This window comes from Pseudomonas sivasensis, from assembly GCF_013778505.1.
GTDB lineage: Bacteria > Pseudomonadota > Gammaproteobacteria > Pseudomonadales > Pseudomonadaceae > Aquipseudomonas > Aquipseudomonas sivasensis.
Map to the genome: position 1 here is coordinate 57,672 of NZ_JAAOWU010000003.1, position 113,839 is coordinate 171,510.

At 60.1% G+C, this 113,839-nt stretch carries 99 protein-coding genes, 2 tRNA genes and 1 pseudogene (2 of these 102 only partly in view); 48 read left to right on the forward strand and 54 right to left on the reverse strand.

The window, feature by feature from the left end:
• From G9Q84_RS06625 to G9Q84_RS06660, 8 genes are all read right to left on the reverse strand, one after another.
• Nucleotides 1-3,029, reverse strand: partial view of a membrane-targeted effector domain-containing toxin gene (locus G9Q84_RS06625; protein WP_181643055.1) — the 5' portion only. 2,650 nt of this gene lie to the left of the window's left edge; only the first 3,029 of its 5,679 coding nucleotides appear in the window; the start codon lies at nt 3,027-3,029; its stop codon lies beyond the left edge, outside the window.
• Nucleotides 3,030-3,106: 77 nt separating this feature from the next.
• Nucleotides 3,107-4,813, reverse strand: coding sequence for an N-acetylglucosamine-specific PTS transporter subunit IIBC (gene nagE / locus G9Q84_RS06630; RefSeq protein ID WP_122756101.1), 1,707 nt, complete (start codon nt 4,811-4,813; stop codon nt 3,107-3,109).
• A gap of 26 nt (nt 4,814-4,839) precedes the next feature.
• Nucleotides 4,840-7,350, reverse strand: a complete 2,511-nt coding sequence (gene ptsP, locus G9Q84_RS06635; RefSeq protein ID WP_122756102.1) for a phosphoenolpyruvate--protein phosphotransferase — start codon at nt 7,348-7,350, stop codon at nt 4,840-4,842.
• Nucleotides 7,351-7,386: 36 nt separating this feature from the next.
• On the reverse strand, nt 7,387-8,397 hold the full coding sequence (locus tag G9Q84_RS06640; RefSeq protein ID WP_420875412.1) for an SIS domain-containing protein: 1,011 nt from the start codon (nt 8,395-8,397) through the stop codon (nt 7,387-7,389).
• Nucleotides 8,390-9,496, reverse strand: a complete 1,107-nt coding sequence (gene nagA, locus G9Q84_RS06645; protein WP_099602731.1) for an N-acetylglucosamine-6-phosphate deacetylase — start codon at nt 9,494-9,496, stop codon at nt 8,390-8,392. The genes G9Q84_RS06640 and nagA overlap by 8 nt, the downstream gene beginning before the upstream one ends.
• A gap of 19 nt (nt 9,497-9,515) precedes the next feature.
• Nucleotides 9,516-10,265, reverse strand: a complete 750-nt coding sequence (locus tag G9Q84_RS06650) for a GntR family transcriptional regulator (RefSeq protein ID WP_032890767.1) — start codon at nt 10,263-10,265, stop codon at nt 9,516-9,518.
• 261 nt (nt 10,266-10,526) lie between these two features.
• A complete protein-coding gene (locus G9Q84_RS06655; protein WP_122756104.1) occupies nt 10,527-11,030 on the reverse strand; it encodes a L,D-transpeptidase family protein in 504 nt (167 codons plus the stop codon).
• Between the two features lie 28 nt (nt 11,031-11,058).
• Nucleotides 11,059-11,607 carry an NUDIX hydrolase gene (locus G9Q84_RS06660; protein ID WP_032890771.1) on the reverse strand — a complete coding sequence of 183 codons (549 nt, stop codon included), beginning with the start codon at nt 11,605-11,607 and terminating at the stop codon, nt 11,059-11,061.
• Between the two features lie 146 nt (nt 11,608-11,753).
• Here G9Q84_RS06660 and G9Q84_RS06665 point away from each other — a divergent pair, with 146 nt between their 5' ends.
• The 5 genes from G9Q84_RS06665 to purT all read left to right on the forward strand — a co-directional run bounded on the left by G9Q84_RS06665 (nt 11,754) and on the right by purT (nt 15,012).
• The gene (locus G9Q84_RS06665; RefSeq protein WP_032890773.1) at nt 11,754-12,356 is read left to right on the forward strand and encodes a CoA pyrophosphatase; all 603 of its coding nucleotides are present in this window, start codon (nt 11,754-11,756) and stop codon (nt 12,354-12,356) included.
• A gap of 35 nt (nt 12,357-12,391) precedes the next feature.
• Nucleotides 12,392-12,916, forward strand: a complete 525-nt coding sequence (locus G9Q84_RS06670) for a gamma carbonic anhydrase family protein (protein WP_032890775.1) — start codon at nt 12,392-12,394, stop codon at nt 12,914-12,916.
• On the forward strand, nt 12,913-13,128 hold the full coding sequence (locus G9Q84_RS06675; RefSeq protein ID WP_032890777.1) for a DUF1289 domain-containing protein: 216 nt from the start codon (nt 12,913-12,915) through the stop codon (nt 13,126-13,128). The genes G9Q84_RS06670 and G9Q84_RS06675 overlap by 4 nt, the downstream gene beginning before the upstream one ends.
• 165 nt (nt 13,129-13,293) lie before the next feature.
• Nucleotides 13,294-13,761: a VUT family protein gene (locus tag G9Q84_RS06680; RefSeq protein ID WP_032890779.1), complete on the forward strand. Its 468-nt coding sequence runs from the start codon at nt 13,294-13,296 to the stop codon at nt 13,759-13,761.
• A 69-nt stretch (nt 13,762-13,830) separates the two neighbouring features.
• Entirely contained in the window at nt 13,831-15,012 is a 1,182-nt protein-coding gene (gene purT, locus G9Q84_RS06685; protein WP_003193969.1) for a formate-dependent phosphoribosylglycinamide formyltransferase, read from the forward strand.
• 127 nt (nt 15,013-15,139) lie between these two features.
• Here purT and G9Q84_RS06690 read toward each other — a convergent pair whose 3' ends face one another.
• The 3 genes from G9Q84_RS06690 to G9Q84_RS06700 form a co-directional block, all read right to left on the reverse strand.
• On the reverse strand, nt 15,140-16,450 hold the full coding sequence (locus G9Q84_RS06690) for an MFS transporter (protein WP_032890781.1): 1,311 nt from the start codon (nt 16,448-16,450) through the stop codon (nt 15,140-15,142).
• A gap of 222 nt (nt 16,451-16,672) precedes the next feature.
• Nucleotides 16,673-17,911, reverse strand: a complete 1,239-nt coding sequence (locus G9Q84_RS06695; RefSeq protein ID WP_122756105.1) for a transporter associated domain-containing protein — start codon at nt 17,909-17,911, stop codon at nt 16,673-16,675.
• Nucleotides 17,912-17,923: 12 nt separating this feature from the next.
• Nucleotides 17,924-18,736, reverse strand: a complete 813-nt coding sequence (locus G9Q84_RS06700; protein ID WP_122756106.1) for a cytochrome C assembly family protein — start codon at nt 18,734-18,736, stop codon at nt 17,924-17,926.
• 233 nt (nt 18,737-18,969) lie between these two features.
• Between G9Q84_RS06700 and ffh the strand changes: the two genes are divergently transcribed.
• The 11 genes from ffh (at nt 18,970) to G9Q84_RS06755 (ending at nt 28,397) form a co-directional block, all read left to right on the forward strand.
• Nucleotides 18,970-20,346, forward strand: coding sequence for a signal recognition particle protein (ffh, locus tag G9Q84_RS06705; protein ID WP_095185801.1), 1,377 nt, complete (start codon nt 18,970-18,972; stop codon nt 20,344-20,346).
• A 250-nt stretch (nt 20,347-20,596) separates the two neighbouring features.
• A complete protein-coding gene (gene rpsP / locus G9Q84_RS06710) occupies nt 20,597-20,848 on the forward strand; it encodes a 30S ribosomal protein S16 (protein ID WP_003175899.1) in 252 nt (83 codons plus the stop codon).
• A gap of 5 nt (nt 20,849-20,853) precedes the next feature.
• On the forward strand, nt 20,854-21,390 hold the full coding sequence (rimM, locus tag G9Q84_RS06715) for a ribosome maturation factor RimM (protein WP_027605457.1): 537 nt from the start codon (nt 20,854-20,856) through the stop codon (nt 21,388-21,390).
• On the forward strand, nt 21,372-22,145 hold the full coding sequence (gene trmD, locus G9Q84_RS06720) for a tRNA (guanosine(37)-N1)-methyltransferase TrmD (protein WP_024077235.1): 774 nt from the start codon (nt 21,372-21,374) through the stop codon (nt 22,143-22,145). The genes rimM and trmD overlap by 19 nt, the downstream gene beginning before the upstream one ends.
• 45 nt (nt 22,146-22,190) lie before the next feature.
• Entirely contained in the window at nt 22,191-22,541 is a 351-nt protein-coding gene (gene rplS, locus G9Q84_RS06725; RefSeq protein ID WP_003175895.1) for a 50S ribosomal protein L19, read from the forward strand.
• Between the two features lie 82 nt (nt 22,542-22,623).
• Nucleotides 22,624-23,037: an acyl-CoA thioesterase gene (locus G9Q84_RS06730; protein WP_032890787.1), complete on the forward strand. Its 414-nt coding sequence runs from the start codon at nt 22,624-22,626 to the stop codon at nt 23,035-23,037.
• 78 nt (nt 23,038-23,115) lie between these two features.
• Complete coding sequence (gene xerD, locus G9Q84_RS06735) at nt 23,116-24,012, forward strand: site-specific tyrosine recombinase XerD (RefSeq protein ID WP_032890789.1); 897 nt, start codon at nt 23,116-23,118, stop codon at nt 24,010-24,012.
• A gap of 144 nt (nt 24,013-24,156) precedes the next feature.
• The gene (locus tag G9Q84_RS06740) at nt 24,157-24,888 is read left to right on the forward strand and encodes a thioredoxin fold domain-containing protein (protein ID WP_003175893.1); all 732 of its coding nucleotides are present in this window, start codon (nt 24,157-24,159) and stop codon (nt 24,886-24,888) included.
• Nucleotides 24,889-25,017: 129 nt separating this feature from the next.
• On the forward strand, nt 25,018-26,322 hold the full coding sequence (locus G9Q84_RS06745; protein ID WP_032890791.1) for a homoserine dehydrogenase: 1,305 nt from the start codon (nt 25,018-25,020) through the stop codon (nt 26,320-26,322).
• Between the two features lie 66 nt (nt 26,323-26,388).
• A complete protein-coding gene (gene thrC / locus G9Q84_RS06750; RefSeq protein WP_032890793.1) occupies nt 26,389-27,798 on the forward strand; it encodes a threonine synthase in 1,410 nt (469 codons plus the stop codon).
• Between the two features lie 314 nt (nt 27,799-28,112).
• On the forward strand, nt 28,113-28,397 hold the full coding sequence (locus tag G9Q84_RS06755) for a DUF3509 domain-containing protein (protein WP_032890795.1): 285 nt from the start codon (nt 28,113-28,115) through the stop codon (nt 28,395-28,397).
• A gap of 170 nt (nt 28,398-28,567) precedes the next feature.
• On the opposite strand, the gene G9Q84_RS06760 is transcribed toward G9Q84_RS06755, so the two are convergent.
• Nucleotides 28,568-29,437 carry a TIGR02285 family protein gene (locus G9Q84_RS06760; protein WP_122756107.1) on the reverse strand — a complete coding sequence of 290 codons (870 nt, stop codon included), beginning with the start codon at nt 29,435-29,437 and terminating at the stop codon, nt 28,568-28,570.
• Nucleotides 29,438-29,453: 16 nt separating this feature from the next.
• The gene (locus G9Q84_RS06765; protein WP_095185799.1) at nt 29,454-30,653 is read right to left on the reverse strand and encodes a CaiB/BaiF CoA transferase family protein; all 1,200 of its coding nucleotides are present in this window, start codon (nt 30,651-30,653) and stop codon (nt 29,454-29,456) included.
• A 147-nt stretch (nt 30,654-30,800) separates the two neighbouring features.
• Here G9Q84_RS06765 and G9Q84_RS06770 point away from each other — a divergent pair, with 147 nt between their 5' ends.
• Entirely contained in the window at nt 30,801-31,343 is a 543-nt protein-coding gene (locus tag G9Q84_RS06770; protein WP_032890801.1) for a YaeQ family protein, read from the forward strand.
• A gap of 96 nt (nt 31,344-31,439) precedes the next feature.
• Nucleotides 31,440-33,149 carry a single-stranded-DNA-specific exonuclease RecJ gene (gene recJ / locus G9Q84_RS06775; RefSeq protein ID WP_095185798.1) on the forward strand — a complete coding sequence of 570 codons (1,710 nt, stop codon included), beginning with the start codon at nt 31,440-31,442 and terminating at the stop codon, nt 33,147-33,149.
• Between the two features lie 137 nt (nt 33,150-33,286).
• On the opposite strand, the gene G9Q84_RS06780 is transcribed toward recJ, so the two are convergent.
• The 4 genes from G9Q84_RS06780 to G9Q84_RS06795 form a co-directional block, all read right to left on the reverse strand.
• Nucleotides 33,287-34,567 (reverse strand): virulence factor family protein, encoded by a 1,281-nt coding sequence (locus tag G9Q84_RS06780; protein WP_181643057.1) that lies wholly within the window; start codon nt 34,565-34,567, stop codon nt 33,287-33,289.
• Nucleotides 34,567-37,209, reverse strand: coding sequence for a bifunctional lysylphosphatidylglycerol flippase/synthetase MprF (gene mprF, locus G9Q84_RS06785; RefSeq protein WP_122756109.1), 2,643 nt, complete (start codon nt 37,207-37,209; stop codon nt 34,567-34,569). The genes G9Q84_RS06780 and mprF overlap by 1 nt, the downstream gene beginning before the upstream one ends.
• 266 nt (nt 37,210-37,475) lie before the next feature.
• Nucleotides 37,476-37,552: transfer RNA gene (locus G9Q84_RS06790), tRNA-Met, on the reverse strand.
• A 240-nt stretch (nt 37,553-37,792) separates the two neighbouring features.
• A tRNA-Met gene (locus G9Q84_RS06795) sits at nt 37,793-37,869 on the reverse strand.
• 279 nt (nt 37,870-38,148) lie between these two features.
• On the opposite strand from G9Q84_RS06795, the gene dinB reads away from it, so the two are divergent.
• Complete coding sequence (gene dinB, locus G9Q84_RS06800) at nt 38,149-39,207, forward strand: DNA polymerase IV (RefSeq protein ID WP_122756110.1); 1,059 nt, start codon at nt 38,149-38,151, stop codon at nt 39,205-39,207.
• A gap of 130 nt (nt 39,208-39,337) precedes the next feature.
• On the opposite strand, the gene G9Q84_RS06805 is transcribed toward dinB, so the two are convergent.
• The 4 genes from G9Q84_RS06805 to G9Q84_RS06820 all read right to left on the reverse strand — a co-directional run bounded on the left by G9Q84_RS06805 (nt 39,338) and on the right by G9Q84_RS06820 (nt 44,155).
• Nucleotides 39,338-40,291 (reverse strand): hypothetical protein, encoded by a 954-nt coding sequence (locus tag G9Q84_RS06805; RefSeq protein WP_032890811.1) that lies wholly within the window; start codon nt 40,289-40,291, stop codon nt 39,338-39,340.
• A gap of 20 nt (nt 40,292-40,311) precedes the next feature.
• On the reverse strand, nt 40,312-42,027 hold the full coding sequence (locus tag G9Q84_RS06810) for a proline--tRNA ligase (protein ID WP_122756111.1): 1,716 nt from the start codon (nt 42,025-42,027) through the stop codon (nt 40,312-40,314).
• Nucleotides 42,028-42,195: 168 nt separating this feature from the next.
• On the reverse strand, nt 42,196-43,728 hold the full coding sequence (locus G9Q84_RS06815) for an AmpG family muropeptide MFS transporter (protein WP_032890815.1): 1,533 nt from the start codon (nt 43,726-43,728) through the stop codon (nt 42,196-42,198).
• Between the two features lie 43 nt (nt 43,729-43,771).
• Complete coding sequence (locus G9Q84_RS06820; RefSeq protein ID WP_050442874.1) at nt 43,772-44,155, reverse strand: MGMT family protein; 384 nt, start codon at nt 44,153-44,155, stop codon at nt 43,772-43,774.
• A gap of 133 nt (nt 44,156-44,288) precedes the next feature.
• Between G9Q84_RS06820 and G9Q84_RS06825 the strand changes: the two genes are divergently transcribed.
• From G9Q84_RS06825 to groL, 5 genes are all read left to right on the forward strand, one after another.
• Complete coding sequence (locus G9Q84_RS06825; protein WP_032890819.1) at nt 44,289-45,296, forward strand: DUF481 domain-containing protein; 1,008 nt, start codon at nt 44,289-44,291, stop codon at nt 45,294-45,296.
• 106 nt (nt 45,297-45,402) lie between these two features.
• Entirely contained in the window at nt 45,403-46,134 is a 732-nt protein-coding gene (locus G9Q84_RS06830; protein WP_122756112.1) for a HugZ family pyridoxamine 5'-phosphate oxidase, read from the forward strand.
• A 66-nt stretch (nt 46,135-46,200) separates the two neighbouring features.
• Nucleotides 46,201-46,677, forward strand: a complete 477-nt coding sequence (locus G9Q84_RS06835; protein WP_032890823.1) for an FxsA family protein — start codon at nt 46,201-46,203, stop codon at nt 46,675-46,677.
• Between the two features lie 247 nt (nt 46,678-46,924).
• Nucleotides 46,925-47,221 (forward strand): co-chaperone GroES, encoded by a 297-nt coding sequence (locus G9Q84_RS06840; protein ID WP_003175874.1) that lies wholly within the window; start codon nt 46,925-46,927, stop codon nt 47,219-47,221.
• Nucleotides 47,222-47,271: 50 nt separating this feature from the next.
• Nucleotides 47,272-48,918: a chaperonin GroEL gene (groL, locus tag G9Q84_RS06845; RefSeq protein WP_032890825.1), complete on the forward strand. Its 1,647-nt coding sequence runs from the start codon at nt 47,272-47,274 to the stop codon at nt 48,916-48,918.
• A 78-nt stretch (nt 48,919-48,996) separates the two neighbouring features.
• Here groL and G9Q84_RS06850 read toward each other — a convergent pair whose 3' ends face one another.
• Together G9Q84_RS06850 and G9Q84_RS06855 are read right to left on the reverse strand one after the other, a co-directional pair.
• Complete coding sequence (locus G9Q84_RS06850) at nt 48,997-49,716, reverse strand: phosphatase PAP2 family protein (RefSeq protein ID WP_122756113.1); 720 nt, start codon at nt 49,714-49,716, stop codon at nt 48,997-48,999.
• Between the two features lie 50 nt (nt 49,717-49,766).
• Complete coding sequence (locus G9Q84_RS06855) at nt 49,767-51,716, reverse strand: LTA synthase family protein (RefSeq protein ID WP_181643058.1); 1,950 nt, start codon at nt 51,714-51,716, stop codon at nt 49,767-49,769.
• Between the two features lie 201 nt (nt 51,717-51,917).
• On the opposite strand from G9Q84_RS06855, the gene colR reads away from it, so the two are divergent.
• The 5 genes from colR to G9Q84_RS06880 all read left to right on the forward strand — a co-directional run bounded on the left by colR (nt 51,918) and on the right by G9Q84_RS06880 (nt 55,688).
• Nucleotides 51,918-52,601 carry a two-component system response regulator ColR gene (colR, locus tag G9Q84_RS06860; protein ID WP_027605482.1) on the forward strand — a complete coding sequence of 228 codons (684 nt, stop codon included), beginning with the start codon at nt 51,918-51,920 and terminating at the stop codon, nt 52,599-52,601.
• Nucleotides 52,591-53,871 (forward strand): sensor histidine kinase, encoded by a 1,281-nt coding sequence (locus G9Q84_RS06865; RefSeq protein WP_095185791.1) that lies wholly within the window; start codon nt 52,591-52,593, stop codon nt 53,869-53,871. The genes colR and G9Q84_RS06865 overlap by 11 nt, the downstream gene beginning before the upstream one ends.
• A 188-nt stretch (nt 53,872-54,059) precedes the next feature.
• Nucleotides 54,060-54,740 carry a class I SAM-dependent methyltransferase gene (locus G9Q84_RS06870; protein ID WP_032890833.1) on the forward strand — a complete coding sequence of 227 codons (681 nt, stop codon included), beginning with the start codon at nt 54,060-54,062 and terminating at the stop codon, nt 54,738-54,740.
• Between the two features lie 4 nt (nt 54,741-54,744).
• Nucleotides 54,745-55,464 (forward strand): lipopolysaccharide kinase InaA family protein, encoded by a 720-nt coding sequence (locus tag G9Q84_RS06875; RefSeq protein WP_032890835.1) that lies wholly within the window; start codon nt 54,745-54,747, stop codon nt 55,462-55,464.
• Nucleotides 55,461-55,688 carry a hypothetical protein gene (locus tag G9Q84_RS06880; RefSeq protein WP_032890836.1) on the forward strand — a complete coding sequence of 76 codons (228 nt, stop codon included), beginning with the start codon at nt 55,461-55,463 and terminating at the stop codon, nt 55,686-55,688. Before G9Q84_RS06875 ends, G9Q84_RS06880 begins: the two co-directional genes overlap by 4 nt.
• A gap of 54 nt (nt 55,689-55,742) precedes the next feature.
• Here G9Q84_RS06880 and G9Q84_RS06885 read toward each other — a convergent pair whose 3' ends face one another.
• The 5 genes from G9Q84_RS06885 to G9Q84_RS06905 all read right to left on the reverse strand — a co-directional run bounded on the left by G9Q84_RS06885 (nt 55,743) and on the right by G9Q84_RS06905 (nt 63,704).
• Complete coding sequence (locus G9Q84_RS06885) at nt 55,743-58,769, reverse strand: multidrug efflux RND transporter permease subunit (protein ID WP_095185788.1); 3,027 nt, start codon at nt 58,767-58,769, stop codon at nt 55,743-55,745.
• A 3-nt stretch (nt 58,770-58,772) separates the two neighbouring features.
• Nucleotides 58,773-59,903 (reverse strand): efflux RND transporter periplasmic adaptor subunit, encoded by a 1,131-nt coding sequence (locus G9Q84_RS06890; protein WP_122756115.1) that lies wholly within the window; start codon nt 59,901-59,903, stop codon nt 58,773-58,775.
• 201 nt (nt 59,904-60,104) lie between these two features.
• The gene (locus tag G9Q84_RS06895; protein WP_122756116.1) at nt 60,105-61,202 is read right to left on the reverse strand and encodes a DUF1513 domain-containing protein; all 1,098 of its coding nucleotides are present in this window, start codon (nt 61,200-61,202) and stop codon (nt 60,105-60,107) included.
• Nucleotides 61,203-61,204: 2 nt separating this feature from the next.
• The gene (locus tag G9Q84_RS06900) at nt 61,205-62,269 is read right to left on the reverse strand and encodes an imelysin family protein (RefSeq protein ID WP_032890843.1); all 1,065 of its coding nucleotides are present in this window, start codon (nt 62,267-62,269) and stop codon (nt 61,205-61,207) included.
• Nucleotides 62,270-62,300: 31 nt separating this feature from the next.
• Complete coding sequence (locus tag G9Q84_RS06905) at nt 62,301-63,704, reverse strand: di-heme oxidoreductase family protein (protein WP_420875413.1); 1,404 nt, start codon at nt 63,702-63,704, stop codon at nt 62,301-62,303.
• A 174-nt stretch (nt 63,705-63,878) separates the two neighbouring features.
• Here G9Q84_RS06905 and G9Q84_RS06910 point away from each other — a divergent pair, with 174 nt between their 5' ends.
• Nucleotides 63,879-64,442 (forward strand): NAD(P)H nitroreductase, encoded by a 564-nt coding sequence (locus G9Q84_RS06910; RefSeq protein ID WP_032890847.1) that lies wholly within the window; start codon nt 63,879-63,881, stop codon nt 64,440-64,442.
• A 125-nt stretch (nt 64,443-64,567) separates the two neighbouring features.
• On the opposite strand, the gene G9Q84_RS06915 is transcribed toward G9Q84_RS06910, so the two are convergent.
• The 7 genes from G9Q84_RS06915 to gap all read right to left on the reverse strand — a co-directional run bounded on the left by G9Q84_RS06915 (nt 64,568) and on the right by gap (nt 73,595).
• Entirely contained in the window at nt 64,568-66,706 is a 2,139-nt protein-coding gene (locus G9Q84_RS06915) for a methyl-accepting chemotaxis protein (protein ID WP_095185784.1), read from the reverse strand.
• A 136-nt stretch (nt 66,707-66,842) separates the two neighbouring features.
• A complete protein-coding gene (locus tag G9Q84_RS06920) occupies nt 66,843-67,244 on the reverse strand; it encodes a YbaN family protein (RefSeq protein WP_122756118.1) in 402 nt (133 codons plus the stop codon).
• 171 nt (nt 67,245-67,415) lie between these two features.
• Nucleotides 67,416-68,024: a biliverdin-producing heme oxygenase gene (locus tag G9Q84_RS06925; protein ID WP_095185783.1), complete on the reverse strand. Its 609-nt coding sequence runs from the start codon at nt 68,022-68,024 to the stop codon at nt 67,416-67,418.
• A 134-nt stretch (nt 68,025-68,158) separates the two neighbouring features.
• A complete protein-coding gene (locus G9Q84_RS06930) occupies nt 68,159-70,723 on the reverse strand; it encodes a TonB-dependent receptor (protein ID WP_099602749.1) in 2,565 nt (854 codons plus the stop codon).
• A gap of 115 nt (nt 70,724-70,838) precedes the next feature.
• Nucleotides 70,839-71,807, reverse strand: coding sequence for a FecR family protein (locus tag G9Q84_RS06935; protein ID WP_122680786.1), 969 nt, complete (start codon nt 71,805-71,807; stop codon nt 70,839-70,841).
• A gap of 74 nt (nt 71,808-71,881) precedes the next feature.
• Nucleotides 71,882-72,400, reverse strand: coding sequence for a sigma-70 family RNA polymerase sigma factor (locus G9Q84_RS06940; RefSeq protein ID WP_122756119.1), 519 nt, complete (start codon nt 72,398-72,400; stop codon nt 71,882-71,884).
• 193 nt (nt 72,401-72,593) lie between these two features.
• Entirely contained in the window at nt 72,594-73,595 is a 1,002-nt protein-coding gene (gap, locus tag G9Q84_RS06945) for a type I glyceraldehyde-3-phosphate dehydrogenase (RefSeq protein ID WP_032890857.1), read from the reverse strand.
• Nucleotides 73,596-73,816: 221 nt separating this feature from the next.
• Here gap and edd point away from each other — a divergent pair, with 221 nt between their 5' ends.
• From edd to G9Q84_RS06965, 4 genes are read left to right on the forward strand one after another with little or no spacing between them, the layout of a single operon-like run.
• A complete protein-coding gene (gene edd, locus G9Q84_RS06950; RefSeq protein ID WP_032890858.1) occupies nt 73,817-75,643 on the forward strand; it encodes a phosphogluconate dehydratase in 1,827 nt (608 codons plus the stop codon).
• Nucleotides 75,640-76,596 carry a glucokinase gene (locus G9Q84_RS06955; protein WP_032890859.1) on the forward strand — a complete coding sequence of 319 codons (957 nt, stop codon included), beginning with the start codon at nt 75,640-75,642 and terminating at the stop codon, nt 76,594-76,596. The genes edd and G9Q84_RS06955 overlap by 4 nt, the downstream gene beginning before the upstream one ends.
• A 17-nt stretch (nt 76,597-76,613) precedes the next feature.
• Nucleotides 76,614-77,390 (forward strand): response regulator, encoded by a 777-nt coding sequence (locus G9Q84_RS06960; protein ID WP_185160019.1) that lies wholly within the window; start codon nt 76,614-76,616, stop codon nt 77,388-77,390.
• A complete protein-coding gene (locus G9Q84_RS06965; protein ID WP_032890861.1) occupies nt 77,380-78,849 on the forward strand; it encodes an ATP-binding protein in 1,470 nt (489 codons plus the stop codon). Before G9Q84_RS06960 ends, G9Q84_RS06965 begins: the two co-directional genes overlap by 11 nt.
• 120 nt (nt 78,850-78,969) lie before the next feature.
• Here the strand turns inward: G9Q84_RS06965 and G9Q84_RS06970 are convergent, their stop codons facing one another.
• Entirely contained in the window at nt 78,970-79,899 is a 930-nt protein-coding gene (locus G9Q84_RS06970; RefSeq protein ID WP_032890862.1) for an AraC family transcriptional regulator, read from the reverse strand.
• Between the two features lie 328 nt (nt 79,900-80,227).
• On the opposite strand from G9Q84_RS06970, the gene G9Q84_RS06975 reads away from it, so the two are divergent.
• On the forward strand, nt 80,228-80,569 hold the full coding sequence (locus G9Q84_RS06975) for an antibiotic biosynthesis monooxygenase family protein (RefSeq protein WP_032890863.1): 342 nt from the start codon (nt 80,228-80,230) through the stop codon (nt 80,567-80,569).
• Between the two features lie 44 nt (nt 80,570-80,613).
• Entirely contained in the window at nt 80,614-80,859 is a 246-nt protein-coding gene (locus tag G9Q84_RS06980) for a hypothetical protein (RefSeq protein WP_032890864.1), read from the forward strand.
• Nucleotides 80,860-80,983: 124 nt separating this feature from the next.
• On the opposite strand, the gene G9Q84_RS06985 is transcribed toward G9Q84_RS06980, so the two are convergent.
• The gene (locus G9Q84_RS06985; RefSeq protein WP_122756121.1) at nt 80,984-81,616 is read right to left on the reverse strand and encodes a flavin reductase family protein; all 633 of its coding nucleotides are present in this window, start codon (nt 81,614-81,616) and stop codon (nt 80,984-80,986) included.
• A 191-nt stretch (nt 81,617-81,807) separates the two neighbouring features.
• Between G9Q84_RS06985 and G9Q84_RS06990 the strand changes: the two genes are divergently transcribed.
• Nucleotides 81,808-82,563 (forward strand): COG4705 family protein, encoded by a 756-nt coding sequence (locus tag G9Q84_RS06990; RefSeq protein WP_032890866.1) that lies wholly within the window; start codon nt 81,808-81,810, stop codon nt 82,561-82,563.
• Between the two features lie 55 nt (nt 82,564-82,618).
• Here G9Q84_RS06990 and G9Q84_RS06995 read toward each other — a convergent pair whose 3' ends face one another.
• From G9Q84_RS06995 to G9Q84_RS07010, 4 genes are all read right to left on the reverse strand, one after another.
• Nucleotides 82,619-83,938 carry an MFS transporter gene (locus G9Q84_RS06995; protein WP_181643059.1) on the reverse strand — a complete coding sequence of 440 codons (1,320 nt, stop codon included), beginning with the start codon at nt 83,936-83,938 and terminating at the stop codon, nt 82,619-82,621.
• Between the two features lie 165 nt (nt 83,939-84,103).
• A complete protein-coding gene (locus tag G9Q84_RS07000) occupies nt 84,104-85,438 on the reverse strand; it encodes a sigma-54-dependent transcriptional regulator (protein WP_095185777.1) in 1,335 nt (444 codons plus the stop codon).
• A complete protein-coding gene (locus G9Q84_RS07005; protein WP_122756122.1) occupies nt 85,432-87,198 on the reverse strand; it encodes a sensor histidine kinase in 1,767 nt (588 codons plus the stop codon). The genes G9Q84_RS07000 and G9Q84_RS07005 overlap by 7 nt, the downstream gene beginning before the upstream one ends.
• A 105-nt stretch (nt 87,199-87,303) precedes the next feature.
• Nucleotides 87,304-88,827: a fumarate hydratase gene (locus G9Q84_RS07010; protein ID WP_122756123.1), complete on the reverse strand. Its 1,524-nt coding sequence runs from the start codon at nt 88,825-88,827 to the stop codon at nt 87,304-87,306.
• A gap of 218 nt (nt 88,828-89,045) precedes the next feature.
• Here G9Q84_RS07010 and G9Q84_RS07015 point away from each other — a divergent pair, with 218 nt between their 5' ends.
• Nucleotides 89,046-89,978, forward strand: coding sequence for an iron-sulfur-binding ferredoxin reductase (locus tag G9Q84_RS07015; protein ID WP_122756124.1), 933 nt, complete (start codon nt 89,046-89,048; stop codon nt 89,976-89,978).
• A 30-nt stretch (nt 89,979-90,008) separates the two neighbouring features.
• A complete protein-coding gene (locus G9Q84_RS07020) occupies nt 90,009-90,758 on the forward strand; it encodes an enoyl-CoA hydratase-related protein (protein WP_122756125.1) in 750 nt (249 codons plus the stop codon).
• A gap of 63 nt (nt 90,759-90,821) precedes the next feature.
• Here G9Q84_RS07020 and pyk read toward each other — a convergent pair whose 3' ends face one another.
• A complete protein-coding gene (gene pyk, locus G9Q84_RS07025) occupies nt 90,822-92,273 on the reverse strand; it encodes a pyruvate kinase (RefSeq protein WP_122756126.1) in 1,452 nt (483 codons plus the stop codon).
• Nucleotides 92,274-92,448: 175 nt separating this feature from the next.
• Here pyk and G9Q84_RS07030 point away from each other — a divergent pair, with 175 nt between their 5' ends.
• Both G9Q84_RS07030 and G9Q84_RS07035 read left to right on the forward strand, forming a co-directional pair.
• A complete protein-coding gene (locus tag G9Q84_RS07030; protein ID WP_032890874.1) occupies nt 92,449-92,823 on the forward strand; it encodes a tol-pal system YbgF family protein in 375 nt (124 codons plus the stop codon).
• A gap of 225 nt (nt 92,824-93,048) precedes the next feature.
• Nucleotides 93,049-93,408: a PilZ domain-containing protein gene (locus tag G9Q84_RS07035; RefSeq protein WP_095185774.1), complete on the forward strand. Its 360-nt coding sequence runs from the start codon at nt 93,049-93,051 to the stop codon at nt 93,406-93,408.
• Between the two features lie 61 nt (nt 93,409-93,469).
• Here the strand turns inward: G9Q84_RS07035 and G9Q84_RS07040 are convergent, their stop codons facing one another.
• The 6 genes from G9Q84_RS07040 to G9Q84_RS07065 are packed head-to-tail and all read right to left on the reverse strand — an operon-like array spanning nt 93,470 to nt 100,131.
• The gene (locus G9Q84_RS07040) at nt 93,470-94,801 is read right to left on the reverse strand and encodes a DUF58 domain-containing protein (protein WP_181643060.1); all 1,332 of its coding nucleotides are present in this window, start codon (nt 94,799-94,801) and stop codon (nt 93,470-93,472) included.
• A gap of 7 nt (nt 94,802-94,808) precedes the next feature.
• The gene (locus tag G9Q84_RS07045; protein WP_122756128.1) at nt 94,809-95,804 is read right to left on the reverse strand and encodes an AAA family ATPase; all 996 of its coding nucleotides are present in this window, start codon (nt 95,802-95,804) and stop codon (nt 94,809-94,811) included.
• Nucleotides 95,801-96,958: a DUF4350 domain-containing protein gene (locus G9Q84_RS07050; protein WP_099602758.1), complete on the reverse strand. Its 1,158-nt coding sequence runs from the start codon at nt 96,956-96,958 to the stop codon at nt 95,801-95,803. The genes G9Q84_RS07045 and G9Q84_RS07050 overlap by 4 nt, the downstream gene beginning before the upstream one ends.
• Entirely contained in the window at nt 96,955-98,475 is a 1,521-nt protein-coding gene (locus G9Q84_RS07055; RefSeq protein ID WP_122680779.1) for a DUF4129 domain-containing protein, read from the reverse strand. The genes G9Q84_RS07050 and G9Q84_RS07055 overlap by 4 nt, the downstream gene beginning before the upstream one ends.
• Nucleotides 98,462-99,442, reverse strand: a complete 981-nt coding sequence (locus tag G9Q84_RS07060; RefSeq protein ID WP_122753177.1) for a stage II sporulation protein M — start codon at nt 99,440-99,442, stop codon at nt 98,462-98,464. The genes G9Q84_RS07055 and G9Q84_RS07060 overlap by 14 nt, the downstream gene beginning before the upstream one ends.
• A complete protein-coding gene (locus tag G9Q84_RS07065; RefSeq protein WP_099602761.1) occupies nt 99,439-100,131 on the reverse strand; it encodes an RDD family protein in 693 nt (230 codons plus the stop codon). The genes G9Q84_RS07060 and G9Q84_RS07065 overlap by 4 nt, the downstream gene beginning before the upstream one ends.
• 167 nt (nt 100,132-100,298) lie before the next feature.
• On the opposite strand from G9Q84_RS07065, the gene sbcB reads away from it, so the two are divergent.
• Nucleotides 100,299-101,726, forward strand: a complete 1,428-nt coding sequence (gene sbcB, locus G9Q84_RS07070) for an exodeoxyribonuclease I (RefSeq protein WP_095185768.1) — start codon at nt 100,299-100,301, stop codon at nt 101,724-101,726.
• An 89-nt stretch (nt 101,727-101,815) separates the two neighbouring features.
• On the opposite strand, the gene mvaT is transcribed toward sbcB, so the two are convergent.
• Nucleotides 101,816-102,190, reverse strand: coding sequence for a histone-like nucleoid-structuring protein MvaT (gene mvaT / locus G9Q84_RS07075; protein WP_003175830.1), 375 nt, complete (start codon nt 102,188-102,190; stop codon nt 101,816-101,818).
• A 350-nt stretch (nt 102,191-102,540) separates the two neighbouring features.
• Between mvaT and purU the strand changes: the two genes are divergently transcribed.
• Both purU and G9Q84_RS07085 read left to right on the forward strand, forming a co-directional pair.
• Nucleotides 102,541-103,389 (forward strand): formyltetrahydrofolate deformylase, encoded by an 849-nt coding sequence (gene purU / locus G9Q84_RS07080; RefSeq protein WP_015885632.1) that lies wholly within the window; start codon nt 102,541-102,543, stop codon nt 103,387-103,389.
• Between the two features lie 86 nt (nt 103,390-103,475).
• Nucleotides 103,476-103,646: a hypothetical protein gene (locus tag G9Q84_RS07085; protein ID WP_163033193.1), complete on the forward strand. Its 171-nt coding sequence runs from the start codon at nt 103,476-103,478 to the stop codon at nt 103,644-103,646.
• 6 nt (nt 103,647-103,652) lie between these two features.
• On the opposite strand, the gene G9Q84_RS29715 is transcribed toward G9Q84_RS07085, so the two are convergent.
• Nucleotides 103,653-104,417: a methyl-accepting chemotaxis protein gene (locus G9Q84_RS29715; protein WP_371260758.1), complete on the reverse strand. Its 765-nt coding sequence runs from the start codon at nt 104,415-104,417 to the stop codon at nt 103,653-103,655.
• Nucleotides 104,418-104,510: 93 nt separating this feature from the next.
• Nucleotides 104,511-105,542: pseudogene (locus tag G9Q84_RS29720) on the reverse strand (HAMP domain-containing protein); the annotation flags it as partial.
• A gap of 190 nt (nt 105,543-105,732) precedes the next feature.
• Between G9Q84_RS29720 and G9Q84_RS07095 the strand changes: the two are divergent.
• Nucleotides 105,733-107,211, forward strand: a complete 1,479-nt coding sequence (locus tag G9Q84_RS07095) for a helicase HerA-like domain-containing protein (RefSeq protein ID WP_032891084.1) — start codon at nt 105,733-105,735, stop codon at nt 107,209-107,211.
• 4 nt (nt 107,212-107,215) lie between these two features.
• Here the strand turns inward: G9Q84_RS07095 and G9Q84_RS07100 are convergent, their stop codons facing one another.
• Entirely contained in the window at nt 107,216-107,671 is a 456-nt protein-coding gene (locus G9Q84_RS07100) for a DUF721 domain-containing protein (protein ID WP_032890886.1), read from the reverse strand.
• 294 nt (nt 107,672-107,965) lie between these two features.
• On the opposite strand from G9Q84_RS07100, the gene secA reads away from it, so the two are divergent.
• The 3 genes from secA (at nt 107,966) to G9Q84_RS07115 (ending at nt 113,006) form a co-directional block, all read left to right on the forward strand.
• Nucleotides 107,966-110,701: a preprotein translocase subunit SecA gene (gene secA / locus G9Q84_RS07105; RefSeq protein WP_032890888.1), complete on the forward strand. Its 2,736-nt coding sequence runs from the start codon at nt 107,966-107,968 to the stop codon at nt 110,699-110,701.
• A gap of 124 nt (nt 110,702-110,825) precedes the next feature.
• The gene (argJ, locus tag G9Q84_RS07110) at nt 110,826-112,043 is read left to right on the forward strand and encodes a bifunctional glutamate N-acetyltransferase/amino-acid acetyltransferase ArgJ (protein ID WP_032890890.1); all 1,218 of its coding nucleotides are present in this window, start codon (nt 110,826-110,828) and stop codon (nt 112,041-112,043) included.
• An 18-nt stretch (nt 112,044-112,061) separates the two neighbouring features.
• Nucleotides 112,062-113,006, forward strand: coding sequence for a Nudix family hydrolase (locus G9Q84_RS07115; protein ID WP_181643061.1), 945 nt, complete (start codon nt 112,062-112,064; stop codon nt 113,004-113,006).
• 77 nt (nt 113,007-113,083) lie between these two features.
• On the opposite strand, the gene G9Q84_RS07120 is transcribed toward G9Q84_RS07115, so the two are convergent.
• Both G9Q84_RS07120 and G9Q84_RS07125 read right to left on the reverse strand, forming a co-directional pair.
• Entirely contained in the window at nt 113,084-113,662 is a 579-nt protein-coding gene (locus tag G9Q84_RS07120) for a cob(I)yrinic acid a,c-diamide adenosyltransferase (protein ID WP_095185765.1), read from the reverse strand.
• A gap of 2 nt (nt 113,663-113,664) precedes the next feature.
• Nucleotides 113,665-113,839 carry the 3' portion of a sensor histidine kinase gene (locus G9Q84_RS07125; protein ID WP_032890895.1) on the reverse strand. It continues 1,862 nt past the right edge of the window, so only the last 175 of its 2,037 coding nucleotides appear in the window; its start codon lies off the right edge, out of view; it ends in the stop codon at nt 113,665-113,667.

Genomic DNA, 113,839 nt, shown 5'->3' on the forward strand with positions numbered 1-113,839 from the left:
ATGCCGCTGATCATCTGAGTGCGGTTGACGGTAGTCGCGTAAACATCATCAATGGTGCGTTGCAGCTTGAGGTCATACACCTCGCGCCGCAGGTCCTTGATCTGGGTTTGCGCGCGTATCGGGTCATAGCGCGGCGGGCTGATGCTGGTTTTATCCAGCCCTTCAGGCAACTGGTGCCGGGCGTCCTCCAGGAATGTGCGCACTCGTCCCTGGGACTGCACCGCGACGCGTTGCACCAGGTAACCGAGCATGCCGGGCAGTTTTTTCAGCAAGTAGTTGAACTGCCTGGCTTCGCGCACGCTGATGCCATCCGGAGCATTGGGGGTGTAGAGCAGCGTTGGGTCATCGGCATGGGTGAACAGATAGCAGCCGATCACCCAGTCGCCGTCGATGACCAGGCGGTGGATCCCATGGTCGCGGCGGATGGCCGGTGCCGTCTCGCCCATCTTCGCAATACTGCGCTCCAGCCATTCCCGGTCGATGGACGCGATATCCCCCTGCAAGTGAGATTCCAGAGCGGCACTGCGCAATTGCCATTGAGTAATGGCCAGTGTGGTATCGCGGCGCAGCTTGTAGTCCGGGCTGCCGACGTTCAGTAGGCGTGTCTTGATCTCATCGATGTAGCGCTGGCCGATCCAGACGCCGGTGACCGAGCGTGCGACTTTTTCGGCGGTCAATGGGCTCAGGTCGATGCCTTCGGGGCCTTTGAAGCGTGCCGAGCGCGAGAACTTTTCGTCGAGAAAACCGATGCCATCGGCATAGCCGTCGCGATACAGCTGGGTGTAGTTGATGGGCGCAGCCTTTGCCGACCCCGGTGAGTAGGCCCAAACAGTGTCGGGGTCGACATCGTTGCGTGGGCGTCCCAGCAGCTCATTCAGACGGGCGCTCGCCTGCTCATGCAGGTAAGCGCTGAAGCTCGGCACTTGCGCCTCGGACAACGAATAATCGTTGTAGGCGCGCAGAGCGCCTCTGGTGTCGTCCGCCAGTTTCACTAGGGTTCGCCGCGTGGTCAGCGGCGCAGCACGGAACCAGGCGGGCGTGCTGAACTCATCGTCATCCAGGCGCGTGGCCAACACATGGGTGGCCATGGCCTTGAGGCAATCGGCATGGCTGCCGGCGTGTCCGAAGCTGATTTCGCGGTGTTCCTGGGCGTGAAACTTGTAGCTCAGGCCGCTGAGCACCTGTTTCATCTTGGCCCGAAAGCGCAGGGCGACGCGGCTGATCAGGTAATCGGTGAGGGTACCTGGCGGCGATTTGAGGCCATTGTCCAAAGTCCAGCCGAGGATGTGGTTCTGGCAGGCAATTTCACTGTCGAACGCCTGGAACTGTTGCTCGCGCGGAGCCTGCGGCGTACACAGCAACACGCGGTCGACGGCGCCGCTGGCGTCGCGCCGGAGCAGCACCCACAGGTCTTGCAGTTGGGCCTCGTGCAGCGCCAGGGTCGTGGCGCTCAGCAATGGATCGCTGCCTTGGCGCACGCGTTGGATCAGTTCGAAATCGTCAGCAGTGAGATGCCCCTGCAGCATTGCGGTGCAGGCCAGCGCGTTAATTCTGTGGTCGAGCATGGCTTCGATGGCCTGGCACAGCTCGGTCTTGGCATGCAGCTGCTTTTGCAGGTCCCTGAAGTCGATACGCGGTTGCAGCGTGCCCATTTGTTGCGCGAGCCAGGCCGGCGTCAGCGCGGCGTAGGTGTCGGGCAGTGGCGCGCCGTCGTAGCTGAGGCTGGTCTTTTCGAGGAAATCGGAACCGGCGTTTTCATCGTCGGGATGCAGGCCGCGCAAGGCCAATTCGACCAGGTCGCGTTTGTGGCTGTATTCACCGATCGGTGTGATGGCGCGGCGGGTGGTCACCAGCAAGCGTTGTGGTTCCAGGTCGTGGATATCCAGGTCATCGCTCAGGCGCTCCAGCCATTGGTGGCGTGCCAGGGTGTACGGCGTGGCCAGGGCGCCGAACAGTTGTTCCAGGCGCTGCCGGGACTGGTCGTAATGCTGCAAGTGTTCGGCGAGTCGTGCGCGTTGGGTATCTGAGGCGCTGCGGTACCAGTCTGGCGCGCTGTGCCGTAACCATCGGTCGAGCAGCAATTGGGCGCGCCATTGCAGTCGCGCGCCGAGGTCGGGCACGGCGTCGACGATGGCCTGCTCCAGCGCATTGATCAGTGCCTGCGCGTCAGTGTGCGGGTTGTCCACCAGGCTCAGGGCGCGGTCGATGTCGGCGCTGCGCTTGGCGATCAGTTGGTTGTCGAGGTGCTCGAACAGTGGCCGGTCGCTGATCGGGGTCAATGCCAGCGGCCAGATGGCTTGCGGCGTCAGTGCGCGGTAGTCGCTTGCCAGCAGGCCCATGAAGTGAGCGCGCTCGGCGGCGGCGTCCAGGCGTTGGAACAGATCGCTGTTGAGGTCGGCCAGGGAGGCGAAAAATTCAATCCCGCGCGAGGGAGTGAACAGTGCCACGCGGCCAACCGGCGTGCTCGATTGAAGCTCGCTTACCACCGGGCTTGAATGTTCGGTCAGCACAAACGCACCGGCCAGTTCGATGGTTTGCCCCTGGTATTCAAAGGTCAGTGCATACAGGCCGGGGCGTTGCGTGACGCCCAGTGGTACGCGGTCCAGGATCGCCTGCTCTTGAGGGTGGAACAGGCGATCGGCGACCGCGAGTGCGGTTTCGTGGGTCAGTGCGGTGTAGCCGGCTTCAAAGGTCATGAAGGATTTGCGCGCTTTGCCGTCGATCTGCTCGCGGCTATCCATATCCAGCAATTGCGTGTTGAGCGTGGCCTTGAGCGTGGTCAGCAGGGCCTGACCTTCAGTACTGCGCAGATCGCTGTTGGCCAGGTTCTGGTACAGCACGCGGCTGTTTGTCAGGAACTGCTGGCGGTAGTTTTCCAGATGGGTATTCAGGCGCTCCAGGTACGCGAGTGGAGGCGACGCCGGCTGCGTCGGCAGCAGCGGTGCATCGAGGTCGAGCAGGTGATGGCCGATCAAGTTGAGTGAGCCTTTGATCTCGTCAAAGGTCAGGGGTGGGGTGGAAGTGCTCACGGGCACAGGCTCCATGCTGAGGATTGGAGCCCTCAGCATGGGCACGACCGCCCTGAACAGGGCGGTAGATAGGTAGGTCAGGCGCCGGTGCGGACTGGCTGGCGAGAGGTCAAGGCCTTGAGTGCGGCGCTTAAGCCTTGGGCCTGCTCGCCGACCAGCAGGTGCCACACACCGGCGTCGATCCGGCTGACACCCTGGCAACCGAGTGCCGTGAGCTGCGCCTGCGACAGCGCGTTTTCGTCGGCCAGGTGCAGGCGCAGGCGGGTCATGGCCACGCATTCCAACTGCACGACATTGGCCTGACCGCCCAGCGCATCCAGCCATTGCTGCGCCACGGTCGAGGCAACGTTGCTGGCTTGAGTCGGCGCAGTGGCGATGGCAGGTGATGTGCTGACGGAGGTCGGCATCGCCAGACGAATCTCATCGGCAATGCTGTCTGCCAGCGGTCCGACCACTACCTGCAAACTGCCGCCGTTGCCCGGCCGCACGATAGCCATCGCCCCCAGGGCTTTGAGTTCGGCATCCACTGCCTTGTTGCGGTCAACCATGTCCAGGCGCAGGCGAGTGGTGCAGGCGCCGACGCTCAGCAGATTGTCCGCGCCGCCCAAGGCACTGATGTACGCCGTGGCGCGCTGGTTGTCGCTCATTGCTTCGGCCGGTGCCACTTGGCCGTCTTCACGGCCTGGGGTTTTCAGGTTGAAGCGGCGAATGCAGTAGCTGAACACCGTGTAGTAGATCGCCGCGTACGCCAGCCCCACTGGCACCACCAGCCAGCCATTGGTGGACTTGCCCCAGCCCAGCACCATGTCGATAAACCCGCCGGAGAAGGTAAAGCCCAGGTGGATATTCAGCATATTGGTCACGGCCATCGACAGACCGGTGAGCAGCGCATGGATCAGGTACAGGAACGGCGCGAGAAACATGAATGCGAATTCAATCGGCTCGGTCACGCCGGTGAGAAACGAGGTCAGCGCCATCGATAGGAAGATCCCGCCCATCACCTTGCGCCGTTCCGGCAGGGCGTTGCGGTACATCGCCAGGCACGCGGCGGGCAGGCCGAACAGCATCACCGGGAACATGCCGGTCATGAATTGGCCACCTTTGGGGTCACCGGCAAAATAGCGGGTCAAGTCGCCGGTCACTACGGCGCCGGTGGCCGGGTCGGTGAAGCTGCCGAACACAAACCAGGCCATGTTGTTGAGGATGTGGTGCAAGCCGGTGACGATCAGCAGGCGGTTGAACACGCCGAACACGAACGCGCCGATGCTGCCGCTTTCCATCAGCAGCACGCCGAAACTGTTGATGCCGTGCTGGATCGGCGGCCAGATCAGGCCAAAGATCACCCCCAGCCCAACCGCTGAGAACCCGGTGACAATCGGCACGAACCGTCGCCCGCCGAAGAAGGCCAGGTACTCAGGCAGCTTGATGTCCTTGAAACGGTTATACAGCGCACCGGCCATCAAGCCGCTGGCGATCCCGGCGAGCATGCCCATGTTGATGCTGGTGTCCATCACCTTGAGGGTAGAGATCATCACCAGGTAGCCAATCGCACCGGCCAGCCCGGCTGTGCCGTTATTGTCGCGGGCAAAGCCCACGGCGATACCGATGGCGAAGATCAGCGCCAGGTTGGCGAAGATCGCCTGGCCGGCATCGTGCATCACTGCGATGTTGAGCAGGTCGGTATCGCCCAGGCGCAACAGCAGGCCGGCAATCGGCAGGATGGCGATAGGCAGCATCAGCGCGCGGCCCAGGCGTTGCAGGCCTTCGATGAACAGTTGGTACATGGCGGGTCTCCTTTTTCTTGTTGTTGTCAGCTCAGCGGCCAGTGGTGTTGACAGGCTTGGCGTACGGCTTTGGCGCTGCTCAGGTCGAGCAGGCTAAGGCTCAGTTGCCGGCATTGCGCCGCATCCAGGTGGCGGACGCGGTCCTTGATTTCTGCGATTTGCGGCGGGCTCACCGACAGCTCGCTGACCCCCAGGCCGATCAGTGCGGGGGTGGCCAGCGGGTCGGACGCCAGCGCGCCGCAGACGCCAACCCAGCGCCCATGCTTGGCTGCGCCGTCGCAGGTTTGGGCGATCAGCCGCAGCAGCGCCGGGTGCAGCGCGTCGACCCGCGCGGCGAGGCCGGCGTGGTCGCGGTCCATGGCCAGGGTGTACTGGGACAGGTCATTGGTGCCGATGGACAGGAAGTCCGCATGTTCGGCCAGTTGTTCGGCCATCAGCGCGGCGGCGGGAACTTCGATCATCACCCCCAGTTCAGGGCGCTGGGTCAGCTTCAGCTGCGCACACAGTTCATCCAGGCGCTGGCGGATCTCCAGCAGTTCGTCGACTTCGCTGACCATCGGCAACAGGATGCGGCAGCGCGCCAACGGTGTGAGTTGCAGCAGCGCGCGCAGTTGCTGGTCGAGCAGTTCGGGACGCACCTGGGCCATGCGAATACCGCGCAGGCCCAAGACCGGGTTGGCTTCGACGGGCAGGGGCAGGTAGTCGAGTTGTTTGTCGCCGCCCACATCGATGGTGCGGATGATTACCGACTTGTCGCCCATGGCATCCAGCACGGCTTGATAGGCCTGGCGTTGCTCCTGTTCATCCGGCGCGGTGCGGCGGTCGACAAAGAGGAATTCGGTACGCAGTAGGCCGACACCATCGGCGCCGTTTTCAAACGCTGTCTGGGCTTCGGCGCTGGAGGCAACATTGGCGGCCACTTCAATGCCTACGCCGTCACTGGTGCGTGCCGGTTGGTGAGCCTGGGCCTGTTGCTGTTGGCGGCGCAGTTTTTGCGCGTCGCGAATCTGGTGCACTTGAGCGTGACGGGCTTCGCTGGGCGCCAGTTCCAGGCGGCCGTTGGCGGCGTCCAGCACCACCCGCTGGCCTTGCGGTACGTCGAGGACTTCGCTGCCCAGCGCGACCACGCAGGGCAGGCCTTTGCCGCGCGCCAGAATCGCCACATGGGAGGTCGCGCCACCTTCGGCCATGCACAGGCCGACGGCCTGCTGCGCGCTCAGTTGCAGCAAATCCGAGGGCGTCAGTTCATGGGCGCTGACGATGGCGCCAGCGGGTAACTCGAAGTGCCAGGCTTCACCCAGCAATGTGCGCAGCACGCGTTGTTGCAGGTCGCGCAGGTCGTTGGCGCGCTCGGCGAACAATGGCTTGCCCAATGCCAGCAGCACTGCGCACTGGGCCTGGATCGCATCGCGCCAGGCATGGGTGGCGGCGCTGCCTTGCTCGATGGCACCCGTGGCGGCTTCCAGCAGGGTCGGGTCTTCCAGCAGGGCCAGGTGGGCGGCGAAGATGTCTTCTTCCTCGACGTTTTTACGCTGGCGGGCGTGCTCCAGGGTGTTGCGGATTTCACCGCGCACCTGCTCCAGCGCCGTGTCCAGACGTTGCAGTTGTTCGTCGGCCGAATGCTGGCCCGTGTCTGCGGGCAGCTCGATACCGCTCAGGCGAAACAGCGGCCCGCAGACCAGGCCGGGCGCCGCGCAGACACCTTGCAATACACCGGCTTCGGTATTGGCTCGGCGTGGCGTAACGGCGGCAGGCGCGTGATGTTCTTCTTTCATCGGTGCAGACAGCGCGGCAACCAGGGCCTGCAAGGCCGCCTCGCAGTCCTTGCCCCGGCAAGTGACGCGCACTTCGTCGCCTTCGCCGATGCCGAGCCCCATCAAACCGATCAAGCTGTCGCAGGCGGCCGACTTGTCAGCGTAGTGCAAGCGCGCCTGGCTGCTGAAGCCCTGGGCCGTCTTGCGGATCAGCGCTGCGGGCCGAGCATGCAAGCCGCCTCGATGGGTGATGTGCACACGGGCGCTGGCTTCTTCGATGGAGTTATCCACAGCCGTCTGAGCGGGCGCTGTCGACCGCGCGATGACCTGCATCAGTGGCTCGCCGACGTTGACGGTTTGCGACGCCAGAGGCAGCACGTCGAAGTGCTCGCCATTGGTTAGGATGATCAGGCTGATAAGGCTCTTGCACTGGCGCGCAATGCGATCCAGGTCAAACCGTACCAGCGCCTGGCCCAGGCTCACCCGCGCGCCCTGTTTGACCAGCAGCGCAAAACCTTCGCCCTTCAGCTCGACGGTGTCGATGCCCAGATGCATCAGCAGCTCGGCGCCATTGTCGGCGCGGATTGTCAGCGCGTGGCCGGTACGCGCGACGTGAATGATCTCGCCGTCGCAGGGCGCATGCAGGCAGTTATTAAGCGGGTCGATCGCAAGGCCGTCGCCCATGGCACCGCTGGCGAATACTTCGTCGGGGACGTTGCCCAGGGTCAGCACCGGCCCACTGAGGGGGGCGCTGAGGGTCACTGCATTATTGTTGTTAGACATGGGCACGGTACTCATCAGGAAAACACGGCACACCACTCAGTGAGTGCGGGTGACTTTGCTCAGGTGGCGCGGTTGGTCCGGGTCCATGCCGCGGGCGACCGCCAGACCGGCGGCCATGACGTAGAAACTCTGGATCGCCAGCACCGGGTCCAGGCTCGGGTGTTCGGCGCGGCTCAGGGTCAGGTCGCGTTCGGCGATATCGTCCGGCGCGGCCAACAGCACGCGGGCACCGCGCTGGCGCATGTCGACGGCCAGGCTCAACAGGCCCGCCTGCTCGGCGCCGCGCGGGGCAAACACCAACAGTGGATAGTTGTCGCCGATCAAGGCCATCGGCCCATGGCGCACCTCGGCGCTGCTGAAGGCTTCGGCCTGGATCGCCGAGGTTTCCTTGAGCTTGAGTGCAGCTTCCTGGGCAATGGCAAAACCGGCGCCACGGCCGATCACCATCAGGCGCTGACTGTCGCGCAGGGCGTCGATGGCGCGGCTCCAATCCTGGCGGGCCGCTTCACGCAGGCCATCGGGCAACGCCTGGCAGGCTTGCAGCAGGTCGGCTTCCTGATTCCAGTGGCCGACCAACAGCGCGCTGGCGCTGAGGGTGGCGATAAAGCTTTTGGTCGCGGCCACGCTGAGTTCCGGCCCGGCGCACAGCGGCACGTGGAATTCACAGGCGGCTTCCAGCGGCGAGTCTTCGGCGTTGACCAACGAGATGCTCAAAGCCCCGCGCTTACGCAGCAGGCGCAGGCTGTTGACCAGGTCCGGGCTTTGGCCGGACTGCGAGAAACCGAACGCCACCTGGCCGCTGACCTTCAACGGCGCTTGCAGCAAGGTCACCACCGACATCGGCAACGACGCCACCGGAATGCCCACATGTTGCATGGCCAGGTAGGCGAAATAGCTGGCGGCGTGGTCCGAGCTGCCACGGGCGATGGTCATCGCCACTTGCGGCGGCTGGCGGCGCAGGCGGCCGGCGATTTCTTCCAGTGCCGGGTTCAGGCGTTGCAGTTGCGCCGCGACGGCGTCACAGGAGGCCAAGGCCTCTTCAAGCATTTTTGAAGACAATGGTTTCTCCTTCGACCATGACGTCGGTGAGTTGCAGGGAGCGGTCCAGGCGCACGCAGTCGGCAAAGCTGCCGGGTTGCAGGCGGCCGCGTTCTTCCAGGCCCAGGTAATCCGCAGGAAATTGCGACAGGCGTTGTGAGGCTTCGCTGATAGGCAGGCCGATCTTCACCAGATTGCGCAGCGCCTGGTCCATGGTCAGCGTGCTGCCGGCTAGGGTGCCGTCGGCCAGGCGTACGCCGCCCAGGCATTTGGTGACGGTGTGGCTGCCCAGCTTGTATTCGCCATCGGGCATGCCGGCGGCGGCGGTGGAGTCGGTAACGCAATACAGGCAAGGGATCGACCGTAGCGCCACGCGTATCGCGCCGGGGTGCACATGCAGCAGGTCCGGAATCAACTCGGCGTACTTGGCGTGGGCCAGCGCGGCGCCGACGATCCCCGGCTCGCGGTGATGCAACGGGCTCATCGCGTTGTACAGATGGGTAAAACTGGTGGCGCCCGCAGCGAGGGCGGCGACGCCTTCTTCATAGCTGCCCAAGGTGTGGCCGATCTGCATGCGTACGCCGCGCTCGCTGAGGGTGCGGATCAGGGCGTCGTGGCCGGCGATTTCCGGGGCGATGGTGATCACTCGGATGGGCGCCAGGCGCAGGTACGCCTCGACTTCTTCCATCAGCGCGGTGTGGGCGAAGTTGGGTTGGGCGCCAAGTTTGCCTGGGTTGATGTAAGGCCCTTCCAGGTGTACGCCGAGTACTCGGGCGCTGCCGGCAGGGCGCTGCTCGCAAAAGCCGCCGAGTTGACCGAGCACGCTGGAGATTTCATCCACCGGCGCGGTCATGGTGGTGGCCAGCAGCGAGGTGGTGCCAAAGCGCACGTGGGTGCGGGTGATGGTCTCGAAGGCGTCGATGCCTTCCATGATGTCCTTGCCACCGCCGCCGTGCACATGCAGGTCGATAAAGCCCGGCAGCAGGTAGGGCAAATCGTTTTGCGTCGGGTCGCAAGGCACGCCTTCAATTGCGGTCACCTTGCCGTGTTCATGCACCAGGCGGCCGCGAATCCAGCCGTGGGGCGTGAGGATATTATCTTCGGACATGTGCAGTTCTCTAAGGCCGCTACTCGGCGGCAAAGTCATATCGACGCAGCTCTGCGACAAAGTCGTAGTAGTCATTGCGGCAGTAGGTGTCGGTGATTTCAATCGGCGTGTTGTCGGCGGTGTAGCCCACGCGGGTCATGAGCAGCATGGCGGTGCCGGGGGCGATGCCCACCAGGGCGGCGAACTCGTCCGAGGCGTTGACCGCCTGGATATGCTGCAGGGCACGGACGATGGGCTTGCCGATACTTTCCAGGTACTCGTACAGCGAGCTGCCGATGGCTTGCGGTTGCGGCAGCACCGAGGCAGGCATGGTGGTCATCTCAATGGCCATGACGGTGTCGTCGGCTTTACGCAAACGCTTGAGGCGCGCCACTTTGTCGGTGGGCGACAGGGCCAGGCGGATCAGCTCTTCATGGGTCGGCGGGGTGATGTCACGCTCCAGCCATTGGGAGCTGGGCACAAAGCCCTTGAGGCGCAACATCTCGCTGAAACCCGACAGGCGCGAGAGCGGCTGTTCCAGGCGAGGCGTGATAAAGGTACCGGAGCCCTGGCTGCGGCGGATCAGGCCTTGGGCAAACAACACTTCCAGCGCCTTGCGGGCGGTGACTCGCGAGATGCTCAGTTGCTCGCTAAGGACGCGTTCAGACGGCAATGCCTGTTCGGATTTCCACTCGCCGGCATGGATGGCCGCTTCCAGCTTGCGGGCCAATTGCAGGTAAAGCGGCGTGGATTGTTTGTCGTCAGGGCGCAGGGCCAGGATGGGATTCATCTGTCAGGTTTCCGATGCGTTATTGGAGTGTTGTCGCCCGGTATTGGCCGGAAATTAATACCACTTAAATACCATGTCAATGCAGCGAAAACGGTGAAAATCCGGTTTTTATGGCCCTATAACGGGGCTTGGTCTTAAGTGGTATTAGAGAGGTCTTTATGGCGCGCAGAACGGCGCAGCCCGCGCGGTGAACTGGTATTCACCGGCGGGCGCTGTTGAAGGCGGGAAAAATTTTCGAATTATTTTACGAACGATCGACGATTACGGCCGAATTTCGATCAGGGTGCCGTCTTTGACCAGGGTCCAGACTTCACGCATATCGACGTTGCGCATGGCGATGCAGCCGTCGGTCCAGTCCAGGGTGTGGAACCACTGTTCGGGGTAGTCTTCGGTGTCAGGCGTGCCGTGGATCATGATCATGCTGCCGGGCTTCACGCCTTCGCGGCGCGCACGGGCGGCGTCGCTGATATTGGGGTAGGAGATGTGCATGGCCAGGTTGAAGCGGTCGCTGGTCTTGCGCCAGTCGATCCAGTACAGGCCTTCCGGGGTGCGGCGGTCGCCCTCTATCAGCTTGTGGCCCTTGGGGTTTTTGCCCAGGGAAATGCGGTAAGTCTTGATCGGCTTGCCGTCGTTGATCAGTTGCAATTGATGGGCGGACTTGAGCACCAGGACTTTTTCGACGGTTTTGCCGCCCAGGGTCTCCACGCTAGAAGCCGGCGAAAGGGTAGCGAACGACAGGCAGAGCAGAGCAAGCAACCAACGCATTAAAACGATTTCCCTTGATGCCGGATTATTATTGGGCGGGCTTGCCCATCGGCGGCACAGCCTCGCTGCGCACCGGGTAGGACTCAAGTCTGCGGTCAGCGAAAAAGCATTCTAAGGTACGTCCCACCGTGCGGAAAGCCAGCTCGGACCAAGGGATGTCGGCTTCGTCAAACAGCTGCACTTCAAGGCTTTCGGGGCCTGCGGCGAAGTCCAGGTCGACCAGTTCGGCGCGGTAGAAGATATGCACCTGATTGATGTGCGGCACATCGATCAGTGTGTAAATCGCCAGGTTGCGCACGCGGGCGCAGGCTTCTTCCTGGGTTTCGCGCGTGGCGGCCTGTTCGACGGTCTCGCCGTTTTCCATAAAGCCCGCGGGCAGAGTCCAGTAGCCCAGGCGCGGCTCGATGGCGCGTCGGCACAGCAGCACTTTATCGCCCCACACCGGTACGGTCCCTGCGACGATATTGGGGTTCTGATAGTGAATGGTCGAGCAGTGATCACACACAAAACGCAGGCGCCCGTCGCCTTCTGGAATGCGTTGGGTGACCGGTTTACCGCACTGGCTGCAGAATTTCATGCTGGGGTTCCTGGAAAGTGCGCCTATCTTGGCGTGGCGGGCAGGGGCCTGCAAGTTGTCGTTTAGCGACACCCGCCGGGTTTTGGGGTTGGGCGCCCGCACGCTTTGGTGCATGATGCATGGTAGCCAACAGACCGAGATGACTCATGCTGGACGAGCTACTTCGCCGGGTAAGCAACCACACCCCCCACACGCTGGAAACCGACGGGCGTTTCCCCGAGGCTGCGGTGCTGGTGCCGATTACCCGCAGTGATGAACCCGAGCTGATCCTGACCCTACGCGCCAGCGGCCTGTCGACCCACGGTGGCGAAGTGGCGTTTCCCGGCGGTCGTCGCGACCCCGAAGACCCGGACCTGATTTTCACCGCCCTGCGTGAGGCCGAAGAGGAAATCGGCCTGCCGCCTGGCTTGGTCGAAGTGATCGGCCCGTTGAGCCCCCTGATCTCCCTGCATGGTATTCGCGTCACACCTTATGTCGGCGTGGTCCCTGATTACGTCGAATACCTGGCCAATGATGCAGAGATTGCCGCCGTTTTCAGCGTTCCCCTAGACTTTTTCCGACAGGATCCGCGCGAACATACCCACAGAATCGATTACCAGGGCCGCAGTTGGTATGTGCCCAGCTATCGGTTTGGCGAATACAAGATTTGGGGGCTGACGGCGATCATGATCGTCGAGTTGATCAACCTGCTCTATGACGACGCCCAGATCAGCCTGCACCAGCCGCCCAAGAGCTTCATCAATATCTAAGCCATCGTTTGAATGGCAAGCCGTGAGGACACACCATGAAATACCGCCTGGGCGACGCCCGCGTCGAGACGCATCCCAACAGCTGGGTGGCGCCGAACGCCACGCTGGTGGGCAAGGTCAAGCTGGAAGAGGGCGCCAACGTCTGGTTCAACGCGGTATTGCGTGGCGACAACGAACTGATCCTGATCGGCAAGAACAGTAATGTGCAGGACGGCAGCGTGATGCACACCGATATGGGCTATCCGCTGACTCTGGGCACGGGCGTGACCATCGGCCATAACGCCATGCTGCACGGCTGCACCGTGGACGATTACAGTCTGATCGGCATCAATGCAGTGATCCTCAACGGCGCGAAAATCGGCAAGCACTGCATCATTGGCGCTAACTCGCTGATTGGCGAAGGCAAGGAAATTCCCGATGGTTCGCTGGTAATGGGCTCGCCGGGCAAAGTGGTGCGTGAGTTGACCGACGCCCAGAAGCGCATGCTCGAAGCCAGCGCCGCCCACTATGTGCATAACTCACAGCGCTATGCCCGCGACCTGGCTGAGCAGCAAGAATGAACCCGATTGAACGCCCCGTTGGCTCGCCGTGTGTGAGCATTTGCGCGCTGGATGATGACGACATCTGCACCGGCTGCCAGCGCACCGTGGATGAAATCACGCGCTGGAGCCGCATGGACAACGCCGAACGCCGGGTGGTGTTGGGCTTGTGCCACGAGCGAGCGGTGGCGGCTGGGCTGGTGTTTATGGCTTCTGGTAAATCCGGCGCCTGATAGATCGCCATCGGGGGGCAAGCCCCCTTCCACACTTAACCGCGTTTAATCTGTAGGAATACGGTCAAAATGTGGGAGGGGGCTTGCCCCCGATGGGACCCTCCCAGACGACATATTTCAAAATGTGAAGTACCCTGTGCCCCTTGTTCACAGGTCTCTCGCCCCATGCTCTTCCTGATCGCCTACATCAGCAGCGTCGTGCTGATCAACTTCGCTTTCTCCACCGCCCCGCACCTTGACGTGATCTGGTCCGCCTGGGGTGGCCTGGTATTTATTCTGCGCGACATGGTGCAAACCCGCTTCGGCCACGGTGCGATCATCGCCATGTTGGCGGCGCTGGTACTGTCTTACGTCACTTCCGACCCTGCCATTGCCCTTGCCAGTGCCACGGCATTCGCGGTGTCCGAATGCATCGACTGGCTGGTGTTCAGCATCACCAAGCGCCCGCTCCACGATCGCCTGTGGATAAGTTCGGCGCTGAGCATTCCCCTCGACACGTTTATCTTCTTCGGCCTGATCGGCGCGCTGACGCCGGCGGTGGTGGGTACGGCCTTGGCATCGAAATTCGCCGGGGTCACGGTGGTGTGGCTGATCATGGCCTGGCGTATCCGCAAGCGGGCCGTCGCCAACTGAGGCCAATTTTTACAGTTCATGTAAAATGCCGGCCTTTCTCCCCATGATCCGCTCCCCTGAGGACCTGAGATGACCCGAATCGGAACTCCATTGTCGCCAACCGCGACCCGCGTTTTGCTGTGTGGCTGCGGTGAGCTGGGCAAGGAAGTGGTGATCGAACTGCAACGCCTGGGCGTTGAAGTGATTGCCGTGGATCGCTACGCCAATGCGCCGGCCATGCAGGTTGCCCACCGTAGCCATGTGATCAACATGCTCGACGGCGCCGCCCTGCGTGCGGTGATCGAAGCGGAAAAACCGCACTTCATCGTGCCGGAAATCGAAGCCATCGCCACCGCTACCCTGGTGGAGCTGGAAGCCGAAGGCTTCACCGTGATCCCGACCGCGCGCGCCACGTCGCTGACCATGAACCGCGAAGGTATCCGTCGCCTGGCCGCTGAAGAACTGGACCTGCCGACCTCGCCGTACCACTTCGCCGACACCTTTGAAGACTACAGCAAGGCCGTCCAGGATCTGGGCTTTCCGTGCGTGGTCAAGCCAGTGATGAGTTCGTCGGGCAAAGGCCAGAGCTTGCTGCGCAGCGCTGACGATGTGCAGAAGGCCTGGGATTACGCCCAGGAAGGCGGGCGGGCTGGCAAAGGCCGCGTGATCATCGAAGGTTTTATCGACTTCGACTACGAAATCACCTTGCTGACCGTGCGCCATATCGGCGGCACCACCTTCTGCGCGCCAGTCGGCCACCGTCAGGAGAAGGGCGACTATCAGGAATCCTGGCAGCCACAGGCCATGAGCCCGGTTGCCCTGGCGGAATCCGAGCGCGTTGCCAAAGCCGTGACCGAAGCCTTGGGTGGCCGTGGTCTGTTTGGCGTGGAGCTGTTCATTAAGGGCGATCAGGTGTGGTTCAGCGAAGTGTCGCCGCGCCCGCACGACACGGGTCTGGTGACCTTGATTTCCCAGGATCTATCGCAGTTTGCCCTGCACGCGCGCGCCATTCTGGGCTTGCCAATCCCGTTGATTCGCCAGTTCGGGCCTTCGGCCTCGGCGGTGATTCTGGTGGAAGGGCAGTCGACCCAGACCGCATTCGCCAACCTCGGCGCTGCACTGAGCGAGCCGGACACCGCGTTGCGTCTGTTTGGTAAGCCAGAAGTGAATGGCCAGCGCCGCATGGGCGTGGCGTTGGCGCGGGATGAGTCGATTGAAGCGGCTCGGGCCAAGGCGACCCGTGCTTCCCAAGCCGTTGTCGTAGAGCTCTAAAAGCATCGGGGGCAAATCGAATCTTCGCACCGCCCCTCCCACACTTGACCGCGTTTAATCTGTAGAAATGCGCTCAAAATGTGGGAGGGGCGGTGCGACGATTCGACTTGCCGCCGATAGCGGTCTATCAGGCAACCTTGTTCAAATCATTATCCCGCGTCTCTTTCAGGCACAGCACAGCAATCAAGCTGAGCAACGCTGCCGCCGACACATACCCGCCGACATAACTGAGCCCGCCCATCGCCACCAGCTTGGTTGCGAAAAACGGTGCCGCCGAAGCGCCCACAATTCCACCCAAGTTATACGCCGCCGAAGCGCCGGTATAACGCACGCGGGTTGGGAATAGCTCTGGCAGCAGGGCGCCCATCGGTGCGAAGGTCACACCCATCAGGAACAGCTCCAGCGCCAGGAACAGTGCCACGGCCCAGGTCGAGCCGTGAGTCAGCAGTGGCTCCATGGTGAAGCCGGACAGGATCGCCAGGACTGCGCCGACGATCAGCACCGGCTTGCGCCCGTACCGATCACTGGCCAAGGCAGCCAACGGTGTGGCCAAACCCATGAACAGCACCGCGAAGCACAGCAGGCCAAGGAATGTCTCGCGGCTGTAGCCCAGGGTCGACACGCCGTAGCTCAGGGAGAACGCCGTGGTGATATAGAACAGCGCATAGCACACCACCATCGATGCGGCGCCCAGCAGCACCGGCAGCCAATGCTGGCTGAACAATTCCACCAGCGGCACCTTTACCGGTTTTTCCTTGGCCACGGCGTTGGCGAACACCGGGGTTTCATGCAATTTCAACCGCGCGTACAGGCCGACCATCACCAGTGCTGCGCTGAGGATGAACGGGATGCGCCAGCCCCAGCTACGGAATTGCTCGTCGTTGAGGCTCATGGCCAGGATCAGGAACAAGCCGTTTGCGGCCAGGAAGCCGATCGATGGGCCAAGCTGCGGGAACATGCCGAACCAGGCGCGTTTGCCCTTTGGCGCATTCTCGGTAGCCAGCAGCGCCGCGCCGCCCCATTCCCCGCCCAGGCCAAGGCCCTGGCCGAAACGCAGCACGCACAACAGAATCGGCGCCCAGGCCCCGATGCTGTCATAGCCGGGCAGCAAACCGATCAACGTGGTGCACACGCCCATCAGCAGCAGTGAAGCCACCAGCGTCGACTTGCGGCCGATACGGTCGCCAAAGTGGCCGAACAGCGCTGAGCCCAGAGGGCGGGCGATAAAGGCGATACCGAAGGTCAGGAATGACGCCAGCATCTGCGCGGTGCCGGAGGTTTGCGGGAAGAATACCGGGCCGATCACCAGGGCAGCGGCGGTGGCGTAAATATAGAAGTCGTAGAACTCGATGGCGGTACCGACGATGCTCGCGGTGGCGACTCGTGCAGTCGAGTTGGTCGGGGCGGCGGTCGCAGCCTCGTTATAGGTGGTGCTCATTGAGTTATCCCTGACAGTCATTGCGCGTTTGGACGCGGATTATTATTGGTCGAACACCCCTGGATCAGGGGTGTGCGCGGGGCGGCTCGGGATGGGAGCGTACACCGGTCAGACGGGATGCTGCGGTGCCTGGACGCGCTCAGTGCGGATAGCACACGGTCGGGCGGGGCTTGGGTAAGCCGACCCGATTATAGGAAGGGGGTTGCGCATCGAACAAGCGGATTAAACGGCCACCGGCACTCGACTGGTGTGCCAGATCAGTACCTTGCTCACCCGGTTGTCCTCGGTTTCGAGGATTTCCAGGCGGTAGCGGCCGATCTTCAGGCACACCGCGCAATCCGGAATGGTCTCCAGGGCTTCGGTCACCAGGCCGTTGAGCGTCTTGGGGCCGTCGCTTGGCAGGTGCCATCCCAGGCTCTTGTTCAGTTCGCGGATCGAAGCGGCGCCATCAATGATGTAGCGGCCATCGGGCTGCGCTTCGATATGCGGGTTGTCCGTACCCTGTTCACTTTCGAACTCTCCGACGATTTCTTCGAGGATGTCTTCCAGAGTAACGATGCCCAGCACTTCGCCATATTCATCCACCACCATGCCCAAGCGCCGCTGCTGTTTGTGGAAGTTCAGCAGTTGCAGCTGGAGGGGCGTGCTTTCCGGTACGAAGTAGGGTTCGTAGGAGGCCTCGAGCAAAGCTTCCTTGGTCAGGCTGGCGCCCGGCAGCAGATGCTGGATCAGTCGGGTGTTCAGTACGGCTTCGACCTGATTGATGTCACTGTGGAACACCGGCAGGCGAGTGCGCGGGGAGGTGCGCAGTTGCTCGATGATTTCTTCGATCGAGTCATCCAGGTTGATACCGTCCACTTCGCTGCGGGGTACCAGGATGTCATTGACGGTGATGTTGTCCAAGGCGTGGATGCCCGGCATACCAGGGGTGCGGCTGTCGTCGGCCTCGGGCTGCGGTTCATCGTCGTGGTCGGGCTGTGGCTCGTCACTGTTTTTCACCACGCCGGGCTTTCGGGCAAACGGGCGTAGCAGCAACAGGCTGATGCCATTGAGCAGCCAGGCGGCGGGATAGAGGATTTTCAATGGCACGCCCAGCAGCGTGTTGCCGAAGCCCAGCACCGCTTGCGGATGGCGGGTTGCCAAGGCGCGTGGCAGGTAGTCGGCCAGGATCAGTAGAACAGCGCAGGAGATCAGCCAGCCGAGCCACGGGCCGTTCTGTGCCCAGGCATAAATCGCCAGCAGGGTGCAGAGGATTACCACGGCCGCACGGCACAGGCTGTTGCACAGGATCAGGCTGTGGCGCGGGAAACTCAGGCGGGCGGCAGCCTTGTCGCCCTGACGTGTACCGGGGCGCAGGGCCAGCAGGTGTTGTTGTGCGGCTTCGATGGCGGTAAACAGCGCCGCCCATAACACCAGCAAGGCGATTACCGCGAGCATCGGCCCAAGGGGCAAGTTGTCCATGATTGCTGCCCGTCAAATATGCAGGATGTATTCGCGAACCAGCTTGCTGCCGAAATAGGCCAGCATCAGCAGGCAGAAACCGGCCAGGGTCCAGCGGATCGCCTTGTGCCCGCGCCAGCCGAGGCGATTGCGGCCCCACAGCAACACGCTGAACACCACCCAGGCCAGGCACGCCAGCAGGGTCTTGTGCACCAGGTGCTGGGCAAACAGGTTCTCGACGAACAACCAGCCGGAGATAAGCGACAGCGAGAGCAGCGTCCAGCCGGCCCATAGGAAACCGAATAGCAGGCTTTCCATGGTTTGCAGCGGAGGGAAATTCTTGATCAGGCCGGAGGGGTGCTTGTGCTTGAGCTGGTGATCCTGCAGGAGCAGGAGCAGGGCCTGGAACACCGCGATGGTGAACATGCCGTAGGCCAGGATCGACAGCAGGATATGGGCGAGGATACCGGGTTCTTCGTCAATCACCTGCACCGTGCCGGTGGGCGCGAACTGCGCCAGTAGCACCGTCAGTACGCCCAGGGGGAAGAGCAGGACCAGTAGGTTCTCAACGGGGATCCGGTAGCAGGCCAGCAGCGTCAGCGCGATGACCGCTGCAGCGATCAGGCTGGCGGCACTGAAAAAGTCCAGGCCCAGGCCGACCGGCGTCATCAGGTGGGTGAACAGGCTCGCGGCATGAGCCAGCAGGGCGAGTACGCCCAGGCTGACCAGCAGGCGTTTGTCCGCCTTGGTGCCTTGGGCAAGACGAGTGCCCTGATAGAAGGTCGCAGCGGCATATAAGAGGGCGGCGGCGAGACTGGGTAGCAAACTGGGTGACAAGGGGACCATAAATCCTGATAGACAAGCCCGAAAGGCGCTGAGTTTGGCATACACCTGCGTTCCACGAAAGACTCCCGGACCAGACAGCGGGTGTGCATGGGCGCAGTCTTCGCTATAATCCGCGACCTGCCCACGCCGCAGGCTCGCCGAGCGCTGTTTTTAATAGCGATTTACCACAGCCTGGGCCGCCATTACCTCGGTCTACAATGCATTTCGATGAATAGGGCCTGAAAGGATCGCGCATGTTTGAAAACCTGACTGACCGTCTCTCGCAGACGCTGCGCCACGTAACCGGCAAGGCCAAGCTGACCGAGGACAATATTAAAGACACCCTGCGTGAAGTACGCATGGCGTTGCTGGAAGCCGACGTGGCCTTGCCTGTGGTCAAGGACTTCGTCAACTCGGTCAAGGAACGTGCGGTCGGCACTGAAGTGTCCCGCAGCCTGACCCCGGGCCAGGCCTTTGTGAAGATCGTCCAGGCCGAACTCGAAAGCCTGATGGGCGCCGCCAACGAAGATTTGAACCTCAGCGCCGTGCCACCGGCCGTCGTGCTGATGGCCGGTCTGCAAGGTGCGGGTAAAACCACCACCGCCGGCAAGCTGGCGCGCTTCCTTAAAGAGCGCAAGAAGAAGTCGGTAATGGTTGTGTCGGCCGACGTGTACCGTCCTGCGGCCATCAAACAGTTGGAAATGCTGGCGGGCGAAGTGGGCGTAACCTTCTTCCCGTCCGATCTGAGCCAGAAGCCAGTCGACATTGCCAACGCAGCTATTAAAGAGGCCAAGCTCAAGTTCATTGATGTCGTGATCGTCGATACCGCCGGTCGCCTGCACATTGATGAAGAGATGATGGGCGAGATCAAGGCGCTGCATGCCGCGATCAATCCGGTCGAGACACTGTTCGTGGTCGACGCCATGACCGGCCAGGATGCGGCTAACACCGCCAAGGCTTTCGGTGAGGCGCTGCCGCTGACCGGCGTGATCCTGACCAAGGTCGATGGCGACGCCCGTGGCGGTGCTGCGCTGTCGGTACGCGCCATTACCGGCAAGCCGATCAAGTTCATCGGTATGGGTGAGAAGAGCGAAGCGCTCGAACCGTTCCACCCTGAGCGTATCGCCTCGCGTATCCTCGGCATGGGCGATGTGCTCAGCCTGATCGAACAGGCCGAAGCCACCCTCGACAAGGACAAGGCCGATAAACTGGCCAAGAAGCTGAAGAAGGGCAAGGGCTTCGACCTCGAAGACTTCCGCGACCAGCTGCAACAAATGAAGAACATGGGCGGCCTCGGCGGCCTGATGGACAAGCTGCCGAACATCGGCGGTGTGAACCTGGCGCAAATGGGCAATGCCCAAGGCGCGGCAGAGAAGCAGTTCAAGCAGATGGAAGCCATCATCAACTCCATGACCCCGGCCGAGCGCCGCGACCCTGAGCTGATCAGCGGTTCGCGCAAGCGTCGGATCGCCATGGGTTCCGGCACCCAGGTGCAGGACATCGGTCGCTTGATCAAGCAGCACAAGCAGATGCAGAAGATGATGAAGAAATTCTCCGCCAAAGGCGGAATGGCCAAGATGATGCGCGGCATGGGCGGTATGTTGCCCGGCGGTGGCATGCCGAAAATGTAAAGAATTCGAGCGCAAGTTCGCTTGCGCTCCGACCCACAGGGATGTGGGATCTCCAGCAAACCCGCCGTTGGCGGGGGCTGACCTGCCGTTTTAAACGACGGCTCTATAGCAGATCTGAATGGCACGCTGATAGGCGCCAGAAAAAGACATTTGCAAAAGTCCGGATATTCCTTAGAATATGCGGCCTTTCGGGCACCTATGCCCGCTGTGCATTTAGATTTGCAGCACCGACTACAGGAACGATCTTCACATGCTAACAATCCGTCTTGCCCTCGGCGGCTCCAAAAAGCGCCCGTTTTACCACTTGACCGTAACCGACAGCCGCAACCCGCGCGACGGTTCGCACAAAGAACAGGTTGGTTTCTTCAACCCTGTTGCTCGTGGTCAAGAAGTTCGTCTGTCCGTGAACCAAGAGCGCGTAGCCTACTGGCTGAGCGTTGGCGCACAGCCATCCGAGCGCGTTGCAAAACTGTTGAAGGACTCGGCTAAGGCCGCAGCCTGAGCAATATGAACGCGACGCCAACTGTTGCTGATGATTTGATCGTTATCGGCAAGATTTATTCTGTTCATGGCGTTCGCGGCGAAGTGAAGGTGTATTCCTTTACTGATCCGACAGAAAACCTGTTGCAGTACAAAACCTGGACGCTCAAGCGCGAAGGTAGTGTGAAACAGGTCGAGCTGGTCAGTGGGCGTGGGAGCGATAAGTTCCTGGTCGCGAAGCTCAAGGGTCTTGATGATCGTGAAGAAGCTCGTCTTCTGGCTGGTTATGAGATCTGCGTGCCGCGCAACCTGTTCCCTGAATTGACCGACGGCGAGTACTACTGGTACCAGCTGGAAGGTCTGAAGGTTATTGATCAACTCGGGCAATTGTTCGGGAAAATCGATCATCTTCTGGAAACCGGCGCCAATGATGTAATGGTGGTCAAGCCTTGTGCTGGCAGCCTGGATGATCGCGAACGCTTGTTGCCCTATACGGAGCAATGCGTGTTGGCTGTTGACCTGGCAGCGGGCGAGATGAAGGTGGAATGGGACGCGGACTTCTAAGCGTGGCTAATTTGCGCATTGAAGTGATCAGTTTGTTTCCCGAGATGTTCTCCGCCATCAGCGAGTACGGCATCACCAGTCGGGCGGTGAAACAGGGGCTGTTGCAGCTCACCTGTTGGAACCCGCGAGACTACACGACGGATCGACATCACACTGTGGACGATCGCCCATTTGGCGGTGGCCCGGGCATGGTGATGAAGATCAAGCCCCTGGAAGACGCGTTGGTTCAGGCCAAGGCAGCTGCTGGGGAGAAGGCGAAGGTAATTTACCTGTCCCCTCAAGGCCGTCAGCTGAAACAGGCGGCGGTACGCGAACTGGCGAATGAGGAAGCATTAATCCTGATTGCCGGTCGCTATGAAGGCATTGACGAGCGCTTTATTGAGGCTCATGTCGATGAAGAGTGGTCGATTGGGGACTATGTCCTGTCTGGCGGCGAGCTGCCGGCGATGGTCCTGATAGATGCGGTTACACGACTGCTGCCTGGAGCTTTAGGGCATGCGGACTCCGCGGAGGAAGATTCCTTCACGGATGGTTTGCTGGATTGCCCGCACTACACCCGTCCGGAGGTGTATGCGGATCAGCGTGTTCCCGACGTATTGCTAAGTGGCAATCACGCACACATCCGGCGTTGGCGTTTACAGCAGTCCCTTGGTCGGACCTATGAACGACGCGCCGATCTTCTGGAAAGCCGCTCGCTTTCTGGAGAAGAGAAGAAGCTGCTCGAGGAATACATCCTCGCGCGGGACGATAGTTAACAACGTATCGATGGTAGGTCCATTGACTTACCTTAGGAGCACAGCATGACTAACAAAATCATCCTTGCACTCGAAGCAGAGCAGATGACCAAAGAGATCCCTACCTTTGCCCCGGGCGACACTATTGTCGTTCAGGTGAAAGTGAAGGAAGGCGACCGTTCGCGTCTGCAAGCGTTCGAAGGCGTGGTAATCGCCAAGCGTAACCGTGGTGTGAACAGTGCTTTCACTGTTCGTAAAATCTCCAACGGTGTTGGCGTAGAGCGTACTTTCCAGACCTACAGCCCGCAAATCGACAGCATGGCCGTTAAGCGTCGCGGTGACGTACGTAAAGCCAAGCTGTACTACCTGCGTGACCTGTCCGGTAAAGCAGCTCGCATCAAGGAAAAACTGGCTTAAGTCCAGCTTTCCGATGCAGAAAAAAGCAGCCTACGGGCTGCTTTTTTGTGCCTGAAATTTGTCCATTTTCCGGTATTTGCCCATGACTACTCGCCTCGAAGAAATTCAGCGCCGTACTGACCTCTCTGTCACCCATGTGACCAAGGCTGTATTCCCGCCGACGACCAACCACCACAACACCTTGTTCGGCGGCACTGCACTGGCCTGGATGGATGAAGTATCGTTCATCACCGCCACGCGTTTTTGCCGTTTGCCGTTGGTGACGGTTTCTACCGACCGCATCGACTTCAATCATGCGATCCCGGCGGGTTCCATCGTTGAGCTGATCGGCCGTGTGATCAAGGTCGGCAACACCAGTCTCAAGGTTGAGGTTGAAGTGTTCGTCGAGAGCATGAGTGCCGATGGACGTGAAAAGGCGATCCAGGGCGTGTTCAGCTTTGTCGCGATTGATGCGGACAAGCGCCCAGTACCTGTGCTGCCGGGATTTGCAAACTGAAACATCCTTTTGTAGGAGCCGGCAAGCCGACTTCTACATGCGGTAGCATCCCCCTATTCTTTTCTGCTTCGAGCCCTCATGCCTGCTATCGACCACCCCCTGATCGACCGCTTCCTCGACGCCCTCTGGCTGGAAAAAGGCCTTTCGGATAACACTCGCCAGGCTTACCGCAGTGACCTGGCGCTGTTCAACGGCTGGCTGCAGGAGAATAACCTTGAGCTGGTCAGCGCTGGCCGTGAGCTGATCCTCGATCACTTGGCCTGGCGCCTGGATCAGAATTACAAGCCGCGCTCCACTGCACGTTTTCTATCTGGTGTACGTGGCTTTTATCGCTATCTGCTGCGAGAAAAGCTGATTGCCCTGGACCCGACCTTGCAGGTCGACATGCCGCAACTGGGCAGGCCATTGCCCAAATCCCTATCGGAAGCCGACGTCGACGCCTTGCTCGCCGCCCCTGACCTGAGCGAAGCCATCGGCCAGCGTGACCGCGCGATGCTCGAAGTGTTGTACGCATGCGGGCTGCGGGTTACCGAGCTGATCAGCCTGACCCTGGAGCAGGTTAACCTGCGTCAGGGCGTGCTGCGTGTGATGGGCAAGGGCAGTAAGGAGCGGCTGGTGCCGATGGGGGAGGAGGCGATTGTGTGGGTCGAGCGTTATATGCGCGATGCCCGTGGCGAATTGCTCGGTGGGCGCCCCAGCGATGTGCTGTTTCCCAGCCTGCGCGGTGAGCAAATGACCCGCCAGACTTTCTGGCATCGCATCAAGCACCAGGCCAAGGTCGCCGGAATTGGCAAGAGCCTGTCTCCCCACACGCTACGCCATGCATTTGCCACCCATTTGCTCAACCACGGTGCGGATTTACGCGTGGTGCAAATGCTGCTCGGGCACAGCGACTTATCCACCACCCAGATCTACACCCATGTGGCGCGTGCGCGATTGCAGGATATGCACGCCAAGCACCACCCGCGAGGCTGAAAACCGCCAATTTATCCCGCCGCGGGCTGCCCTGCGGCCCAACTGTGGTAGGCTTTGTCGGTTAGCAAAGGTGACGGTCCCGACCCGTGTCTACAGAGACAGCGGTGTTCCTTCCCGTCCCTACATCTGCCTTCAGGAGTTCCCATGCGCTTGACCCAGATTATTGCCGCCGCAGCCATTGCGTTGGTTTCCACCTTTGCCGTCGCCGATGATGCTGCCGAGCAGACCATCCGCAAGAGCCTGGCCAACCTGCAACTTGATACCCCGATCGAAAGCATCAGCGCCAGCCCGATGGCCGGCCTGTATGAAGTCAAGCTCAAGGGTAGCCGCGTGTTGTACGCCAGTGCCGATGGCCAGTACATCGTCCAGGGTTACCTGTTCCAGTTGAAAGACGGCAAGCCGGTCAACCTGACTGAGAAAGCCGAGCGTCTGGGCGTGTCCAAATTGATCAATGGCATTCCGGTGGCCGAGACTGTGGTGTACCCGGCCATCGGCGAGACCAAGACTCACATTACCGTGTTTACGGACACCACCTGCCCGTACTGCCATAAGCTGCACGCCGAAGTGCCTGCGTTGAACAAGCTGGGTGTGGAAGTGCGCTACGTAGCGTTTCCGCGTCAGGGCCTGGGTTCGCCGGGTGACGAACAATTGCAGGCGGTCTGGTGCTCGGCCGATAAGAAAGCGGCCATGGACAAGATGGTCGACGGCAAGGAAATCAAGGCCGCCAAGTGCGCCAATCCGGTCTCCAAGCAGTTCGCATTGGGCCAGTCCATTGGCGTGAACGGTACACCGGCTATCGTTTTGGCTGACGGCCAGGTTATTCCGGGCTACCAGCCGGCGCCACAAGTTGCCAAACTGGCGCTGAGTGCCAAATAAACAAGCATCGTCGAACCTTTGACGATCATGGCTCGTTGATCAGTCGACGGGTCATTAATTGAAAGCCGCAGTTGTGCGGCTGTTTTCCACGGCCGACCTAGCGTCGGCCGTTTCATGGGGAGTTCTTCAGTGAAACCGGTCAAAGTAGGCATCTGTGGTTTAGGGACCGTCGGTGGCGGCACCTTCAACGTACTTCAGCGTAATGCTGAAGAAATTTCCCGCCGTGCAGGGCGCGGGATTGAAGTGGCGCAAATTGCCACGCGTTCGCCAAAGCCTCAGTTCGAAACGACCGGTATTGCGATTACCAACGATGTCTTCGCCGTGGCCACCAATCCGGAGATCGATATCGTCATCGAGCTGGTAGGCGGCTATACCGTTGCCCGTGAGCTGGTGCTCAAAGCCATCGAGAACGGCAAGCACGTGGTCACTGCCAACAAGGCGCTGATCGCCGTGCACGGCAACGAGATCTTCGCCAAGGCGCGTGAGAAGGGCGTGATCGTAGCGTTCGAAGCCGCAGTAGCCGGTGGTATCCCGGTGATCAAGGCGATACGTGAAGGCTTGTCCGCCAACCGTATCAACTGGGTGGCCGGCATCATCAACGGCACCGGTAACTTCATTCTCACCGAAATGCGTGAGAAGGGCCGTACCTTCGAAGACGTGCTGGCAGAAGCCCAGGCTCTGGGTTACGCCGAAGCCGACCCGACTTTCGACGTGGAGGGGATCGACGCGGCCCACAAGCTGACCATCCTGGCGTCCATCGCCTTTGGTATCCCGCTGCAGTTCGACAAGGCCTACACCGAAGGCATCACCAAGCTGACCACGGCCGACGTGAACTACGCCGAAGCCCTGGGCTACCGCATCAAGCATCTTGGCGTAGCGCGCAGCACTCCGGCTGGTATCGAGCTGCGTGTGCACCCGACGCTGATCCCCGCCGATCGCCTGATCGCCAACGTCAACGGCGTGATGAACGCAGTGATGGTTAACGGTGACGCTGCGGGTTCCACGCTGTTCTACGGCGCCGGCGCTGGTATGGAGCCGACCGCTTCCTCGGTGATCGCCGACTTGGTAGACGTGGTTCGCGCCATGACCAGCGACCCGGAAAACCGCGTCCCGCACCTGGCCTTCCAGCCTGATTCACTGTCGGCCCACCCGATCCTGCCTATCGAAGCGTGCGAAAGTGCCTACTACCTGCGCATCCAGGCCAAGGATCATCCGGGCGTATTGGCCCAGGTCGCCAGCATCCTGTCGGAGCGCGGTATCAACATCGAGTCGATCATGCAGAAGGAAGTCGAGGAGCAAAATGGCCAGGTGCCGATGATCCTGCTGACCCACCGCGTGCTTGAGCAGCACATCAACGACGCCATCACCGCGCTGGAAGCCTTGCAAGGCGTTGTCGGCCCGGTCGTTCGTATTCGTGTTGAACACCTGAACTAACCGATTGTTCCAGGGGCCCCGCGCGTTCGGCGGCCTCTGTTCGAGAATGTTTTAGAGGAGCCAGTCATGCGTTACATCAGCACCCGCGGCCAGGCACCGGCCCTGAATTTCGAAGACGTTTTGCTGGCAGGCCTTGCCACTGACGGCGGCCTGTACGTGCCGGAAAACCTGCCACGCTTCACTCAGGAAGAAATCGCCTCCTGGGCCGGGCTGCCGTACCACGAACTGGCGTTCCGAGTGATGCGTCCATTCGTCACCGGCAGCATTCCAGATGCGGACTTCAAGAAGATTCTGGAAGAAACATACGGCGTGTTTTCCCACAGCGCCATCGCTCCGTTGCGCCAACTGAACGGCAATGAGTGGGTGCTGGAACTGTTCCACGGCCCGACTCTGGCGTTCAAGGACTTTGCCCTGCAACTGCTCGGTCGCCTGTTGGATTATGTGTTGGAGAAGCGCGGCGAGCGCGTTGTGATCATCGGCGCTACCTCCGGTGATACCGGTTCGGCCGCCATCGAAGGTTGCAAGCACTGCGAAAACGTCGACATCTTCATCCTGCACCCGCACAAGCGTGTGTCGGAAGTGCAGCGCCGTCAGATGACCACCATCTTTGGCGAGAACATCCACAACATCGCCATCGAAGGCAACTTCGATGACTGCCAGGAAATGGTCAAGAACAGCTTCGCTGACCAGAGCTTCCTCAAGGGCACCCGCCTGGTCGCGGTGAACTCGATCAACTGGGCGCGGATCATGGCCCAGATCGTTTACTACTTCCACGCATCCCTACAGTTGGGCGGCCCGGCGCGTTCGGTGTCGTTCTCGGTGCCGACCGGCAACTTCGGCGATATCTTCGCCGGTTACCTGGCGCGTAACATGGGCCTGCCGATCAACCAGTTGATCGTCGCCACCAACCGCAACGACATCCTGCACCGCTTCATGAGCGGCAATCAGTACGTCAAGGAAACCCTGCACGCTACCCTGTCGCCTTCCATGGACATCATGGTCTCGTCGAACTTCGAACGCCTGCTGTTCGACATGCACGGTCGCAACGGTTCGGCGATTGCCGGCTTGATGGACACCTTCAAGAGCGGCGGCGGTTTCAGCGTTGATGAGGAGCGCTGGACCGAAACCCGCAAGCTCTTTGACTCCCTGGCCGTGGACGATGCACAGACCTGCGAGACAATCGCCGAAGTCTATGCCCAGACCGGCGAACTGCTCGACCCGCACACCGCCATCGGTGTGAAGGCCGCCCGCGAATGCCGTCGCAGCCTGGATATTCCAATGGTGATCCTCGGTACCGCGCACCCGGTCAAATTCCCGGAAGCGGTGGAGAAAGCCGGTGTTGGCAAGGCGTTGGAGCTGCCGGTGCACTTGACCGACCTGTTCGAGCGCGAAGAGCGTTGCACGGTGTTGGCCAATGACTTGAAAGCGGTGCAGGCGTTTGTCAGCCAGCACGGCAATCGTGGTAAGCCGTTGTAAGGCAGACCGCGTACACAAAAACGCCGCTTTCCCTTGCTGGGTCAGCGGCGTTTTTTGTTTTTTGGCAGCGCTCATTAAGTAAAGGGGCGACCTGCGATAGCGCCCGGCCAAACCCCAAACCACCGCCCATTGCGCAAGCATTTATGTGTCGCCGTTTTTTGCTTGTCATATTGCAAGCGCATGCTGGAAACCTCATCCCCCGGTAACCCCCGTAAATACGAAAAAGCGAACTTTCCTACGTCATAACCAGTCACTTAGGATAGATGCAGTTCCCGTTGAAACGATTGTTCCCGAACTATTGAGTGGTGATCGAGATGGAAAGTATCAGCCTATTGCTCGAAGAAGCACTGACCCCTTATCAGGTTACGCTGACCACTGCGGGTGTTCAGGACGAGTGCTTGGTGACAGTAAAGAATCCTACTGGCGCTATTGTGGTCGAGCGTGAAGTTGACCGTGCCCAATTGATGGATAAACGCGTGCTGGTGGACGTAGTGGACTGCCTGCTGCGTGACATCAAAATTGCAGAAGGCCGATTGGAACCCTCGGTCATCGCCGCCTTACGCAATGCCGCCCAGACCCGTGGCATTGCCCGCGCATGAAGAATTGTTCATCGATGGAAACTTCCTACGGCATGGCCGGTCAGATTTTGTAACAGCAAGAGCAAACATTGTGCTCCGGTGTTTGTGGCTTGCTGTACTGGTCTTTGTTGGCCACGTTTAACCCTGAAGTGTCTCCCCACGCTTCGGGGTTTCTTTTTGCCCGCGATTTGTCAGGGCGTAGTCGCGTCTTGGTAAAACTGGACATGGTCGGTCAGATATTGCGCGCGCAGCGCCGGGTCGAGCCAGGCGGCATAGGCGTGCAGTAGTTGAGCCTGGGGCAGCGCGTTCAACACTTGGTTGATGTGTTCAATTGCCTGGTGGCCCTCAGTCGTATCGGAGCAGCCGATATGCACACGCTGGTAGGGCATGACGCCAGCAATCGGATAGAACGCCAAAGTCAGCGGATCAATCCCCTGGCGCAGGGCGTGATAGCGAATTTCAGTCCAGTAGCCCAGCACGGCTTCCAGGCGACCCAATCGCTGCATTTGCAGCAGGCTGCCCAGGGCGTCGTTTCCGTAGTGCAGCACGCGGGTGGGCGCATCCGTTTGGTCCAGCATTTCATCGATGAGCGTCCCGTAGCTGCGCTCGGCCACCACGCCCAGGCGTGCGCGCTTATCCAGCAGGAGCGCCGCGAGGTCCACCCTTTGCTGTGCGACAAGCGGCGCGAGCACGTCACGGCGGTCCTGACGTACCACCACCCCATTACTGACCATTGAAAAAGCCGGGCGCGAATACACCACCCACTTGGCCCGTTCTGCGGTCCATAGCATGGTGGGGTCGCAGGTCAGTGCGGGGGTCTGAAGTATCTGCAGGCCGCGTGCACGGTTAACGTGCAAAATCTTGTGTTGGTACTCGGGCAGGCGCTCCATCAGCATCGGCAGCAATTCGTCGATGACGCCCTGGCCCTTTTGCGGGCCGTCGAGGATGGTCATCGGGGGCAGGTCGCGGATTAACCAGGTCAAGGTGTCCGCTGCCTTGGCAGACAGCGGCAGAAGCCCGAGCAACGGTGCACAAACACCCAGGAGCCAACGCCGCGCCATTATTGCGAGTGCGCCATCAGATCGCGCCTTGTTCACGTAGCCGGGTGATCGCGGCCGCGTCGTAACCCAGCTCGTTAAGCAGCACGTTGGTGTGCTCGCCCAACTGCGGCCCGACCCACTCGCAGCTCCCGGGCGTGTCCGACAGCTTGGGCACGATGCCCGGCATCTTGAAGTCCTTGCCGCCTGGCAGTTGCGCCTTGAGGAACATCTCCCGCGCCAGGAATTGCGGATCGCCAAGCATGTCCTCGGCGCTGTAGATCCGGCTGGCGGGTACCTCGGCCTTGTTCAGTTGCTCCACCACCTGCTCCAGTGACAGCGAATTGACCCAACGATCAATCACGCCATACAGCTCATCACGGCGGGTATCGCGCCCGTCATTGCTCGCCAACTGCGGATCATTCGCCAGGTCTTCACGGCCAATGGCACTCATAAACCGTTTGAAGATTGCATCCCCATTTGCGCCGATCTGCACATGCTTGCCGTCCGCGCTGGTATGGATCGACGAAGGTGTAATGCCGGGCATGATGTTGCCGGTGCGCTCACGGATGAATCCGAACACGTCAAACTCAGGAATCATGCTTTCCATCATGGCGAAGATAGCTTCATACAGCGCCACATCCACCACTTGGCCTACGCCGCCATTCACTTCGCGATGACGCAGCGCCATCAATGCACCGATTACTGCCCACAACGCAGCGATGGAGTCGCCAATGGAAATCCCTGTGCGCACCGGCGGGCGGTCCTCGAAACCGGTGATGTAACGCAGCCCGCCCATGGATTCACCGACGGCACCGAACCCCGGCTGGTCTTTCATCGGTCCGGTCTGGCCAAAGCCCGAGAGGCGCACCATCACCAGTTTCGGGTTCAGCGCGTGCAGGGTTTCCCAGCTCAGGCCGAGTTTCTCCAGTACGCCGGGGCGAAAGTTCTCGATGAGGATGTCGGCGTCCGTCAGGAGTTTCTTGAGAATCTCCAGACCGTCCGGGTGCTTTAGGTTCAGCGTCAGGGATTTTTTGTTGCGTGCCTGCACGAACCACCACAGCGAGGTGCCCTCGTACAGCTTGCGCCATTTGCGCAGCGGATCGCCGCCATTCGGGGATTCGACCTTGATCACTTCTGCACCAAATTCAGCGCAGATACGCGAAGCGAACGGGCCGGCGATCAGGGTGCCGAGTTCGATGACTTTCAGGCCGGCAAGCGGTTTGGCATTAAACGACATGGGGATCCTTGTCTGCGCGGAGCGGGTGTGTGATGCCTTTTAACATAGGCGAGCGGCCAGGGATAAGCGTGAAACAGCGCAGGATTCGTTGAATGGCACCACCATCAGTTAGACTGGCCGCCTTTCCCTGTCTCTAGAAGCCCGTTCATGGCCCAGCCGTCCACGACCTACAAATTCGAACTCAACCTCACCGACCTCGACCGTTCGGTGTACGAGAGCGTCAAACAGACCATCGCCCGCCATCCTTCGGAAACTGAAGAGCGCATGACCGTGCGCCTGCTGGCCTACGCCCTTTTTTACAATGAGCAATTGGCATTCGGTCGTGGCCTGTCAGATGTAGACGAACCAGCCCTGTGGGAAAAAAGCCTGGATGATCGGGTTTTGCACTGGATCGAAGTCGGCCAGCCCGATGCCGACCGCCTGACCTGGTGCTCGCGTCGTACTGAACGTACCAGCCTGCTGGCTTATGGCAGCCTGCGTGTATGGGAAGGCAAAGTGGTGCCGGTGGCGAATAATCTGAAAAACGTACACATCGCTGCGGTGCCCCAGGAGATTCTGGAGGTTCTGGCCAAGGACATGCCCCGCGTAATCAAGTGGGACGTGATGATCAGCGAAGGCACGATCTTCGTCACTGATGACCGTGGCCAGCATGAAGTGCAACTGCAATGGCTGGTCGGCGAGCGCGGTTGAATACTGCGGGGAGGGCTTGCCCCTTCCACATGTGCCCCGTGTTGCCTTCAGCGTTGTCGTTTAACCGTCGTATCAAAGAGAAGCGCCCATCACCCCATGCGTATTGATCCTCGTCCGTTGCCCGCTGTCCTGCCATTTCTCGGTGAACTGCCACCGCTGTTGACCCGTCTTTATGCCGCACGCGGGGTGCAGTCCGAGGCCGAGCTGGATAAAAGCCTGGCGCGCTTGATTCCCTTTCAACAGCTCAAGGGCATCGACGCCGCCGTAGACCTTTTGGTGACGGCCCTGGAGCAACGCCAACGCATCCTCATCGTTGGTGACTTCGACGCCGATGGCGCCACCGCCAGCACTGTAGGCACCCTGGGCCTGCGTTTGCTCGGTGCCGCCCATGTCGATTACCTGGTGCCCAATCGCTTCGAATACGGCTACGGCCTGACGCCGGAGATTGTTGCCGTGGCCCTGCAGCGCGAGCCGCAGTTGCTGATTACCGTGGACAACGGCATCTCCAGCGTCGAAGGCGTGGCCGCAGCGAAGGCGGCGGGGTTGCAGGTGTTGGTCACCGACCACCACTTGCCCGGTGACGAGTTGCCGGCGGCAGACGCCATCGTCAATCCTAACCAGCCGGGCTGTGAGTTTCCGAGCAAGGCGTTGGCCGGTGTTGGCGTGATTTTCTACGTGCTGATGGCGCTGCGCGCGCGCTTGCGTGAGCTGGGCTGGTACGCGAACAAGCCGCAGCCGAATATCGGCGATCTGCTCGACTTGGTCGCCCTGGGCAGTGTCGCCGACGTGGTGCCGTTGGACGCCAACAATCGCATCCTGGTGCACCAAGGCCTGGAGCGTATCCGCGCAGGTCGCGCACGGCCGGGGATCAAGGCGATCCTTGAAGTGGCCAAGCGCGATGCGGCGCGCATCACCTCCACCGACCTAGGCTTTATTCTCGGGCCGCGGCTCAACGCCGCCGGGCGCCTGGACGACATGAGCCTGGGTATCGAATGCCTGCTCACCACGGATTTCGCGGCGGCGCGGGAAATGGCGGCGCAACTGGACGGCATGAACCAGGACCGTAAATCCATCGAGCAAGGTATGCAGCGCGAGGCTCTGGCCCAGCTCAAGGACTTGCCGGTGGAATCAATGCCCTTTGGCCTGTGCCTGTTCGACCCTGAATGGCACCAAGGCGTGATCGGCATTCTGGCGTCGCGCATGAAAGAGCGTTATTTCCGCCCGACCATCGCCTTCGCCGATGCGGGTGATGGCCTGCTCAAGGGCTCTGGGCGCTCTGTGCCGGGTTTTCACATCCGTGATGCGCTGGCGGTGGTTGCTAGCCAGCATCCCACTCTGATCGCCAAGTACGGCGGCCATGCTATGGCGGCGGGTCTGACATTGCCAGAGGCGAATTTCCCTCTGTTTGCCGAAGCTTTTGATGCCGAAGTGCGTCGTCAACTGCGTGAAGAAGACCTCACCGGTCGCCTGTTGTCCGACGGCACACTGGCGGTTGAGGAGTTTCACCTGGAGCTGGCCCGCGCCCTGCGGCATGCCGGTCCTTGGGGGCAGCACTTCCCCGAGCCGCTGTTTCACGGTGTGTTTCAGTTGGTGGAGCAACGTGTGGTGGGGGAGCGGCACCTGAAAGTGGTGCTCAAGAGCGAATGCGGGTCAGTGAAGCTCGATGGCATCGCCTTTGGCGTGGACCGTGAGGTCTGGCCGAATCCGACCGTGCGATGGGTGGAGTTGGCCTACAAGCTGGACGTGAACGAGTTTCGTGGGAATGAAACCGTGCAGTTGATGATTGCCCACATCGAACCGCGCTAGATTTTATTAACACCGCAAAACAACTGTGGGAGGGGGCTCGCCCCCGATAGCTGAGTGTCAGTCAACAATGCTGTGACTGACCTACCGCTATCGGGGGCAAGCACCCTCCCACATTTTGATTTGTGTAAGGCCTGGGGTTATTCGCTTTTGGCCTGGTGCTTGACGATGATATCCACCAACCGCTTGGCCAGCGCCGGGTAGTTCTCATCGAAGTGATGCCCGCCGGGCAGCTTCACAGCCTCGCCCACGGCGGTCTTGTCGGTGCAGCCACTCTCGTCGACTTCTTCGGCGCCGTAGATGCACACCACTTTCTCAGGCGGCAGCTTGGCCATTTCCGGGCCGGTCGCGGCTTCTTTGCCGGCGTTGCCCAGCCAGCCTTCCACTTCGATCTCAAAGCTACCGGTGCGGGCGAAGGCCAGCAGGATGATCGCATCGACGCGCTGTTGCTCGTTCTCCGGCATGCGGTTATAGATCGCTGGCAACACGTCGGCGCCGAACGAATAACCGGTCAGCACAAAGCGCTTGGTGCCCCACTTTTGCCGGTAGTGCTGCATCAGCTCGGTCAGGTCTTTGGCGCTTTGTTCCGGCGTCTTGTGCTGCCAGTAGTAGCGCAGGGTATCGATGCCGACCACTGGGTAGCCGATCTTGGCCATTTCACCGGCCACGTCGCGGTCCAGGTCCCGCCAGCCGCCGTCCCCGGAGAGGAACAGGGTCACGGTGTCCTTAGCCTGGCCTGCCGGGACTTCCACCACGGGAATCGCCAGGCCACCGTTATCCGAACCCACCAGTTGCTTGCGCAGTTCGTTGTTCAGTACTTGCGGGTAGTGAATGTCGTAGTCACTGATGCTGGTTGTGGCGCGTGGTGTATCGCGTACGAAACTGGCGCTTTCGTCGTCAGGGTTGTCATTCCACGCCACCAGCCAGTTGCCGTGCTCTGCAGTTTTCGGCAGTGGATCTTTGCAGCCTTCCTGCGCCAGAGCGAAGCCAACAGAGATGGCATTGGCCTTGTCGTCGTTCTGAGTGGCCAGCCAGCGCCAGGCAAGCGCCGCGCCAGGGCCGATGCCGCTGACCAGCGTCGCTGGGCCCTTGAGCTGGCTCAAGGCGCTTTGCAGCGCTTGTTCCTGCAGCTTGCAGTCATCTTTTGGCAAGACCACCTGGACGATCTGCGCTTTGCCACCCTGGCTCAGGGTTAACAACTGGCTATCGGTCAGGGTTTCGTCGGCCATTACCGCCACGGCCACACGGGCTTTCGGGTTGCCGGCCGGGGTCACGCGGGTCATTACCGAGCCATCGGCCAGGGGCAGTTGCTCCAGGGTCGGCTGCGGGGCAGGGCGTTTCAAATACCAAAAGCCGCCACCCAGAACCAGGGCCAGCAGCACTACAAAGGCCAATACATACCGCCAGGAGCGTCGAATCATCAGCGTTTCACCAATCCAGTCAAGCCACCCGCGATCAGGGCGGCGGTATCGGCCAGTGCCACCAGCGGATCAAGTCCTGCGGGCACGGCCATGTAACGGGGTTCCCAGTCTGGCTGGAACTTGTCTTTGAAGCGGCGCAAACCTTGGAAGTTATACAGTTGCTCGCCACGACGGAACACCATCGAACCCAAACGCTGGGTCAGTGGCGCGCCGCGTCGCGGTTGCAGGCCCGACAACGGCACCATGCCGAGGCTGAAACGGGCGTAGCCGTGACTCTTATAGTGTTGAATCAGACCGACCATCATGAATTCCATGGTCAACTTGGGCGCATCCGGATGGGCGCGCATCAGGTCGAGGCTGGCCAGGTCGTGATTGTAAGTCTCAAGCAAGTTGGCGAAGGCTACCGGGCGTCCTTCGAAGCGAATGATCGCAATCCGAAAATGCTTGAGGTAGTCGTCACTGAAGCGTCCCAGGGAAAACCCTTTTTCGCGCACATTCTTACCGGTAAGCCATGCGTCCGAGATGACTTTTAATTCATCCATCGGCGCCGTACCCGGTTCATGGATCTCCAGGGACAGACCGTCTCGGGTGCCACGGTTCCAGGTGTAGCGCAGATCCTTCATCTCTTTGCCTTTGGCTTCCAGGTCAAAGCGTTTCAGGTCGACGCGCGCCTCTTCGCCCAGCTTGATCGCGGTTAGGCCGATGTCCATGTAGTAGGGCAGGTTCTCTGCCCGTACCTGATAGAACACCGGACGCGCGTGGTGGATGTCGCACAGGTCGCGGAACTGCCAAATCATCTCGGCCCTTGGCTGGGTCGGTCCAATTGGGTCGTACAAGGCCACCAGGCTGCGGCCGCGACGGGCATACATCAGGAAGGCTTCGTCGTTGGGGTGGAACAGCAGCGCCTTGTCACCGGTCAGCGCAAGGCCACCGTCGGGTTGTGACGAAGCCATCAGGATCTTCGAGGCGCGCTCCAGCTCATCCGGGGTCGGCAGGTGAATCACCGGGCGGGCGGTGCGCAGCAGCCAGGTCAGCGATACGATCACCAGCAGCACGGCGGCTCCCAGCAATGAGCGCAGGCCGCGTGGGGCGTTGGCATCGAGGGTGAACTGCCACCACAGTTGATGGCTGTACGGCACATCTTGATAGGCAAACAGCAGCAGCCAGATCGAGGCACCCAGCACGCAGACGCTGGACACCAGGTACAGCGGTGAGAACGGCAGTTCTGTCAGGCGGCTGGCGCGGTAGAACGAGCGGCGAAAGATCGCCAGCAGCACCGCCGTCATGGTCATCAGGCTGGCTTCTTCCCAGTCGAAGCCTTTGAGCAGCGAGAGCAGGGCGCCCACCAGCAGCAGCACCATGGTCAGCATCCAGGCCGCCGACAAACGTCGACGCAGGCCTTGGGCCAGCAACAGGCACAGTACGCCGATCAGGCTGGCACCAAAGTGCGAGGCATCAATCAGGCGGTGGGGAATCAGGAATCCGATGTTTTCCAGGCGTGAATCGATCTCTGGCGTGGCGCCTGAAAACAGCAGGACCACGCCGGACAAAAAAACCAGTACGGCCAGCACTGGCGCCGCCAGACCTGAGGCCACGCGCAGGCTCTGCTGGGTCTGGAATAGTCGTTGCGCCTCGTTGATCAGCAGGAACACGCACGCGATCAGGAGCGGCAACACTACGTAGATCATCCGATACAGTAGCAGGGCAGCGGCCAGTGGTGCGGCGCCGAGCTTGTCTGCAAATGCGGCGAGCAGGATCGCTTCGAACACCCCGACTCCGCCCGGTACGTGGCTGAGCACGCCAGCGGCGAGAGCCAGCAGGTAAACCAGCAGGAATGGACCGAAGGGCGGCGCTTCTGGCAGCAATAGATAGAGGACAGTGGCGGCGGCGGCGACATCCAGGGCAGTGATGACCAATTGCAGGAGCGTCAGGCGCCGGCCGGGCAGGCGCAGGGTGCGACGGCCGACTTTGACCAGCAGGTTGTCCGGGTAAGGTTGCTCCGGCAAGCGGCGGCGGTAAATGCCGATACACAGCGCGGCCGACAACAGCAGCACGGTACCGGCAATCGCGCCGAGCAGGCCTTGCGACAGATGTAAGTAGGTCGACGCCGCAGGCAGGTTGCTCAGTGTCGCGAGTGCGGCCAGCGGGGGCAGGGCGCAGCCCAGGGCCAGGCTGGCGAACACAGTCATATGGGCGACTTCCGAGGCCCCGATGCCATGGCGTGCATATAAACGGTAGCGCACCGAGCCGCCGGAGAGCATCGACAGGCCAATCGCATTGCCAATGGCAAAGGCGGTGAAGCCGCCATGGGCCAGTGTCTTGGCGGGCAGCTTCACGCCGGCATAGCGTGCGCCGGAGAACTCATAGCCGAGAAGAATGACAAACCCTGCGACGCCCGCGGCAAATGCTCCCAGCAGTGCAGGCTTAGGCACTTCCAGGATCGAGTCGTGAAGTGCGTACAGGTCGAGTTCCAGCAGAAGGTGGCGGCAAGCGATCAAGGCGATGGCGAACAGCAACAGGGTGACCGCCAGCCCGAGGGGTTGCCGGTACTTGCTGATCAGATCCAGCCAACGCAATCGGGTAGGCGTGATCGGTTGTTCTGCTGTGACGGTGTCTTGTGGTTCAGACGAGTTGGCGCGCATCAATCACCTCGTGGATTGTGCGCGACAGGATGGGGGTATCCAGCCAAGTTACCAATCCCTATGGACAAAATAATTACAAATATTAACGCGTATCACCGGGGGCGGCGACAGCGGCCCTTGGTCGTAGAGGAGTAAGCATAGCGTGCGATGAGATGGACTCTACAAACCGTGTACGGTTTCATGAAAGATGCCATCCCATTGTTTCAGAAGAACTTTTTCACCGGATACAAAAAAGGCCACTCTTTCGAGTAGCCTTTTTTGATGTTTGGTTGCGGGAGCCGGATTTGAACCGACGACCTTCGGGTTATGAGCCCGACGAGCTACCAGACTGCTCCATCCCGCGTCTGTGGGCGGCATTCTACAGCCAAGCGGCGAGGTGTCAACCGTTAATCAACCGATGGTGCAAATAAGTGTGAATTAACCGCCCATGCAACCTAAGTTCTCGATTGAGAAGGCTTTTTGTGGTGAGCAGGCTTGCTCCGCGTTGGGCGCGAAGCGTTCGTAATGAAGTGCACGCGATCCAGGTTTGAAAAACACACGCGCACAAAAAAGGCCACTCTTTCGAGTAGCCTTTTTTGATGTTTGGTTGCGGGAGCCGGATTTGAACCGACGACCTTCGGGTTATGAGCCCGACGAGCTACCAGACTGCTCCATCCCGCGTCTGTGTGTCGGCATTCTACAGAGGATCACGAGTGTGTCAACCTGTGAGTTGAAGAAAAGCGCTTGTGCTTCAATCGGTTAGCTCTCCAGAAAGCCTTGTAGGGGGCGCGCGAGCCAGGCGGGCCAAGGGTTTCGGCTCTATCGGGATGCTGTTTTCGATTGAAAAAATAAATCCATTTGTGAAATTTCCTACCGCTTAGGCAGAAGATTCAAACTACTGGTGCTATATACAGGTGCGAGTGCGATACTGCCCACCCGTAGGATTTCACCCCTCTATATATGACGCAGCGCAAAATCATCCACGTCGACTGTGATTGCTTCTACGCCGCTATCGAGATGCGCGATAACCCGAGCCTGGTGCAAAAGCCTCTGGCTGTGGGTGGCTCGGCGGACCGAAGGGGCGTGATCGCTACGTGCAATTACGAAGCGCGGGCGTACGGGGTGCGCTCAGCCATGTCGTCGCGCCATGCCTTGAAGCTTTGCCCGGACCTGACCATCGTCAAGCCGCGCATGGATGCTTATAAAGAAGCGTCGAAGGAAATTCAGACGATCTTTCGCGACTACACCGACTTGATTGAGCCATTGTCCTTGGATGAAGCCTACTTGGACGTCTCGGACAGCCCGCATTTTGGCGGCAGTGCCACGCGTATTGCCCAAGACATTCGTCGGCGGGTCTCCAACCAGTTGCACATCACCGTATCCGCCGGCGTGGCCCCGAATAAATTCCTGGCCAAGATCGCCAGCGACTGGAAAAAGCCCAACGGCTTGTTTGTGATCACCCCGGACCAGGTCGAAGACTTTGTCTCGCAGTTACGCGTGAGCAAGTTGCACGGCGTCGGCAAGGTCACGGCCGACAAGCTGGCTCGTTTGGGCATTGAAGACTGCCTGCAACTGCGCGAGTGGAGCAAACTGGCGTTGGTACGGGAGTTCGGTAGTTTTGGCGAGCGACTCTGGAACCTGGCTCGTGGGATCGATGAGCGCGCGGTGCAGAACGACAACCGTCGGCAATCGATCAGTGTGGAAAATACCTACGACGTGGACCTGCCGGATCTCTCAAGCTGCCTGGAAAAACTCCCTGAACTGATGGAGACCCTGGCCGGGCGCATGGCGCGCATCGACAGCAGTTACCGTGCGGGCAAACCGTTCGTTAAGGTGAAGTTTCACGACTTTACCCAGACCACCTTGGAGCAGGCGGGGGCAGGGCGGGATCTGGAGAGTTATCAACAGCTGATGACCCAGGCGTTTAATCGTGGTGATAAACCGGTGCGATTGTTGGGTATTGGCGTGCGGTTGCTGGACCTAAGTGGCGGCCAAGAACAGTTAGAGTTCTCTTGGTAGAAACCGGAAACAAAATGTGGGAGGGGGCTTGCTCCCGATAGCGGTGGGTCAGCTACGTATAAGCTGACTGATGCACCGCGATCGGGAGCAAGCCCCCTCCCACATTTGGACCTACAGTGTTCTCGAAGTCTCAGCGTGCTCCGGGATCTGCGACTAACCGCCCCGCGTCCTTGGTCAGCGCCTGCAGGAATTCCTGCTGTAGCTCCGGATCATTTCGGGTCAGCTCAATCAGGCTTTGTTCCAGTTCACTGGCTTCTTCTTCCAAGCCCAGCTCCGACAGACGCTTGACCCGGTGCACCCATTGGCTGACTTCGTCGTCTTCCAGGTCGTCGTAGATCAGGCCGTGGGCTTCCAGTAACTTGCCGCGCAAGGTACTGCTGATTGCCAGGGTCGAGTCCGAATGTACGTCGTCCTGGCCATCTTCCACGCTGATCTTCAGCGTCGTGATGCGATTCAGGTCTTGCTCGGCAAACGGGCTGTCCAACAGGTTCAGGCGCAGGACGCCGTTGCGGTCGGTGGTCAGCTCGTGGATCTTTTTGCCGGCGGTGACCTGCACCGGTCGTTCGCTCCAGGGCAGGCTTGAATACTCCACGCGCTTGTCACGCTGGACTTCATCGATACCTGCCAGATTCTGTTGCGCCCGGCCGTGGGATTGCACGTTCATGAACGGGTTGAGACCGTCCACGCCGTAAGTCAGCCAGTCGTGGGTCATGCTGGTAGGCAGGTTGCCGAGGGCGAAGATATTCGCCACGTTGGCACCCGCGCCCGCCACCAATGCCACCGCACCCAGGGGCAACTCATAGAGTTTGCGCCAGGGCTGGTAAGGCGTGTAGCGGTCGTAGCGACGGGTGACTTCGAATTCGGTGACCTCGAAAGTCTTCTGCTCGTGAATGCGAACCCGGCGTTGCGGCAGTTCCAGCACTTTGGGATCGCCTACATCGATCTGCAGACTGTGGTCGAGCAACTTACGCTCGACCCGCTCCTCGTGCTCACTGCGTTGCGACATCTGGTTGGCGCAGCCGCTGACCAGCAGGGCGCCGCACAAGGCGGCACCCCCCAGGGCTCTGGTGTTTCGCTTGAACATGACTTCTCTTGATCTGGTTTTCAGCGACGAATACGCGCCTGAAGGAAAGACAGCACGTCAGCCACCGGTAATGGTTGGGCTTCGGCTTCGGTCCGGCTCTTGTATTCCAGATTGCCATCGGCCAGGCCGCGGTCACTGACCACGATCCGGTGCGGGATGCCAATCAGTTCCATGTCGGCGAACTTGATGCCCGGGCTGGTTTTCTTGTCCCGGTCATCGAGCAGCACTTCAAAACCGGCGGCCGTCAGTTCGGCATACAGTTTGTCGGTGGCTTCGCGTACTTGCTCGGTTTCGTAACGCAGCGGTACGAGCGCGATCTGGAACGGTGCCAGGGTGTCGCTCCAGATGATGCCTTTCTCATCGTTGTTCTGCTCGATAGCAGCAGCAACCACGCGGGATACGCCAATGCCGTAGCAACCCATGTCCAGGGTGATCGGCTTGCCGTTTTCGCCCAGCACTTCGCACTTCATCGCCTTGCTGTACTTGTTGCCCAGCTGGAAGATGTGCCCGACTTCGATGCCGCGCTTGATTTCCAGGGTGCCCTTGCCATCCGGGCTTGGGTCGCCGGCGACGACGTTGCGCAGGTCCGCTACGGTCGGAACTGGCAGGTCACGTTCCCAGTTCACGCCGAAATAGTGCTTATCGTCGATGTTCGCGCCGATACCGAAGTCGCTCATCAACTCTACCGAACGGTCGATGATGATCGGCAGTGGCAGGTTCAGCGGGCCGAGGGAACCGGCGCCGGCGCCAATGGCGTTGCGCAGTTCGTCGTCGGTGGCCATGACCAGCGGGCTGGCCACGCCAGGCTGCTGGGCAGCCTTGATTTCGTTGAGTTCGTGGTCGCCACGGATCACCAGGGCGATCAGCTTGCCTTCTTCCTCGGCGCGCACGATCAGGGTCTTGATGGTCTTTTCAATCGGCAGATTGAATTTTTCCACCAGGGCCGCGATGGTCTTGGTTTCCGGCGTGTCCACCAGGCGCAGTTCTTCTGCCGGCGCTGGGCGCGAGGTTTCGCGCGGTACGGCTTCGGCTTTCTCGATGTTCGCCGCGTAGTCGGAACCGTTGCTGAACGCGATATCGTCTTCGCCGGATTCAGCCAGTACGTGGAACTCGTGGGAGCCGGCACCGCCGATGGAGCCATTGTCCGCTTCAACTGCCCGGAACTTCAGGCCCAAGCGCGTGAACACATTGCTGTAAGCCTGGTGCATACGATCGTAGGTGACCTGAAGCGATGCCTGGTCAGCGTGGAACGAATAGGCGTCCTTCATGATGAATTCGCGGCCGCGCATCAAACCGAAGCGTGGGCGGATTTCATCACGGAATTTGGTCTGGATCTGATACAGGTTCAGCGGCAGCTGCTTATAGCTGCTCAGCTCGTTGCGCATCAGGTCGGTGATCACTTCTTCGTGGGTCGGGCCAGCGCAGAAGTCGCGGCCATGACGGTCTTTGAAGCGCAGCAACTCAGGGCCGTACTCTTCCCAGCGCCCGGATTCCTGCCACAACTCAGCCGGTTGGGTGCTCGGCATCAACACTTCGAGAGAGCCGGCGGCGTTCATTTCTTCACGAACGATGGCTTCGACCTTGCGCATCACCTTCAAGCCCATGGGCAGCCAGGTGTACAGGCCGGAGGCCAGTTTGCGGATCATGCCGGCGCGCAGCATCAGCTGATGGCTGATCACGACCGCGTCGGAAGGCGTTTCTTTCTGTGTGGCGAGCAAATATTGACTGGTACGCATGGTAGGCCGTTGTCGGTTGCTTGGACTTGAAATGACTTGGGATTGTACGGGCGCAAACTGCCGCCGTACAGGCATCAGAATATAGGGCTGTTTGAAGGAGCGAGGGGGACGCCTAGTTCTTGCTCGCTATGGGGGCGCCGCAGTCTGGCTTTTAAAGGGCCCCCAAAATCAGTCTTCTGCCGGCGGATTCAACCGAATCCGCCGATTCTCCTGAAACCAGTGCAACGCAATCAGCAGCAGCGTCGGCACCCCCAGCATGCAGGTGATCAGGAAGAAGTTGTGATATCCGAACTTCTCCACCATCACCCCCGAATACCCACCGATCAGGCGCGGCAGCAGGAGCATGATCGAACTGAGCAAGGCATATTGAGTGGCGGAAAACTTGAGGTTGGTAAGGCTCGACAGGTAAGCCACAAATGCCGAGGTGGCCAGGCCGGAGCTGAAGTTGTCCAGGGAGATGGTGAAGATCAGCATCTGCAGGTCGGGGCCCATGTCTGCGAGCATCACGAATAGCAGGTTGGTGCCGGCCGACAGGACACCGCCGATAAACAGGATCGGCAGGATGCCGAACCGCACAATCAGCAAACCACCCATGCCGGCGCCGAGCAGGGTCATGATCAGGCCGAAGATCTTGCTGACCCCGGCGATCTGATCCTTGGTAAAGCCCTGGTCGATGTAGAACACGTTGGCCATCACGCCCATCACGGTGTCGGACATGCGATAGGTGGCGATTAGCCCGAGCAGCAGCAGTGCCTGCCAGCGGTAGCGCAGGATAAAGTCGTTGACCGGTGTCAGCACCGGCGCCAGGCCGCGACGGCCCATGGTCGAGAGGCACAGGGCGGTGAGGATGATATAGAGAATGGCGCGCAGGAACGCGCGGTCCTCCATCAGCAGGTCCCACACGCTGGTGTCGTGGAACACCACGCTTCCGAAGTCGGTGTTGTACAACTGGGTAAACATGGCGGGCACTGACACCAGCAGAACGATCAGCACAAACACCGACATCAGTTGGTGCATGAAACTGTAGCGCCCGGCCTGCAGCTGGGTGCGCAATGGCACATTGGGTTCGCGCATGAACAGGGTGGTCAGCAGCGCCGGGATCATCAGCACGCCGAACAGCACATAGGTGCCGGTCCACGCCGAGTGTTTATAGTTGAAGCCGGTGGAGCCAAAGCCTTCGGCAAAGAACAGTGCACCCGCCGTGGCCAGCAGGGCGGCTATGCGGTAGCCGGACATATAGCTGGCGGCCAGCGCGGCCTGGCGGCTGTCGTCGGCGATTTCCAGGCGATAGGCGTCGACCGCGATGTCTTGGGTGGCGGACGCGAAGGCGACGACGACGGCAATAGCGATCAGCCAGGACAAATGTTTCTGCGGGTCGCAGAAACCCATGCCGATCAATCCAAGGATCACCAGCGACTGGGCCAATACCAGCCAGGAACGACGCCGTCCAAGTTTGCCGAGCAGCGGCAGGCGCCATTGGTCGAGCAGTGGTGACCAGACCCATTTGAAGGCGTACGCCAGACCGATCAGGCTCGCATAGCCGATGGTCTCGCGGGCCACACCGGCCTCGCGCAGCCACACCGAAAGCGTCGAGAACACCAACATGTAAGGCATGCCGGCGGCAAAGCCGAGCAACAACAGCACTAACGTCGAGGGGCTGGCATAGGCGGCGAGCGCGGCGCGCCAGGTTTTACGGGGCATGGGCTGGAGTCTGCCTCAGGTTTGCGGAAACAAAGCGCGCACTCTAACCGCTGTGCTCTACCGGGCGCCAGCCATGGCGCTGAATATCCACGCGATTATTACGGACAGTGACGCCTTCATCGCGCAAACGCGCGCGCTGCTCGTCGCCCGAGGCGCTGCCCACCGGCAGGCTTATCCGACCGCCGGCACCCAGCACGCGATGCCAGGGCAATGTGGTGCCTTCTGGGAGTTGGCTCAAGGTGCGCCCCACCCAGCGTGCAGCGCGGCCCAGCCCGGCCAGTTGCGCCAGCTCGCCGTAACTCACCACGCAGCCGGCGGGGACTTGCGCCAATGTCAGGTACAACGCGGTACGGCGCATCTCGGCCGCGTTTTGCGGGGTGTCGGCAGATTGATTCACTGAGGTGCTATCCGTTGAAAATGTCGGCATATCTGTAAGAAATATGCTGTAAGCAGGGTGTTGAGAATTGAACTCAATACAGATCCTTGAGTCAGTCCTTGCTAACACGTCATCTAAGACGATAATGCCCTCTTTTCGCCAAAACCGAGCCTCGAATCCGCATATGTTGTCCAGAACCCTGCTGTGCCTTGCTGTTTTCAGCGCCTCAACACCTTTGCTCGCCGATACCGTCTGGTTGAAGAACGGTGACCGCCTGACCGGCAAGATCAAGGTATTTGACGGTGGCAAGCTGCTGATCCAGACCGACTACGCGGGTGCAATCCCGGTGGACTGGAAGCAGGTTAAAACCCTGGAGAGCGACCAGGAGTTGTTGGTCAAGCAGGACGCCTACACTGGCGAGAAGGCTAAATCCCTCAAAGCTGCGGATGATGGCAAAGTGGTGCTGGCCAATGGCGAAGCGCCCAAGACTGTAGAACTGGCCAGCATCCAGCAGATCATCAAGCCCAAGCCTGTGATCGAAGACCTGGTGTGGAAGGGCAACGTCGACATGGCGCTGGACTACAAACGCGCCGAGAACGACACCAACGACTACGATATCGACTTCAAAACCACTGCCCGCCATGGCCAGTGGCGGCATACCGGTCAAGGTGAGTACAACCGCGAATTCCAGGACGACGTGACCACCACCGACAACTGGGCTTTGGAATACGACCTGGACCGGTTCATCACCGAGCATTGGTTCTGGCAAGGGCGTTTGACCTACAAGCGCGACAAAGTGGAAGACCTTGCGCGTCAACGCACGGTCGGTACCGGTCCGGGCTACCAGTTCTGGGACGACGAATTGGGTGCGTTCTCCCTGGGGTCGCTGGTCAACCGCACCGATTATGAATATGCCGATGGCGGTAAGGACAACTTCTATTCCCTGGCTATGAAGTGGAACTACAACCGCTATCTGGTGGGCAAGACCGTCGAGTTCTTCACCACTGGCGAACTGGGCAAGCCTATCGATGCGCCCGCGGATTACTCTCTGGATGCGGAAGTCGGCCTGCGCTACAAGGTCACCGAGTGGGCTTCCCTCAATCTCAAGGCCGAGCGCGACGTTATCAGTGGCGACTCGGAAAGCAGTTTGAGCAAGACCCGCTACACCGCAGGCTTCGGCGTGGCCTGGTAATAAGGCTGCATAAAACCTGCTTGGCAACCTGCGCGGATATTGATTACCTTGTGTTGCGATCCATTCCCATATGGGTTGGGCGGTTGAATACCCGAGGAGTCTCACGTTGAGCGCGCACGTTGCCAAGAACGCCCGAGAGATATTGCTCAAGGAATACCGTGGGGCTCTCGCCACACAGTCAAAAGCCATGCCGGGTTTTCCCTTTGGCTCGGTCGTGCCGTACTGCCTGGACGAACAGGGTCGCCCGCTGATCCTGATCAGCCGTATCGCCCAGCACACCCACAACCTGCAAAAAGACCCCAAGTGCTCGCTGCTCGTGGGCGAACGTGAGGCCGACGATGTGCAAGCCGTTGGGCGTCTGACCTACCTGGGTGAAGCCGAGAAGTTGGAGGAGGGCGCCGCCATCGAGGCTGCCGCCGAGCGCTATTACCGCTACTTTCCCGATTCTGCCAACTACCATAAAGCTCACGATTTCGACTTTTGGGTGCTCAAGCCGGTGCGCCACCGTTACATCGGCGGCTTTGGCGCGATTCACTGGGTCGACCAGTTGACCCTCGCCAACCCGTTCGCGGGCAAGGCTGAGCGAAGCATGATCGAGCACATGAACAGCGATCACACCAAGGCCATCGCCCATTACGTTCAGCTTGCCGGCCTGCCTGCCGTGGAGCCCGCGCAATTGGCCGGTATCGACAGCGAAGGCATGCACCTGCGTATCGGCCAAGCCCTGTACTGGCTGCCGTTTGCCGAGCCTTGCAACACGCCGACACAAGTACGCGAAGCCCTGGTTTCATTGGCCCACGCCGAAGCCTGGCCGAAAAAAGCCGCGGCTGACGCTTGAATTCACGAAACGGCGACGTCATCTAAGGTGGACTGGCAAGGCATTCTTGCGTTGAGGAACCATTTGATGCGCCCTTTTTTATTGCTCTTTCTGCTGTTCCCGGTGTTGGAGCTGTTCGTATTCGTTCAAGTCAGCAGTGCGATCGGGTTTTTCCCGGCCCTGTTGCTGATCATTCTCGGCTCGATGCTTGGCGTTCTGGTGCTGCGCGTCGCCGGCCTGGCAACGGCACTGCGTGCCCGTGAAAGCCTGAACCGTGGCGAACTACCGGCCCAGACCATGCTTGAAGGTCTGATGATGGCCCTGGCGGGTGGCCTGTTGATCCTGCCGGGTTTCGTCAGCGATGTTGTCGGGCTGTTCCTGCTGCTGCCGTTCACTCGCAAACTTCTGGCGGGCAAGATGCGCCAGCGCGCCGAAGAGGCGGCGATTCGCCAGCGTGCGTTCGCAGACGACCTGCAACCCCGTGGTGGCCCGGCTCCGCGCCAGCCTTTGGGGCGTGAAGGCGATGTGATCGAAGGTGAGTTCGAACACCGCGACAGCAAATAACCGCTTTATTGACACGGCACCTGCGGGTGCCGTGTTGCTTTTATCGCTCGGCAACTGCAAAAAAATTCCGCCGATCGCCCTTGTAATAAGCTTATGCGCCCTTATGTAACGGTCACCGCAAGGTTTCTGGTGGCGACACCAGACAGACTTCCGCGTCTTGCTTGGCGAGGCGCGACCGGCACAGCCGGATAACAACCTGCCGGTACTGACACCGGCCGATGAAAAACACAATTAGGAGAGATCGACAATGAGCAAGCTTCGTCCTCTGCACGACCGCGTCGTAATCCGTCGCAGCGAAGAAGAAAAGAAAACCGCTGGCGGTATCGTTCTGCCAGGTTCGGCTGCTGAAAAAGCCAACCACGGTGTGATCGTCGCTGCAGGCCCAGGCAAGACTCTGGAAAACGGTGACGTACGTGCGCTGGCCGTTAAAGTCGGTGACAAGGTTGTATTTGGCCCTTACTCCGGCAGCAACACTGTGAAAGTCGACGGCGAAGACCTGCTGGTTATGGCTGAGAACGAGATTCTCGCTGTTCTGGAAGACTGATTTCCCCGCTCATTTTCCCGTTACTACAAAGTATTTAAGGAATATCGATCATGGCTGCTAAAGAAGTTAAATTCGGCGATTCCGCCCGTAAAAAAATGCTCACCGGTGTCAACATCCTGGCTGACGCAGTAAAAGCTACCCTGGGCCCGAAAGGTCGTAACGTGATCATCGAGAAGAGCTTCGGCGCTCCGACCATCACCAAGGACGGCGTTTCTGTAGCTAAAGAAATCGAACTGGAAGACCGTTTCGAAAACATGGGCGCGCAGCTGGTCAAAGACGTTGCCTCCCGTGCCAACGATGACGCAGGCGACGGTACTACCACCGCCACCGTTCTGGCTCAGTCGATCGTCAACGAAGGCCTGAAAGCCGTCGCTGCCGGCATGAACCCGATGGACCTCAAGCGCGGTATCGACAAGGCCACCATCGCCGTTGTTGCCGAGCTGAAAAACCTGTCCAAGCCATGCGCTGACACCAAGGCTATCGCTCAGGTAGGTACCATCTCCGCCAACTCCGACAGCTCCATCGGCGACATCATCGCCGAAGCCATGGAAAAAGTCGGTAAAGAAGGCGTGATCACCGTTGAAGAAGGCACTGGCCTGGAAAACGAACTGTCGGTTGTAGAAGGCATGCAGTTCGACCGTGGCTACCTGTCCCCGTACTTCGTCAACAAGCCAGAAACCATGGTTGCCGAGCTGGAAAGCCCGCTGATCCTGCTGGTCGACAAAAAGATCTCCAACATCCGCGAAATGCTGCCAGTGCTGGAAGCCGTTGCCAAAGCCGGCCGCCCACTGCTGATCGTTTCCGAAGACGTTGAAGGCGAAGCCCTGGCGACTCTGGTTGTGAACAACATGCGTGGCATCGTCAAGGTTGCAGCCGTCAAGGCTCCAGGCTTCGGCGACCGTCGCAAGGCCATGCTGCAGGACATCGCTGTTCTGACCGGCGGTACCGTAATCTCCGAAGAGATCGGCCTGAGCCTGGAAAGCGCCACCCTGGAAAACCTGGGTAGTGCCAAGCGCGTGACCATCTCCAAAGAAAACACCATCATCGTTGACGGTGCTGGCGTTGATGGCGACATCCAGTCCCGCATCAACCAGATCCGCGCCCAGGTTGCCGAGACTTCCTCGGACTACGACCGTGAAAAACTGCAAGAGCGTCTGGCCAAGCTGTCCGGCGGCGTTGCAGTGATCAAGGTTGGCGCCGGTTCCGAAGTCGAAATGAAAGAGAAGAAAGCCCGCGTTGAAGACGCCCTGCACGCAACCCGTGCAGCCGTTGAAGAAGGCGTGGTACCTGGCGGTGGCGTTGCGCTGATCCGTGCTCTGGAAGCCTTGGTTGACCTGAAAGGCGATAACGCTGACCAGAACGTCGGTATCGCTGTTCTGCGTCGCGCCGTTGAATCCCCACTGCGCCAGATCGCTTCCAACAGCGGCGACGAGCCAAGTGTTGTGGTCAACGAAGTGAAGAACGGTAAAGGTAACTACGGTTACAACGCTGCAACCAGCGAATACGGCGACATGGTTGAAATGGGTATCCTGGACCCAACCAAAGTCACCCGTTCGGCACTGCAAGCTGCGGCTTCGATCGCTGGTCTGCTGCTGACTACCGAAGTTGCCATTGCTGACAAGCCAAAGGCTGAAGGCGCTGGCGGTGGCGGTATGCCAGACATGGGCGGCATGGGTGGCATGGGCGGCATGATGTAAGCCAGCCTTACCCCTGTACTGAAAAAGCCCCGCCTGCAGTGATGCAGGCGGGGCTTTTTTGTGGGCGTTGCTTTGGGTTCAGGTGTGCGTTGCGCGCTTGGATGGCCGGTACAGCAACAGGCAATACAGCCCGAGGCAGATCAGCCAGCAGAAAATCGCCGTCCACACGTTATGGGAAAAGAAGTGTGCGCCTTGCATCATACGGCTTACGGAAAAGACGCTGCCCAAGCCGACGGCGAAGATGAATGCATAGCGCGCCATGCGCGGCTGCCTGTCCCGCAGTGCAAAAAACAGCGCGAACAAGGCGAACCCGGTGGCGGCATGACCGCCTGGCCAGCAGCGCCCGGGTTTATCGGTGGGCGGGCGAGGGCTCAGCAGTTTGCTGTAGGTCTCCTGACCGCCGAACTCTTGGACGCTCCATGGGCACTGGACGCCGGTGATGGTTTTCAGCGGAGAGACAAACGCCGTCGCCAGCCCGAGTGAGAGCACCAGGCAGCCCAGTTCGCGGCGATAGGGTTTGAGCCGTTGGAGGACAAACGTGCCGACAAATCCCAGGATCGCCAAGACCGAGAACAGGATGACCAACTCTTTGGCGCGGTCATGCAGGATGTCTTCGAGGAAGAAACTGTAACGCCCGATGAAACCGCCCTCCGCGCCGTTGTAGAACAGCTTGGCGAGGTCCATGTCCAGCGAGGTTAGCTCCAGCAACAGCAATAGAAGCGCAGCGCCGCCAGGGATGCCGAGGCATAGCCATAAGTTGAGAGGTTTGGAAGCCGGTACGGCGGGAGTGGTTCGCATGGTGAACCCTGGTGAAACAGTCCCGTACTGACCTGTACGGGACGTTTTGGTTAGCGCGTGCTCAATGCCGGGGCCTCTTCCTTGGGCGCCCTCCAGCTCAGCAACTGTTGTTTGAAACCATAACTGGCAGCCTGGTAGTAGCTGATCGCCCGCTGGATCAACGGATCATCGCTGCCGACGCGCAGCTCTTTGCTTTCACCCAGGGCTTGGTCGTGGCGGCGTAGGCCCAGGCGCGGGCTGAGAATGGCCAGGTCCTTGCCGTCGAACAATCCCAGGTGCTGGTAGTTACCGACCACGACCCGAGGTGGCAGTGGGTTTTCCTGCAGCAGGTTACGGCCAAAGAACGTTGATTCGTAGCTCAGGTTGAGCAGGCCCAGCAGCGTAGGCGCCAAGTCGATCTGGCTGGCCAGTTGTGCGCTTTCTCGTGGGTCGATCAGCTTGGGCGCATAGATGAAGAGCGGAATCTGGTAGTTGGTGATGGGCAGATCTTCTTTACCTGCGCTGCCGGCGGTCTGGTCGGCGACGAAGATGAAGATCGTGTTATCGAACCAGGGTTTTTGACGGGCGGCTTCCAGGAATTGGCCGATGGCATGGTCGGTGTACTTCACGGCGCCGTCGCGGCCATTCCCGGATTTGATGTCGATACGCCCATCCGGGTAGGTGTAGGGGCGGTGGTTGGAAGTGGTCATCAACTGCAGCAAAAATGGCTGCTGCTTGGCGTAGTCGGTGTCGGCCAGTTTCAGGGTTTGTTTGTACAGGTCCTCGTCAGCCATACCCCAGGCGTTCTTGAACGAGATTTCCGACTCGGGCACGCTGCTCTGGTCCACGACGCGATAACCGTTACCGCTGAAAAACGCGTTCATGTTATCGAAGTACCCGCGCCCGCCGTACACGAACACGCTGTCGTAACCGACGGCCGTGAGTTGCTGCCCCAGGCTGGCGAAGCCGCTTTCACGACCAATGCGCTTGACGATCGAGCGCCCGGGCGTAGGGGGGATCGCCAGGGTAATTGCTTCCAGGCCACGGTCGGTGCGGGTGCCGGTGGCATAGAAGTTATTGAAATACAGGCTCTGTTTGCGCAGCGCATCGAGGTAAGGCGTGAGGTTGCGTTCGTCGCCGTTGCTGCCCATGTACTTGGCGCTGAAACTTTCGATGGTCACCAGCACGATATTGGGTTTGCGCGGCGTGCCCGGGTTGGTGATGGCGCGGCGAATATCCAGCGGGTCCTGACCGATAAAGCGGGCGTTGGGCTCGCTGAGTTCGGTGCGCATTTGCTGGGCAACGACGTCCGTTGGCAGGGTTTTGTAGAACTGCGGGTAATCCAACTCATTATTACGGAAGGCGGCAAAGAACTGATACGGGCCATTGCTGGCCAGTTCGTTCTTGTAAGCGTTACCGCCCTGGGCGCGTGGGCTGTCTTGGCTGATCAGTTGCAGGCTCAACCCGGTGACGATCAACAGGCCCAAGGCATTCGCCAGCCGGCCACGCATTGTCGGCAGTGGGGCGCTCATCGCCGCGTTGAACGGCTTGCGCAAGGCCAGGCTCAGCACAATGGCCAGCATGGCTAGCAGGCTCAGCAGTTTACCGATCGGATAGGACTCCAACAGGTTGTTCAACACCTCATCGGAATACACCAGATAGTCAACGGCAATAAAGTTGAAGCGCACGCCGAACTCATCCCAGAACAGCCACTCGGCCACCGAGGTAAACAGCATGGCGAACAGGCTGACGGTGAGCACCGCCTGCAGGAACCAGCGGTGACCGCGACGGCGCCACAGCGCGGGTGGGCATAGCAGCAAATACAGCCCCAGCGGCAGTGCTGCATAGGCCAGGAAACCCAGGTCGTACAGCAGGCCCACGCCAAACACCGGCAGCAGGTTGCCGCCGACTTCATCCAGGTGGGTGATGAGCAGTACGCTGCGAGTGAGCAGGAAAATAACCAGCCAGGCACCGGTTACCAACAGCAAATAGCGCATTGGCGCCATTTTGAGAAAACCCATGTCAATGTTCCTTATATCAATGGGGGGCGATCTTCTGCCTGACACTGTAGTCAGTTTGTGAAGCTATAGTGAAAAACTTGTTCAACTCCTTACAAGGTTGAAAACCTTTATCGTCGTACCTCTCAGCTCTATCCCTTAGCCACACTTGGCCTTAAGCTGCGCGAGCCAACACGGCCGTTACCGCGTACGGAGACACTGCCCATGCGAATTCTATTGGTTGAAGACAACCGCGATATTCTGGCCAACCTGGCCGACTACCTGGGGCTAAAAGGCTACACCGTGGACTGTGCGCAGGACGGTTTGTCGGGCTTGCACCTGGCCGCAACCGAGCACTACGACTTGATCGTGCTCGACATCATGCTGCCTGGCATCGATGGCTACACCTTGTGCAAACGCCTGCGTGAAGACGCCCGCCGCGACACACCGGTGATCATGCTCACCGCTCGCGACCAGTTGGATGACCGGTTGCAGGGCTTCAAGTCCGGCGCCGACGATTATTTGCTCAAACCGTTTGCCCTGTCGGAATTGGCCGCGCGTATCGAAGCCGTGCTACGCCGTGCCCAAGGTGGCGGTCGTCGCGCCCTGCAAGTGGCCGATCTTAATTACGACCTCGATACCCTGGAAGTTACCCGCGAAGGGCGCCTGCTCAAACTCAACCCGGTCGGCCTGAAGCTGCTCGCGGTCTTGATGCAGAAAAGTCCCCACGTACTGCGTCGGGAAGTGCTTGAAGAGGCGCTGTGGGGCGATGACTGCCCGGACAGCGACAGCCTGCGCAGCCATGTGCACCAGTTGCGGCAAGTGATCGATAAGCCGTTCGCCAAACCGCTGCTGCAAACGGTGCATGGTGTGGGTTACCGCTTGGCCGAGGGCCGTGATGGAGTTTAAGCAAAGCCTTGCCCAGCGGATCATCATCGCCTTTGCCTTGATGAGTGCGTTGGTGGCTGGCGCCTTCGCCATGGGCATCGTCGCGACCGTGCACCTGGTGGAAGAGAAGTTGATCTCGGCAGGCTTGGGCGGTGACTTGCAGCGCCTGCTGCTGATGGACACCGTTGAGGACTGGCGGCACCGGCCCGAGCCCGATCAGCTGTTTTACTTCAGCGGTGGCCCCGGCGATTTTGAATTGCCCAAGGACCTGCGCCATCTGGAGCCAGGGTTTCATGAGGTGTTTCGTGAGGCGCTGTCGTACCACGCTATGGTCGAAGTAGTCGACGGTCGGCGCTATGTGCTGCTGCAAGATCAAAGCGATTTCGAAGAGCGCGAGCGCGTGCTGTTTGCCGTGGTGTTGGTGGGCTTCGTGCTCAGCCTGGCGCTGGCGGTGTTCCTCGGCTGGGTACTGGCCCGTAAGGTAATGGCGCCGGTAGTGCGCCTTGCTCGTCAGGTGCGCCACCGTGACCAGTTGCTTGGCCTGGCGCCGCCCCTGGCGCCCGACTATGCCGCCGACGAAGTGGGGGAGTTGGCCGTGGCCTTCGACGCCACGCTGGGGCGCCTGCGTCAGGCATTGTCACGCGAGCAGTTGTTTACCAGCGATGTCAGCCACGAACTGCGCACGCCCCTGATGGTGCTGGCCAGTTCCTGCGAACTGCTACTGGAAAACCCCGCGATCGATCAGCGTGGGCGTAACCAGGTCGAGCGAATCGCCCGTGCCTGTGAAGAAATGCGTGAACTGGTCCAAACCTTCCTGATGCTCGCCCGTGCCCAACATGACGATGGCAGCATGTCGCCCAAGGTCAACCTGTCGCAGGTGGCTGATGATCTGCTTGGCATTTGGCGCGAGCCCATTGAGCACAAGGGCCTGGAGTTGATCTACCAACCGGGCAACCCTTTGGATACCCGCTATAACGCGACCTTCCTGCATGCCGTGATGGGCAACCTGTTGCGCAATGCGCTGCATTACACCGAACGCGGTTTTATCCGGCTGACCCTGGAGCCTACCGGGTTTGTGGTGGAAGACAGCGGCGTCGGTATTCCCGAAGATAAGCGCGAAGCGATGTTCGAGCCGTTTGTTCGCGGCAGTGAGAAGCGCGGTGAGGGCCTCGGATTGGGTTTGTCACTGGTCCAGCGAATCTGCGAGAACCAGGGCTGGAGCGTTACCCTCAGCACTGTGGAACCCAATGGCTGTCGCTTTCATGTTCAGTTGAGTCAGGTCAACGCCTGACCGTTTCCCCTGCCGTTATCCTGCCAGAGATCGCCGTAATTCGGCGAAGATGGCCCCATGATATTGCTTGTATCTGTAAAGTCTTGAAATATATGAGATTGGACAGGACAAGTTTTTCACAATGGGTTGACCTGTTGATCACAGGACGCTGCTTAAGGTTGTAGGCATCAGCAACAGGAGATCCGTTGATGCCTACCCCGATCAAACTCGAATTTTCCGACAAGTACGACGACGAACACGCCCACGAATATTTGCTCAAGCATCAGGACAATTTGGCCCGCCGCTTGTCCCACAAGCGCGACGAACAATTGGCCCGTGGTGCGTTGGCGATGGCGGGTGAGCCTAGCCTGGTGCTGGACTTGCCGTGTGGTGCGGGGCGCTTCTGGCCGTTGCTGGCGGAAAAACCCAACCGTGTGATTATTGGCGCCGACAATTCCGCGTCGATGTTGAAGGTCGCAACCGCCGCCCAACCGGCGGATGTGGTGAAACGGGTACGACCTTTGCAGACATCTGCCTTTGATATCGATTTGCCGGATAACTCGGTCGATAGCATTTTCTGTATGCGCCTGTTGCACCACATTGGTGATCCGGCGCACCGACTGGCGATATTGCGGGAGTTTCAGCGTGTTACCCGCGACAGCGTGATCATTTCGCTGTGGGTCGATGGCAATTTCAAAGCCTGGAAACGCAAACGCCTTGAAGGGCAGCGACGCAAGAACGGTGAGCAAGAAGGTTACCAAAACAGATTTGTGTTACCAGCTGCTACTGTTGAAGCAGAATTTGAGCAAGCGGGTTTCCGTGTTCAGGATTCTCTGGATTTCATCCCGCTGTACGCCATGTGGCGAGTGTATGTATTGCGCAAGAGGTAAGAGCATGGCAGTTGAGTGCGTAGCAGGCAGTCACGTAGCTCCCGAAGAAAGATTTGATTATTTCTGGCGCCAACAAGGCGAGTGGGTCGAAGAGCCCAATCGTCGTCGCGGCGGTGAAAGTGGTGTGCAGCGAGTGATGAGCGCCAATGGGCGTCTTCTCTACAGCAAGCGCCAGACTGGCCACATCTACCGCAGTTGGCTGCACCCCTTTGGGCGCCCTACGGTGCTGCGCGAGCGTGATGCCCTCAAAGGGCTGCGCTTGCTGGATGTGCGGGTGCCGGAGTTGGTGTTCTGCGAGGCGCGCCGCGATGCTGAGCACCAGTGGCAGGCGTTGCTGGTCACCGCGTCCCTAGACGGTTTTGACGAAATTGAAAACTGGTACTCCGCGGGTGGCCGTGAACGCTACGGCGAATTGGTCCACGAGCGCGTACTCAAGGAATTGGCCTGCACCCTGGCACGTATGCACAAGGGGCGTTGGCAGCACGGTTGCCTGTACATCAAGCATATCTTTGTAAGGGTGACGGGCGAGGGCGACGCGGCCAACGTGGAAGTGGCACTGCTGGATTTTGAGAAGTGCCGCCAGCGCATTACCGCTCATAAGGCAGCGTCCCACGACATGCTGCAACTGCGCCGCCATTCGTCGTGGAACGATAGCGACTGGGCAAAACTCAGCTACTTTTACGAGACGGCGTTTGGCAGCGCTATCAAGGGTTTAACCAAATGAAGCTAGAAATAGCACGAGGTGTGTTTCTGGTGGGGGCGTTAGGCGTTGCAGCCTTGGCCCTGGCCGCGTGGGAACAGCCTCGCACACAGGTACTCAGTGCGACGCAGGACGGGGCGCAATGCCTGTTGCCGCGCGTCGTCAAGGCGAGTGTGGCGGCCAAGCCTGATCACGAGTTGCTCCTGTTCATGTTTGGAATGTCTCAAGGGATGAGGCCGCAGAGTTGAAACGATTTAAACCACCCCGAAAGGGCCTTGCGATGCGAGGCCCTTTTTTTTGCTTCAAGCCTTATCCGGTTTGGCCAGGAGGGTATAAACGCAGGGCAGTACAAACAGCGTAAACAACGTACCGATCGACATCCCCGTCGCAATCACCATCCCGATATCAAACCGGCTGACGGCACCCGCCCCGGTCGCGAAAATCAGCGGCACCATGCCGAACACCATGGCGGCTGTGGTCATCAGCACTGGTCGCAGGCGAATCGATGCGGCTTCCTCCACGGCTTGTCGGGGCGTGAGGCCCTTGTCCTTACGCAACTGGTTGGCAAATTCCACGATCAGAATGCCGTGCTTGCTGATCAAACCGATCAGCGTTACCAACCCCACCTGGGTGTAGATGTTCATGCTCGACCAGCCCAGGAACAGCGGAATCAGCGCCCCACAGATCGACAACGGCACCGTCACCAGGATCACCAGCGGGTCACGGAAGCTTTCGAACTGCGCCGCCAACACCAGGAAGATAATCGCCAGGGCCAGGCCAAAGGTTACCCACAGCGCCGAGCCTTCCTGAATAAATTGTCGGGACGCACCGCTGTAGTCGAACGCATAGCCGGGCGGGGTTTCTTCAATGGCGATCTGGCGCACGGTGTCGATGGCCTCGCCCATGCTCACGATCGGAAAGCCTGATATCAGCGCCGAGTTGAGTTGCTGGAACTGATTCAACTGGCGCGGTCGGGCGCGGTCGGTGAGTGTGATCAGGGTCGACAGCGGCAACAATTCACCCTGGGTGTTTTTCACGTAGTAGTTGTTCAGCCAGTCGGGGTTATCGCGGTAGGCGCGTTCTACCTGAGCGATCACCTTGTAACTGCGCCCATCAAGGGTGAACCGGTTGATCTCCGCCTCCGCCAGCAGGGTTGCCAGGGTGCCGCCGAGGTCTTGCATCGACACACCCATCTGCGCCGCCTTGGCGCGGTCGATATCCACCACCACTTCAGGTTTGTCGAAGGCCAGGTCAATGTCGACAAAGGCAAACTTGCCCGACTCCATCGCGCGCTTTTTCACGCGGTTGGCCACTTCCAGCAACGACTCATAGTCATTGGCGGTGTTGATCACAAAGCCAAACGGCAGGCCTTCACCCGTGCCGGGCAGGGACGGCAGGTTGAAGCCGAACACTTGCAGGCCGGGAATCTGCTCGAGGCGATGCTGCACCTCGGGGAGGATTTGCATCTGGGTGCGGTCACGCTCGTTCCACGGCTTGAGCAGGAAACCGCCGATGCCCGATTGCACGCCGTTGAAGCCATTGATCTGGAACGACGAGTAGTACTCCGGAAACTCCTTGAAGATGTTGATGAACTCGTCGGTGTAGGTGTTGAGGTAGTCCAGGTTGGTGGGCTGCGGCGCGCTGGCAATCATGAAGATGATGCCCTGGTCTTCGTCCGGGGCCAGTTGCGACTGGGTGAACTTGAGGAACACCGGGATCAGGCACAGCACGATCAGCGCAAACACGATCACCACCGGCCGCGTATTCAGGGTGCCGTGGAGCATGCGTTGATAGCGCCGCTTGAGTCTGTCAAAAATCCGGTCGAGGCGATGAGCCAGGCCGCTCGGGTTTTCATCGTGGCGCAACAGCAGGGCGCACATCATCGGTGACAGGGTCAGAGCGACAATGCCGGAAATGATCACCGCCCCGGCCAGGGTCAGGGCGAACTCCTTGAACAGCGCCCCGGTGAGCCCTTCGAGAAAACCAATGGGCGCATACACCGCGGCCAACGTGATGGTCATGGACACCACCGGCAGGGCAATTTCCCGCGCGCCTTCCAGCGCCGCATCCAATGGAGTCTTGCCTTCCTCGATATGCCGGTGGATGTTTTCTACGACCACTATGGCATCGTCCACCACCAGGCCGATGGCCAATACCATCGCCAGCAGCGTCAGCAAGTTGATCGAATAGCCCATCAATTGCATGAAAAACAGCACGCCGATCATCGACAGCGGGATGGTGATCACCGGGATCACCACCGAGCGCAACGCGCCGAGGAACAGGAACACCACCACGATGACGATCAGTACCGCCTCAAACAGGGTCTTGACCACTTCGTTGATGGAGGCCTGGATAAATAGCGTGGCGTCGTAGGCAATTTCTGCCTTGAGGGTAGGCGGCAGCTGGGCTTCCAGCTCTGGCATGATCTTGCGCACTTCCTTGATCACCTCCAGCGGGTTGGCGCTGGGGGTTGCCTTGATGCCGATGTACACCGAGGGCGTGCCGCCAAACGAGCTGATGGCGTTGTAGTTTTCCGCGCCCATTTCTACACGGGCCACGTCCCGCAGCAGCACACGGCTGTCACCGTCGGTTTTAACGGCGATGGCGCCAAAGGCTTCAGCGGACTTGAGGTCGGTGTTGGCGTTGATGCTGGTCACCACGAACTCACCCTTCACCTCGCCGGCGGCGGACAGGAAGTTGTAACGGCGCACGGCGTCGGTGATGTCGCTGGCGCTGAGGCCGAAACCGGCGAGCTTGACCGGGTCCAGCCAGATACGCATGGCGAACACCTGATTGCCGAGGATCTCCGCTTCTGCCATGCCCGGCAGGGTGGCGAGCTTGGGCTGGATGACGCGAGACAGGTAGTCGGTGATCTGCGGGTTGCTCAATTGCTGGCTGGAGAAACTGATGTACATCAGCGCCGAAGCGTCGGCCGCCTCTTTGCTCAACACCGGGTCTTCGGCGTCTTGTGGCAGCTTGTTTTTTACCTCATTGGCTTTGGCCAGCAACTCGGTAAACAAGCGGTCACTGTTGGCGCCGATGCGCGCGTAGATGGAAATCACCGAAAAGTTCTGGCGACTCACCGAGGTCATGTAGTCGATGCCCTCGGCGCTGGCCAGGCTTTGCTGCAACGGCTGAGTGATATAGCCCTGGATGGTTTCGGCGTTTGCACCGGGGTAGGCGGTGGTCACCGTTATCAGGGCGTTTTCCATGGTCGGGTATTGGCGCAGCGGTAACTTGCTGTAGGCCTGCAAACCCAGTAGCACGATGAGCAGGCTGACCACCATGGCCAGCACCGGACGGCGGATAAAGGCATCTGTGAACTTCATGGCTCAGTGCCCTGCCGGCAGGTTTTTGTCCGGACTGATGGCGATGGGCGTGCCGTTATCCAGCTTGAGCTGACCGGCGCTGACCACCTGCTCACCGGCGCTCAAGCCCTTGCTCACCAGCACCAGGCCGCCGCGTCGTTCGCCGGTCTCGACAAAGCGTCGCTCGGCGACCAGCAGCGGTTGGCCATTGGCGTCCTTTTCCAGCTCGCCGCTTTCGTTCTTCTTCTCGGCCACGGCGTACACCGAGTTGCCGTAGAGGGTGTAGGTAATTGCGCTTTCCGGCACCACGATCTGTGCGGTGGGGTTGGGCAGCAAGACGTCGAGGCTGGTGAACATGCCGGGCAGCAGTGTGTTGTCCGGGTTGGCCAGGGTGGCGCGCACCAGGACATTGCGTGTGCTGTCCTCGACCTTGGGGTTGATTGCGCTGATGCGACCGGGGAATTGCTGCCCGGGGTAGGCTGAGACCTGCACCTGCACGGTTTGGCCGATGGCGACCTTGGGCACCGCGTGCTCGGGGATATAGAAGTCGACATACAGGCTGCTGATGTCCTGCAAGGTGGCGATCACCGTGCCGCTGGCCAGGTAGTCGCCCACGTCCACCTGGCGAATGCCGATGGTGCCGCTGAACGGCGCGACAATATGCTTCTTCGCCAGCGAGGCCTTGAGCTGGTTGACCGTGGCTTTGTTCTTTTGCAGTTGCGCGGACAGGCGGTCGAACTCGCCTTTGGAAATCGCCTGGCTGCCCACCAACTGGCTGCCGCGTCCGTAGTCCAGCTGGGCCAGGCCCAAGTCGGCCTGGGCAGTTTCCAGCAGCGCGCTTTCTACGGCGCTGTCCAGTTGCACCAGGGGTTGCCCGGCCTTGACCTTCTGCCCGGATTCGAACTGCACGTCTTTGACCGTTCCCGCAATTTCCAGGCTCAGGTTGACGCCTTGGAAAGCCTTGAGCGTGCCTACCGACGGTAGGCGTTGCTGCCATGGCTGCTCGACAGCGGTGGCGACGGCGACACTCACGGGCGGCTTGGGTTTGGAAAAGACCTGGATCTGCTGATAGATGGAAAAGGCTTTATAGCCCGCCAGCAGCAGGACGATTAACAGGACGACACCCAACATGATCAGCATGCGACGGCGCAGCATATTCCGGTTCCTTGGAAAAACTGAGACAGACGAAAACAGACAAGCTCGAAACATTACTCCGAGTGTAGTGGGGATTCCAGACGGTATTTTTGACAGGTCAACGACCCTGTAATAGCCCGACTTGCCGGCGATGGCGCATTCAAGCCCTGCGGCGATTTGAAGTACACCATCGCCGGCAAATCGGGCGGCTACAGGGGGATGTCAGATCAAGTGGAGATGGTTGTCCCAGAGCCCTGCTGGTAATTCCAGCGGTTTGGCGACCAACTGTTTCTGGCGGCAATCGTAGTAGCGGCAACGGCCTTGGCCGGAGGTGACGACAAACCCATCCTCTACTGCACCGACCCCTGCGCAATCGGGTAACGGACCATCAAGACGCAGTTCGCCGCTGTCCATGTCCCAGATAAAGAAGCGATTGCCACGTGGCGCCGTCAATGCCACCAGGCGCAACTCGCTGTGCACCGCGACGCTGGCGGTGTAATGCCCCATGGCCTGCAATTGCTCGTCTGCCACTGGAAACGCCACGAACGGTTGCCCCGGACGCTTGATCGCCAGCAACTCGGAACGCTCCTGGGACGGCCCCATGAACTGCTGCCCGGTAAGGATGGTGCCATCGCTGGCGATGCCCATATGGCGCACGCTGTTCATCTGCTTGGCCAGGGTTTCCTTGCTGATGAGCGTGCCATCGCGCTGCATCAACACCAGGCTCGGCTCCATGGCATTGAGGTTCATCTCCACGCGGCTTTCGGCTTCGGTGCGAATGCCTCCATTGGCCACGATCAACGTCTCGCCGTCGGGCATCCATGACACCTGGTGCGGGCCAATGCCGTGGGTGGAAAGTTCGCCGCTGTGCACCAGCCGCTCGCCTTCGAACTTATACACACCGAGCAAGCCACGGCCGGGGTCTGACGTATCGTTCTCGGTGGCGTACAGCCAGTCGCCGCTCTTGTGAATCACCGCATGGCCGTAGAAGTGGCGATTGGTGTTCGAGGTGATGGTTTGCAGCAGCGCGCCATCACGCAGGTCGATCAGGTAACTTTCGGTGCCTGGGCGACGGGCGACGAACAACGCAATCGGCAGTGTCGGGTGGTTGATGATGTCGTGGCAGCGCTGGCCGACCTGAGTGGCAAACACTTGCTTGCCGTCCAAGTGATAGCCCACGGCGTAGTGCTTGCCGTCTGCATCATCGCGCGCCGACAGCAGCAGCGGCCCCTTGTCTTTCTGCTTGAACAACGTCCAACCACCCAGCGTGAGTGCGCTGAGCAGTACGCTGCCAACCGCCAAAGCCTGTCGCCTGAGCATCATCAGTCACCGTCGTTGGCGTTAAAGCCCAGTTGGATGCCCAGCGCCTTGGCCAGTTCGCCTTCGTGCAGGCGGTGGACGACGTTGAGGCTGTCATAGATGTCGTTGAGTTGCTGGCGACCGGCGTCATCGTTCAACAGTTCGTTGAGGGTGCGCTGGTTGCTGGCGAACAGTTTCAGGGACGCGGCGTAGGCGGCGTCGATTTTGTCGGCCAATGGTTTCTGATCCGACGGCAGCAGGCCACGCAGGCCTTTGTTGTCGACGCCGACCCATACGGTCTGGGCGGCAGCAAGGCTGGCCTCCAGGCTTTGCAGGGACGACTGGCTGCGCCACGCGTCGGCCTGGAACGGCTGCGGGATGCCCTTGGTCTGGCGGCCCATGGGCGTGCCGAGTTTTTTCTTCAGGCTGTCTAGGGCGGTCACTTGGACGCGCAGCAGGTCGGCGATGGCTTCGTGGGAATCGGCGTAGCGCTGGTTCGGAAACTTGGTCATCTGCGCGAGCATGCCATCGGTGCTGTTCCAGCTGGCTAGGATCTCTTCGGCCAGGGTTTTCTGACGCTCGCCGATGGCCACCAACAGTGGGCAATAACGGGCTTTGTTCGCATCGTCGGCGATGTCGGTCTTGGCGTCGTAGAGGATGTATTCGTAGGCCGACAGGCCTTGCACGACTACGCTGGACTTGGCCAGGGCGGCGCCGTCGATCTGCGGCTGGCTGGTGACCAATTGCTCGACCTGGCGCCCGACCAGGTTTTTCTTGTCCGGCCAGAACTGTATTTGCCATGCACGGTTGCCCTCGGCCAGCGGGCCGATCAGCAGCGGTTGCAACTCGGCCCAGGCTTTTTGCGCATGGATGAAGTCGGCGCGGGCGGTGTCCAGGCTTTCCTTGCCCTGGCAGTAGGCGAGGGCGCTGACGGCCAACTGACGGTCGGCTTCGACCCAGCGGCTGTAGGTCGGCAGGATCACTTGTTTGGCGATCGCTGCAGAGGTCACAGCTTGCGGGTCTTGTGGCGAGCAGGCGCCCAGGGCGAGGGCGGCCAGGCTGGTGAACAACAACTTGGGACGGAACATGTCGAGCTCCCTTCTGTAAGTGGGGCGAAGCTTATAAAGAATTCAGGAACGCCAGCAACGCAGCGCGCTGTTCGGCATTAAAGGACAACACATGCTGCTGCGCCGCTTGTGCCTCACCGCCGTGCCAGAGCACGGCTTCCAGCAGGTTGCGGGCGCGACCGTCATGCAGAAACTGGGTATGGCCACTTACGGTGTGTGTCAGGCCAATGCCCCACAACGGCGGCGTGCGCCAGTCGCGGCCACCGGCCTTGAATTCGCTGCGGTTGTCGGCCAGGCCATCGCCCATGTCGTGCAACAGCAAATCGCTATAGGGACGGATCACTTGGTTGGCCAATTCAGGCTCGGCGGCATTGGCTGAGGTGGTGAACGTCGGCTTGTGGCACCCCTGGCAACCGGCCTGGAAGAACAGGTTTTTCCCGGCCAGGACTTGCGGATCGTTGACCTGGCGGCGCACGGGCACGGCAAGGTTACGGGTGTAGAACAGCACCAGGCGCAGAATGTTATCGCTGACTTCCGGCTCGCCATCGGCGCCATTGCCGTTGGGCGCCTGTTTGCAGGCCACTTGGGCTTCGGTGCAGTCATCGAAGGGTCTCAGGGACGTAGTGAGGCCCATATCACCAGAAAACGCGTGAACATTTTGTTGATTGAGGTTGGGTTGTCCGGCTTTCCAGCCAAAACGCCCGAGCACGGTTTTTTGCTCGGCGTCATCCCAGACCTGATTGGCGCGGCCGACGATGGCTTCTTTATCGGCGGTTTTGGGGTCGGTATTGCGCAGGATGTCCGCGTCGCTGATGGCTTCAAGCAGGCCAAGGCCGATCATCGGCGGGGCGATGCGCGCCGAAAAACGGGTGTCGGGGTGCATTGGGCCATAGCCGAGTTGGGTGATCTGCAGATCCGGCTTGCGCAGCTCGACGACGGTGCCGTCCTTGAAGGTGACGTTGACCGGTGTGTAGTCGACCCGCACTTTGCCTTCCGGAGTGACGCCGGGCACGGCCATGTCCTGCAATTGCCCGCCGTATGTCGGCTCTGGCACCACGCCTGCTTGCTCGATGAGTTTGGCGTAGGGTTGCTGATCCTGAGTTGGCAGGGCGATCGACAGGCGCACCAGCATCGAGACCGCATTGGCTGCGTCGGGCAACGGCGGGTGGCCACGGCCGTCCTTGATGTGGCAGTTCTGGCAAGCGTTGGTGTTGAACAACGGTCCCAGGCCATCACGGGCGGTGGTGGTGGACGGCGCGATCACCCAAGGACTGCGAAAGAAACTGTTGCCGACGCTGAAGTCCAAGCGGCGCGTCGGCGACAAGTTGGCCGACGGCAGGGAAAACGCGTTCTGGTCGCGCTTATTCACCGTCGTCGCGCCGCCTGCCCGCGATTCACCCGGCTCGGCCTTGGTGAACCTGGGGGCGTCATCGCACGCAGTCAGGCCCAAGGCCATGCATACGACGGACAGACGAAGAAGCGAACGGAACATCGAGTTTCCTGAACGAGCGTGAAAAATATGGTCGCAAAGTCTAACAGGGCCGGGGGGAATGAATAAGAGCAATTATCGTTTGGTGGTCGCCGGTTTATTCCCGCTAGAATGACCGCACATTTTTTCTGGAGGTGGCCAATGCAGGCTCTCGACGCTTTGCTCAACCGTGTTTCCGTGCCGCGTTTGCTGGAGCCGGCACCGACCCAGGAGCAGCGCGACGTGCTGTTCGCCGCTGCCATGCGTGCACCCGACCACGGTCAATTGCGCCCTTGGCGTTTCCTCACCGTAGAAGGCGCCGCCCGTGAGCAGATGGGGACGCTGCTGGCCGAGGCTGCACGCCTGCAAGACGCCGACGCCCCGCAAGCCGCCATCGACAAGGCCCAGAACGGCCCATTGCGCGCACCGTTGGTGGTGGTGGTGATCGCCCGTTTGCAGGAGCACTTCAAGGTACCCAAGTCTGAGCAACTGCTGGCGGCGGCCTGTGCGGCCCACGGCATTCTGTTGGCGGCCTATGCCCAAGGGATTGGTGCGGTGTGGCGTACGGGTGAGTTGTCCTACTCGGCCCACGTTGCCAAAGGCCTGGGGCTGACGGCGGATGAGGAAGTGATTGGCTTCCTCTATTTGGGTACCCCGCAGAACCCGCCGCGTACGGCGCCGAAGGAAGATGTGGCGGCGTTTGTGCAGGCTTGGACGGGTCTCTAAGCAGTACGCGATCAAAATGTGGGAGGGGGCTTGCCCCCGATAGCGGTGTCTCAGTCAATGAATCTGCTGACTGACACACCGCTATCGGGGGCAGGCCCCCTCCCACATTTCACCTGTGGTGTTTCTTAAACCTTGAACTGATCCATGAGTTTCATCTGCTGGCTGGCCAACGCATTGAGTTGGCTGCTGATAGCCGCCGATTCGGTGGCCTGGCCGGTGAGGGTTTCGGTCACGGTGCGGATCGCCGAGACGTTACGGTTGACCTCTTCGGCCACCGCGCTCTGTTGTTCGGCGGCGCTGGCGATTTGCAGGTTCATGTCGCTGATCACCGTCACGGCGTCGCTGATCTTGCCCAAGGCCTGCACGGCCTGATGGATCTGCCCGGCATTGCTCTGGGCCTGGCTTTGGCTTGAGTGCATCGTCGCGACCACGCCACGGGTGCCGCTCTGGATGCGTTCGATCACCAGGCGGATCTCCTCCACGGAATCCTGGGTGCGCTTGGCCAAGTTACGGACTTCGTCGGCCACCACCGCAAAGCCGCGGCCGCTTTCGCCCGCGCGTGCCGCTTCAATCGCCGCGTTCAGCGCCAGCAGGTTGGTCTGTTCGGCAATGCTGCGGATCACTTCCAGCACCGAACCGATTTGCTCGCTGTTGACTGCCAGGGCTTCGACTTCGCCCACGGCCCTGCTGACTTCTTCGGCGAGGATCGTGATATCCCGCGTACTCTTTTCAATGATCTGCATGCCTTCGCGCGCCGACTGATCGGCACCGCGTGCCGCGCTGGCGGCATTCGAGGCGCTGTTGGCGACGTCATGGGCGGTGGCGCTCATTTCGTTGGACGCCGTGGCCACTTGGTCGATTTCACGGAACTGCACCTGCATGCCTTCGCTGGTCTGGCGGGCGATGGCCGAGGACTGGTCCGCCGTGCCGCGGGCCTCGGTGATGCTTTGCTTGATCTGGGCGATAGTCGGTTGCAGCTTGTCGAGGAAGCGGTTGAACCAGTTCACCAGTTCGCCCAGTTCATCCTTTTTACTGTAGGCCAAGCGTTGGGTGAGGTCGCCGTCGCCGCTGGCGATGTCCTTGAGCATCGCGGCCACGCTGTTGATCGGGCGGGTTACGCCGGTGGCGGTCAGCCAGATCAGCAGCAAACCCAGGAGCCCGGCGGCAGCGCCCACCAGCAAGGCCTTGAGGGTGCCGGTCGCCTGGGCTTTGTCGAGGACCTCCTGCAGTTTTACGGTGTCGGCCAGCATCACGTGTTTGGGCAGTTTAATCACCACCCCCCAGGCTTTGGCATCGGCGATCGGCTTGACTGCGTAGACCGCACGAATCGTATCGCCCTGCTCAAGATTGACGTGGCTGTCATTGGCCAGCAGTTGCACGATCTCATTGCCCTCGGCGCCCAGCGTATCGATCAGATTTTTGCCGACCCGCGCAGGCTCGCCGCTGTAGGCGGCAATCAGACCGGTGCTGGAGATAACCTCCAGGTGCGCGGCGCCATCGAACAGCGTCTTTTGGGCCGCATCAGCCAGGGTTTGCAGGCTGTTGAGCGCAATGTCCACACCCACCACACCAATCACTTTTCCATCCACCAGCAGCGGTTGGGAAATGGTGGTCATCAGTACCGGTTTGCCGGCCACAGTGTCTTCGTACGGATCCAAGAGGCAGGTGCTGCGGGTGTCACGTGGGCAGGTGTACCAGATGTTGTAGGGTGTGCCGTTTAGGTTGGGGGTGGTCTTGGTCAGGTCTTCCTCGACCATGATGGTGTTCAGGCCTTCACCCCCGGCACGGCTCCAGTAGCTGGAAAAGCGGCCTTTTTCATTGGAGACGCGGGCCTTGTCGTTGATGAATTCGCTGTCCTTACCGTCCAAGCCATCGGGCTCGAACGACAGCCAGATTCCGAGCACCTTGTTGTTGCGTTCAAAGGCGGTTTTCAGGCTCTGATTGAGTTCTTCGCGAAGGGCTGCGGGCTCCAGAGCACGTTTGGCGGCGAGGTTGCGCAAGTCTTTGACTTGGTCGGCCAGGGCGGTGACCGCGGTTAGATTCTCGCCGAAGGTTTTCTGCAACTGCACCGCTTGTTCAGCGGCCCTTGCCTGCAACAGGCTTTGCACGCTGCTGGTGAGCATGCGTGAACTTGAATCGCTGATCAGATGGTCGTTCTGGTCCGTTTCGTACAGATTGATGCTCACGATCAGCGTAATCACCCCCAGCAGGCAAAGGCCGGACAGCAGCACGATTTTCAAGCGGATAGAGAGGGTGTCGAACATAGGTTCACTCACGAATGGTCTTGTTGGAATGCACAGCACGGCCAAGTCCATTCAGCGCTATATCCGGAGCATCGGCGCGGTAGGGGCTTTCATGAGCAGAAGGCGATGGGCGGTAGGAAAACGCCTACAGGTAGGGTTATACGGGCTGTGCGAGCCGTTCGGGGCGTGACCAGATCCACAGATTGCCCAGGCTCATCCCGGCAATCGCCAGGTAGATGGGCCAGCCATGGTCGAGCATCACCAGCATCAGGATCGCGCACAACAGCATGCTCACGGTGGCGCTGACTTTGGCCCGGCGCGCGATGATCTTGCCGTTGCGCCAGTTGAACAGGATCGGCCCAAACAGGCGGTGGTTTTCCAGCCAGGCGCTGAGGCGTGGCGAGCTTTTGGTCGCGGCCCAGGTGGCCAGCAGGATGAACTCGGTGGTGGGCAAACCGGGTATCACAATCGCCACCAGCCCGATGCCCAGGCTGACATAGGCCAGCAGGCCGAACAGGATCTGTGCGATTTTCGAGGTGGATTGGGTTTTGCCAGTCATGGTGAAGCTTTTCTTGGGGAAGGTTACAAAAAAGTCCGAACTTAAATGCGATCAAAATGTGGGAGGGGGCTTGCCCCCGATGGCGGTGGGTCAGTTACCTATTTGTTGGCTGATGCACCGCTATCGGGGGCAAACCCCCTCCCACATTGGGTTGCATTTCAATTTGCGGGATCAGGCCAGTTCAGGGGCGCTAGCGTACGCCTGTTCCAGCAACACGGTGAAGCGCACAAACGCATCCACCGCGCCTTTTTCTACTGCGGCCTCTTCCTCGGGGCTGAATTGCAGGCCGTCGAGGGTGCGGGTGAAGCGCTTCCAGCCTTCGGCACGACCGCCGGCTGGCTCACCCAAGTGGCGGGCCCCAAAGGTTTCGCTCAAGCCGAGGCCTACGGCGCGCTTGATCAGGAACGCGGCGCCCAACTTGGAGCCTTCCGAGACGAACAGCCAGCCCAGGGCTTCGGCTTTGCTCGGGTTGCTCACTGCACCGGCCACCGCGGCCGGTACTTCGGTGTCCAGGTCGGCGAGGTCCAGCTTGGCGGCTTCGGCGCGGCAGCGTGCGGCCAGGTCAGGCACGATCTTGATCAGTTCGGCGTCGTTGTACAGGGCCACCAGTTCCGACTGGAACAGGTACTGCGCCACCACGAAACGGGCAAAGTTGGCCTGGGTTTCGAACGGGGCATGGGCCTTCACCAGTGCATCCAGCTTGGTGTGCGGCTCGTTGGTGATCTGGTTCAGGCGCTGGGAGCGCAGGCTTGGACGTTCTGCGTTAGGAGAAGCGGTCATGAAAAAGTCCTTGAGAAGGGGAGCGCCTTGGTGCCCGAAAGAGAGCGGTTATCAACTAGACGAACAAGAAGACGCGGCACAGTAAAAAATCCTCACCTCGTCGTTGATATTTCGACGAGGTGAGAAGGGCTTGGTCAGATATCCCAGATCACGTTAATCGCAAAGTTGCGGCCGGGCTGGGTGAGGCGGTCGAGGTTGGCCGGGCCGGTTACCGCGGCTTCGCCGACGCTGTCGTAGCTGCGTACGTCATCCCAGTTCCAGTACTTCTTGTCGGTGAGGTTGTAGAGGCCGCCGTTGATGGTCACGTCGTTGGTGACTTTGTAGTAGGCGGTCAGGTCGACAACGCCGAAGCCGGGGGTTTTGAATGGGCCGCTGGTGTCGCCGTCCGGCGCGTGGAAGGTGGAGCTGTCTACGCGATTCTGCTTCTTCACCAGGGTCCAGCTCAGCAGGCCACCGTAATTGTCCTGGTCGTAGCCCAGGCCGAACACGCCCTTGAGCGGGTTGACGCTGTTCAGCGGTTCGCCGTTTTGGTCGTTGCGACCGTAGGCATAGGAGACCGCCCCCTGGGTGTATAGGCCTTGTGGGGCACCGAATGCATCCAGGTTCAGGCGGCCCTTGGCTTCGGCGCCCTTGACGCTGGCGCGCTTGATATTGACGGCTTGGAACTGCTCGGCAGTGCCGCCGACCACGACGTTGTCTTCGTCGATAAAGTCGCGGTATTTGTTATAGAACACCGCCACCTCAAAGGAACCCTCGTCGAACTTGCCGCGAATCCCGGTTTCGATGCCTTTGCTGGTCTCCGGCTTGAGGTCCGGATTGGGTTCGACGGTGTAGCCTAGGTTCAAGTTTTCAAAGCGGCCGTACAGCGACTTGGCGGACGGTGTGCGGAAACCTTCGGCGTATTGGCCGAACCAGGTGTATTGGTCCGTCAGCGCGTAGGTCAGGCCAAACTTGGGCGTCACGCGGTGCCAGGTTTTCTTCTTGTCGCTCACCGTTTCCGCACCTGTCGGGTTGACGGTGTTGAGGAATTCCTGGGTCAGCTTGGGTTTGAGCTGGGTGTAGTCATAGCGCACGGCGGGGAGGAAGGTCCATTTGTCCCAAGTGATCTGGTCCTGTGCGAACAGCGAATAGGTGTTGATGGTCGGGTCGGGGAAGTCGCTGGCCTTCTTCACGCTATCGGAGGCCATCGGGCTGGGCGCGCCGATGGCGGTGCAACCGCTGCCGACGGCCACGCAGGTCGCGCTGCCCTCGCGCGAGCCGGTGACTTTCTGCTGCTTGAGGGTGGTGCCGTAGGTCACTTGGTGATCGGTTTCACCAAGGCTGAACGCTTTGTCCAACTGTGCATCGAAAACCCACTGTTTTTCCTGGTAGAGCGTGTCGCGGGTGCGCAGGACGCGACGACCGGATTGATAGATTTCGGCGGTGGTCTGGTCGGTCTTGGCGATCTGGTAATTGACGCTGGTCTTGATGCGGTCGGCAATCGGCGACTCAAGGGCGAAGCTGTTTTCCAGGCCGAAACGTTCACGGGTGATGGTGTCGTTACCACGACGATCACGGTAGAGGTTGAAGCCTCGGCCGCCGATGAACGGGCCGCCCACCGCGTTCTTCAGGTTGACGTCGCGATCATCCTTGTACTTCTCGTACGTCAGACCCAGGCGGTTGTCATCGCCATAGTTCCAGCCGAGCTTCGCCAGGATGTTAGTGGTGCGCGCTTCTTCCGGGTTGGCGCCTGTGCGATCCAGGCCGGTGGCGTTGTTGCCGTCGTAGGACTCAGTTTCGTGACCGTTGCGCTGGCTCAGGTGCAGCAAACCGTCGAAGTCTTGAACGCGGCCGGCGAAGGTGCCAGAGGTCAGCCAACTTTCGTCGGCGGAGCTGTAGCCGGTCTTCAGGCGGGCGCCGAAGTCTTGGCCTGGCTTGATGATGTCAACCGGGTCGAGGGTGAAGTAACTGACGGCGCCGCCGATGGCGCTGCTGCCGTAGAGGGCCGACGCCGGCCCGCGCAGGATTTCCACGCGCTTTACGATTTCCGGGTCGACGTAGTTGCGGCGGGTCTTGGCGTAGGGGCCGTTGAAGAAGTTGCCCGGCACTTCCACACCGTCCACTTGAGTAAGGATACGGTCGCCATCGATGCCGCGAATGTTGAAGCCGGCATTACCTGCTCGTGTACCAGCGCCGCCCACCGAGACGCCGGGCTCGTAGCGCACCAGTTCCCGGATGTTGTTGACGTTCTGGCGGTCCAGTTCCTCACGCTCATGCACGCTGACGGTACTCGGCACGCTGTTCACATCCTGCGCGTTACGGGTTGCGCTGATGGTCACCTGTTGCAGATTGAGGGTGCTGCCCGCTGCGCGCTTTTCCAGCACGATGTTGTTATTGCCCAGTTTGCGGTAGCTCAGGTTGGTCCCCACCAACAGCCGGTCCAACGCTTTTTCTGGCGACAACGGGCCGCGTGCGCCAGGAGACGACACGCCCTGGCCCAGCTCTGCGGGCAGGCCGACTTGCCAGCCGGTCACGGCAGTAAAGGCGTTGAGCGCCGAGACCAGCGGCTGCTGTTCGATGCTGAAGGTGTAGTTGCCCTGGCTGCGCGAAACCGGTTCGGCAGCGGTGGCGGCCATGGCCGGCGCGCCCGCCAGCAGGATGGCGGCAGTCAACAAGGACAGGACGGGCGAAGAAGACCGGCGGTTGAAACGAGAGGACATCGAAAGCGCTCCGGGGGACGAATCTTATAGTTGCGAACCGAATCAAATAGGAATCAGTTGCATTGGCTAAGACGAGACGTACCGCCGAAGGTTATCGAGTAAAAATAATTCTCATTTAGTTCAGTATGACCAGCGCCGGGTATTCCGAGAGCTTGGCAGAGGTGATGTGCGCCAGTGAGCGCACGACGTCCAGGGGTTGATCAAGCCGGTAATTGCCGGTGACCGCGACGCTGGCGAGTTGGTCGTTGGTGTTGACGATCCAGCCGGGGTAATAGCGGCGCAACTCGGCGAGCACTTCGCTCATCGGGCAGTTTTCAAAAATCAGCCGGCCTTGCACCCAGGCCAGGTCCTTATTGGCGTCCAGCTTGGCCGGTTGGCCGAAGCCTTTGGGGCCGATGCGGATACTTTCGCCGGCGCGCAGGCGTACGCGGGCATCGTCGAAAGTGTTGCTGAGGTCGACATCACCGCGCTGCACTTGCACCTGGGCCTCGCCATTGAGGTAGCGCACGGCGAAGGCGGTGTCGCGCACGCTGGCGCGCACCGGGCCGGCGTCGATTTCCAGGGGCTGGCCATGGTTGGGCACAACTTCGAAAAAAGCCTCGCCCTGGTACAGGCGGGCGATGCGCTGGTGGTCCTTGATGCTGCTGGAGAACGCCGAGTTGGTGTTCAGCAATACTTTCGAGCCGTCGTCCAATTGCAGACGTTGTCGTTCGCCCACCACGGTGAGGTGGTCGGCCTGCAGGCGCACCGGCAGGTTGCTGAAGCTGAACAGCCCGATCAGCAACACCGCGGCGGTGGCGAGCGGTTTCCAATGGGGTTTGATTCGGCGCCAGGCGCTGGGCTTGCGCGGCGCGGCCAGGGCCACCGCGGCGCTGTGAACCGGCGCGCCACCCCAGGCGGCCTGGGCCTTGGCGAAGGCGTTGACGTGGGCCGGGTCGCGGGCCAGCCAGGCTTCAAACTCGGCCTGCTGCCCAGCTTGCGGGCACTGCAAGGCAATCAGCCAATCCAGGGCCTGGTCCATAGCCGTGTCTTGCAGCACCTCATGAGCCAGCTCATGAGGGCGCAGTTTATTGGGGTCCGTCACGGTGTTCCTCGGGTCTTCGCCACGTTCTATTCATTATTCCTACAGCTCGGGTCGACATTTCTGTCGCGTGCAGCTTAAGGCCGATCCAGCCGGTCGGCCACACCTACGCAGATGGCCATGATCAATTTCAGTTCCTTTTGCACGGTGCTCAGGGACACGTCCAACTGATCGGCAATCTCCTGATAGCTGCACCCGTGCAGGCGGCTGAGGATGAAAATCTGCTGCTGGCGGGCGCTCAATTGGCCCAGGCTGACGCTCAGGTGCTCAAGCAATTGCTCGGCCTGAGTCGCATCTTCGGGGGTGCTGATAGGGGCGGCGACGCTTTGTAGGATGTCCAGCGGGACATCTTCCTGCAGCGTGCGGGCATGGATTCTGCGTGAGCGCAGGTGATCCAGCGCGAGGTTACGTGCGGTTTGATAAACGAAGGGTTCAAGGTGATCGATCGGCCGCTCGCTGAGGGCTCGTGTGACGCGCAGATAGGTTTCCTGCAGCAGGTCCTCGGCGGTGCTGTGGTTATTCACCATCCGCTGCAAGGTGCGTAGCAGAATCACCCGTTGGGTGAGAAAGACTTGGTTGAAGCGAGATTGGCTCACAGTGATACCAGACCGATTTGCAGCAAATGATAATGCTTATCATCAACTCAAATGGCAAGGGGCTATTTCTCTGGGCCTACTTAGAACAATGTGGGAGGGGGCTTGCCCCCGATAGTGGTGTGTCAGTCAACACATTCCTGACTGATACACCGCCATCGGGAGCAAGTCGAATCGCCCCTCCCAAAGGATCGCTTTATTCGGCGTTACACAGCGCCAGGCAGTTATCCAGCATACGGTTGGAGAAGCCCCACTCGTTGTCGTACCAGGCCAATACTTTGAGCAACTTGCCGCTGACCTTGGTGTGATTGGCGTCGAAGATCGACGACAGCGGGTTGTGGTTGAAGTCACTGGAAACCAGCGGAAGGGTGTTGTAACCGAGGATCTTCGAGTGCTGGCTGGCTTCCTTGAGCAGCGCGTTGACCTCTTCGGCAGTGGCTTCTTTCTTCAGCGTTACGGTGAGGTCTACCAAGGACACGTTGATCACCGGCACGCGCACGGCCATGCCGGTCAGCTTGCCCGCCAGTTCCGGCAGCACCAGGCCCACCGCTTCGGCAGCGCCGGTCTTGCTTGGGATCATGTTCTGGGTGGCGGAGCGCGCGCGGTACGGGTCGGTGTGGTAGACGTCGGTCAGGTTCTGGTCGTTGGTGTAGGCGTGGATGGTGGTCATCAGGCCACTCTCGATGCCCAGCTCGCGGTGCAGCACCTGGGCGACCGGCGCCAGGCAGTTGGTGGTGCACGAGGCGTTGGAGATGATCTGGTGGGACTGACGCAGAATGTCGTGGTTCACGCCATACACCACAGTGGCGTCCGCGCCTTTGGCCGGTGCCGAGATGATCACCTTGCGCGCGCCGGCGGTAATATGGGCGGCGGCCTTGTCACGGTCGGTGAACAGACCGGTGCATTCGAATACCACGTCAATCTTGTGTGCAGCCCATGGCAGGTCAGCCGGGTTGCGAATGGCACTCACGGCAATCCGGTCACCGTTGACGGTCAGGCTTTCCTGATCGTGGGCGACCTCTGCGTCGAATGTGCCATGTACGGTGTCGTATTTGAGCAGGTGGGCATTGATCGAGCTGTCGCCGAGATCGTTGATGGCGACGATCTGCAAATCCTGGCGGTAGCCTTGGGTATACAGTGCGCGCAGGACATTACGGCCAATACGGCCAAAACCATTGATTGCGATACGAAGAGTCATTGGAGAGTGCCTGTCGTCGATTTGTTGTAAGAATTACAAGATTATTCGCATAAAAATAGAAAACAAGCCTTTTTAGTGGCAATATTTTGTTCAATCTACAACGAGTGACCTGAATCAACTGGTCCGATGATTCAAACGACACCCTGCCATCCCATGAGCTGCGGGCGTTTGATCAGCATAGACACTCAGGTCGCCACATCCGTTAGCCTGGAGTTCTACACATGCATCCCCGCGTTCTTGAGGTCACCGAACGGCTTATCGCCCGCAGCCGCGCCACACGTGAGGCTTACCTTGCGCTCATTCGCGGCGCCGCCAGCGACGGTCCGATGCGCGGCAAGCTGCAATGCGCCAACTTTGCCCACGGCGTGGCCGGTTGCGGCACCGAAGACAAAAACAGCCTGCGCATGATGAATGCCGCCAACGTGGCAATTGTTTCCTCATATAACGACATGCTGTCGGCGCACCAGCCGTACGAACATTTCCCTGAACAAATAAAGAAAGCTCTGCGTGAAGTCGGCTCGGTCGGCCAGTTCGCTGGTGGTACGCCTGCAATGTGCGACGGTGTGACCCAGGGCGAGCCGGGGATGGAGCTGAGCCTGCTCAGCCGTGAAGTCATTGCCATGTCCACGGCGGTGGCGCTGTCCCACAATATGTTCGACGCCGCACTGATGCTGGGCATCTGCGACAAGATCGTCCCCGGCCTGATGATGGGCGCGCTGCGCTATGGTCACCTGCCGATGATCTTCGTACCGGGCGGCCCGATGCCGTCGGGTATCTCCAACAAGCAGAAAGCCGACGTGCGCCAGCGCTACGCCGAAGGCAAGGCCACTCGCGAAGAGCTGCTGGAATCGGAGATGAAGTCCTACCACAGCCCCGGCACCTGCACCTTCTACGGCACTGCCAACACCAATCAATTGCTGATGGAAGTGATGGGTCTGCACTTGCCGGGCGCCTCATTCGTCAACCCGTACACGCCGCTGCGTGACGCGCTGACCCGTGAAGCCGCGCATCAGGTTACGCGCCTGACCAAGGCCAACGGCAACTTCACGCCGATCGGCGAGATCGTCGACGAGAAATCCATCGTCAACTCCATCGTCGCCCTCAACGCGACCGGCGGGTCCACCAACCACACCCTGCACATGCCGGCCATCGCCATGTCGGCAGGCATCATCCTCACCTGGGACGATATGGCTGACCTCTCCGAGGTGGTGCCGACCCTGTCCCACGTGTATCCAAACGGCAAGGCCGATATCAATCACTTCCAGGCGGCGGGCGGCATGTCGTTCCTGATCCGTGAGCTGCTGGAAGCGGGCCTGCTCCACGAAGACGTCAACACCGTGGCCGGCAAGGGCCTGAGCCGATACATCCAGGAACCGTTCCTGGTCGACGGCGAGCTGGTTTGGCGTGACGGTCCTATCGAAAGCCTCGACGAAACCATCCTGCGGCCCGTGGCCCGTGCGTTCTCGCCGGAAGGTGGTCTGCGCGTGATGGAAGGCAACCTCGGCCGCGGTGTGATGAAAGTCTCTGCGGTAGCCCCAGAGCACCAGATCGTCGAAGCGCCGGCGGTGGTGTTCCAGGATCAGCAGGATCTGGCCGATGCGTTCAAGGCTGGTCAGTTGGAAAAAGATTTCGTCGCGGTGATGCGCTTCCAGGGCCCGCGCTCCAACGGCATGCCCGAGCTGCACAAGATGACGCCGTTCCTGGGTGTGCTGCAGGACCGTGGTTTCAAGGTGGCATTGGTGACAGACGGGCGTATGTCCGGCGCGTCGGGTAAGATTCCCGCCGCGATTCACGTCAACCCCGAAGCCCAGAGCGGCGGGCCGCTGGCGCGAGTACGCGATGGCGATATCATTCGTGTGGATGGCGTTACCGGCACCTTGGAGCTTAAGGTGGACGCCGAAGAATTTGCAGCGCGCACGCCTGCCACGGGCCTTCTGGGCAATAACGTGGGGGCCGGCCGCGAGCTGTTTGGATTTATGCGCTTGGCCGCAAGCTCCGCAGAGCAGGGCGCCAGCGCCTTTACCTCTGCCTTGGAGACGCTTAAGTGAAGTTAGCGCTGGTCGGTGATATCGGGGGTACCAACGCCCGTTTTGCAGTGTGGCGGGATTCGGCACTGCATTCGATTCGGGTGCATGCCACGGCGGATTACCCAACCCCTGAAGAGGCGATCAAGGTCTATCTGAAGGAAGAGGGCCTGGAAATCGGGGACATCGGCGCGGTGTGCCTGTCGGTAGCCGGGCCGGTGAGTGGCGATGAATTCAAATTCACCAACAATCACTGGCGCCTGAGCAAGACGGCGTTCTGCAAGACCTTGCAGGTGGATGAACTGCTGCTGGTCAATGACTTCTCCGCCATGGCCCTGGGGATGACCCGCCTGCAACCCGACGAATTTCGCGTGGTTTGTGAGGGCACGCCGGAGCCGTTGCGACCGGCGGTGGTGATCGGGCCTGGCACTGGCCTGGGCGTCGGCACACTGCTGGATCTCGGCGCAGGTCGTTACGCGGCGTTGCCGGGGGAGGGCGGCCACGTCGACCTGCCCCTGAGCAGCCCTCGGGAAACCCAGTTGTGGCAACACATTTACAACGAGATTGGCCACGTCAGCGCTGAAACGGCGTTGAGCGGTGGCGGCTTGCCGCGTCTGTACCGCGCGATTTGTGCGGTGGACGGTCACGCGCCTGTGCTCGACACGCCCGAAGCCATCACGGCTGCAGGCTTGGCCGGCGACCCGGTGGCGATGGAAGTGTTGGAGCAGTTCAGCGTCTGGCTGGGCCGAGTGGCGGGCAACAATGTGCTGACCACCGGTGGACGCGGTGGTGTGTATATCGTGGGTGGGGTGATTCCGCGGTTTGCCGACTTTTTCATCAACAGCGGCTTTGCCAAGAGTTTCAGCGACAAAGGCTGCATGAGCGACTACTTCAAAGGTATTCCGGTGTGGTTGGTGACCGCGCCGTATTCCGGGTTGACCGGGGCGGGTGTGGCGTTAGAGCAGGCATTTGCTTAGGCAGTGACCTGCCCCCTATGAGGCCATCAAGAACACCCCATAACAACAAGGAGGACCCCGTGAGCGTAATCAGTAAATCGATTCTCCTCGTCGACGACGACCAGGAAATCCGCGAATTGCTGCAAACCTACCTCAGTCGCGCCGGCTTCCAGGTGCGTGGTGTGCCGGATGGCGCGGGGTTCCGCCAGGCGATGAACGAGGCGCCGTGCGACTTGGTCATCCTCGATGTGATGCTGCCGGACGAAGATGGCTTCAGCCTCTGCCGTTGGATCCGCCAGCATCCGCGCCAGGCGCAGGTGCCGATCATTATGCTCACCGCCAGTTCTGACGAAGCCGACCGCGTGATCGGCCTGGAACTGGGCGCCGATGACTATATCGGCAAGCCGTTCAGCCCTCGCGAGTTGCAGGCGCGGATCAAGGCTCTGTTGCGGCGCTGCCAGTTTGGCCAGGAGCGCAGTGGGAGTGGCGATGTGCTGGTGTTCGATGAGTGGCGCCTGGACATGATCAGCCATCGGCTGTTCCACCTGGACGGCGAGGAGGTGATTCTCTCCGGTGCCGACTTCGCACTGCTCAAGTTGTTTCTCGACCATCCGCAACAAATTCTCGATCGCGACACTATCGGCAACGCCACCCGTGGCCGCGACCTGATGCCGCTGGACCGCATCGTCGACATGGCGGTCAGCCGCCTGCGCCAACGCCTGCGCGACACCGAAAAGCCCCCGAGGCTGATCCGCACCGTACGTGGCAGCGGTTATCAACTGGCAGCCAGCGTGGTTGCCGGCAATGTCCACTGAGCCGGTGACCGAACGCCGGCGCCGCTTCCCGGTACCGCGCTCGCTGCTGGGGCGTATGCTGCTGCTGACCTTACTTGCGGTGTTGTTCGCCCAGGCGTTGTCCAGCGTGATTTGGGTTTCGCAGTTGCGTGCTACCCAGCTTGAGGGCCTGGTCACCAGCGCTCGCAGCCTGGCCCATTCGATGACCGCCAGTGTGAGTTACTTCCGTTCGTTGCCGGTGGCCTATCGTCCGCTGGTTCTCGACCAATTGCGTAGCATGGGCGGCACCCGGTTTGTAGTCACCCTTAATGACCGTCCGCTGGACATGCAGGTATTGCCCGAAACCCCACGCAAGCAGGCGGTGCTGGTGGCCGTGGACGAAGTGCTGCGCCAGACCCTGGGCGCCGACGTGCACATCTCGGTGGAATTCGTCAGCGCCGAAGACCTGCGCATCTTCAACGCCGGCCTCAAGCTCGATGAGTTGCCGCGCTCTTGGGCCCATTACGCGCTGACCCTGGAACCGGTAAACCCGCCGGTGCTGGTGACCCAGATCCAACTCGCCCCCGGCGAATGGCTGTACATCGCCTCGTTGCTGCCTGAGCCCTACACCAGCCTTGAAGAACAGGGCCTACCGTCCCAGCAGGTGTGGTTTATCGTGTTGACCAGCGGTTTTCTGCTGTTGTTCATTGGCCTGCTGGTGCACTGGCAAAGCCGCCCCCTCAAGCGCTTGGCGCGGGCAGCGCGAGACATGTCTCTCGGCGCCGATGTGGAGCCGGTGGCCGAAGGCGGCGGCAGTGAAGTGGTGGAAGTGGGCCGCGCGTTTAATGCCATGCGCGAGCGCATCAGCCGCTATTTGACCGAGCGCAGCCAACTGTTCAGCGCGATTTCCCACGACCTGCGCACACCGATCACCCGCCTGCGTCTGCGTGTGGAACTGCTCGAAGACGAAAACCTGCAAACCAAATTCGGCCGTGACCTGGATGAATTGGAGTTGCTGGTGAAGGGCGCGCTGCAATGTGTGAAAGACACCGATATCCACGAGAACATCCAGCCGGTCGACCTCAACCATGTGCTCGAATGCCTGGTAGAGCCTTATGTGGCGCCAAACGGTAACGGCCGTGTGACCCTGGATGGCGCTGCATTGGCGACCTATCCGGGCAAGCCGCTGGCGCTCAAGCGGTGTATCGGCAACCTGATCGATAACGCGTTGAAGTACGGGCAGAACGCGCATTTGCATATCGAGGATGATGGTGCGCAGTTTGTCCTGCACGTCGACGATGAAGGTCCCGGCGTTCCGGAGCAGCGTTTGGAACAGGTATTCGAGCCGCACTTCCGCCTTTCCGGGCAGCAGCAGGGCTATGGGTTGGGCCTGGGGATTGCGCGCAATATTGCCCACAGCCATGGCGGTGAAGTGAGTTTGCAGAATTTGCGGGAGGGGGGGTTACGGGTGACTCTGCAACTACCGCGCACCCTGGATTGAATGCTCGCGGACCCATGTGAGAGGGGGCTTGCCCCCGATGGCAGTGTCTCAGTCAGGTATCTAAAGCAGATCCACCGCTATCGGGAGCAAGCCCCCTCCCACATTTTGATCTTCATTCGGTCAGATGCTTTGGCGCAGGCGGGCCAGATCCCGCAGCGGCGGCGCCCCAAACAATCGGCTGTATTCCCGACTGAACTGCGACGGGCTTTCATACCCCACCCGATACCCCGCCGCTGATGCTTCCAGCCCTTCGGCGATCATCAATCTGCGTGCTTCCTGCAAGCGCAACTGCTTCTGGTACTGCAAGGGGCTCATGGCGGTGATTGCCTTGAAGCGGTGGTGCAATGTCGAAACGCTCAGGTTCACTTCCTTGGCCAGATCATCAATGCGAAGCGGTTGTTCGTAGTTGCCATTGAGCCACTTGATCGCTTGGCTCACCCGATGGCTCTGGCTGTTGGCCACGGCAATTTCATACAGGCGATAACCCTGCGGCCCACGTAGCAAGCGGTAAAGAATTTCCCGGTTGATCAGTGGGGCCAGCATGGCGATGTCTTTGGGCGTATCCAGCAAGCGCGCCAGGCGCAGCACCGCGTCGAGCAATTGGTTGTCAATCCGGTCCACGTACATGCCGCGTGATGTCGGGCGTGTGGGTACGCCCATGGGGCCGGCTTCAGCGATCAGGGCGGTCAGCTGCGCCGGGTCGATATTGATCCGCACCGACAGGTTCGGATCGTCGGGCGTGGCGTCGATGATCCGCCCGGCCACTGGCATCGCCACCGAGAACACCAGGTAATTGAGCGGGTCGTAGGCAAAGATTTCATCCGCCAGGCGCACTTCCTTGCTGCCGTTGGCAAGGATGCACAGCGCGGGTTCCACCAGCACCGGCATAAAGTCGCGTGGCGTGTTGTGGCGGTTCAGGTAGAGCGACGTGATCGCGGTACCGTAGGAGCCATCTTCCCAAGTATGCCTGTGCACGATACTGGCCAGTTCGGCACGCTGCTTTTCCATCTCGGCATCGAGAGGAATGGACTGATATTCGGGCGACGACATGAAGCGTCCTCTGCAGGCGGCTTTGATGGGGTCAGCTTAGCGGCGGCTTTTCAAATAGTGTTAGGTCGATTCTGCACAATCCTTGCCTGATCCTGCGGCGTATCGCCAATCAGGCAAGCGTGAGGCCTGTCATCTCCCTGAAATACTGCGTTTGTGCATGGCGCAAAACCAGTGAGCCGAGTACCCGGTTTACGCTTCTCGCAGGATTGTGCAATAAGCCGGCAGGAATCGACTAACCGCGCCTACCTGCGCGCCGTTATCTTTGATCCTGTGGCAGCACACCCTCACCGTGTTTGCCGAGCATCACTTCTCAACGGGAGAGTCGAACATGTCCACCCCCATTCCCGCGAGCCATATGGCCTTTATCCGCGCCCGCACCGGGTGCAGCACCGAACTCGGTGCACGCTTGAGCAGTTTGATCGAACCGGGTCGCCAGGCTCAGGGTTGTCTGCAATTCTCGTTGCAGCATTCCCAGGTCGATCCCGATGTGTGGTTGGTCTCGGGTTTCTGGAGCAGCGAGCAGGCGATGAGTGCCTACTTCAGCTCGCCGGCCCTGATGATCTTTACCGAGCTGTTGAACGACATGGTGGTGCGCAGCATGGATTTCCAAACCTTCACTGATGCATCCGCCACCAACGCCTATGGCGAGTACCTGCAACTCGCTGGGTGAACAGGTTTAGAATGGCCGCCTTTCCATTGGCCAGGACCTGCAACATGGCACGTAAACAATTTGCCCACCACGAAGCCGTATCCGCCGTAGTACCGGGTGAAGGGGGCTACAGCGCCGCCGTCGCCGTCAAGGCACTGGATGGTATGGGGGCACCGAAGTTTCACAAGATCCTGGATGGACAGACGTTCAAGACCGCCTCCGACGCCGATGATGCAGCCACCGTGCAGCTTGAGCGGTTGATCGGTGTGGATGAAGAGGGGCAGCTGACCTGGGCGAGCGCCGCCATCTGAACAACGCCGACAATCTAATGTGGGAGGGGGCTTGCCCCCGATAGCAGTGTGTCAGTCAACAAAGATGTTGAATGTGCCATTGCCATCGGGGCACGCCCGCTCCCACATTTTTGTTGTATTTCAGTCAGGGTTTGCTGGCGCCTGGGCGATACATCTTGAACAGCGCCTCCGGCCCCAGCTGGAAGTAGTCCGCCGGGCCGCCACCACGCAGGATCGGCTCGGCGGCGGCGGTGTCGTAGATGCCATCCTTGAGCAGCCACTTGGCAATGTGCACCGCGACCACCTCGCCCAGCACCAGCCAGCTCGGCACCAACCCTTTGTCGGCGCGTTGCAGCTGGATAATCTGCGTCACCTTGCATTCGAATGACACCGGGCTTTCGCCCACCCGTGGCACGGCGATGATTTTCGAGGCCACCGGCGTCAGGCCGGACAACTCGAACTCATTCACCTCCGGCGAGACCGCCGCGCAACTCTGGTTCATCTGCTCGGCCAGCGGGCGGGTAGCCAGGTTCCACACGAACTCGCCGGTCTGTTCGATATTGTTCAGGCTGTCTTTGCGCCCGACACTGGAAAACCCAATGATCGGCGGAATGTAGTTGAACGCATTGAAGAAGCTGTAGGGCGCCAGGTTCAGGCGGCCTTCGCTGTCGTGCGACGAGATCCAGCCGATTGGCCGTGGACCAACGATGGCGTTGAACGGGTCATGTAGCAGGCCGTGGCCGTTGGCGGGTTCGTAGAAATGGATATCGTCAGACATGAGCCGGGGTTCCTGCTACGCAATTCTGGGAGGCGGTCATAGTGCAACCCGTGGCAGCGAATTTCCATCAAGCCATGGAATTTTCATTCATCGCCCACCTATTTTTCACAGCGGCCCGTTCAGTCTGCGCACAAGGTCGACACCCCTATAAGTCGGCCATCGAAAGACTGAGCTTCGGAGCCTTCTACCTTATGAATAAACTTCCTCAGATCACCCTGGCGTTCTGGGTCATGAAAATCTGCGCAACCACCTTGGGCGAAACCGCCGGGGACTTGTTGTCGATGACCCTGAATGTCGGTTACGCGATCAGTTCGATGATTTTGATCAGCGTGTTCCTGGTCACCCTGGTGACGCAACTCTGGTCCAAAACCTACAACCCGGTGCTGTACTGGATCGTGATTTTGTCCACCAGCACTGCGGGTACCACGATGTCCGACTTCATGGACCGTACCCTGGGGCTGGGTTACGCCACGGGGTCGATGATCCTGATTGTGATCCTGATGATCATTTTTGCGCTGTGGCACCTCAGCGGTGACTCGCTGAACGTGAACAAGGTGCAGACCTTCCGGGGTGAGTTGTTCTATTGGATGGCGATCCTGTTCTCCAACACATTGGGCACCGCATTGGGCGATTTCCTGGCGGATGATTCGGGTCTCGGCTTCGCCGGTGGTGCCTTGTTGATTGGCTCGACCATCGCTGCGGTGGTGGCGCTCAAGTACTTCACCCAAATCTCGTCGGTGTTGTTGTTCTGGGTGGCGTTTGTATTGACCCGGCCGTTTGGTGCAACCCTGGGCGACTTCCTGACCAAGCCCCATGAAAAGGGCGGATTGGATTTCGGCACCATTGGATCATCGGCGGTATTGGCGGCGGTGCTGGTGGTGATGATTGCCGGGGCTTCGTATGCGCAGCGGCGGTATGGGCGCAACGAGGTGGCAGAACTGTCCTGATTAACCCAGCGATGTAAAACCAATGGGGGAGGGGGCTTGCCCCCCTCCCACATGTTTAGTCCGTGGTAATCCGCGAATGTTTGCGGGTGTCTTTCATGGTCACGTAGACCATCAGCGACACCGCGATACACGCAGTCACGTACCAGTAGTAGCCGGTTTCCATCCCGATGCTCTTGAACCACAGCGCGATGTATTCAGCTGTACCGCCGAAGATCGACACGGTCAGTGCATACGGCAGGCCCACGCCCAGGGCACGGATTTCGGTCGGGAACAGTTCGGCCTTCACCACCGCGTTGATCGAGGTGTAGCCACTGACGATGATCAGCGCGGCCATGATCACGAAGAACGCACCCCACCAGGACTGGATGGTGTGCAGGGTGGTGAGGATAGGCACGGTGAACAGGGTGCCGAGGATGCCGAAGGCGATCAGGATCGGACGACGGCCGACTTTGTCGGACAGCCCGCCGATGATGGGCTGCAGGCACATGAACAGAAACAGCGTGGCCGCCGAGATGGTGGTGGAGTCGGAGATGCTCATCCCGACGGTGTTCACCAGGTATTTCTGCATGTAGGTGGTGTAGGTGTAGAACGCCAGGGTGCCGCCCATAGTCAGGCCGACCACGGTCATCAGTTCCTTGGGGTGACGCATCAAGGTGCGCATTGCGCTTTCCTTGGCTTTTTCTTTCTTGGTGAAGGACTCGGTTTCTTCCATGCCACGACGCAGATACAGCGCGACGACTGCGCACAGGGCGCCGATGGCGAACGGGATACGCCAGCCCCACGCGTACAGTTGCTCGGTGGTGAGTACCTGTTGCAGCACGATCAGCACCGCCAGCGCGATGAGCTGGCCGGAGATCAGGGTTACGTACTGGAAACTGGAGTAGAAGCCGCGACGTTCCTTGGTCGCCATCTCGCTGAGGTAGGTGGCGGAGGTGCCGTATTCGCCGCCGACTGATAGCCCCTGCAGCAAACGGGCAAACACCAGCAGGATGGGCGCACCGATACCAATGGATTCATAGCCCGGGCTCAGGGCAATCAGCAGCGAGCCGAAGCACATCAGGTAGACCGAGGCCATCAGGGCTTTTTTACGCCCGACCTTGTCGGCGTACAGGCCCATCAGCCAGCCACCGATCGGGCGCATCAGGAAGCCCACGGCGAAGATCGCGGCGGTGTTGAGCAGTTGGGCGGTGGTGTCGCCTTTCGGGAAGAAGGCTTTGGCGAAGTACAGCGAGAAAGCGGCGTAGACGTACCAGTCGTACCACTCGACCATGTTGCCGACCGATCCGCTGAAGATCGATTTGATGCGGCTGGAGGTGGTGCGTTCTTTTGCCGGCGCTGCCGCCGACCCCAGAGGCAGGGAGTTGGAGTTATCCATTGAAGGATCCTTCATCTAGTTGTTTTTATGGAGCGGCGCGAGCGCTGCCTGGCTGGGCTATAGCAGGAGCTGTGCCAGGTAGATGAAGGCCCGATCTAGAAGGGTTTGCAGATTTTTTTGAGCGGAAACTTGCTGAAGATTCGGGGCCAATGAGCGGAAATCCGCTCATTCGTCCTTGAGGAACATGTCCCGTGCAAGGCCATGGCGCTGCATCTTTTCATTGAACGTCCGGCGGGGCAGTTGCAGCTCCGTCAATACCGCCTTGATATCGCCCTTGTGCCGGGTCAAGGCGGCCTTCAGGCAATGGGCTTCGAAGGCTTCCTGCTGCGCAGCCAGTGATTGCCCGGCCTCGATGCCCTCCGGCTCCGGCTCGCCAAGGCCTAATACCTGGCGCTCGGCGACGTTGGCCAGTTCACGCACATTGCCGGGCCAGTCATGGCTGAGCAGGCGCCCCAAGGCTGGGCCGCTCAACGGCTCGGGCGTGCGGCCTAAGCGTTCGGCAGCGCTGTGGGCAAAGTGCTCGTACAGCAGCGGAATATCTTCACGACGCTCGCGCAAGGGCGGCAGGCGCAATTGTGCGACGGTGAGGCGATAGGCCAAGTCTTCGCGAAAGCGTCCGGCGCGGGCCTCTTCGAGCAGGTCAGGCTTGGTCGCGGCAATGATGCGCAAGTCCACATGGATGCTCTGGTTGGAGCCCAGTCGTTCCAGTTTTTGTTCTTGCAATACCCGCAACAGTTTCACTTGTTGGGCCAAGGGCATGCTTTCGATTTCATCCAGGAACAGCGTGCCGCCGTGAGCGTACTCCAGCTTGCCGATGCGCTTGCCCTGGGCGCCGGTGAACGCGCCGCTTTCGTGGCCAAACAACTCGGCTTCAAACAACTGCTCGGGAATTGCCGCGCAATTGAGCGCCACAAACGGCTTCTTGGCCCGCGGGCCGAAATCATGCAGGCAGCGCGCGACCAGTTCTTTACCGCTGCCGGTCTCGCCACGGATCAACACGTTGACCGGCAAGCTGGCCAAGTCGAGCACCTGGCGGCGCAGATTCTGCAACCCGCGGGACACGCCGAGCAGGCTGGATTCAAGCTGCGAGCGGTGATCGGCCTGTTGATGCAGGCGACGGTTTTCCAGGATCAGTCCGCGTTTGTCCAATGCACGTCGCAGGCTGTTGAGCAGGGCCTCGGGACTGAAGGGTTTTTCCAGAAAATCGTAGGCGCCGTCGCGCATGGCTTCGACGGCCATCGGCACGTCGCCGTGACCAGTGAGCAATATCACCGGCAAGTCGGCGTCGCGGCGCTGTACTTCGGCGAGCAATTCCAGGCCGCTGAGACCAGGCATGCGTACGTCGCTCAGGATCACACCGGGAAAGTCTTTGGGCAGGTGCGCCAGGCATTCCTCGGCGCGGCTGAACAACTGCACCTCAAACCCTGAGAGGCTCAACCACTGCTCCACGGCCGTGCGAATGCTGGCTTCGTCATCGACCACAATCACCGCATTCAGCATAGGTCCGGCGTCTCCAGCGCGATGGGCAAGGTCAGGGTGAAAGTCGCGCCGTCGCCCTGGTTATCGGCGATCAGGCGTCCACCCAGTTCGTGCACGATAGCGAAGGACACCGCCAGCCCTAAACCGAGGCCGTCACCCACCGGCTTGGTGGTGAAGAACGGATCGAACACGTTGTTCAGGTGTTCTTCGGGGATCCCGCCGCCGCTGTCGCTGACGGTCAAAAGCCAAAGCTGTTGGTCGGCGTGCAGGCGGATCTCAAGGCGCTTGCGCGGTTTGTCGGCCATGGCGTCGAGGGCGTTGCGCAGCAGGTTGATCAGTACTTGTTCCAGGCGGATGGCATCGCCGCGCACCCAAGCCGGGCGTGTCAGGTCCAGCACGACGCCAATGGCTTCATCGCGCAGGCGCGCGTCGAGCAGATGCAGGGACTGGTCGACCACCGTGGCCAGGTCCAGGCGTTCGCGCAGGCCACTAGGACTTTTGCGAGCGAAGGTCTTGAGATGGCCGGTGAGTGCGGCCATGCGCGTGAGCATGTCGTCCAGCGGCGTGAGCGCCTTGTAGGCGTCGTCCACACGGCCGTGATCCAGCAACAGGCGCAGGGTAGCAAGCTGCATGCGCTGGGCCGTGAGTGGCTGGTTGATTTCGTGGGCGAGGGCGGCGGACATCTGCCCCAGCGCCGCCAGCTTGGCTGATTGCACCAAACCATCCTGGGCGGTGCGCAGGGCCTGGGTGCGTTCTTCCACCAGTTGCTCCAGCTCTTCACGGCTGCGCTGGCGCAAGCGGGCCAGGCGCCAGCGTTGGCTCAGGAACAGCGCGAGGAACACCAGTGCCAGCCAGGAACCGGCGGCGGCCAGTCCCGCGTTGCGTTGGTCTTCAAAAGGAAATTGCGGTTTGCGCAGCAGGTGCAGGGTCCAGCCTTCTGCCTTCAATGGCAGGGATTCCCAGATGTATTGGGCGCTGCCGTCGGGGCCGTTGACGCGCATCAGGTGACTGTTTTCGTCGAAGCGCTGCAGGGTGTCGGTTTCCAGCGCCAGCAGTTGTTTCTTGTCGTACTGGCGGGTGGCCTTGAGCTCAGCGAGGTCATTGGCCGATAGCGGCCGCAGGTTCCGATAGCGCCAGCCAGGCTGGTTGGCAATGAACACGATGCCACGCGCATCGCTGACCAGCAGCAAGTCATTCCCCTGGGCCCATTCTTGCTCAAGCTCAGGGAACTCCAGCTTCACCACCATGGCGCCAAGGAACTGCTCGTGTTCATCGAGCACCGCGCTGGAAAGGAAGTAACCCGGAATCCCGGTGGTCACTCCCACCGCGTAAAAGCGCCCGGTGCCCTGGCTTTTGGTCTGGCTGAAATACGGCCGAAATGCATAGTTGTGCCCGACGTAACTGCTCGGCAGCGCCCAGTTGCTGGCAGCCACGGCCAGGCCGGTGCGGTCCATCAATTCCAGGGTGGACGACTGCGCGGCGCCGTTGATGCGTTCGAGCTTGCGGTTAAGCTCGTCCTGGGTAGCGGTGTCCAACGGGCCTTTTAACGCGCTGATCATTTCCGAGTCCAGTGCGAGCACGGCGGGCAGGGCGCGGTAGCGTTCGATCAGGGTGTGCAGCGAGTTGGCATATAACGCGAGCTGTTGGTTGGCGCGGGCGGCCTCATCCACGAGGGCCTGGCGTTCGGCCTGGCGCGTGGCCAATGCAGCGGCCAGCACCGCACCAGCGATGATCAACAGGGCGTAGAAGGTCAGGCGCAGGGGGCGAGGGATCGCGATCATACGGTGATGAGCAGGCACGGTAAGGGGCAAGCACCATACCACGCGCCATAAAAAAGGCGACTGGGCCATGGGGCCGCAGTCGCCTTTATCCTTGAGGGAAAGCGCTTACTGCACTTCTACCGCCAGGCTTTCACTGATCTTTTGTTGCCAGATGGCGGGACCGGTGATGTGCACGGATTCGCCTTTGCTATCGACTGCAACGGTGACCGGCATGTCTTTGACGTCGAACTCGTAGATCGCTTCCATACCCAGTTCGGCGAACGCGACAACCCGCGACTTCTTGATAGCTTGCGCCACCAGGTAAGCGGCGCCGCCCACGGCCATCAGGTACACGGCCTTGTGGTCCTTGATCGCGTCGATGGCGGTCGGGCCGCGCTCGGATTTGCCGATCATGCCCAAAAGGCCGGTTTGCTCAAGGATCTGACGGGTGAACTTGTCCATCCGCGTCGCGGTGGTCGGGCCAGCCGGGCCAACCACTTCTTCGCGCACCGGATCAACCGGGCCGACGTAGTAGATGAAGCGACCCTTGAGGTCTACCGGCAGGGTTTCGCCCTTGTTCAGCATCTCGACCATGCGCTTGTGCGCAGCGTCGCGGCCAGTGAGCATCTTGCCGTTGAGCAACACGGTTTCGCCCGGTTTCCAGCTCTGGACTTCTTCCGGGGTCAGGGTGTCGAGGTTGACGCGACGAGCCGACGGGCCGGCTTCCCAGACGATTTCCGGGTAGGCGTCCAGCGGTGGCGCTTCCAGCGACGCAGGGCCCGAGCCGTCGAGCACGAAGTGCGCGTGACGGGTGGCGGCGCAGTTGGGGATCATGCACACCGGCAGGGAGGCGGCGTGGGTCGGGTAGTCCATGATCTTCACGTCGAGCACGGTGGTCAGGCCACCCAGGCCCTGAGCGCCAATGCCCAGTTGGTTGACCTTCTCGAACAGCTCCAGGCGCATCTCTTCGACACGGTTGGACGGGCCGCGCTTTTTCAGCTCGTGGATGTCGATGGACTCCATCAACACTTCTTTGGCCATCACTGCGGCTTTCTCGGCGGTGCCGCCGATGCCGATGCCGAGCATCCCCGGTGGGCACCAGCCGGCGCCCATGGTCGGAACAGTCTTGAGCACCCAGTCGACGATCGAGTCGGACGGGTTGAGCATGGCCATTTTTGATTTGTTCTCGGAACCACCACCTTTGGCCGCCACGTCCACTTCCACGGTGTTACCCGGGACGATGGAGTAGTGGATCACGGCCGGGGTGTTGTCCTTGGTGTTTTTACGTGCACCGGCCGGGTCGGCCAGGATGGATGCGCGCAGGACGTTTTCCGGCAGATTGTAGGCGCGACGCACGCCTTCGTTGATCATGTCGTCCAGGCCCATGGTGGCGCCATCCCAACGTACGTCCATGCCCACGCGCACGAACACGGTGACGATACCGGTGTCCTGGCAGATCGGGCGATGGCCGGTGGCGCACATGCGCGAGTTGATCAGGATCTGCGCCATGGAGTCACGGGCTGCCGGCGATTCTTCGCGCAGGTAGGCCTCGTGCATCGCCTGGATGAAGTCAACGGGGTGGTAGTAGGAAATGAATTGCAGGGCGTCGGCAACGCTCTGAATCAGGTCGTCTTGCTTGATCACGGTCATGAGTCGCGCTCCTCTATAAGGGAACATTCAATAAAGGTGGGCTCAGAGGGGTACATCGGTCGGCTGAGCCCACCTTTCCAAGGCACGCCAAAGTGGTGCAGGCGCGACGCTAAAAAGGCGCGGCAGTATAACCCGACGCGGTGGCCGATACACCCGACTATGGTCAAACTGTCGCAGGCATGATTCCCTGTGCGCGTCCCCTGTAATTGAGTCCTTATATGCCTGAACTGTACGTCGGCGAACGCCATTGGTCGGTAACTGCCGGCAGCAATCTGCTGGATGCCTTGAACCAGGCGGGTGTGGCCGTGCCCTACAGTTGCCGGGCGGGCAGTTGCCATGCGTGTTTGGTGCGCTGCCGGGGCGAGGTCGAGGACAAGCAGCCCGATGCCCTGAGCCCCGCGCAACGCCAGGACGGTTGGCGGTTGGCCTGCCAGTGCCAAGTGACGGGCGATCTGCAGGTCGAGGCGTTTGACCCGCTGCGTGACGGTTTGGCCGCCCTGGTGGTGGGTGCTGATTGGCTGAACTCGAATGTAGTGCGCCTGCGCCTGCAACCTGAGCGCGGTCTCCGTTATCGGGCTGGACAGCACCTGGTGCTGTGGGCAGGGCACGTCGCGCGGCCTTACTCCCTGGCAAGCCTGCCCCAGGAAGATGCATTTCTGGAGTTTCATATCGATTGCCGGCAGCCCGGTGAATTCAGTGATCTTGCCCGGCAGTTGCAGGTCGGGGATCAACTGCGCCTGGGCGAGCTACGCGGCGGCGCTTTGCAATACGATCCCGACTGGCAATCCCGGCCGCTTTGGCTGCTTGCCTCCGGCACTGGCCTCGGCCCGTTGTGGGGCGTGTTGCGCGAGGCTTTGCGCCAGGATCACCAAGGCGCCATTCGTGTGATTCACCTGGCCCATGATGCCGACGGCCATTATCTGGCTGAACCCCTGATGGCGCTGGGTGCATGTCATCCGAACCTTACGGTGGAACTGTGGACCGCGGCCGAGTCGGCCCAGGCATTGGCGCAACTGCGGCTTGTTTCCCGGCAAACGCTCGCCTTACTCTGCGGACACCACGCCAGTGTCGAGGCGTTTTCCAAGCGCCTGTTTCTGGCGGGACTGCCGCGTAATCAACTGCTGGCCGATGTGTTCCTGCCCCGTGGTTGAGCGCTGAACTCTACAGCCGCGAGACTCACCATGACCGACGCCATCCTGCTGCACCGCGAGCGCGGGTTGCTGACCCTGCAGCTCAACCGCCCGGAAAAGAGAAACGCCCTGACCCGCGCCATGTACACGCAACTGGCCGAGGCGCTGGAGCAGGCGGATGCCGACTCAGCGATCAGCGCTGTGCTGATCCAGGGCAGCAGCGAGTGTTTTACCGCCGGTAATGACATCGGCGATTTTCTTGAACAGCCGCCCAATGATCTCGACAGCCCAGCGTTTCATTTTATGAAAAGCCTACTCAACTGCCGTAAGCCGGTGATCGCGGCAGTGGCGGGAGTCGCGGTGGGGATTGGCACAACCCTCCTGCTGCACTGTGACCTTGTTTACATCAGTCGTGATGCGCGCTTGCGTATGCCGTTCGTCAACTTGGGGCTGTGCCCGGAGTTTGGTTCGAGCCTGATCCTGCCGCGTTTGCTTGGGCATGCGAAGGCAGCTGAACTTTTGCTATTGGGCGAGGGGTTTACCGGGGAGCAGGCTGCCGCCTGGGGCATCGCCACTGAGGCGTTGGGCAGTGGTGAAGCGGCGTTGGCCAAGGCGCGGGAAATGGCTGAGCGTTTTGAAATCCTGGCGCCGGGGGCGGTGCAGGTGACCAAGCAATTGATGAAAAGTGTGGACCGTGATCAGTTACGCCAGGTCATCGAGGAGGAGGGCGCGTTGTTCGTCCAGCGCTTGAAGTCACCGGAGGCGATTGCGGCGTTATCGGGGTTTATCGCAAAACGCTAACCCACATGAAAAGCAAAAAACCCCGCCATTCGCATGGCAGGGTTTTTGTTTTCAGCGTGTCACTTAGACCATTGGGTCGCCAACGTGCAGGATCTTCATGCCGTTGGTGCCGCCGATGGTGTGGTAGCTGTCGCCCTTGGTCAGGATGACCCAGTCGCCTTTCTCCACGACGCCACGCTTGATCAGTTCGTCGATGGCCGCTTGGCTGACTTCATGGGGCGGCAACGACGCCGGGTCGAACGGAACGGTGTACACGCCACGGAACATGGCCGCGCGGGCCTGGGTTTCGCGGTGAGGGGAGAACGCGTAGATCGGAACCGAGGAACGAATGCGCGACATGATCAACGGCGTGTAGCCACTTTCGGTCAAGGCGATGATCGCTTTGACGCCCGGGAAGTGGTTGGCGGTGTACATGGCTGCCAGGGCGATGCTCTGGTCGCAGCTTTCGAAGACCTTGCCGATACGATGGCTGGAGGTCTTGCTGGTCGGGTGCTTTTCGGCGCCGACACAGATGCGCGCCATGGCCTGCACAGCTTCCAGCGGGTACGGGCCGGCGGCACTTTCAGCCGAGAGCATCACGGCGTCGGTGTAGTCGAGCACGGCGTTGGCCACGTCGGATACTTCGGCGCGGGTCGGCATCGGGTTTTGGATCATCGACTCCATCATCTGGGTCGCGACGATCACCGCTTTGTTGTGGCGGCGTGCGTGCAGGATGATCTTCTTCTGGATACCGATCAGCTCGGCGTCACCGATTTCCACACCCAGGTCACCACGGGCAACCATCACGGCGTCGGACGCTTTGATCAGACCGTCGAGAGTTTCGTCGTCGGCCACGGCTTCGGCGCGTTCGATCTTCGCCACCAACCAGGCAGTACCGCCGGCTTCGTCGCGCAGTTTGCGGGCGTATTCCATATCAGCGGCGTCGCGCGGAAAGGACACGGCCAGGTAGTCCACTTCCATTTCAGCAGCGAGCTTGATATCGGCCTTGTCTTTTTCCGTCAGGGCCGGGGCAGTCAGGCCACCGCCGCGACGATTGATGCCTTTGTGATCGGACAGCGGACCGCCAATGATCACGGTGCAGTTCAGTTCGGTCGGGGTGGCGGTGTCGACACGCATTACAACGCGGCCGTCATCCAGCAGCAACTCGTCATCGACGCCGCAGTCCTTGACGAGGTCCGGGTAGTCGATACCCACGACGTCCTGGTTGCCTTCGGTCAGCGGGTGGCTGGTGGAGAAGGTGAATTTGTCACCGATCTTCAGCTCGATACGCTTGTTGGTGAACTTGGCAATACGGATTTTCGGGCCTTGCAGGTCACCCAGCAGTGCGACGAAGCGGCCGTGCTTGGCGGCCAGGTCACGCACCAGCTTGGCGCGAGCCTTGTGCTCGTCCGGGGTGCCGTGGGAGAAGTTCAGACGGGCAACGTCCAAACCAGCCAGAATCAGCTGTTCGAGGACTTCCGGCGAGTTACTGGCCGGGCCAAGGGTGGCGACGATTTTGGTACGACGGACGGACATGCACAGACTCCTGAGTTCAAGCGCTGAGGAAGGCTACTATGCTCTTTGGTTGTAGTCATTGTTCGTTTGCACTACTTATCGCCGATTCACTTGTTTTCGCGCCGATTGAATAGATGAACATCTTTGAAGATTTTGGACGAGGGGTCGATACACTGCACAAGACAGGAGAACCTTCATGCGAATTTTGCTCATTGCTGCCCTGGCCGTCAGTGTTGTCGGCTGCACCCGCTGGTCGATGGACCACCATTTGAACAACGCCTACCGCGCTTACAAGGTCGGTGACTGCGAGCGTGTCACCTTGGAATTGTCCCAGGTCGACCGCGAGAGCCGCACCCGGCGTTATGTACAGCCAGAGGTCTCGATGTTGCGCGGGCAATGTCTGGAACGACAGAAACTGTTTGTCGACGCGGTGCAAACCTACCAATTCATCATTAATCAGTACCCGTCGAGCGAATACGCCTACCGAGCACGCGCAAGGTTGGACACCCTGCAACAACTGGGTCACTACCGCGGCGTGAGTGTTGCACAGCCGCGTCCAGCCTCACTGTGATGAGATTCGCCACTTTATAACTGGCCTCTTGCCAGTCTTGGGCTATTCTTTGGATGTCCGTTTGTATAGGTTTCTATTCAAATGGAGGCAGGGCCCGGATTCGGCAGCTGTCTAGTGACAGAGCGTTGTCTTTTGTCATACCGAGATCCAGGGAGAGCGAGCAATTACGCTCGTTCCGAATCACTGGACCGGCCACAACCATGGCCACTGCATGGCGATCTCACCATGTTTACCGACCGACGGATTGAGCGGCATCAACTACGTTATTTCCTCCAGGTGTTTAACCGTGTTACCGACAAGCCCATCGGCTATTTGGGCAACGTCTCTTGCGACGGGCTGATGTTGATCAGCGAGTTGCCCATGATGGTCGATGCTGATTTCGAGCTGCGCCTGAAAATTCCCGGGGCTGACGACACCTTCCATGCCGTTGACCTCACGGCAACCTGCCTGTGGAGCCGTGAAGATATCAACCCGCAGCGTTACGACTCCGGGTTCAGCGTGCTTCAGGCTCCAGCGGAATATGGGCAACTGATCAAGTTGTTGTTGCGGTACTTCAGCTTTGACTCATTGCAGGCTTCAGCCTAAGAAGCAGCGAGCGGTCGACGCGGCTGGGGTGTTGCTGTCCAGCCGTAGTCGTACGCTTTTTTCAGAACACTCCCGCTTTCTTCCAATCCAGATAGCGTGTCACCAAGGCCGCTCCCATGTCTGATGGCAGCGTATCCAACACCGACAGGCCGTGAGCGTTCAAGCGGTCGTGCAGTTCATTCCGGGTATTGAGGTAGTCGACAGTGCCGCTGTAGGCCAGGGCTTCGGGCAAGGTTTGCACAGGGGACTGGCGCAGTAGATCGAGCACTTCCTCTCGCATGCTGGCCACCATTACCCGATGTTGGCGACTGATGCGCTTGACGGCGCAGAGTAGCGCTTCATCGTCCTCGTCTCGCAGATTACTGACCACAACCACCAATGCCCGACGCTTTTGCCTAGAGAGCAGTTGACTGGCCGCCGCCTCGTAGTCGGCAGTTCGACGGGTGGTGTCCAGGTCATATACCGCATTGAGCAGCAGGTTCAACTGACTGCTCCCTTTTACCGGCGCCAAGTAGCGTGGCTGGTCAGAAGCAAAGGTGCACAACCCCACGGCATCGCCCTGGCGCAAGGCCACGTAACTGAGCAGCAGGCAGGCATTCAGTGCGTGGTCGAAATGGGACAGCTCATCATCCTGGCTGCGCATGCGTCGGCCGCAATCGAGCATGAACACGATCTGCTGGTCGCGCTCGTCCTGATACTCCCTTGCGATGGGGGTACGTTGCCGCGCCGTGGCTTTCCAGTCGATCTGCCGCAGGCTGTCGCCCTCACGAAACTCGCGCAGCTGATGAAACTCCAGCCCCAAACCGCGACGCTGACGTTGACGCACTCCCAGTTGACTCAACCAGTTATCCACCCCCAGCAGTTGTGCCCCGTACAGGCGAGCGAAGTCTGGGTAGACGCGGGTGGCATCCTCGACTTCGATGAAGCGCCTGGCGGACCAGAGCCCCAATGGGCTGGGCAGATGGATTTCGCAGCGGCTGAACGTAAAATGCCCTCGCCGCAGGGGCCGCAGGCGATAGCCCAGTTCACTGCGTGCACCGGGGCGCAACTCAATGGATTGGGGCATGTTCTCCATGCTCAACCCATCGGGGACGTGATCGAACACCTGAACCGTCAGCGCCTGCGAGGAGTCGTGTTCCAGGGCCAGACGTACTTCGCCCCAGCGACCCAGCGCCAGGCTGCCGGGCATATGCCGATGCACACGAGGCGACGGTCGACGGCGCAGTCGCGCGGCGTCCAGCAAGGCCAGCAGCAACAGCGCCAGGAGCAAGCCCCACGCCACCGAGTGCAAGGTGGCGGGCACCTTGAACTGCAAGGCGGTTGCAGTGCCTAGCAGGATGCTCAAGCCCAGCAGTACGCCAAGCCAAACTGATAACAGGCGGGTCGGTTTCATGGGCGATTCATTGCCGGGGAGCTGCAATCTGGTCGAGTAACTGTTTGAGTACCTGGTCGACCTCCAGCCCGTCGATGTCCAGTTCTGCCGCTATACGTACGCGATGACGGAGTACTGCAAGAGCGCAGCTCTTGACGTCATCCGGCGTGACGAACTGGCCCCCACGCAACAATGCTCGAGCGCGGGCGCCGCGGACCAGTGCGATGGAAGCTCGCGGGCCTGCGCCGATGGCCAGACCTGGCCAACTGCGGGTGGCTCGTGCCAGGCGCACGGCATAGTCGAGTACGTGTTCATCCAGGGCTAGCTCACTGGCGATCTGTTGCAGTTGCAGCACATCTTTGGCCTGTAGCACGGTGCGCAACGGTTGCACATCCAGCATGTCGGCCCGTGAAGAGCGTGTCACTTCGCGCACCATATCCAGTTCCTGCTGCGCGTCGGGATAGTCCATGCGTACCTTGAGCATGAACCGGTCCAGCTCGGCTTCTGGCAGGGGGTAGGTGCCTTCCTGCTCGATAGGGTTCTGGGTGGCCAGCACCATGAAGGGTTGCCCGATGGGCAGAGCTTCACCTTCGAGGGTTACTTGTCGTTCCTGCATGGCTTCGAGCAGGGCGGCCTGGGTCTTGGCCGGGGCGCGGTTGATTTCGTCGGCCAGCAGCAGGTGGGTGAATACCGGTCCCTTGCGCAGCTTGAATTGCTCGGTGTGCAGATCGTACACGGCATGGCCAGTGACATCGCTGGGCATCAGGTCAGGGGTGAACTGGATCCGCGCGAAGTCGCCGTCAAAGCAGCGGGCCAAGGCGCGTACCAGCAAGGTCTTGCCCAGCCCGGGTACACCTTCAAGCAATACGTGGCCGCCGGCGATCAGTGCAGTCAGCACATCATCGATCACCTGATCCTGCCCGATCACCGCCTTGCGCAGTTCCATTCGCAAGGCCTGGGCTTGCTGGCTGGCGTGCTGTAAGGCTTCACCGGACAGGGTGTTAGCGCTGGGAATTTCGCTCATAGGGCATTCCTGAGAGTTTGCAGGCATGCCACCTGCCGGCTGAAATCGGCGCTGGAAAGCCGTTTTGCCGGGAGTGGGCCGAGGGCCTGGCTGATGACGTGAGAGGGTTGGCGCGTAAGGTGTTCCAGTACCCGCCATTGTTCTGAGTTGTCGAGATGTTCGAAGCCTGGATGGCGGCGTCGGGCCGCACGTAGGATGTCGTGCTGCAAAGCCTTCAGTAGCGTGCCTTGGCCGCTGCGGCGCAGCAGGAAGTCGGCGCTGGCTTTCAGGTGTTCGTGCAACTGCCGGCGCGCCTTCGAGGCGGGGGCTTGGATCGGGCCCTGGCGCATACCCGCCTGCCAGAGTACGAGGGTTATCAGCGCAATGAGTGCTACCACCGCCTGGGGGAAATATCGCAACAGCAGGGTGAACAGATCATCCACGTCGCTGTTGAACAACAAAGTCACGGCAGTCCCCTGGTTCAGGTGCCACAGCAGCCAGGCATTGTCGTGTTTGCCGATATCGGGTGTTTTCCACAATTCGCTGTCGGTGATTACCGTAACGCGGCCTTGCCCGAGGTTAAGTTGCATCAGGTGGCTAGACCTGGCGCTATTGGCTGAAAATTGTGCCATGTGCTTGGGGTCGATGAGGTTGAAGTCAGTATCGAAGCTGAAGTAGGCCGGAGCGGTGTCATTGTCGACATAGAGCTTGGTCAGGTCTGGCGTTTTGTTTTTACGGGCCGGTGCGGGTTCTTCGGGGTCGTCACTCAGCGTCTGGTGGATATGCAGGCGATCTAGCAACAGGTCGCCGCTCTTGCCGGTCTCTTCATCCCACAGCGCTTCGGCCACTAACAATAGATGCCCGCCGGATTTGGCCCAATCCAGCAGTTGCCCTACCTGGCGTGGCGACATGTTGCTACGTTCGCCCAGTAACAACAGGCTATTGCCGGCGGCGGGCAGGGTGGCCAAGCGTTCGAGGCTATTGGCATGTGCCACGGCCAGGCCTTGCTGGCGCAGAAAATATTCGGCAGCCAGATAGGGGTTGGCAAGGGCTTCCGGGGCGGGGCCGCGGTCCACCACTTTTTCATAGGGGGTCGCTTTGCTCCAGGCGTAAAATCCGCCCGCAGTAAGCAGGCATGCCAGGAGCAATCCTATCCCTAATAAAAAACGGTTCATCGGGCGCCCTCCGAGCTGAACAGGGCACGCCAATCGCTGCATAATTTTTGCTGGGCTGAGGCGGGTGGGAGTTGATGGCCGTAGGCTAGGTTTTGCCAGTGCCGAGTCAACTCTTCACTGAACGCCAGCAGTTGCGGTTGCTGCAGCAGGTAAACGCGTTGCAGCACCTGGCCTTCAGTGTCGGCGTTTTTAAGTGGCAGGTTGAAGTCATGCAACAAGCGGCTCAGAAGGCCACGATACAAAAGACCCAGGGCTTCCCGTGGTTGGCTAGGCCAGAGTTGTTCTGCAGTGCTGGCGATATCCGTGGGCAAGGTCTCGGTGCCCAATTCGAGGCCGAAAAGTTGTGTGGGCACTGGCCTGACTGCTTTGGGGCCGCGTGGCCCGCGCCGGGTGACAAAGGTGCGTAGCCAGTCACGATAGCGCCACACCAACAGGGCCAGGCCGCCGATAAGTACGCTCCACAGCAGCACTTCCAGGCCTTGGGCCACATGCTTGAAAGTATCGCTGTTGAGGTTATCCAAGAGTGTCTGCAGCCACGCCGGAAGTTTGCCGTCACCGTGTGCCTTGTTTTTAACGGCGGGCTTTTCCTCACCAAAGCGATAGCGGGTGACGGTTTCCGGGTTTTTGAACGGGGGCTTTTCCAGCAGCGAATGGATTGACTGGCTTGCGCTTTCAGGGCTCAGCGGTTTGCTTTCATCAGCCATGGCGGGTGGGGTGTATGGCAGTAATGTCAGCCCTAACGCCAGTAATAAAAGTGACGCCACATTGCTCAGGCGCTGGCGTAGGCGGCGGAATACCAGTTCCAGATCCCAGGCTTCCAGCACGGTGCGACGATTGAGATAAAGGCTGAAGCCACAGGCGACATAGACGGGCTCCCAAAACACCAGAATCAAGGCGTAAAACGCGTTGCCCAGATGCTCCAGCCACACCGCTTCGGAGCCGGTCGCCAGCGCCAACCGCTGCCAATCCCAATCCAGTTCAAGTTGTTGCGGGATGAGCAGATAGAACAGCGCCATGCAGCCAAACCATAGGCCGATTTCCAGATGCACCCCGACAGTGGTTAACCAGCGAGCGGCGCCGGCGTTGCGCTGCAGCAGTACACCAAGGCGTTGCTGACGCGCCTGGCCGTCCATGCCTTCAAGCTGACTGACCGGCATCACAAAACTGCGGCTGAGGCTGAGTCTGCGCCAGGTCAGGCTGGCCAGCAGTTGGCTGTTAAGCAGTTTTGGCCATTGGCGCACAGCCTGCTTGAGGCTAGGCGCTTCGCCGAACAGGGCTGTGGAGAGGATATATAAAGGTAAGCGGTCGAAAGCCGGTTTCAACCACCAGAACAGGAACATGGCCATGGAGGGGTAATTCCATAGCAGTGCGGTGAGCAACGCAAAAACCGGAAGGGTCACCAGCGCCCAGCTCCCCATCAACAGCAAGCGATGTTCCTGGGCCATTAATACGCCAAGATCCATGGCCTCCCAGGCGGTGCGTGGGCGAATCACTACGCTGGCATCACTCAGACGCATGGCGAGCCCTTCCGGCAAAGGTCAGGTAAGCGCCCACCAACAGCCACAGTGCAGCGCCCACCAGGTATTTGATCCAAGGGGCTACCTGGGTGGTGGAAGACCAGTAGGCTTCGATAAAGGCTGCGATCAGTAGAAACACCATGACGCCGCACAGGAGTTGCACGCTCTTGCGAGCGGCAAGTCGCAAGGATTCGCTTCGTGTCAGTTGCCCAGGTGCAATCAGCGCCCAGCCCAGTTGCAAGCCTGCGGCGCCAGCGAGGGCGATAGCCGTCAACTCAAAGGCACCATGGCCGATGACAAATGACCAGAAGGTCTGCCCATAGCCGATTTCAGTCAGGTGCCCGGAAATCGCGCCGATGATCAGCCCGTTGAATATCAGGAAAAACACACTGCCCAAGCCGAACAGCAACCCGGCGGCGAATGTCTGGAAGGCGATGCCGATGTTGTGCATCACGTAGTAGCCAAACATCATCCAGTCTTCGCTCGATGCTCGCTCTGCGGCTCGACCCAAGCGGCTGGCATCGGGGTCATACATGCCCTGCATCTCCGCCACTTGCTGGGGGCTGACAATGCTGTAGATCAGGTCGGGAAACAGATAGACCAGCAAGGCAATGCTCAGCAGGCTGCCAAAGAACAGCAGGCTGGCAATCAACACGAAGCGCCACTGTTCCCGCACCTGTCGCGGAAAGTCGGCCAGCACAAAGCTCAGCACATTCGCCGCCAATTGGCTGCGGTGGCGATAGAGTTGTTGATGTCCGCGCAACGCCAGTTGTTGCAGCGGGTCCACCAGGTAACTGCTGTAACCGCGCTCCTGGGCCAGGGCCAGGTGCTGGCATAGACGCCGGTATTGGTGAGGGAAATCGGCCATGTCACCGGCCTTGGCCTTGCCTTGTTCCAACTGTTTCAGTTGTTCGGCAAAGGCTTGCCATTGCGGTTGGTAACGGCTTTCGAAGAGGCTCTGTTTCATGTTGGCCCCAACAGGCCACGGGCCAAGCCATTGAGTTGCTCCACGGCACGGGCGGGGGAGACTTGAAGCGGCGTTGCGAGGATGGAAGCGAGTTCGTGTACCCGCTCGGCGGAGAGTTCGCCTTGGCGTTCCGCGAAACCCAGGATCGCCCGCTGTTCACTCAGGTCCAGGGCAAACGGTAAGCGCAGTGCTACAGCTTGAGGCACCTGGGGGCGTTTCAGGGGCTGTTCTCGGTAGATCACCAGGGTGCCGGCGGCCAGGTCACCAAGGCGTTTGAAGTGAGGGTGTTGCAGGCAACTGATCGCGCCAAGAAAGTAGCCGAACGGCAGCATGTCGACAAACCGCAGCAAGTTGCGGATCAGCGAGGCTGACCAACTGATGGGCGTGCCGTCGTCCTGCACGACCCGCAAGCCCATAACCTGTTTACCCGGTGAGCAGCCCTGATTGAGCACCTCGAACAGCACCATGTACCACCAACTGACCAGGAACAGCAGCAGCGAGCCCAGGCCGATACCAATATTGCCGAGCAGGGCCAGTGGCACCAGAAGTACGCCCATTATCACTGCGCGGGCGACGAGGTCGAAGGCAAATGCCAGCGCCCGTGGCACCAAGCCGGCGGGGCGCAGTGGCAGGTCGATTCCTTCTGGGGTCTCGATCTGATAGCGGGTATCCAATGGGATTGATGGCATCGCGATCCTTGGCAGTGCAGAGCGGCTGGGTGGCACGGATGCTAACAGCGTCGGCGATGGAAGCAACTATTCAAGGTTTTGCTGGATGTTTGTACAGGTTATTTGGTGCTGGCCCCGAACAGGGCTCAACGCCTAGACTTTGTGGATCTTCAGCACAGGAATAGCCCGTGACCTCCATTTTCTGGTACGACTACGAAACCACCGGCATCAACCCGCGTAGCGATCGACCGCTCCAGGTAGCTGGCATTCGTACGGATCTCGAACTGAACGAGGTCGGCCCACCGGTCAACATTTACTGCCAGCCCAGCGACGATATTCTGCCCCATCCCGCCGCCTGTGCCATTACCGGGATCACCCCTGCCATTCTGGCCGAAAAGGGCCTGGCCGAGGCTGATTTCATGACTCGCGTACATGCCGAACTGGCGGCTCCGGGGACGTGCGGTGCCGGCTATAACACGTTGCGGTTTGACGATGAAATGACGCGCTACAGCCTGTATCGCAATTTTTTCGACCCTTATGCGCGCGAATGGCAGGGCGGTAATAGTCGTTGGGACTTGATCGACGTGGTTCGCACCGCTTATGCCCTGCGCCCGGAAGGTATCGAGTGGCCGCAGCAGGACGGGCGCGTGACCCTCAAGCTTGAGCGTCTGACTGCCGCCAATGGTATCGACCATGGTCAGGCCCACGATGCGTTATCCGACGTGCGCGCCACAATCGCCCTGGCTCGATTGGTGCGCGAGAAACAGCCCAAGCTCTATGATTGGCTGTTTCAACTACGCAGCAAACAACGGGTAATGGACCAAGTGCGATTGCTGCAACCGATGGTGCATATCTCCGGGCGGTTTTCCGCCGAACGTCATTACCTGGGCATTGTGCTGCCCCTGGCCTGGCACCCCCGCAACCGCAACGCGCTGATTGTCTGCGACCTTGGGCTCGATCCTCAGGGGCTGTTGGATATGGATGCCGACATTTTGCGTCGACGCTTGTACACCCGCCGTGATGAGCTCGCAGAAGGTGAGTTGCCGGTACCGCTCAAACTGGTGCATATCAACCGCTGCCCCGTGGTTGCGCCCTTGAACGTACTGCGGGTCGAAGATCGTGAGCGCCTGCAATTGGACATGAATGTTTTCCAGTCACGGGCTCTGCGGCTAACTGACGCACAGGAACTTTGGCTCGATAAATTGGCAGTTATTTACGGCGAGGAAGATTTTGCACCGAGTGTCGATCCCGAACAGCAGCTTTACGAGGGTTTTATCGGGGATCGTGATCGACGGTTATGTGAGCAAATTCGCGCGGCTGAACCTGCGCAATTAGCTCGTCAGCAGTGGCCTTTTGATGATCACCGTCTGCCTGAATTATTGTTTCGCTACCGGGCGCGTAACTTCCCCGATACGTTGAACAGCGAAGAGCTACAACGCTGGAAATTTTTCTGTCAGCAGCGTTTGTCAAATTCCGAATTTGGCGCACCGAATACCCTTGAGGCATTTAATCAAGCGCGACTGGAGTTGATGGTTAGTGCGACGCCGTTTCAGCAGCAGGTGCTGGAGCAATGGCAGGAATATGCCGACTCTTTAGCTGCTCGTATGGACCTGTGATAGAGGTTTGTAAAAAATACGATCAATAAAAAACGCCAGCAAGCTGGCGTTTTTAATGGGTCGCGCATCAGGCGCAGACCTGGTGAAGCTTAGCCCAGCAGGGTAGCCCAACCTTCAACCACGTCACCGCCCCACTTGGCTTTCCACTCTTTCAGAGTTTTGTGGTTGCCACCTTTGGTTTCAATCACTTCGCCGTTGTGCGGGTTTTTGTATTGTTTGACTTTGCGAGCACGTTTGGTGCCGGTAGTTTTCACAGCGCCACGTGGAGCTTTAACTTTCGACTCTGGGTCCAGCAGCGCGATGATGTCACGCAGGGATTTGGAGTACTCACCCATGAGGGTGCGCAGTTTGCCTTCGAATTCCAGCTCGGTTTTCAGTTTGTCGTCTTGGGACAGGTTCTTCAAACGAGCTTGCAGCTCTTTGATAGCTTCTTCGGTGGCGCGGTATTCGTTGATCAGAGACATGTGGACTACCTTATGTAGAACGCTGATTGACAGGGATAGTGGCCTAATAATAGTCAGGCGATTTGCTCAAGTAAACATTTAAGACTGCATTTAGGTGAATTACTTTGAATGTTTGTGAATGCGCTATGCAATCGAGTTAATTAAGTAGGTGATGCACCTGAAGATAATGCCGTTAATTTTTTGTATAACTGCGTCAGCCTGCGCTGTTCGTTCATATAGGGGTGGTAAAACCATACGCTATTAAGGGATGTGCCTCGGGGGCGGATCAGAATAAGGCTCATTGAATACTGCAGTTTTTCTGCACAATCGCTAGAATGTCGGCCTTTGCGAAGTTCTGGAGTTTCCCCCTAATGCGCACTTTTCGGCTGGTGATTGCTTGCCCGGACCGGGTCGGCATCGTTGCCAAGGTCAGTAATTTTCTGGCCTCCCATAACGGCTGGATTACTGAGGCGAGCCATCACTCGGACAATCTCAGCGGTTGGTTCTTCATGCGTCACGAAATTCGTGCCGACACACTGCCCTTTGGCCTTGAGGCTTTTCGCGAGGCATTTGCGCCAATCGCTGAAGAGTTCTCAATGACTTGGCATATCACCGACACCGAGCAGAAGAAGCGCGTGGTGTTGATGGCAAGCCGCGAATCTCACTGCCTGGCCGACTTGCTGCACCGCTGGCACAGTGACGAACTGGACTGCGAGATCGCGTGCGTAATCTCAAACCATGACGACCTGCGCAGCATGGTCGAGTGGCATGGCATCCCTTACTACCATGTGCCGGTCAACCCTCAGGACAAGGAGCCTGCATTCGCCGAGGTTTCTCGCCTGGTGAAGCAGCATGAGGCTGACGTGGTGGTGCTGGCGCGCTACATGCAGATCCTGCCGCCGGAACTGTGCCGCGAATACGCCGGCAAGGTGATCAACATTCACCATAGCTTCCTGCCGTCCTTTGTGGGGGCCAAGCCTTACCATCAGGCGTCTCTGCGTGGCGTGAAGTTGATTGGTGCAACTTGCCATTACGTCACCGAAGAGCTGGATGCCGGCCCGATCATCGAGCAGGACGTGGTGCGTGTCAGCCATAGCGACAGCATCGAGGACATGGTGCGCTTCGGTCGCGATGTCGAGAAGATGGTGCTGGCCCGTGGCCTGCGTTACCACCTGGAAGACCGCGTGCTGGTGCACGGCAACAAGACCGTCGTGTTCTGATCAAGCCGTTTTGATTGAAGAAAAAAGGGCCTGGGCGTTAAATCGTTGCAGGCCCTTTTTCTTTGTCTGTCGTTGAGGATTGACCGATGAGTGACCCACTGGAAAAAGCCACCTCCAAAGCACCATCGACACTAGGTGAGGGGTGCTTGAGCCGTTACGACCCGGAGGATCTGGACAGTGAAGACGGCACCGAATTTCCCGGTGCCGCCGAGTTATGGGAACGCGAGCAGGCTAAGTCAGATCCCGCTGCAAAATAAAGCGAATCAGATCCGGAAGCTGCCCACCAATTGTTTCAACCGCGCCGCCTGCTGTTCCAGGTCGGAGCACGCGCGCAGGGTCGATTGCAGGTTTTCCACGCCTTCCTGATTGAGGGTGTTGATTTCAGTGATGTCCATGTTGATCGACTCCACGACCGAGGTCTGCTCCTCAGTGGCAGTCGCCACCGACTGGTTCATGCCGTCGATTTCCCCAATACGTTGGGTGACGCTGTTAAGACGCTCACCGGCCAGGTTAGCGATTTCCACGCTGTCATGACTGTGTCGCTGGCTTTCGCTCATGGTGCTGACCGACTCCCGGGCGCCGACCTGAAGTTCCTCAATCATCTTTTGTACTTGTTGCGCCGATTCCTGGGTGCGGTGTGCCAGGTTGCGCACTTCGTCGGCGACGACTGCAAACCCGCGTCCTGCTTCACCGGCACGTGCCGCTTCAATCGCAGCGTTCAGCGCCAGCAGGTTGGTTTGCTGGGAAATGCTGGTGATCACTTCGAGAATCTGGCCGATGTTCACGGTCTTGCTGTTAAGCGCTTCTATATTGCTGCTGGAGGCGCTGATCATCGCGGACAGCTCAGTCATCGCCTTGATATTGCGCTCAACCACCTGTTGACCGTCTTCGGCCAAATGCCGCGCATCGCTGGCCTGGTTGGAGGCTTGGGCGGCATTACGCGCGATTTCCTGAGCTGCGGCGCCCAGTTCATTGATGGCAGCAGCCACGCTGTTGGTGCGGTTGGCCTGTTCGTCGGAGTTGACCATCGACGAGTTGGATGCGCTGACAACCCGCAGTGCTACTTCATTCACCTGCTCGGTGGCCGAGGACACTTCGCGGATGGACGTGTGAATACGCTCCACGAAGCTGTTGAACGCATTACCCAGGATGCCGAACTCATCGTGGTTCTGGATGGTCAGGCGACGCGTCAGGTCACCTTCGCCGTCGGCGATGTCCTGCATGGCGCGGGTCATCACATGCAGCGGTTGCAGCAGGACGCGAATCAGCATGCCCAGCAGGGCAATGATGATCACTACGGCAATGATCGTGGCGATCACCGCTGAGGTGCGAAATTCGCTGAGCATGGCGAAGGATTTGTCTTTATCCACCGAAATACCCAGGTACCAGTTCACCGACGGCAGCCCTTTGATCGGTGTGAAGGTCACGATGTTGTCCTTGCCATTGGCTTGAACTTCACTGAAGTCGCCGCTGATCTTCGGCGTGTTTTTTGGATACATGTCGGCCAGGGTTTTCATCACCAGGCTTTTGTCCGGGTGTACCAGCACTTTGCCGTCGGCGCTGACCAGGAACGCGTAGCCCATGCCACCGAAGTTCAGCGCGCCAATGTTATCCACCAGGGTTTGCAGGCTCAGGTCGCCGCCCACCACGCCAATGCTCTGGCCGCCTTTGGCGCTGGGGGTGGCGATGGAAATGATCAATTGACCTGTAGCGGCGTCGATATACGGCTCGGTCAGGGTCGAGCCGTTGCTGCTCTGGGCGCCCTTGTACCAGGGGCGAACACGTGGGTCGAAGCCATCCGGCATCTTGGTGTCGGGGCGAATGGTGAAGGCCCCTTTGCTGTCACCAACGTAGGTTGCCATGAAGGACGACGTCAGGGTTTTCTGTTCCAGCAGGCTGGCAACGGTCGAAGGCTCAGGGTTGATAGCGATGTTTTGTGCAGCGTTTTCCACCAGCGCAATACGCCCGGTGAGCCAGGTTTGAATGTTGCTTGCGGTGACATCGCCCATTTCGTGCAGGTAGCTGTTGAGGTCTTCACGAATGGCGTTACGTTGCAGGTAGTCGTTGTAGAGGGTGAATAGAGCGAAGGCCGCGATGACGATAAGGGAGGCTGCAAGCAGGATCTTGTGGCTGAAACGCAGATTTTTATTCATAGCTTGAAGGGTCCGCTAAGGTCTTAATATCCAAAGCGCGTCCTTGTGGAACACGCGGAAGGGTAGCGTAAAAAAAGTTTGATATTTCCGTTGGTCCCTGTAGGAGATATCTGAGCGATTTTTAGACTTTATGGGTCTCACATCTCTCTTATCGACCTGGCGGCACTAAAGATTAACCATGGGTGACGAAATGCCTGACTCCACACAACTTCTTATCGGTGCCGGTCTTGATGGCCAGCCAATTGCCCAGGCCATGCGCCTTGCCAACCGCCACGGGTTGATCGCCGGCGCCACGGGCACAGGCAAGACCGTCACGTTGCAGCGCCTGGCCGAAGCCTTCAGTGATGCGGGCGTCGCGGTATTTGCGGCTGATATCAAAGGCGACCTCTGTGGCCTGGGTGCCGCCGCCAACCCTCAGGGCAAGGTTGCCGAGCGTATTGCCGGGATGCCTTTCCTTAATTACACGGCCAAGGCTTACCCCGTCACGCTGTGGGATATCCATGGGCAGTCCGGTCATCCGTTGCGCACCACCATCAGTGAGATGGGGCCGTTGTTGCTTGGCAGTTTGTTGGAGCTGACTGACAGCCAGCAGTCGGCCCTTTACGCCGCATTCAAGGTGGCGGATCGCGAAGGCCTATTGCTGCTGGATCTCAAGGATCTCAAGGCACTTCTCAATCACCTTCGCTACCACCCGGAACTGCTTGGCGAAGACGCGGCGCTGATGACCACTGGCTCCAGTCAGGCGCTGTTGCGGCGCTTGGCTGTCTTGGAACAGCAGGGTGCCGAGGCGTTGTTTGGTGAGCCGGCCTTGCAGCTTGAAGACATCTTGCAGCCCACAGGCGATGGGCGGGGACGTATTCACTTGTTGGACGCTAGCCGCCTGGTGCATGAAGCGCCGAAGGTGTATGCGACCTTCCTGTTGTGGCTGTTGGCAGAATTGTTCGAACAACTTCCGGAGCGCGGTGATGCGGACAAACCGCTGCTGGCGCTGTTCTTCGACGAAGCGCATCTCTTGTTTGCCGACACTCCCAAGGCTTTGCAAGATCGCTTGGAGCAAGTGGTGCGGCTGATTCGTTCCAAGGGGGTGGGGGTGTATTTCGTCACTCAATCGCCGGGCGACTTGCCGGATACCGTGCTGGCGCAACTCGGTTTACGGGTGCAGCACGGCCTGCGGGCGTTCACCACGAAAGAGCAGAAATCCTTGCGGGCGGTAGCGGACGGCTTCCGCCCCAACCCGACATTCGATGCGTTATCGGTTTTGACTGAGCTGGGCACCGGTGAGGCATTGGTGGGTACGCTGCAGGAAAAAGGCACGCCGGAGGTCGTTCAGCGCGTATTGGTCGCGCCGCCGCAATCGCGCATCGGGCCGCTCAGTGCGGCAGAGCGTGCCGCATTGGTGGCCACTTCACCGTTGCAGGGTCGCTATGACAAGCCGATTGATCGGGAGTCCGCATATGAAGTTTTGATGGCGCGCAAGGAGCTTGGGCCTAACGAAGAGCCCCGGCAGGGCGCCGAGGAGCCCAGCTTCACAGACAAAGCTGGGGCGTTCCTTGGAACAACCGCAGGCAAGGCGCTGAAGTCAGCGATGCAGCAGGCGGCCAACCAGATGGGGCGTCAATTGGTGCGTGGTTTGTTGGGGTCTTTGCTGGGCGGCAGTAAGCGCAAGTAGTGCCTCAGGCCTTGGGCTTGCCATGGGCGGCCAAGCGCTCAAGCGCGGCGCGCAAGCCTGGATCGTTGATGCCGTCGGCCGTGGCCTGAATCGTCTCGGCCGCATGCTCCGACAGGTCCAGAGTGTGTCCGACTGCGCCTTGCTGCACGGTCGGTGGCTGTACCTTGAACTGGATACGCGTCAAGCTGGCGAACTCATCGAATGCCATCAATTGACGCTGCAGGCGTTTTTGCTGATAGCGCAAACGGGTCGCCCAATGACCGTCTGTGACAATCAATAGCAAATTACCTTCACGCCACGACGCCACGTGGCAATGCTCGCGGGCGGCGGGTTGTAGTTGGCTTTCGAGCAGGCGTTGCAAATGGCCCAAGCGTTGCGCATGGCCAAAGATGGCTTTCAGCGGCTTGGCTTCGCGAAGCAACACGCTGGGCGCGCGGGCTGTAAGAGGGCGAAATGCCATGATTGGACACCTTAAGTAACAGAGCGGCCATCTTAGCAGAATGCGTCTGCGCGGCCCCTGACAATGCATTGCCGGGCGGTTTCCCAGGAAATCAATCGGCTCCATGGGTTGAAGTTCGCGCAAAAGCCCTTATTTTAAACAAGCCCTCTCACAGCACCATGCCAGCATCGGGGAACAACGCCACTTTCCTCACCCACGATTCCGGGTAGAATGCGCGTTCGCATGCGGCCGTGAGGGCTGCTCGGGCCACTCACGGTGCGCCCTCCATCCCTATGTGTGGAAGAACCTGCCGATATGTTTGCGCCTTTGTTAAAGAAACTTTTTGGAAGCAAGAATGAGCGCGAAGTCAAACGCATGCTCAAGACGGTGCAGCTGGTCAATGCCTTCGAAGAGCAGATGGTTGCCCTGTCGGACGAGCAATTGCGCGCCAAGACCCAAGAGTTCAAGGCCCGCATAGCCAAAGGTGAAACCCTCGACAAGCTGCTTCCCGAAGCCTTTGCGGTTGCCCGTGAAGCCGGTAAGCGTGTCATGGGCATGCGCCACTTCGACGTCCAGTTGATCGGCGGTATGACCTTGCATGAAGGCATGATTGCCGAAATGCGTACCGGTGAAGGCAAGACCCTGGTAGCTACTCTGGGTGTTTACCTCAACGCACTGTCCGGCAAGGGCGTGCACGTTGTGACGGTGAACGACTACCTGGCTCGCCGGGACGCCAACTGGATGCGCCCGCTGTATGAATATCTCGGCCTGACCGTCGGCGTAGTAACGCCGTTCCAGCCGCCGGAAGAGAAGCGCGCTGCTTACGCGTGCGACATTACCTACGGCACCAACAACGAATTCGGTTTCGACTACCTGCGCGACAACATGGCGTTCAGCATGGATGAAAAATTCCAGCGTGAACTCAACTTTGCCGTGATCGACGAAGTCGACTCCATTCTCATCGACGAAGCCCGTACCCCACTGATCATCTCCGGCCAGGCCGAAGACAGCTCGCGCCTGTACACCGAGATCAACAAGTTGATCCCGCGTCTGGAGCAGCACATCGAAGAAGTGGAAGGCGTTGTGACCAAAGAAGGTCACTTCTCCATCGACGAGAAGACCCGCCAGGTCGAACTCAACGAAGCCGGTCACCAGTTCGTCGAAGACATGCTGACCCAGATCGGCCTGCTGGCTGAAGGCGAGAGCCTGTACTCGGCGCACAACCTGGGCCTGTTGACCCACGTGTATGCGGGCCTGCGCGCCCACAAGCTGTTCCATCGCAACGTCGAATACATCGTGCAAGATGGCCAAGTGGTATTGGTTGACGAACACACCGGCCGTACCATGCCGGGTCGTCGTCTGTCCGAAGGCCTGCACCAGGCCATCGAAGCCAAGGAAATGCTCAACATTCAGGCCGAAAGCCAGACGTTGGCTTCCACCACCTTCCAGAACTACTTCCGTCTGTATAACAAACTGTCCGGCATGACCGGTACTGCGGACACCGAAGCGTTCGAATTCCACCAGATCTACAACCTGGCTGTGATGGTGATCCCACCGAACAAGCCGCTGGCGCGTAAAGATTTCAATGACCTGGTGTTCCTGACCGCCGAAGAGAAGTACGCGGCGATCATCAACGACATCAAGGACGGCATGGCCCAGGGCCGCCCGATTCTGGTGGGTACCGCCACCATCGAGACTTCCGAGCACGTGTCTAACCTGCTCAACAAGGAAGGTATCGAGCACAAGGTTCTTAACGCCAAGTTCCACGAAAAAGAAGCTGAGATCATTGCCCAGGCCGGTCGCCCAGGCGCATTGACCATCGCCACCAACATGGCCGGTCGTGGTACTGACATCCTGTTGGGCGGTAACTGGGAAGTGGAAGTCGCCTCCCTGGACAACCCTACCCCTGAGCAGATCGCCCAGATCAAGGCTGACTGGCAGAAGCGCCACCAGGCCGTGCTCGAATCCGGTGGTTTGCAGGTGATCGCGTCCGAGCGTCACGAATCGCGCCGTATCGACAACCAACTGCGTGGTCGTGCCGGCCGTCAGGGTGACGCCGGTTCCAGCCGCTTCTACCTGTCTCTGGAAGACAGCCTGATGCGCATCTTCGCCTCGGATCGGGTGAAGAACTTCATGAAAGCCTTGGGTATGCAGTCCGGTGAAGCGATCGAGCACCGTATGGTGACCAACGCCATCGAGAAGGCCCAGCGCAAGGTTGAAGGCCGTAACTTCGATATTCGTAAGCAACTGCTTGAGTTCGACGACGTCAACAACGAACAGCGTAAAGTGATTTATCACATGCGTAACACGTTGCTGGCCGCTGACAACATTGGCGAGACCATCGCCGATTTCCGTCAGGACGTGCTCAACGCGACCGTCAGTGCACACATCCCGCCACAGTCCCTGCCAGAGCAGTGGGATGTTGCTGGTCTGGAAGCCGCGTTGAAGAGCGACTTCGGTGTCGACTTGCCGGTCCAGCAATGGCTCGACGAAGACGATCACCTGTACGAAGAGACGCTGCGCGAGAAGCTGATGGCCGAGCTGCTGGCCGCGTACAACGAGAAAGAAGAGCAGGCGAGTGCCGAAGCACTGCGCACCTTCGAGAAACAAATCGTACTGCGCGTGCTGGACGACCTGTGGAAAGACCACCTGTCGACCATGGACCACCTGCGTCACGGCATCCACCTGCGTGGTTACGCCCAGAAGAACCCGAAGCAAGAGTACAAGCGCGAGTCGTTCACGCTGTTCTCCGAGTTGCTGGATTCGATCAAGCGCGATTCGATTCGCGTGCTGTCCCACGTTCAGGTGCGCCGCGAAGACCCGATCGAGGAAGAAGCTCGCCTGCGTCAGGAGGCCGAGGCACTGGCTGCGCGCATGCAGTTCCAGCACGACGAAGCGCCGGGTCTGGAAGCGCCTGAGGTGTTGGGCGAAGAGGTCGATGTGGCCTTGGCTCAGGCGCCGGTTCGCAATGACCAGAAGCTGGGCCGCAACGAACTCTGCTACTGCGGTTCGGGCAAGAAATTCAAACACTGCCACGGCCAGATCGAATAAGATTTTCGCCTGACGCTGCAATACCTAGCGCCGCGACCGGCCTCCGCCGTCGCGGCGTTTTGCCATTAATTTCACCGTCGATCACGACGGCACAGACATTATCTATCTTTTAAGGAGCGCGTTCATGGCTGTTGGTCTTGGTCCTTTGCCCACATTGCACCCGGTTGCCGGTTTTGAGCTCGGTATCGCGTCGGCCGGCATCAAGCGCCCGGGGCGCAAGGATGTGGTGGTGATGCGCTGTGCCGAAGGTTCGACCGTCGCCGGTGTTTTCACCCTCAACGCCTTCTGCGCCGCTCCGGTGATCCTGGCCAAGCAGCGCGTTGCCGGCTCCATCCGTTACCTGCTGACTAACACTGGCAATGCCAACGCAGGCACCGGTGAGCCTGGTTTGGTCGCTGCTGCGCGTACCTGCGCCAAGCTTGCCCAGTTGACTGGCGTGGATGCCAGCCAAGTGTTGCCTTACTCCACCGGTGTCATCGGCGAGCCGCTGCCGGTTGAGAAAATCGAAGGCGCCTTGCAGGCCGCGTTGGACGACCTGTCTGTGGATAACTGGGCGGCCGCCGCCACTGGCATCATGACCACGGACACCCTGCCGAAAGGCGCGAGCCGTCAGTTCGTGCACGACGGCGTGACCGTCACCGTGACCGGTATCAGTAAAGGCGCGGGCATGATCCGCCCGAACATGGCAACCATGCTCGGCTACATTGCTACCGACGCCAAAGTTTCCCGCGACGTGCTGCACAGCCTGATCCTCGACGGCGCCAACAAGTCGTTTAACCGCATTACCATCGATGGCGATACCTCGACCAACGATTGCTGCATGCTGATCGCTACCGGCAAAGCTGATCTGCCGGAAATTACCGAGGCCAGCGGCCCGCTGTTCGCGGCATTGAAGCAGGCTGTGTTCGAAGTGTGCATGGACGTGGCTCAGGCCATCGTGCGTGACGGCGAAGGTGCCACCAAGTTCGTGACGGTTGAAGTCAACGGCGGCGGCAATCACCAGGAATGCCTGGATGTCGGCTACACCGTGGCCCACTCGCCGCTGATCAAGACGGCACTGTTCGCCTCCGACCCCAACTGGGGCCGCATCCTCGCCGCCGTTGGCCGTGCTGGTGTGCCGGATCTGGACGTGAGCAAGATCGACGTGTTCCTCGGTGACGTGTGCATCGCCAGCCGTGGCGCCCGTGCCGAGAGCTATACCGAAGCACAGGGCTCGGCGGTGATGCAGCAGGAAGAAATCACCATCCGCATCGAGTTGGGCCGCGGCGATTGCAGCGAAACCATCTGGACCACCGACCTGTCCCACGAGTACGTGAAGATCAACGCGGAATACCGTACCTGATAGAAGAGGATAACCGCGGTGAAACGAGTGCATGTAGCAGCAGCGGTGATCCGCGGTGTCGACGGCAGGATCCTGCTGGCGCGCCGCGCGGATACCCAGCATCAGGGCGGTCTCTGGGAGTTTCCCGGTGGCAAGGTGGAGGCCGGTGAGTCGGTCGCCTCGGCCCTGTCCCGTGAATTACAGGAAGAACTGGGTATCCAGGTCGCCACGGCTCGGCCGTTGATCAAGGTGCAGCATGACTATCCGGACAAGCAGGTCTTGCTGGATGTCTGGGAAGTCTCGGCTTTTACCGGCGAGCCCCACGGTGTCGAAGGGCAACCCCTGGAATGGGTGGCGCCTCGGGATTTGCTCAACTACGAGTTCCCGGCCGCTAACGCTCCAATCGTTGCCGCCGCGCGCTTGCCTGCCGATTACCTGATCACCCCCGGCGAACTCGAAACCCCGACGCTGTTACGCGGGATTCAGAAGGCTGTCGCGGGCGGCATCAAGCTGGTCCAACTGCGTGCGCCGAACGGTTACGACCCCAAATACCGCGACCTCGCGGTAGATGCGGTGGGTCTGTGCGCTGGCAAGGCGCAGTTGATGCTTAAAGGACCGTTTGAATGGCTGGGGGATTTTCCTGCCGCCGGTTGGCACATGACCTCGGCGCAACTGCGCAAATACGCGAGCAAGGGCCGGCCGCTGCCGAAAGACCGTTGGTTGGCTGCTTCCTGCCACAACGCTGAAGAACTGGCGCTGGCAGAAATGATGGACGTGGATTTTGTCACGCTGTCGCCGGTGCAGCCGACCCAGACCCACCCTGATGCCCAGCCTTTGGGTTGGGAGCAGGCGGCAGAGTTGATCCGTGGGTTCAGCAAACCGGTGTTTCTGTTGGGTGGGGTTGGACCTGCTGATCGGGAACAGGCTTGGGAAGTTGGGGCTCAGGGTGTAGCGGGTATCAGGGCGTTCTGGCCACAAGTTTGAAGCTGCTCTGGCGGGCCTCATCGGGTGCGACGATTCGACTTGCCCCCGATCAGGCCCTGCCAGTCAGCGAGTCATGATCAGTGTGGCTTGGCCGCCGCCTGCCACAAAATCTCCGCAATCCCCTGGCGCCTGGCAATCACCCGCGCCGCCACAAACAGCAAATCCGACAGCCGATTGATATACGCCAACCCCACTCCCTCTAACGGCTCCACCGCGTTGAGGTGCTGACAGCGCCGCTCCGCACTGCGCGCCAGGCTGCGGCACACATGGGCCTGGGCGATCAACGCCGAGCCACCGGGCAGGATGAAGTTTTCCAGCGGCCCGACCTCTTCATTCCAGCGATCAATCGCGGCCTCCAGCCGATCCACTTCCGCTGCGTTCAGCGCCTTGTACACCGGCATCGCCAGCTCACCGCCGAGGTCGAATAATCGATGTTGGCATGGGGTCAGTACCTCGATCACATCTTTGAGTTCCGGATGCTTGCCACTCTGCTCTTCCAGGCCCGCCAGTAATAATCCCAGTTGGCTGTTCAGCGAATCGACTTCACCGATGGCCTCAACTCGCGGGTGGTCCTTGGGTACACGGCGACCGTCGCCGAGGCCGGTTTCGCCTGTGTCTCCAGTACGGGTGTAAATCTTCGACAGGCGAAAGCCCATGATCAGTGCTCCAGTTGGGTCAGTTCATTGGGCGGCAGTTGGCTGCCCGCCAAGGGTAAGCGCAGGGTAAAACAGGTGCCTTGACCGAGGGTGGAATGCACCTCCATCTGCCCTTTGTGGTTGTTGGTGACGATGAAGTACGAAACCGAAAGTCCAAGCCCAGTGCCCTGGCCGATC

What these genes read in the sequence shown, in the direction of transcription:
- purU (WP_015885632.1), top strand. Translation starts at nt 102,541, where the DNA reads ATGCGCACTTTTCGGCTGGTGATTGCTTGCCCGGACCGGGTCGGCATC.
- G9Q84_RS07100 (WP_032890886.1), bottom strand. Translation starts at nt 107,671, where the DNA reads ATGGCATTTCGCCCTCTTACAGCCCGCGCGCCCAGCGTGTTGCTTCGC.
- G9Q84_RS06855 (WP_181643058.1), bottom strand. Translation starts at nt 51,716, where the DNA reads ATGGGTTTTCTCAAAATGGCGCCAATGCGCTATTTGCTGTTGGTAACC.
- mvaT (WP_003175830.1), bottom strand. Translation starts at nt 102,190, where the DNA reads ATGTCTCTGATCAACGAATACCGCGCCACCGAAGAAGCTATCAAAGAG.
- G9Q84_RS07050 (WP_099602758.1), bottom strand. Translation starts at nt 96,958, where the DNA reads ATGAACCGTTTTTTATTAGGGATAGGATTGCTCCTGGCATGCCTGCTT.
- G9Q84_RS06965 (WP_032890861.1), top strand. Translation starts at nt 77,380, where the DNA reads ATGTCCACTGAGCCGGTGACCGAACGCCGGCGCCGCTTCCCGGTACCG.
- xerD (WP_032890789.1), top strand. Translation starts at nt 23,116, where the DNA reads ATGCCTGCTATCGACCACCCCCTGATCGACCGCTTCCTCGACGCCCTC.
- G9Q84_RS07030 (WP_032890874.1), top strand. Translation starts at nt 92,449, where the DNA reads ATGCGAATTTTGCTCATTGCTGCCCTGGCCGTCAGTGTTGTCGGCTGC.
- G9Q84_RS06655 (WP_122756104.1), bottom strand. Translation starts at nt 11,030, where the DNA reads ATGCGTTGGTTGCTTGCTCTGCTCTGCCTGTCGTTCGCTACCCTTTCG.
- G9Q84_RS06870 (WP_032890833.1), top strand. Translation starts at nt 54,060, where the DNA reads ATGCCTACCCCGATCAAACTCGAATTTTCCGACAAGTACGACGACGAA.
- G9Q84_RS06820 (WP_050442874.1), bottom strand. Translation starts at nt 44,155, where the DNA reads ATGCCGACATTTTCAACGGATAGCACCTCAGTGAATCAATCTGCCGAC.
- rplS (WP_003175895.1), top strand. Translation starts at nt 22,191, where the DNA reads ATGACTAACAAAATCATCCTTGCACTCGAAGCAGAGCAGATGACCAAA.
- G9Q84_RS07040 (WP_181643060.1), bottom strand. Translation starts at nt 94,801, where the DNA reads ATGAAACCGACCCGCCTGTTATCAGTTTGGCTTGGCGTACTGCTGGGC.
- G9Q84_RS06875 (WP_032890835.1), top strand. Translation starts at nt 54,745, where the DNA reads ATGGCAGTTGAGTGCGTAGCAGGCAGTCACGTAGCTCCCGAAGAAAGA.
- G9Q84_RS06995 (WP_181643059.1), bottom strand. Translation starts at nt 83,938, where the DNA reads ATGGATAACTCCAACTCCCTGCCTCTGGGGTCGGCGGCAGCGCCGGCA.
- G9Q84_RS06915 (WP_095185784.1), bottom strand. Translation starts at nt 66,706, where the DNA reads ATGTTCGACACCCTCTCTATCCGCTTGAAAATCGTGCTGCTGTCCGGC.
- G9Q84_RS06990 (WP_032890866.1), top strand. Translation starts at nt 81,808, where the DNA reads ATGAATAAACTTCCTCAGATCACCCTGGCGTTCTGGGTCATGAAAATC.
- G9Q84_RS06780 (WP_181643057.1), bottom strand. Translation starts at nt 34,567, where the DNA reads ATGATTCGACGCTCCTGGCGGTATGTATTGGCCTTTGTAGTGCTGCTG.
- G9Q84_RS06985 (WP_122756121.1), bottom strand. Translation starts at nt 81,616, where the DNA reads ATGTCTGACGATATCCATTTCTACGAACCCGCCAACGGCCACGGCCTG.
- G9Q84_RS06905 (WP_420875413.1), bottom strand. Translation starts at nt 63,704, where the DNA reads ATGGCCTTGGGCCTGACTGCGTGCGATGACGCCCCCAGGTTCACCAAG.
- ffh (WP_095185801.1), top strand. Translation starts at nt 18,970, where the DNA reads ATGTTTGAAAACCTGACTGACCGTCTCTCGCAGACGCTGCGCCACGTA.
- G9Q84_RS07035 (WP_095185774.1), top strand. Translation starts at nt 93,049, where the DNA reads ATGTTTACCGACCGACGGATTGAGCGGCATCAACTACGTTATTTCCTC.
- G9Q84_RS06740 (WP_003175893.1), top strand. Translation starts at nt 24,157, where the DNA reads ATGCGCTTGACCCAGATTATTGCCGCCGCAGCCATTGCGTTGGTTTCC.
- G9Q84_RS07055 (WP_122680779.1), bottom strand. Translation starts at nt 98,475, where the DNA reads ATGCGTCTGAGTGATGCCAGCGTAGTGATTCGCCCACGCACCGCCTGG.
- G9Q84_RS06920 (WP_122756118.1), bottom strand. Translation starts at nt 67,244, where the DNA reads ATGACTGGCAAAACCCAATCCACCTCGAAAATCGCACAGATCCTGTTC.
- colR (WP_027605482.1), top strand. Translation starts at nt 51,918, where the DNA reads ATGCGAATTCTATTGGTTGAAGACAACCGCGATATTCTGGCCAACCTG.
- G9Q84_RS06910 (WP_032890847.1), top strand. Translation starts at nt 63,879, where the DNA reads ATGCAGGCTCTCGACGCTTTGCTCAACCGTGTTTCCGTGCCGCGTTTG.
- pyk (WP_122756126.1), bottom strand. Translation starts at nt 92,273, where the DNA reads ATGTCCGTCCGTCGTACCAAAATCGTCGCCACCCTTGGCCCGGCCAGT.
- G9Q84_RS06890 (WP_122756115.1), bottom strand. Translation starts at nt 59,903, where the DNA reads ATGCTGCGCCGTCGCATGCTGATCATGTTGGGTGTCGTCCTGTTAATC.
- gap (WP_032890857.1), bottom strand. Translation starts at nt 73,595, where the DNA reads ATGACTCTTCGTATCGCAATCAATGGTTTTGGCCGTATTGGCCGTAAT.
- G9Q84_RS06760 (WP_122756107.1), bottom strand. Translation starts at nt 29,437, where the DNA reads ATGGCGCGGCGTTGGCTCCTGGGTGTTTGTGCACCGTTGCTCGGGCTT.
- G9Q84_RS06805 (WP_032890811.1), bottom strand. Translation starts at nt 40,291, where the DNA reads ATGTTCAAGCGAAACACCAGAGCCCTGGGGGGTGCCGCCTTGTGCGGC.
- G9Q84_RS07010 (WP_122756123.1), bottom strand. Translation starts at nt 88,827, where the DNA reads ATGACCGTGATCAAGCAAGACGACCTGATTCAGAGCGTTGCCGACGCC.
- G9Q84_RS06865 (WP_095185791.1), top strand. Translation starts at nt 52,591, where the DNA reads ATGGAGTTTAAGCAAAGCCTTGCCCAGCGGATCATCATCGCCTTTGCC.
- G9Q84_RS07000 (WP_095185777.1), bottom strand. Translation starts at nt 85,438, where the DNA reads ATGCTGAATGCGGTGATTGTGGTCGATGACGAAGCCAGCATTCGCACG.
- G9Q84_RS06885 (WP_095185788.1), bottom strand. Translation starts at nt 58,769, where the DNA reads ATGAAGTTCACAGATGCCTTTATCCGCCGTCCGGTGCTGGCCATGGTG.
- G9Q84_RS07085 (WP_163033193.1), top strand. Translation starts at nt 103,476, where the DNA reads ATGAGTGACCCACTGGAAAAAGCCACCTCCAAAGCACCATCGACACTA.
- G9Q84_RS06840 (WP_003175874.1), top strand. Translation starts at nt 46,925, where the DNA reads ATGAGCAAGCTTCGTCCTCTGCACGACCGCGTCGTAATCCGTCGCAGC.
- G9Q84_RS06975 (WP_032890863.1), top strand. Translation starts at nt 80,228, where the DNA reads ATGTCCACCCCCATTCCCGCGAGCCATATGGCCTTTATCCGCGCCCGC.
- groL (WP_032890825.1), top strand. Translation starts at nt 47,272, where the DNA reads ATGGCTGCTAAAGAAGTTAAATTCGGCGATTCCGCCCGTAAAAAAATG.
- trmD (WP_024077235.1), top strand. Translation starts at nt 21,372, where the DNA reads ATGGGACGCGGACTTCTAAGCGTGGCTAATTTGCGCATTGAAGTGATC.
- G9Q84_RS06730 (WP_032890787.1), top strand. Translation starts at nt 22,624, where the DNA reads ATGACTACTCGCCTCGAAGAAATTCAGCGCCGTACTGACCTCTCTGTC.
- G9Q84_RS07005 (WP_122756122.1), bottom strand. Translation starts at nt 87,198, where the DNA reads ATGATCGCGATCCCTCGCCCCCTGCGCCTGACCTTCTACGCCCTGTTG.
- G9Q84_RS06665 (WP_032890773.1), top strand. Translation starts at nt 11,754, where the DNA reads ATGCTGGACGAGCTACTTCGCCGGGTAAGCAACCACACCCCCCACACG.
- G9Q84_RS29715 (WP_371260758.1), bottom strand. Translation starts at nt 104,417, where the DNA reads ATGGTCAACTCCGACGAACAGGCCAACCGCACCAACAGCGTGGCTGCT.
- G9Q84_RS07020 (WP_122756125.1), top strand. Translation starts at nt 90,009, where the DNA reads ATGACCGACGCCATCCTGCTGCACCGCGAGCGCGGGTTGCTGACCCTG.
- rpsP (WP_003175899.1), top strand. Translation starts at nt 20,597, where the DNA reads ATGCTAACAATCCGTCTTGCCCTCGGCGGCTCCAAAAAGCGCCCGTTT.
- G9Q84_RS06650 (WP_032890767.1), bottom strand. Translation starts at nt 10,265, where the DNA reads ATGAATCCCATCCTGGCCCTGCGCCCTGACGACAAACAATCCACGCCG.
- G9Q84_RS07060 (WP_122753177.1), bottom strand. Translation starts at nt 99,442, where the DNA reads ATGAAACAGAGCCTCTTCGAAAGCCGTTACCAACCGCAATGGCAAGCC.
- G9Q84_RS07065 (WP_099602761.1), bottom strand. Translation starts at nt 100,131, where the DNA reads ATGCCATCAATCCCATTGGATACCCGCTATCAGATCGAGACCCCAGAA.
- secA (WP_032890888.1), top strand. Translation starts at nt 107,966, where the DNA reads ATGTTTGCGCCTTTGTTAAAGAAACTTTTTGGAAGCAAGAATGAGCGC.
- G9Q84_RS06640 (WP_420875412.1), bottom strand. Translation starts at nt 8,397, where the DNA reads ATGCTTGAAGAGGCCTTGGCCTCCTGTGACGCCGTCGCGGCGCAACTG.
- recJ (WP_095185798.1), top strand. Translation starts at nt 31,440, where the DNA reads ATGCGTATTGATCCTCGTCCGTTGCCCGCTGTCCTGCCATTTCTCGGT.
- G9Q84_RS06980 (WP_032890864.1), top strand. Translation starts at nt 80,614, where the DNA reads ATGGCACGTAAACAATTTGCCCACCACGAAGCCGTATCCGCCGTAGTA.
- G9Q84_RS06680 (WP_032890779.1), top strand. Translation starts at nt 13,294, where the DNA reads ATGCTCTTCCTGATCGCCTACATCAGCAGCGTCGTGCTGATCAACTTC.
- mprF (WP_122756109.1), bottom strand. Translation starts at nt 37,209, where the DNA reads ATGCGCGCCAACTCGTCTGAACCACAAGACACCGTCACAGCAGAACAA.
- purT (WP_003193969.1), top strand. Translation starts at nt 13,831, where the DNA reads ATGACCCGAATCGGAACTCCATTGTCGCCAACCGCGACCCGCGTTTTG.
- G9Q84_RS06850 (WP_122756113.1), bottom strand. Translation starts at nt 49,716, where the DNA reads ATGCGAACCACTCCCGCCGTACCGGCTTCCAAACCTCTCAACTTATGG.
- argJ (WP_032890890.1), top strand. Translation starts at nt 110,826, where the DNA reads ATGGCTGTTGGTCTTGGTCCTTTGCCCACATTGCACCCGGTTGCCGGT.
- G9Q84_RS07095 (WP_032891084.1), top strand. Translation starts at nt 105,733, where the DNA reads ATGCCTGACTCCACACAACTTCTTATCGGTGCCGGTCTTGATGGCCAG.
- G9Q84_RS06970 (WP_032890862.1), bottom strand. Translation starts at nt 79,899, where the DNA reads ATGTCGTCGCCCGAATATCAGTCCATTCCTCTCGATGCCGAGATGGAA.
- thrC (WP_032890793.1), top strand. Translation starts at nt 26,389, where the DNA reads ATGCGTTACATCAGCACCCGCGGCCAGGCACCGGCCCTGAATTTCGAA.
- rimM (WP_027605457.1), top strand. Translation starts at nt 20,854, where the DNA reads ATGAACGCGACGCCAACTGTTGCTGATGATTTGATCGTTATCGGCAAG.
- G9Q84_RS06700 (WP_122756106.1), bottom strand. Translation starts at nt 18,736, where the DNA reads ATGGTCCCCTTGTCACCCAGTTTGCTACCCAGTCTCGCCGCCGCCCTC.
- G9Q84_RS06810 (WP_122756111.1), bottom strand. Translation starts at nt 42,027, where the DNA reads ATGCGTACCAGTCAATATTTGCTCGCCACACAGAAAGAAACGCCTTCC.
- G9Q84_RS06930 (WP_099602749.1), bottom strand. Translation starts at nt 70,723, where the DNA reads ATGTCCTCTCGTTTCAACCGCCGGTCTTCTTCGCCCGTCCTGTCCTTG.
- G9Q84_RS06825 (WP_032890819.1), top strand. Translation starts at nt 44,289, where the DNA reads ATGTTGTCCAGAACCCTGCTGTGCCTTGCTGTTTTCAGCGCCTCAACA.
- G9Q84_RS06660 (WP_032890771.1), bottom strand. Translation starts at nt 11,607, where the DNA reads ATGAAATTCTGCAGCCAGTGCGGTAAACCGGTCACCCAACGCATTCCA.
- G9Q84_RS06815 (WP_032890815.1), bottom strand. Translation starts at nt 43,728, where the DNA reads ATGCCCCGTAAAACCTGGCGCGCCGCGCTCGCCGCCTATGCCAGCCCC.
- G9Q84_RS06755 (WP_032890795.1), top strand. Translation starts at nt 28,113, where the DNA reads ATGGAAAGTATCAGCCTATTGCTCGAAGAAGCACTGACCCCTTATCAG.
- G9Q84_RS06670 (WP_032890775.1), top strand. Translation starts at nt 12,392, where the DNA reads ATGAAATACCGCCTGGGCGACGCCCGCGTCGAGACGCATCCCAACAGC.
- G9Q84_RS06835 (WP_032890823.1), top strand. Translation starts at nt 46,201, where the DNA reads ATGCGCCCTTTTTTATTGCTCTTTCTGCTGTTCCCGGTGTTGGAGCTG.
- ptsP (WP_122756102.1), bottom strand. Translation starts at nt 7,350, where the DNA reads ATGTCTAACAACAATAATGCAGTGACCCTCAGCGCCCCCCTCAGTGGG.
- dinB (WP_122756110.1), top strand. Translation starts at nt 38,149, where the DNA reads ATGACGCAGCGCAAAATCATCCACGTCGACTGTGATTGCTTCTACGCC.
- G9Q84_RS06895 (WP_122756116.1), bottom strand. Translation starts at nt 61,202, where the DNA reads ATGCTCAGGCGACAGGCTTTGGCGGTTGGCAGCGTACTGCTCAGCGCA.
- G9Q84_RS06675 (WP_032890777.1), top strand. Translation starts at nt 12,913, where the DNA reads ATGAACCCGATTGAACGCCCCGTTGGCTCGCCGTGTGTGAGCATTTGC.
- G9Q84_RS06880 (WP_032890836.1), top strand. Translation starts at nt 55,461, where the DNA reads ATGAAGCTAGAAATAGCACGAGGTGTGTTTCTGGTGGGGGCGTTAGGC.
- G9Q84_RS06925 (WP_095185783.1), bottom strand. Translation starts at nt 68,024, where the DNA reads ATGACCGCTTCTCCTAACGCAGAACGTCCAAGCCTGCGCTCCCAGCGC.
- G9Q84_RS07120 (WP_095185765.1), bottom strand. Translation starts at nt 113,662, where the DNA reads ATGGGCTTTCGCCTGTCGAAGATTTACACCCGTACTGGAGACACAGGC.
- nagA (WP_099602731.1), bottom strand. Translation starts at nt 9,496, where the DNA reads ATGTCCGAAGATAATATCCTCACGCCCCACGGCTGGATTCGCGGCCGC.
- G9Q84_RS06900 (WP_032890843.1), bottom strand. Translation starts at nt 62,269, where the DNA reads ATGTTCCGTCCCAAGTTGTTGTTCACCAGCCTGGCCGCCCTCGCCCTG.
- nagE (WP_122756101.1), bottom strand. Translation starts at nt 4,813, where the DNA reads ATGTACCAACTGTTCATCGAAGGCCTGCAACGCCTGGGCCGCGCGCTG.
- G9Q84_RS06695 (WP_122756105.1), bottom strand. Translation starts at nt 17,911, where the DNA reads ATGGACAACTTGCCCCTTGGGCCGATGCTCGCGGTAATCGCCTTGCTG.
- edd (WP_032890858.1), top strand. Translation starts at nt 73,817, where the DNA reads ATGCATCCCCGCGTTCTTGAGGTCACCGAACGGCTTATCGCCCGCAGC.
- G9Q84_RS06770 (WP_032890801.1), top strand. Translation starts at nt 30,801, where the DNA reads ATGGCCCAGCCGTCCACGACCTACAAATTCGAACTCAACCTCACCGAC.
- G9Q84_RS06690 (WP_032890781.1), bottom strand. Translation starts at nt 16,450, where the DNA reads ATGAGCACCACCTATAACGAGGCTGCGACCGCCGCCCCGACCAACTCG.
- G9Q84_RS07045 (WP_122756128.1), bottom strand. Translation starts at nt 95,804, where the DNA reads ATGAGCGAAATTCCCAGCGCTAACACCCTGTCCGGTGAAGCCTTACAG.
- G9Q84_RS06960 (WP_185160019.1), top strand. Translation starts at nt 76,614, where the DNA reads ATGAGGCCATCAAGAACACCCCATAACAACAAGGAGGACCCCGTGAGC.
- G9Q84_RS06765 (WP_095185799.1), bottom strand. Translation starts at nt 30,653, where the DNA reads ATGTCGTTTAATGCCAAACCGCTTGCCGGCCTGAAAGTCATCGAACTC.
- G9Q84_RS07015 (WP_122756124.1), top strand. Translation starts at nt 89,046, where the DNA reads ATGCCTGAACTGTACGTCGGCGAACGCCATTGGTCGGTAACTGCCGGC.